At 56.2% G+C, this 114,924-nt stretch carries 109 protein-coding genes (1 of these 109 cut by a window edge); 68 read left to right on the forward strand and 41 right to left on the reverse strand.

The window, feature by feature from the left end:
• Positions 1-135: 135 nt before the first annotated feature.
• Together HCH_RS29505 and HCH_RS29510 are read right to left on the reverse strand one after the other, a co-directional pair.
• Complete coding sequence (locus HCH_RS29505) at positions 136-702, reverse strand: hypothetical protein (protein ID WP_337998576.1); 567 nt, start codon at positions 700-702, stop codon at positions 136-138.
• Positions 703-885: 183 nt separating this feature from the next.
• The gene (locus tag HCH_RS29510; protein WP_011400232.1) at positions 886-1,479 is read right to left on the reverse strand and encodes a hypothetical protein; all 594 of its coding nucleotides are present in this window, start codon (positions 1,477-1,479) and stop codon (positions 886-888) included.
• A gap of 174 nt (positions 1,480-1,653) precedes the next feature.
• On the opposite strand from HCH_RS29510, the gene HCH_RS34340 reads away from it, so the two are divergent.
• From HCH_RS34340 to HCH_RS29520, 3 genes are read left to right on the forward strand one after another with little or no spacing between them, the layout of a single operon-like run.
• Positions 1,654-1,812 carry a hypothetical protein gene (locus HCH_RS34340; protein ID WP_158305001.1) on the forward strand — a complete coding sequence of 53 codons (159 nt, stop codon included), beginning with the start codon at positions 1,654-1,656 and terminating at the stop codon, positions 1,810-1,812.
• A gap of 17 nt (positions 1,813-1,829) precedes the next feature.
• Positions 1,830-2,318, forward strand: coding sequence for a type II toxin-antitoxin system YafO family toxin (locus HCH_RS29515; RefSeq protein WP_049781146.1), 489 nt, complete (start codon positions 1,830-1,832; stop codon positions 2,316-2,318).
• The gene (locus HCH_RS29520) at positions 2,312-2,770 is read left to right on the forward strand and encodes a hypothetical protein (RefSeq protein WP_011400235.1); all 459 of its coding nucleotides are present in this window, start codon (positions 2,312-2,314) and stop codon (positions 2,768-2,770) included. The genes HCH_RS29515 and HCH_RS29520 overlap by 7 nt, the downstream gene beginning before the upstream one ends.
• A gap of 189 nt (positions 2,771-2,959) precedes the next feature.
• On the opposite strand, the gene HCH_RS29525 is transcribed toward HCH_RS29520, so the two are convergent.
• The 8 genes from HCH_RS29525 to HCH_RS29560 form a co-directional block, all read right to left on the reverse strand.
• Complete coding sequence (locus HCH_RS29525; RefSeq protein ID WP_011400236.1) at positions 2,960-3,331, reverse strand: JAB domain-containing protein; 372 nt, start codon at positions 3,329-3,331, stop codon at positions 2,960-2,962.
• 126 nt (positions 3,332-3,457) lie between these two features.
• Positions 3,458-5,449, reverse strand: coding sequence for an AAA-like domain-containing protein (locus HCH_RS29530; protein WP_011400237.1), 1,992 nt, complete (start codon positions 5,447-5,449; stop codon positions 3,458-3,460).
• A 52-nt stretch (positions 5,450-5,501) separates the two neighbouring features.
• A complete protein-coding gene (locus HCH_RS29535; protein WP_011400238.1) occupies positions 5,502-8,570 on the reverse strand; it encodes a hypothetical protein in 3,069 nt (1,022 codons plus the stop codon).
• A gap of 278 nt (positions 8,571-8,848) precedes the next feature.
• Entirely contained in the window at positions 8,849-9,406 is a 558-nt protein-coding gene (locus tag HCH_RS29540) for a hypothetical protein (protein ID WP_011400239.1), read from the reverse strand.
• A gap of 36 nt (positions 9,407-9,442) precedes the next feature.
• Complete coding sequence (locus tag HCH_RS29545; protein WP_011400240.1) at positions 9,443-9,790, reverse strand: GFA family protein; 348 nt, start codon at positions 9,788-9,790, stop codon at positions 9,443-9,445.
• A gap of 32 nt (positions 9,791-9,822) precedes the next feature.
• Entirely contained in the window at positions 9,823-10,203 is a 381-nt protein-coding gene (locus HCH_RS29550; RefSeq protein ID WP_011400241.1) for a hypothetical protein, read from the reverse strand.
• Positions 10,204-10,333: 130 nt separating this feature from the next.
• On the reverse strand, positions 10,334-12,841 hold the full coding sequence (locus HCH_RS29555) for an ExeM/NucH family extracellular endonuclease (RefSeq protein WP_011400242.1): 2,508 nt from the start codon (positions 12,839-12,841) through the stop codon (positions 10,334-10,336).
• 377 nt (positions 12,842-13,218) lie between these two features.
• A complete protein-coding gene (locus tag HCH_RS29560; protein WP_011400243.1) occupies positions 13,219-14,139 on the reverse strand; it encodes a histone deacetylase family protein in 921 nt (306 codons plus the stop codon).
• A gap of 254 nt (positions 14,140-14,393) precedes the next feature.
• Here HCH_RS29560 and trxC point away from each other — a divergent pair, with 254 nt between their 5' ends.
• A complete protein-coding gene (gene trxC / locus HCH_RS29565; protein ID WP_011400244.1) occupies positions 14,394-14,828 on the forward strand; it encodes a thioredoxin TrxC in 435 nt (144 codons plus the stop codon).
• Between the two features lie 138 nt (positions 14,829-14,966).
• Here the strand turns inward: trxC and HCH_RS29570 are convergent, their stop codons facing one another.
• Entirely contained in the window at positions 14,967-15,161 is a 195-nt protein-coding gene (locus HCH_RS29570; RefSeq protein ID WP_148212691.1) for a hypothetical protein, read from the reverse strand.
• A 479-nt stretch (positions 15,162-15,640) separates the two neighbouring features.
• Here HCH_RS29570 and HCH_RS29575 point away from each other — a divergent pair, with 479 nt between their 5' ends.
• Together HCH_RS29575 and HCH_RS32810 are read left to right on the forward strand one after the other, a co-directional pair.
• The gene (locus tag HCH_RS29575) at positions 15,641-16,054 is read left to right on the forward strand and encodes a DUF6795 domain-containing protein (protein WP_011400246.1); all 414 of its coding nucleotides are present in this window, start codon (positions 15,641-15,643) and stop codon (positions 16,052-16,054) included.
• A gap of 44 nt (positions 16,055-16,098) precedes the next feature.
• Positions 16,099-17,256 carry a lipase family protein gene (locus tag HCH_RS32810; RefSeq protein WP_011400247.1) on the forward strand — a complete coding sequence of 386 codons (1,158 nt, stop codon included), beginning with the start codon at positions 16,099-16,101 and terminating at the stop codon, positions 17,254-17,256.
• On the opposite strand, the gene HCH_RS29585 is transcribed toward HCH_RS32810, so the two are convergent.
• Positions 17,253-17,606 (reverse strand): hypothetical protein, encoded by a 354-nt coding sequence (locus HCH_RS29585; protein WP_011400248.1) that lies wholly within the window; start codon positions 17,604-17,606, stop codon positions 17,253-17,255. The genes HCH_RS32810 and HCH_RS29585 overlap by 4 nt on opposite strands.
• A gap of 193 nt (positions 17,607-17,799) precedes the next feature.
• On the opposite strand from HCH_RS29585, the gene HCH_RS29590 reads away from it, so the two are divergent.
• Positions 17,800-18,699, forward strand: coding sequence for a carbohydrate kinase family protein (locus HCH_RS29590; RefSeq protein ID WP_041599018.1), 900 nt, complete (start codon positions 17,800-17,802; stop codon positions 18,697-18,699).
• Here HCH_RS29590 and HCH_RS29595 read toward each other — a convergent pair.
• Positions 18,690-20,717, reverse strand: coding sequence for a catecholate siderophore receptor CirA (locus HCH_RS29595; RefSeq protein WP_011400250.1), 2,028 nt, complete (start codon positions 20,715-20,717; stop codon positions 18,690-18,692). The genes HCH_RS29590 and HCH_RS29595 overlap by 10 nt on opposite strands.
• Before the next feature lie 328 nt (positions 20,718-21,045).
• Between HCH_RS29595 and HCH_RS29600 the strand changes: the two genes are divergently transcribed.
• From HCH_RS29600 to HCH_RS29665, 14 genes are all read left to right on the forward strand, one after another.
• Entirely contained in the window at positions 21,046-21,996 is a 951-nt protein-coding gene (locus HCH_RS29600) for a hypothetical protein (protein ID WP_041599019.1), read from the forward strand.
• A gap of 361 nt (positions 21,997-22,357) precedes the next feature.
• Positions 22,358-23,572 (forward strand): isochorismate synthase DhbC, encoded by a 1,215-nt coding sequence (dhbC, locus tag HCH_RS29605; protein WP_011400253.1) that lies wholly within the window; start codon positions 22,358-22,360, stop codon positions 23,570-23,572.
• Positions 23,572-25,242 (forward strand): (2,3-dihydroxybenzoyl)adenylate synthase, encoded by a 1,671-nt coding sequence (locus HCH_RS29610; RefSeq protein ID WP_011400254.1) that lies wholly within the window; start codon positions 23,572-23,574, stop codon positions 25,240-25,242. Before dhbC ends, HCH_RS29610 begins: the two co-directional genes overlap by 1 nt.
• 35 nt (positions 25,243-25,277) lie before the next feature.
• Positions 25,278-26,180: an isochorismatase gene (locus tag HCH_RS29615; RefSeq protein ID WP_011400255.1), complete on the forward strand. Its 903-nt coding sequence runs from the start codon at positions 25,278-25,280 to the stop codon at positions 26,178-26,180.
• Positions 26,181-26,185: 5 nt separating this feature from the next.
• On the forward strand, positions 26,186-30,526 hold the full coding sequence (locus tag HCH_RS29620) for a non-ribosomal peptide synthetase (RefSeq protein WP_011400256.1): 4,341 nt from the start codon (positions 26,186-26,188) through the stop codon (positions 30,524-30,526).
• Between the two features lie 2 nt (positions 30,527-30,528).
• Positions 30,529-31,812 (forward strand): aminotransferase class III-fold pyridoxal phosphate-dependent enzyme, encoded by a 1,284-nt coding sequence (locus tag HCH_RS29625; protein WP_011400257.1) that lies wholly within the window; start codon positions 30,529-30,531, stop codon positions 31,810-31,812.
• Positions 31,813-31,820: 8 nt separating this feature from the next.
• The gene (locus HCH_RS29630; RefSeq protein ID WP_202945281.1) at positions 31,821-33,392 is read left to right on the forward strand and encodes an amidohydrolase family protein; all 1,572 of its coding nucleotides are present in this window, start codon (positions 31,821-31,823) and stop codon (positions 33,390-33,392) included.
• Between the two features lie 40 nt (positions 33,393-33,432).
• Positions 33,433-34,638: an MFS transporter gene (locus HCH_RS29635; RefSeq protein ID WP_011400259.1), complete on the forward strand. Its 1,206-nt coding sequence runs from the start codon at positions 33,433-33,435 to the stop codon at positions 34,636-34,638.
• Between the two features lie 400 nt (positions 34,639-35,038).
• A complete protein-coding gene (locus HCH_RS29640; RefSeq protein WP_011400260.1) occupies positions 35,039-36,052 on the forward strand; it encodes an ABC transporter substrate-binding protein in 1,014 nt (337 codons plus the stop codon).
• Between the two features lie 20 nt (positions 36,053-36,072).
• On the forward strand, positions 36,073-37,098 hold the full coding sequence (locus tag HCH_RS29645) for a FecCD family ABC transporter permease (RefSeq protein ID WP_011400261.1): 1,026 nt from the start codon (positions 36,073-36,075) through the stop codon (positions 37,096-37,098).
• Between the two features lie 17 nt (positions 37,099-37,115).
• A complete protein-coding gene (locus HCH_RS29650; RefSeq protein ID WP_011400262.1) occupies positions 37,116-38,222 on the forward strand; it encodes a FecCD family ABC transporter permease in 1,107 nt (368 codons plus the stop codon).
• Between the two features lie 3 nt (positions 38,223-38,225).
• Positions 38,226-39,086: an ABC transporter ATP-binding protein gene (locus HCH_RS29655; protein ID WP_011400263.1), complete on the forward strand. Its 861-nt coding sequence runs from the start codon at positions 38,226-38,228 to the stop codon at positions 39,084-39,086.
• A complete protein-coding gene (locus tag HCH_RS29660) occupies positions 39,079-39,882 on the forward strand; it encodes a 2,3-dihydro-2,3-dihydroxybenzoate dehydrogenase (RefSeq protein ID WP_011400264.1) in 804 nt (267 codons plus the stop codon). Before HCH_RS29655 ends, HCH_RS29660 begins: the two co-directional genes overlap by 8 nt.
• 224 nt (positions 39,883-40,106) lie before the next feature.
• Positions 40,107-41,855 carry a glycoside hydrolase family 16 protein gene (locus HCH_RS29665; protein ID WP_148212692.1) on the forward strand — a complete coding sequence of 583 codons (1,749 nt, stop codon included), beginning with the start codon at positions 40,107-40,109 and terminating at the stop codon, positions 41,853-41,855.
• Positions 41,856-41,974: 119 nt separating this feature from the next.
• Here HCH_RS29665 and HCH_RS34060 read toward each other — a convergent pair whose 3' ends face one another.
• Complete coding sequence (locus HCH_RS34060) at positions 41,975-42,394, reverse strand: hypothetical protein (RefSeq protein WP_011400266.1); 420 nt, start codon at positions 42,392-42,394, stop codon at positions 41,975-41,977.
• 476 nt (positions 42,395-42,870) lie between these two features.
• Between HCH_RS34060 and HCH_RS32815 the strand changes: the two genes are divergently transcribed.
• Together HCH_RS32815 and HCH_RS29680 are read left to right on the forward strand one after the other, a co-directional pair.
• Complete coding sequence (locus HCH_RS32815; RefSeq protein WP_011400267.1) at positions 42,871-43,569, forward strand: alpha/beta fold hydrolase; 699 nt, start codon at positions 42,871-42,873, stop codon at positions 43,567-43,569.
• Positions 43,570-43,725: 156 nt separating this feature from the next.
• Entirely contained in the window at positions 43,726-44,277 is a 552-nt protein-coding gene (locus HCH_RS29680) for a nucleotidyltransferase family protein (RefSeq protein WP_011400268.1), read from the forward strand.
• A gap of 397 nt (positions 44,278-44,674) precedes the next feature.
• Here HCH_RS29680 and HCH_RS29685 read toward each other — a convergent pair whose 3' ends face one another.
• Positions 44,675-45,106 carry a DUF3429 domain-containing protein gene (locus HCH_RS29685; RefSeq protein WP_011400270.1) on the reverse strand — a complete coding sequence of 144 codons (432 nt, stop codon included), beginning with the start codon at positions 45,104-45,106 and terminating at the stop codon, positions 44,675-44,677.
• Positions 45,107-45,269: 163 nt separating this feature from the next.
• Between HCH_RS29685 and HCH_RS29690 the strand changes: the two genes are divergently transcribed.
• Together HCH_RS29690 and HCH_RS29695 are read left to right on the forward strand one after the other, a co-directional pair.
• Entirely contained in the window at positions 45,270-47,558 is a 2,289-nt protein-coding gene (locus HCH_RS29690; protein ID WP_011400271.1) for a DUF255 domain-containing protein, read from the forward strand.
• A gap of 133 nt (positions 47,559-47,691) precedes the next feature.
• Complete coding sequence (locus HCH_RS29695; RefSeq protein ID WP_011400272.1) at positions 47,692-48,669, forward strand: zinc transporter ZntB; 978 nt, start codon at positions 47,692-47,694, stop codon at positions 48,667-48,669.
• On the opposite strand, the gene HCH_RS29700 is transcribed toward HCH_RS29695, so the two are convergent.
• The 3 genes from HCH_RS29700 to HCH_RS29710 form a co-directional block, all read right to left on the reverse strand.
• A complete protein-coding gene (locus tag HCH_RS29700) occupies positions 48,666-49,583 on the reverse strand; it encodes an alpha/beta fold hydrolase (protein ID WP_011400273.1) in 918 nt (305 codons plus the stop codon). The genes HCH_RS29695 and HCH_RS29700 overlap by 4 nt on opposite strands.
• A 152-nt stretch (positions 49,584-49,735) precedes the next feature.
• A complete protein-coding gene (locus HCH_RS29705) occupies positions 49,736-50,443 on the reverse strand; it encodes a PspA/IM30 family protein (protein WP_011400274.1) in 708 nt (235 codons plus the stop codon).
• A gap of 42 nt (positions 50,444-50,485) precedes the next feature.
• Complete coding sequence (locus HCH_RS29710; protein ID WP_011400275.1) at positions 50,486-50,758, reverse strand: YiaA/YiaB family inner membrane protein; 273 nt, start codon at positions 50,756-50,758, stop codon at positions 50,486-50,488.
• Positions 50,759-50,994: 236 nt separating this feature from the next.
• Between HCH_RS29710 and HCH_RS29715 the strand changes: the two genes are divergently transcribed.
• Together HCH_RS29715 and HCH_RS29720 are read left to right on the forward strand one after the other, a co-directional pair.
• On the forward strand, positions 50,995-52,032 hold the full coding sequence (locus HCH_RS29715; RefSeq protein ID WP_011400277.1) for an efflux RND transporter periplasmic adaptor subunit: 1,038 nt from the start codon (positions 50,995-50,997) through the stop codon (positions 52,030-52,032).
• Between the two features lie 23 nt (positions 52,033-52,055).
• Positions 52,056-55,175: an efflux RND transporter permease subunit gene (locus HCH_RS29720; RefSeq protein WP_011400278.1), complete on the forward strand. Its 3,120-nt coding sequence runs from the start codon at positions 52,056-52,058 to the stop codon at positions 55,173-55,175.
• Here the strand turns inward: HCH_RS29720 and HCH_RS29725 are convergent.
• Positions 55,153-56,250 carry an EAL domain-containing protein gene (locus tag HCH_RS29725; RefSeq protein WP_011400279.1) on the reverse strand — a complete coding sequence of 366 codons (1,098 nt, stop codon included), beginning with the start codon at positions 56,248-56,250 and terminating at the stop codon, positions 55,153-55,155. The genes HCH_RS29720 and HCH_RS29725 overlap by 23 nt on opposite strands.
• A gap of 186 nt (positions 56,251-56,436) precedes the next feature.
• Positions 56,437-57,012 (reverse strand): class I SAM-dependent methyltransferase, encoded by a 576-nt coding sequence (locus tag HCH_RS32820; protein ID WP_011400280.1) that lies wholly within the window; start codon positions 57,010-57,012, stop codon positions 56,437-56,439.
• 298 nt (positions 57,013-57,310) lie between these two features.
• Here HCH_RS32820 and HCH_RS29735 point away from each other — a divergent pair, with 298 nt between their 5' ends.
• Positions 57,311-58,147, forward strand: a complete 837-nt coding sequence (locus tag HCH_RS29735) for a helix-turn-helix domain-containing protein (protein WP_011400281.1) — start codon at positions 57,311-57,313, stop codon at positions 58,145-58,147.
• 16 nt (positions 58,148-58,163) lie between these two features.
• Here HCH_RS29735 and HCH_RS29740 read toward each other — a convergent pair whose 3' ends face one another.
• Positions 58,164-58,454, reverse strand: a complete 291-nt coding sequence (locus HCH_RS29740) for a DUF6471 domain-containing protein (RefSeq protein WP_041600068.1) — start codon at positions 58,452-58,454, stop codon at positions 58,164-58,166.
• A gap of 148 nt (positions 58,455-58,602) precedes the next feature.
• On the opposite strand from HCH_RS29740, the gene HCH_RS29745 reads away from it, so the two are divergent.
• The 13 genes from HCH_RS29745 to HCH_RS29805 all read left to right on the forward strand — a co-directional run bounded on the left by HCH_RS29745 (position 58,603) and on the right by HCH_RS29805 (position 69,171).
• The gene (locus tag HCH_RS29745) at positions 58,603-59,007 is read left to right on the forward strand and encodes a YjfI family protein (RefSeq protein ID WP_011400283.1); all 405 of its coding nucleotides are present in this window, start codon (positions 58,603-58,605) and stop codon (positions 59,005-59,007) included.
• Positions 59,004-59,687, forward strand: a complete 684-nt coding sequence (locus HCH_RS29750; RefSeq protein ID WP_011400284.1) for a PspA/IM30 family protein — start codon at positions 59,004-59,006, stop codon at positions 59,685-59,687. Before HCH_RS29745 ends, HCH_RS29750 begins: the two co-directional genes overlap by 4 nt.
• A 17-nt stretch (positions 59,688-59,704) precedes the next feature.
• Positions 59,705-60,751 (forward strand): potassium channel protein, encoded by a 1,047-nt coding sequence (locus HCH_RS29755; protein WP_011400285.1) that lies wholly within the window; start codon positions 59,705-59,707, stop codon positions 60,749-60,751.
• Entirely contained in the window at positions 60,744-61,388 is a 645-nt protein-coding gene (locus HCH_RS29760) for a YjfK family protein (RefSeq protein ID WP_011400286.1), read from the forward strand. The genes HCH_RS29755 and HCH_RS29760 overlap by 8 nt, the downstream gene beginning before the upstream one ends.
• A 69-nt stretch (positions 61,389-61,457) precedes the next feature.
• Positions 61,458-61,874 carry a DUF350 domain-containing protein gene (locus HCH_RS29765; RefSeq protein ID WP_011400287.1) on the forward strand — a complete coding sequence of 139 codons (417 nt, stop codon included), beginning with the start codon at positions 61,458-61,460 and terminating at the stop codon, positions 61,872-61,874.
• 11 nt (positions 61,875-61,885) lie between these two features.
• Positions 61,886-62,515, forward strand: coding sequence for a DUF1190 family protein (locus HCH_RS29770; RefSeq protein WP_011400288.1), 630 nt, complete (start codon positions 61,886-61,888; stop codon positions 62,513-62,515).
• Between the two features lie 3 nt (positions 62,516-62,518).
• Complete coding sequence (locus HCH_RS29775) at positions 62,519-63,682, forward strand: glutathionylspermidine synthase family protein (protein ID WP_011400289.1); 1,164 nt, start codon at positions 62,519-62,521, stop codon at positions 63,680-63,682.
• Between the two features lie 111 nt (positions 63,683-63,793).
• On the forward strand, positions 63,794-63,982 hold the full coding sequence (locus tag HCH_RS33375) for a DUF6316 family protein (protein WP_011400290.1): 189 nt from the start codon (positions 63,794-63,796) through the stop codon (positions 63,980-63,982).
• Between the two features lie 387 nt (positions 63,983-64,369).
• On the forward strand, positions 64,370-65,350 hold the full coding sequence (locus tag HCH_RS29785) for a TRAP transporter substrate-binding protein (protein ID WP_011400291.1): 981 nt from the start codon (positions 64,370-64,372) through the stop codon (positions 65,348-65,350).
• A 104-nt stretch (positions 65,351-65,454) separates the two neighbouring features.
• The gene (locus HCH_RS29790) at positions 65,455-66,015 is read left to right on the forward strand and encodes a TRAP transporter small permease (RefSeq protein ID WP_011400292.1); all 561 of its coding nucleotides are present in this window, start codon (positions 65,455-65,457) and stop codon (positions 66,013-66,015) included.
• Positions 66,012-67,415: a TRAP transporter large permease gene (locus tag HCH_RS29795; protein ID WP_011400293.1), complete on the forward strand. Its 1,404-nt coding sequence runs from the start codon at positions 66,012-66,014 to the stop codon at positions 67,413-67,415. The genes HCH_RS29790 and HCH_RS29795 overlap by 4 nt, the downstream gene beginning before the upstream one ends.
• 227 nt (positions 67,416-67,642) lie before the next feature.
• Positions 67,643-68,392: a substrate-binding periplasmic protein gene (locus HCH_RS29800; protein WP_011400294.1), complete on the forward strand. Its 750-nt coding sequence runs from the start codon at positions 67,643-67,645 to the stop codon at positions 68,390-68,392.
• A 296-nt stretch (positions 68,393-68,688) separates the two neighbouring features.
• Positions 68,689-69,171, forward strand: a complete 483-nt coding sequence (locus tag HCH_RS29805) for an FKBP-type peptidyl-prolyl cis-trans isomerase (RefSeq protein ID WP_011400295.1) — start codon at positions 68,689-68,691, stop codon at positions 69,169-69,171.
• Positions 69,172-69,234: 63 nt separating this feature from the next.
• On the opposite strand, the gene HCH_RS29810 is transcribed toward HCH_RS29805, so the two are convergent.
• The 3 genes from HCH_RS29810 to HCH_RS29820 all read right to left on the reverse strand — a co-directional run bounded on the left by HCH_RS29810 (position 69,235) and on the right by HCH_RS29820 (position 71,255).
• Positions 69,235-70,017, reverse strand: coding sequence for an HvfC/BufC N-terminal domain-containing protein (locus HCH_RS29810; protein WP_011400296.1), 783 nt, complete (start codon positions 70,015-70,017; stop codon positions 69,235-69,237).
• Positions 70,010-70,873, reverse strand: a complete 864-nt coding sequence (locus HCH_RS29815) for an MNIO family bufferin maturase (protein WP_011400297.1) — start codon at positions 70,871-70,873, stop codon at positions 70,010-70,012. Before HCH_RS29815 ends, HCH_RS29810 begins: the two co-directional genes overlap by 8 nt.
• A 121-nt stretch (positions 70,874-70,994) precedes the next feature.
• Complete coding sequence (locus HCH_RS29820) at positions 70,995-71,255, reverse strand: BufA2 family periplasmic bufferin-type metallophore (protein ID WP_041599022.1); 261 nt, start codon at positions 71,253-71,255, stop codon at positions 70,995-70,997.
• A 190-nt stretch (positions 71,256-71,445) separates the two neighbouring features.
• Between HCH_RS29820 and HCH_RS29825 the strand changes: the two genes are divergently transcribed.
• From HCH_RS29825 to HCH_RS29875, 11 genes are all read left to right on the forward strand, one after another.
• Positions 71,446-72,102, forward strand: coding sequence for a thermostable hemolysin (locus HCH_RS29825; RefSeq protein WP_011400299.1), 657 nt, complete (start codon positions 71,446-71,448; stop codon positions 72,100-72,102).
• Between the two features lie 20 nt (positions 72,103-72,122).
• Complete coding sequence (locus tag HCH_RS29830) at positions 72,123-73,622, forward strand: AMP-binding protein (protein ID WP_011400300.1); 1,500 nt, start codon at positions 72,123-72,125, stop codon at positions 73,620-73,622.
• The gene (locus tag HCH_RS29835) at positions 73,619-74,311 is read left to right on the forward strand and encodes a TenA family transcriptional regulator (protein ID WP_011400301.1); all 693 of its coding nucleotides are present in this window, start codon (positions 73,619-73,621) and stop codon (positions 74,309-74,311) included. The genes HCH_RS29830 and HCH_RS29835 overlap by 4 nt, the downstream gene beginning before the upstream one ends.
• Positions 74,301-75,101 (forward strand): SDR family oxidoreductase, encoded by an 801-nt coding sequence (locus HCH_RS29840; protein ID WP_011400302.1) that lies wholly within the window; start codon positions 74,301-74,303, stop codon positions 75,099-75,101. Before HCH_RS29835 ends, HCH_RS29840 begins: the two co-directional genes overlap by 11 nt.
• A gap of 49 nt (positions 75,102-75,150) precedes the next feature.
• On the forward strand, positions 75,151-75,795 hold the full coding sequence (locus HCH_RS29845) for a tetratricopeptide repeat protein (RefSeq protein WP_011400303.1): 645 nt from the start codon (positions 75,151-75,153) through the stop codon (positions 75,793-75,795).
• 22 nt (positions 75,796-75,817) lie between these two features.
• Positions 75,818-76,477, forward strand: coding sequence for a response regulator (locus HCH_RS29850; protein WP_011400304.1), 660 nt, complete (start codon positions 75,818-75,820; stop codon positions 76,475-76,477).
• Positions 76,477-77,865, forward strand: coding sequence for an ATP-binding protein (locus HCH_RS29855; RefSeq protein WP_011400305.1), 1,389 nt, complete (start codon positions 76,477-76,479; stop codon positions 77,863-77,865). The genes HCH_RS29850 and HCH_RS29855 overlap by 1 nt, the downstream gene beginning before the upstream one ends.
• A gap of 116 nt (positions 77,866-77,981) precedes the next feature.
• Complete coding sequence (locus HCH_RS29860) at positions 77,982-78,911, forward strand: MBL fold metallo-hydrolase (protein ID WP_011400306.1); 930 nt, start codon at positions 77,982-77,984, stop codon at positions 78,909-78,911.
• A 39-nt stretch (positions 78,912-78,950) separates the two neighbouring features.
• Positions 78,951-79,787 carry a LysR family transcriptional regulator gene (locus HCH_RS29865; RefSeq protein ID WP_011400307.1) on the forward strand — a complete coding sequence of 279 codons (837 nt, stop codon included), beginning with the start codon at positions 78,951-78,953 and terminating at the stop codon, positions 79,785-79,787.
• Between the two features lie 93 nt (positions 79,788-79,880).
• On the forward strand, positions 79,881-80,534 hold the full coding sequence (locus HCH_RS29870) for a sigma-70 family RNA polymerase sigma factor (protein WP_011400308.1): 654 nt from the start codon (positions 79,881-79,883) through the stop codon (positions 80,532-80,534).
• Complete coding sequence (locus tag HCH_RS29875) at positions 80,531-81,196, forward strand: ChrR family anti-sigma-E factor (protein WP_011400309.1); 666 nt, start codon at positions 80,531-80,533, stop codon at positions 81,194-81,196. Before HCH_RS29870 ends, HCH_RS29875 begins: the two co-directional genes overlap by 4 nt.
• A gap of 25 nt (positions 81,197-81,221) precedes the next feature.
• Here the strand turns inward: HCH_RS29875 and HCH_RS29880 are convergent, their stop codons facing one another.
• From HCH_RS29880 to HCH_RS29890, 3 genes are all read right to left on the reverse strand, one after another.
• Entirely contained in the window at positions 81,222-82,763 is a 1,542-nt protein-coding gene (locus HCH_RS29880) for an amidase (RefSeq protein ID WP_011400310.1), read from the reverse strand.
• Positions 82,760-84,262: an AMP-binding protein gene (locus tag HCH_RS29885; protein ID WP_011400311.1), complete on the reverse strand. Its 1,503-nt coding sequence runs from the start codon at positions 84,260-84,262 to the stop codon at positions 82,760-82,762. Before HCH_RS29885 ends, HCH_RS29880 begins: the two co-directional genes overlap by 4 nt.
• Before the next feature lie 348 nt (positions 84,263-84,610).
• The gene (locus tag HCH_RS29890) at positions 84,611-85,525 is read right to left on the reverse strand and encodes a LysR family transcriptional regulator (RefSeq protein WP_011400313.1); all 915 of its coding nucleotides are present in this window, start codon (positions 85,523-85,525) and stop codon (positions 84,611-84,613) included.
• A 206-nt stretch (positions 85,526-85,731) separates the two neighbouring features.
• Between HCH_RS29890 and HCH_RS29895 the strand changes: the two genes are divergently transcribed.
• Positions 85,732-86,094 carry a helix-turn-helix transcriptional regulator gene (locus HCH_RS29895; protein WP_083769846.1) on the forward strand — a complete coding sequence of 121 codons (363 nt, stop codon included), beginning with the start codon at positions 85,732-85,734 and terminating at the stop codon, positions 86,092-86,094.
• Positions 86,095-86,604: 510 nt separating this feature from the next.
• A complete protein-coding gene (locus HCH_RS29900) occupies positions 86,605-87,906 on the forward strand; it encodes an NAD(P)/FAD-dependent oxidoreductase (RefSeq protein ID WP_011400315.1) in 1,302 nt (433 codons plus the stop codon).
• Between the two features lie 98 nt (positions 87,907-88,004).
• Here the strand turns inward: HCH_RS29900 and HCH_RS29905 are convergent, their stop codons facing one another.
• On the reverse strand, positions 88,005-88,499 hold the full coding sequence (locus HCH_RS29905; RefSeq protein WP_041600078.1) for a TIGR00645 family protein: 495 nt from the start codon (positions 88,497-88,499) through the stop codon (positions 88,005-88,007).
• 401 nt (positions 88,500-88,900) lie between these two features.
• Here HCH_RS29905 and HCH_RS29910 point away from each other — a divergent pair, with 401 nt between their 5' ends.
• Both HCH_RS29910 and HCH_RS29915 read left to right on the forward strand, forming a co-directional pair.
• A complete protein-coding gene (locus HCH_RS29910; protein WP_041599024.1) occupies positions 88,901-89,563 on the forward strand; it encodes a choice-of-anchor N protein in 663 nt (220 codons plus the stop codon).
• A 158-nt stretch (positions 89,564-89,721) separates the two neighbouring features.
• Positions 89,722-90,333: a glutathione S-transferase gene (locus HCH_RS29915; RefSeq protein WP_011400318.1), complete on the forward strand. Its 612-nt coding sequence runs from the start codon at positions 89,722-89,724 to the stop codon at positions 90,331-90,333.
• 46 nt (positions 90,334-90,379) lie between these two features.
• Here HCH_RS29915 and HCH_RS29920 read toward each other — a convergent pair whose 3' ends face one another.
• Genes HCH_RS29920 through HCH_RS29940 form a run of 5 tightly spaced genes read right to left on the reverse strand, consistent with a single transcriptional unit; the run spans position 90,380 to position 95,082 of the window.
• The gene (locus HCH_RS29920; protein ID WP_011400319.1) at positions 90,380-91,147 is read right to left on the reverse strand and encodes an SDR family oxidoreductase; all 768 of its coding nucleotides are present in this window, start codon (positions 91,145-91,147) and stop codon (positions 90,380-90,382) included.
• Positions 91,148-91,174: 27 nt separating this feature from the next.
• Positions 91,175-91,873 carry a histidine phosphatase family protein gene (locus tag HCH_RS29925; RefSeq protein WP_011400320.1) on the reverse strand — a complete coding sequence of 233 codons (699 nt, stop codon included), beginning with the start codon at positions 91,871-91,873 and terminating at the stop codon, positions 91,175-91,177.
• Positions 91,874-91,918: 45 nt separating this feature from the next.
• Positions 91,919-92,995 carry a phosphotransferase family protein gene (locus HCH_RS29930; RefSeq protein ID WP_011400321.1) on the reverse strand — a complete coding sequence of 359 codons (1,077 nt, stop codon included), beginning with the start codon at positions 92,993-92,995 and terminating at the stop codon, positions 91,919-91,921.
• Positions 92,992-93,858, reverse strand: coding sequence for an SDR family oxidoreductase (locus HCH_RS29935; RefSeq protein WP_011400322.1), 867 nt, complete (start codon positions 93,856-93,858; stop codon positions 92,992-92,994). The genes HCH_RS29930 and HCH_RS29935 overlap by 4 nt, the downstream gene beginning before the upstream one ends.
• Before the next feature lie 15 nt (positions 93,859-93,873).
• Complete coding sequence (locus HCH_RS29940; RefSeq protein WP_011400323.1) at positions 93,874-95,082, reverse strand: acyl-CoA dehydrogenase family protein; 1,209 nt, start codon at positions 95,080-95,082, stop codon at positions 93,874-93,876.
• 150 nt (positions 95,083-95,232) lie between these two features.
• On the opposite strand from HCH_RS29940, the gene HCH_RS29945 reads away from it, so the two are divergent.
• Positions 95,233-96,165 (forward strand): LysR family transcriptional regulator, encoded by a 933-nt coding sequence (locus HCH_RS29945; RefSeq protein WP_011400324.1) that lies wholly within the window; start codon positions 95,233-95,235, stop codon positions 96,163-96,165.
• 233 nt (positions 96,166-96,398) lie between these two features.
• Here HCH_RS29945 and HCH_RS29950 read toward each other — a convergent pair whose 3' ends face one another.
• Both HCH_RS29950 and HCH_RS29955 read right to left on the reverse strand, forming a co-directional pair.
• Positions 96,399-96,929 carry a hypothetical protein gene (locus tag HCH_RS29950; protein WP_193359411.1) on the reverse strand — a complete coding sequence of 177 codons (531 nt, stop codon included), beginning with the start codon at positions 96,927-96,929 and terminating at the stop codon, positions 96,399-96,401.
• 165 nt (positions 96,930-97,094) lie between these two features.
• On the reverse strand, positions 97,095-97,799 hold the full coding sequence (locus tag HCH_RS29955; RefSeq protein WP_011400326.1) for a hypothetical protein: 705 nt from the start codon (positions 97,797-97,799) through the stop codon (positions 97,095-97,097).
• A gap of 217 nt (positions 97,800-98,016) precedes the next feature.
• Between HCH_RS29955 and queC the strand changes: the two genes are divergently transcribed.
• The 3 genes from queC to HCH_RS29970 all read left to right on the forward strand — a co-directional run bounded on the left by queC (position 98,017) and on the right by HCH_RS29970 (position 100,517).
• The gene (gene queC / locus HCH_RS29960) at positions 98,017-98,712 is read left to right on the forward strand and encodes a 7-cyano-7-deazaguanine synthase QueC (RefSeq protein WP_011400327.1); all 696 of its coding nucleotides are present in this window, start codon (positions 98,017-98,019) and stop codon (positions 98,710-98,712) included.
• Entirely contained in the window at positions 98,700-99,353 is a 654-nt protein-coding gene (queE, locus tag HCH_RS29965) for a 7-carboxy-7-deazaguanine synthase (RefSeq protein ID WP_011400328.1), read from the forward strand. Before queC ends, queE begins: the two co-directional genes overlap by 13 nt.
• Before the next feature lie 288 nt (positions 99,354-99,641).
• Positions 99,642-100,517: an AEC family transporter gene (locus HCH_RS29970; RefSeq protein WP_238384945.1), complete on the forward strand. Its 876-nt coding sequence runs from the start codon at positions 99,642-99,644 to the stop codon at positions 100,515-100,517.
• A 2-nt stretch (positions 100,518-100,519) separates the two neighbouring features.
• Here HCH_RS29970 and HCH_RS29975 read toward each other — a convergent pair whose 3' ends face one another.
• Complete coding sequence (locus HCH_RS29975) at positions 100,520-102,868, reverse strand: molybdopterin oxidoreductase family protein (protein WP_011400330.1); 2,349 nt, start codon at positions 102,866-102,868, stop codon at positions 100,520-100,522.
• A 435-nt stretch (positions 102,869-103,303) separates the two neighbouring features.
• Between HCH_RS29975 and HCH_RS32825 the strand changes: the two genes are divergently transcribed.
• From HCH_RS32825 to HCH_RS29995, 4 genes are all read left to right on the forward strand, one after another.
• Positions 103,304-103,981, forward strand: a complete 678-nt coding sequence (locus HCH_RS32825) for a DUF1722 domain-containing protein (RefSeq protein ID WP_049781157.1) — start codon at positions 103,304-103,306, stop codon at positions 103,979-103,981.
• A complete protein-coding gene (locus tag HCH_RS29985; RefSeq protein ID WP_011400332.1) occupies positions 103,981-104,781 on the forward strand; it encodes an alpha/beta fold hydrolase in 801 nt (266 codons plus the stop codon). The genes HCH_RS32825 and HCH_RS29985 overlap by 1 nt, the downstream gene beginning before the upstream one ends.
• A complete protein-coding gene (gene ansA / locus HCH_RS29990; protein ID WP_011400333.1) occupies positions 104,778-105,803 on the forward strand; it encodes an asparaginase in 1,026 nt (341 codons plus the stop codon). The genes HCH_RS29985 and ansA overlap by 4 nt, the downstream gene beginning before the upstream one ends.
• Before the next feature lie 164 nt (positions 105,804-105,967).
• Positions 105,968-106,513, forward strand: a complete 546-nt coding sequence (locus HCH_RS29995) for a 3'-5' exonuclease (RefSeq protein ID WP_011400334.1) — start codon at positions 105,968-105,970, stop codon at positions 106,511-106,513.
• A gap of 131 nt (positions 106,514-106,644) precedes the next feature.
• Here HCH_RS29995 and HCH_RS30000 read toward each other — a convergent pair whose 3' ends face one another.
• From HCH_RS30000 to HCH_RS30015, 4 genes are all read right to left on the reverse strand, one after another.
• A complete protein-coding gene (locus HCH_RS30000) occupies positions 106,645-107,388 on the reverse strand; it encodes a hypothetical protein (protein ID WP_238384946.1) in 744 nt (247 codons plus the stop codon).
• A complete protein-coding gene (locus HCH_RS30005) occupies positions 107,385-108,545 on the reverse strand; it encodes a hypothetical protein (RefSeq protein WP_011400336.1) in 1,161 nt (386 codons plus the stop codon). Before HCH_RS30005 ends, HCH_RS30000 begins: the two co-directional genes overlap by 4 nt.
• A gap of 118 nt (positions 108,546-108,663) precedes the next feature.
• Positions 108,664-109,080 carry a very short patch repair endonuclease gene (locus HCH_RS30010; protein ID WP_011400337.1) on the reverse strand — a complete coding sequence of 139 codons (417 nt, stop codon included), beginning with the start codon at positions 109,078-109,080 and terminating at the stop codon, positions 108,664-108,666.
• 42 nt (positions 109,081-109,122) lie between these two features.
• On the reverse strand, positions 109,123-110,337 hold the full coding sequence (locus HCH_RS30015) for a DNA cytosine methyltransferase (RefSeq protein ID WP_011400338.1): 1,215 nt from the start codon (positions 110,335-110,337) through the stop codon (positions 109,123-109,125).
• A gap of 237 nt (positions 110,338-110,574) precedes the next feature.
• Between HCH_RS30015 and HCH_RS30020 the strand changes: the two genes are divergently transcribed.
• Both HCH_RS30020 and HCH_RS30025 read left to right on the forward strand, forming a co-directional pair.
• The gene (locus HCH_RS30020; protein ID WP_011400339.1) at positions 110,575-111,483 is read left to right on the forward strand and encodes an ATP adenylyltransferase family protein; all 909 of its coding nucleotides are present in this window, start codon (positions 110,575-110,577) and stop codon (positions 111,481-111,483) included.
• Positions 111,483-112,226, forward strand: coding sequence for a TerC family protein (locus tag HCH_RS30025; RefSeq protein ID WP_011400340.1), 744 nt, complete (start codon positions 111,483-111,485; stop codon positions 112,224-112,226). Before HCH_RS30020 ends, HCH_RS30025 begins: the two co-directional genes overlap by 1 nt.
• Before the next feature lie 12 nt (positions 112,227-112,238).
• Here HCH_RS30025 and HCH_RS30030 read toward each other — a convergent pair whose 3' ends face one another.
• Positions 112,239-112,571 carry a hypothetical protein gene (locus HCH_RS30030; protein WP_011400341.1) on the reverse strand — a complete coding sequence of 111 codons (333 nt, stop codon included), beginning with the start codon at positions 112,569-112,571 and terminating at the stop codon, positions 112,239-112,241.
• A gap of 369 nt (positions 112,572-112,940) precedes the next feature.
• On the opposite strand from HCH_RS30030, the gene HCH_RS30035 reads away from it, so the two are divergent.
• The gene (locus HCH_RS30035; RefSeq protein WP_011400343.1) at positions 112,941-113,699 is read left to right on the forward strand and encodes a sulfite exporter TauE/SafE family protein; all 759 of its coding nucleotides are present in this window, start codon (positions 112,941-112,943) and stop codon (positions 113,697-113,699) included.
• A 115-nt stretch (positions 113,700-113,814) separates the two neighbouring features.
• On the forward strand, positions 113,815-114,924 hold the 5' portion of the coding sequence (locus HCH_RS30040) for a HAMP domain-containing sensor histidine kinase (protein ID WP_011400344.1). The gene runs 330 nt beyond the window's last position; 1,110 of the gene's 1,440 nt are visible here — the first part of the coding sequence; it begins with the start codon at positions 113,815-113,817; its stop codon lies off the right edge, out of view.

The following is a 114,924-nucleotide window of genomic DNA, read 5'->3' on the forward strand; positions in this document are numbered from 1 at the left end:
TCGCTTATCCAACCTACGGTGATTGAGGTTCAGAGCATCAATGCTTTACGCCGTAGCTCTCGCCAAGCGGATTGGATAAGTCCGAATGGAGAAAAATGCCGGTTAGTTCTTCCACTAATCATGGGCCAAGGAAAATCAATCTTTACGGAGCTCTACCATCGACATGATTCGTTGGGCATCCTCCAGCATTCGCTCTCTTCTTAACTCTTTTGGGTCTCCGACTTCAAAAGACATTCGGAAACCAATCGTTAAATAATATTCATCGCTTAACGGATATGCCCAATAATAACTATGCCGGTACCCCGCACGTCCCTCTGGACCGATATAATATGCTAACCACTCAATATTATTAATGATCTGCCGGTCATAGCCCTCAGGCAGTCTGACGAGGTATTGCGAAGGAGCTTCGCCCTTGGTAAGAGCATTATCTTTAAATTTTTGACGCGCTCTCCAATTTGCGCCCCCTCGACAATCCGTCTCGTAATAGTTCCAATATTCGTGCTTCAAGTATTTCTCTAAACTACTAAGATCGCCTTCGATAATTGGAGTGTGGCCTTCAGCTCTATTAACATCTACATGCATACTAAGCCGACATAGCTTTCCAAAACTCCCTTGGAAAAACATACCTTTATAGCCCCATACACCAAACCCCATGGTTACATGAGTTCTATTGAACGTTTGCTCTGTATTTGAGTCAAACATATCGGCTCGAAGATTAAGATATGAGGGAAACGGCGGGGTCTGGGTCCCTTCGGAGTATGAGCTACTCGGAAGTTTATATGTCAACCTATAATCGCCAATACCACACTCTTTAGTAATGACATTGGAAAAATCGGGACCTTTCCCTGTCAATATGGCCACTGGCATAGTTTTATAACCATCTTTTCAATGTTTGACGCCGTAGCTCTCGCCGAGCGGATTGGATAAGTCCGAATGGAGAAAAATGCCGGTTAGTTTTGACTGCCTGTAAGCTTCGGCGAAGGCTTCATTACAAAATATGCCCTGGAAGGTATCCAGTTCCGTTCGGAATATAGGAAAGCCGCCAACCTTGGACTCGTCAAAGGCGATGTTTACCAAGTTCTGATTAGCATCGTACGCCGTCAAACGCCGATCCACGCCATCCACTTCTTCCGCTGTTCGCAAAGGATTGAATAGGTAGCCGTGGGATTCGTCAAAGTTAACCGGTAAGAACTCCCCTGCTTGGGCCAAAAGACCGCTCAGTGCTTTGTAGGCCTTTTCATTAAAGAAAAGTCGACCGTTCCTGGCTGCTATATCTGGGATATTTTTTGCACGGCTTTCTGTCGCTTTAAATCGGATAGTTAACGGTTTCCAAACAGCGCTGTAAGGCACAGGCGAGCGCTTGATATGAAACGGGTATTCGCGCCCCAGCTTTTTCAGGACTTCGCCCGTGGGGATCTCGAAAGTTAGATAGGATTCCTCATGAATAATACGATATATAGTCATGTTTATATCTTCCATCCAAAGCTTCGTAGAACTATAAGCTCACCACTCCAATTAATCATTTTTAACATTAAACCAAGCCAGCTTTCTATACATGACCCGGCTCATAAACGATAATCAAAATCGTTGTCAATATACATATGAATTTCGAAGTTCAAAACCATCTTATCCATGCTTAAAGGATTAGTCACTATGACCGACAAGAAAAAAAACGAAACTCCAAACAAGCCAGCTTACGTACCTCGTTTTAAGCCAACCCCAGAAAACATAAAGAAAGTCGCCGATGCATTCGAAAGAGCAAGAAAGGATGCCGAGAAAAATGGACACAAGTGGACCATGATTGTTTACTAAACACAGGGAAGTATTTAATGAGCAAGGCTAAAAAGGTTTGGCTTAGTCCACAGATAAAGAGCCAGTTCCAAGCAATTCCAGAGCTTCAGGACTTAATAAGGGATTTTATCGAGTACAAGAAAGAAAACTTAAAATTCAATGACACAAATAACTATATAAACATTAGATATCTTATCGGGAGGGATGTTCCTTATGACAAAGATCCTCTTAAGCTAGAAGATACATACCACGCACATATTCTAGAAAAAGGCTCTCCCTCGCATTTGAAGGCGACAAGAAGATACAACTTTAACAAACAAGTAGACTGGACAAGCAATTACGCCCTAGTATACTGCACGCTTTGGTCAGAAGATAAACTTCCACATAAAGAAAGAAGCGCATTTGGAATACTTGATTTCTGGCTTGATGCGCATGGCCAGCTCAATACAAATTCTAAATTCAGACTTCAAGAAATGGTTGATGAGTTTGAAAGAGCGGTAAATAAAGGAGAGACAATGCTATGGTAGCTTCAAATAGTGAAGTCAATTGGCGCCAGGGCGCTCCAGAAAAAGGCGGTATTTATTATGTCTCCGCCATCCAGTATCCAGCAGGCACTGTTTATGATGTTCTCTTTTGGCAGGTTGATCCAAGTGGAGATAGTTACTGGGTGCCCTTCGACTCCAAAATCGCCAAGGTAGTCGGTTTCATACCCGTTTCTGAAGTCATAGGCGCCTTCACTGGTGTTCTAGATCCTTCTGATGGTTCTAAAGTTCCAGACGCCATTATCCAATGGCAATATGGCGAGCCAGATCGCACAAAACCTTGTCTTGCCGCCCTTCGCTATATGTACGACGTGATGACCTGGGATGAGGAGTTTGGCTGGAGCGTTCCTTTGGAGCACTGCGACGCTTATATTCCCTTGGATGAGTTTTTAACGAAAGTCGCCGATCTCCTGCCTTTTGAAGATAAGAACCAGTAACATACGCACAATGTTGGATGGCGCTTCGCTTATCCAACCTACAGTTATTGCCATACACGCCCAGTTGCTTCCCTGGGCGCACGCCACGCATTCTTAACAGAACATCTCTATCACTGACGCCGCCGAATTTTCGTAGGTTGGAAAAGCGCAGCGCCTTCCAACATTCGGAGTAGCTCAAATCCCCCTCCGCTACAAAATCCCATTCTCCACAAAACTAAACTCCTCCATCCCTCCAATAATCACATGGTCCAGCACTCGCACTTCCAACAGGTCGAGGGTGCGTTTCACTTCTCGGGTGAGGCGGATGTCTCTTTGGCTTGGGCGGGCGTTTTGGGAGGGGTGATTGTGAGCGAGGATGACGGCGGCGGCGTTGAGTGAAAGCGCCTTTTTGGCGATTTCGCGGGTGTGGACGGTGGATTCGTTGTAGGTGCCCCGGAACATCAGATCGAATTCGATAACGCGGTGCTGATTATCCAGAAACAACACGCCGAAGGCTTCGTGCTGGAGTTCCGCCAGATTCAGTTTCAGGTAGTCGTAGGCGAAGCGGGGGCTGGCGATCACTGCGCCGGGCTCGCGCAGGCGGGCGGCCAGGATGGTCAGTGCTTGTTTAATGATATTATTAAACTAGATCCTTAAAGAAATTCTAATAGTTGTGCCTCAGCACATTAAGACATAAAAAAATATTCATTAGAATCCTTCTATATCATCTTCAACATTCTTCATACATACACGAAAATAAGAAAATTCATCATCTGTTATCTCCTTTGCATGAGCATCAACTCTGGATGAGTTTATAAATTCCAAAGTGGAGAAAACATCTTTTTTCGTTCTTGAGAAAACGTGATTAAAAACATCCCAATTCTTTGAAATTATTTTTGATATATCCGAAAAATATATTTCACTCTTATTAGGGTCAAAAATCTCTCTATATTTACTTCCTTTTAGCCTGTCTTTTCTTGGATTACCAAATATTTCTAAAACTTTTTCTTTTGCTTTATTCTCACCGAAGCTGACCATCAAAACCATTCTAACAATATTTCTTAATTTAACCTCCGCCCTATTCCTTCTTTCTGATATCTCGCTCCACTTTTCTTGAACCGTAAGTCTCAATTTTTGATACTTATCCTTCCCTACAATATAGTCCTTAACCGCATCAATATTAAAATCATATCCAAGCCTATTTTTTCTAATTATCCCATACCCTATTAGATGAGACGTATATGAGTGATGCATTTCTGCAAACCCATTAAAACTCTCAAAGTCCTCGTTTGCCAGCATAGATAACATATCATACTCATCTGGATAAAATTCTTTCAAAACGACTATAATCATTTCTATATAGTTTGAGCAGTTCGTCATAAAGTCGTCTTTCCCCTTCTTATACGCCAATCTATCAATATCTACAGGACGTTCCTTATCGCTAACATTCTTCGATATCAAACTACACACATGTCGCATAAGAAAAGGATGACCTCCAAAATCTTCTGTCAGCCTTGAGAACACTGCTTCGTTGAACTTTAAACCCATTCTCCTACCAAGCTTCCTAACCATTTCTCGAGTATCTCTAACTTCAAACCCTGGTATATATGTTGGCTGAAAATGGTTGAATATAGGATTATCTATACTGTCTATCTTGGGTAGCTCGACACATGTCGGATTTGTACCAACAATCAAATACGACAATAGACGATCATTTCTTTGAAAGATTGATCTAAGTGTTTGCCAAAACAAAGCAAAGTCTATTCCATTTCGCCAGTGTTCCGAAGATGCTGTATCTCGAGATATATTTTCTATTTCATCAAAAATAAAAAACAGTGGTATCTTTTTAATATCTCTACAAGAAATTAGAAACTCTTCGAAGAAAATAGATGCATTTTTTTCATTAAATTCACTCTCTCTAGGCAAACTTGTTGATAAATTTAATATGGACTTAACTCTAACACACATGTAATGCAAAGCTTCATTCCATCTCCTCTGATTAAAAGACGTATCTTGACAATCAATAATTATAGACTGAATACCTTCTCTCTGAAGGTTCCTTTCAATACCATTAACCAGTGATGTCTTACCGGTTTTTCGAAGCCCAAATAGCCCCGAATTCTCTCCACTCTTAAACCTATTAACAAGCTCTTGAATCAAATCATTTCTACCAAAAAAATAAATATCTTTTTTTAATGGAGCCTCAAAGGCAAACAAGTCCCTACTATAAAAATACTTTCTAAATCTATTCCTAAAAAAATACTGATCATCAACTCTCTTTAACTCCTCATATGAAAATGGAATAATTATTTGCGACTCAGGCTCACTTTTAATCAAGTCGGTTAAAGATGACTCAACATTTTCGTCCTTACTTATCAACACATTACATATCTTCTCTATACGTAACGTTGAATGACGCCTTACCACATGTTCGAATACATCAAGAGTTCTAGCCTGAATCCTCTCATAAGGACTAAACACAACAACAATTTCCCTATCAAGGTTAAACATATCCTTATAAATTTCTGTTGGACTTACAATTATATATCTATATTCACTATTTATTCCCAACTGAACCTTCTCACCACCATGTGTAACATAAAACTCTTTTGAAACCACTTCTATTATGGATTTCTCTACATCCAAGAAATGGTTATATTTAAGAAGCTTATGCTTTCCAGGATATACAGTATTTCCCATGCCCACCTCCTAAAATAAAATTCAATATATTTTCTCCATCAATACTCCCCCCTCAAAACCCACTAACCTTCATACTCTTCAACACCAACTTCCAGTTCTCCATCGGGGTGCCTTCAAGGTTCAGTCTGCTGACCATGTAGTACAGACGCTGTGTGGCCACGCCGTTGGGGGTGGTGGTGAAGCGTTGTTTTAGCCAGTAGGGGGGGATGGATTGGTAGTAGAGGGTGGCTTTTACGCTGAGGGCGCCGGTGTTGACGCCGGATGGCAGGGTGACTTTGTAGGTCAGTGCGTCCTGGCCTTTGAAGCCGGGGCCCTGGTCCTGGTAGTCCGGGTCGTCGCCCACGCCATGGGGATCGGTGACGGCCATGAATTGTTCCATTACCTGCCCTTGTGGTTTGAACACGGTGGAGACGCGCCAGCCTTTGGGTAGCAGGCGGTTGTCTTTGGGGCTGTAGACGCGGTGGACGAAGCTGGTGGTGAATTCGTGTTGCGCGTTCTGGTTCAGCTCTTCGTAGATCTGCACCTGATTCTCCTGCGTGATCAGCTGATAGTGCGGCTGATAAGCGTCCGGGCTGGGCAGGAATTCGGTTTTCAGGGGGATGCCTTTGCCGTCCACGATGACGCCCACGGAGTTGGTGCGGCCGGAGCCCCACACCACTTTGTCGCCGTCCATCACCAGAAACTCCAGGAAAGCGCGGCGGAAGGCCACGCCGCTGGGGAAGCGGTGGCCGGTTTTGTTGGTGAGGGTGACGTTGGCGGTGAGCACGCCGTTGCTGACGCCCTCCACTTTCACGTCGATATCCACCGTCTCTTTCTGCGCCTGCAGAATCATATTGTCGATGGCCAGGTCCACGCCGTTGTCGGCGCCGGTCATGTAGTCGGTTTTATCCACGCCGAGAATGTCCGGGAACTGGTCGAACATCTCTAGCAGGAACACATTCAGGCCCACATGCTCGTGACGGTTGTAGTCCGGCCGCAGGGGAATGTCGATGTCTTCCAGCGGCAGGGTATGCTCCGCCGCGGGGAAGTTGGCGTCCTGAATCGCCGCGATCTGGGTGACGAGCTGGTCGATTTTGACGCTGCCGTCCAGAGTTTCGAAACCGCCGGGCATGTGACAGCCCTGACAGCTCTTGAAGTCTGAGTTGGGGTCATTCTCGCCCTGGGCGAAGGCGCTGTTCTGCCACTCCAGGAAGGTGGCCTGCTCAATGGTGTGCGGATAGTCTTTAAACGCCGGATTGGTTTCGGCGGCGTCCAGCACCGGATACGGATTCTGGGTCATGCCGATATTGGGCAGGTTGATGGTGTGGCAGGTTCCGCACATCTGCGAGTCTTTCATAAAGCCGTTATGCACCGGCTTCACGCCCAGCACATCCTCCATGGGACGCGTAGAGACATCCTTGAAGGGGCCGTAATACTCATCATCCGGCCCGCGCTCGAAGCGGCCGGTGGAATTGTGGAACAGGCCAAACGCCAGCTCTTTCGGCGTCAACGGCGTCAGCCAGCCAGGATTGGCGGGATTCCAGCTTGCGACCTGCTCGGCGGAGGGCTCGTTGATATGGTGACACACCGTGCAACTGATTCCCTCACGCGCCAGCTCGCCGTATTTGTGGTAGGCGTAGTCTGCGGGTTTGGGCTCGGCGGCGGAGAGCACCTGGGTAAGATAGAAGTAATCCACCTTGAAGTTGGGGTCGAGGGCCGGGTCGGTAGCGGCGTCGATTTCCAACTGGCGCTGTCCCATGGCGCCGTGGCAGCTCAGGCAGGTGTTGGTGATGGCGGTTTGCGTATCGGCGACGCTGCCTTTCAACGGCGTGGGGGTCATCAGCCCGTCCGCCGCCACATAAGCCATTTCGCTTTCCAGCTGCGAGTGGAAGATGGGATCGCGCCCGGCCAGCCCCATGGGCGACCAACGCCATTCCCCGTACTCGGAGACGTTAAAACCGTCGCCGTAATTAGGACCGGTCTGCAGGAACATGGTGACGCCATACGGCAAACCGCCCAGACCGCCATGACAGCCCAGACAGTTACTGGAAGTGATAAACGCTTCCGCGCCATCTGGACCGGGCACTACATGGTCGGCCCACTGCGACGGGAAAGGTTTCACCTTTAGATAGACGCTGCGCGCCAACTCAGGAAACTGCTTCAGAAACGCGCTGTTCGGATTAGGCAGGGCTTCGTTCTTCATCGGCAGCGCGGAGAGCTCCGCCTGCCCCATATGCTGACTGAGGAAGGCCTGCAGACCGGGTACTTCAGAGTCTTCCCAGGGGCGTTGTAATTCAGGAATTTCAAACACCGACTGGGCGTAGGGATCGTCTTTCAGCAACGACAGCGGGTAGTTGCTCATATGTTCCGGGCTGCGCCAGGACGTATCGACGAAAAAGCGCAGGGGATATTCTTCCGGGAAGAAACCTTCAATGTTGCGCAGCGCGCTGAAGGTGAACATATTCTCCGCCGAACCGTGGCAGCGCAGGCAGGGCGCGCCGAAGCTGGAATACGGGGCGTGGCTGTAATTATCCAACTGACTGTCCACCGCCTTCTCGACGGTCTGCCCTTCTCCCGGCGCACTGGGCCCGGCCCAGAACCAGCCGTCCTTGGAGCCGGCCTTGTCGCGCACCATTACCGTCCAGGCGGTGAGCAGTTTGCCCAGCATGGCTTCATAAGCGGCGGGATCGGCCTGATATTTGGGGTCTTTGGCGAGATCCTGATAGAGCACGCCGGGGGCGGTGTACATCTCTTTGATGATCATGGAGCCGTCGGGGATATCGCCCTGACGGCCGCCCTCCAGCCAGCGCATGACCTCCGGCGAGTAGAAAATGCGCACGGCGGGGTGAGTGCCAAAGTATTCGTTGCGAATGAACGGGCCGGTGTCGCGCACGCCTTTGTCGTGCTTCCAGCCGAGCTTCTTGTAATCGTATTGCATCAGCCAGGTGTAGAGGACTTTTTCATAGTCCCGCAGAGGCATGCTGGTGGGTAACGGGAGATCGGCGGGTTGGCCGTCGGACTGACTGGCGGATTGCGACCTTGGCGGGGAGTTGGCGCCCGTCTCCGGCGTGCGGCAACTGGCGAGCAGTAACGACAGACAAACCGATACGCCGCCGACGAGGGTCAGAACATCCTTACGCATAGCAACCTCCTCGCTATGTGAGCGCAACGCGACGGTCAACGCCGACGTCACGGCTCCTTTGCACCCATGGCAATCACTTTTTATCCCGACAACGCGCCGTTGCGGGGTCAGTCGCGCTTCATCCGATGCATCCCCCCTCCAGGATGTCGGCGACCTGACATTACAAAAGTTTTAGACCATGTTTGAAATTACGCAAGGCGGGAGATAACGGAAAAAAGGCGGGGAGGCCCTGCCGCGCAGAGCGATGGACATGCGCGGCGAACGGCCTGGAGAGGCGTTTACTCGTAGTCGACGGCGGAAGGATGTCTTTCGAAATAACGTTTGTAGAAATTTATGTAGTTGTTGTTGACTTTCATGGCGGTGATTTCGTCATAGCCCAGTTCCGTCGCTTCGTCGTCCCACAGCCCCTCGCCGTCAAAGCCGTTGACGAGCACGTAGTCGTCGTTCACTTCCGCCAGTTTGCCCATCAGGAACATCGGGTCTTGCGGGTTTTCGTCTTCCAGAATCAGGTAGTCGCAGCGCTGCCCCAGGGTGGACAAAGTCGTGCGCCAGTTGCTCAGGTCGCATTGGATGTCGAACTCAACCTTCTCATAGAGCCCCTCTTCCTTCAGCATTTGCGTCTGCAGGATATTGATGGCGCCCATGTAAACGTCGGTAATGTCATCCATGCGAATTACCATCAGACCGTCGAGGTTGAAGTCATACACGTACTGCAGCAGCACCAGCTCGTCGGAGTAATCCAGCACAAACGCCTGCAGGCAGTTTTCGTCCACGTCATCCCGTTCGATGGAGACCAGGGTTCCGTTTTCTTTGGCTTCTTTGATTTCTTCCAGCATAAATTTTCTCAAGATTATGGAGGACAGGCGGGTGAGTTATTTCGAGCGCCCGTCGTAGTGATTCACTTTCAACGCGTCCAGATCCACCCCTTCCAGACAGCGGGCGTTGATCGCCGCCATCTTGGCGCCGGAGGGGTCGGTTCCCTCCCCGAAAGGATGAATGCCGCAGGTGGGGCAAAATCGATGCTGGATAACGTGGGTGTTGAAGGTATAGGTGCTCATGGCGTTTTCCCCGGACGTCAGCGTCAACTGCGCCCGCGGCACGAACCACAGCAATGACCCCTTACGGGAACAAATGGAACAATTACACGCTAAAACTTCCGTCAGTTCGCCTTCCACTTCAAATGCGATTTTGCCGCAGTGACAACTGCCTTTGTAGTTCATAGTGGCTCCTTGAGTTTTGTTGCGGTCAATCTCTATTCAGTTATCCAGCCAGACGTTACGCAACGCCCGGATGTATACGGAATGAGGTTCGTCTTCATCCGCATTTCGTCTTTATCCAAACAAAGAAGGCCATCCTCCTGCAAAACGCCTTTCTGAACAAGTGCTGCGATGACAGCGTCGGTGCGATCGGGGTAGGCGAGATAATCTTTACGCTGACCGGAACGAAACGGCCAGTCGTCATAGGTGTCGGAAACAAACTGAATGTCGTCGCCGATATTATTCATCAGATACCAGCACACCATGGTCGCCGAGACCGGATGGCCAGTGATTTCATTTTGGGTACTGACGGGAAGATGGGCGAACGTGATGCGTTCTTTCTTGGTCTGGTTGACAAGTTCGTAGCCGACGGACATAGGCGCTCTCGCAAAGATTGTTCAGGCATATAAGCCGCCCCCCACCCCGCTTCCGCAGAAGACGAGGGGGAGGAAAGCTGCTTCAGCGCATCGCGCCGACGCTTAGCCTAACAATCCAGGCGCGCGCCGACTACAGCAGGCGCAGGAAGGCGAACACGTCCAGGAAGCTGATGCGGCCGTCTTCGTTCAAGTCGTACTGACGGTTATCGTCATTGACTGAACGGAACAGTTGCTTCAGCAGCATGAGCAGGTCGCGGCCATCCACATCGCCGTCGCCGTCGAAGTCGCCTTTCACTTCTTCTTTGACGCCGTCGAGGCTGATCTCGACGATCACCGGATCATGGTCGGAAGAGCGGAACGCATCCGGACTGTACAGGCTGAGCACCTGAGCGTCGGTTTTGAATTCCACGTTGTAGTCCAGCGCGCGAGGCTCGTCGCCATTGATGTGCCATTCGGAAACGCCGACGACCTGGGACCTGAGCGACTCGCTCGCCAAAGCATGGTCCAGATAGCCGGTTTCACCGGAGAACACGTAGGAATAAGCTGCGTCGCCATTCAACTCCGCCAACAGATTGTGATACCCCTGCGTCTGCAGCGCCATGATGGGATCTTCCTTGGCGTAGGCGTTAAGGTCGCCGATGATCAGCACGTCCGCATCTTCCGCGCCGGTAGGATCGCTCGCCAGCCAGTCCGCCAGCGCCACCGCCGCTTCACTGCGTTTTGCGTTGTAGCAGCCCTGGCCGTCGCCTTGGTCCTGGTTGTCGCCTTCCGCGTTAGTGCAGCCTTTGGATTTGAAGTGGTTGACCACCACCGTGATCTTGCCGTCGTTATCATTCAGAGAGAACGTCTGCGCCAGAGGCTGACGGTTGAAGTTATCAAACGGATAGCTGCTCAGGGACTTGGCGGCGCCGGCCGGAGTTACTTTATCCGCCTTGTAGATCATGCCGACGGCGATCTCATCGCCGCCCAGTGCGGACAGACCGGGATTGACGACCGCATAGTTTGCGCCCGCCGCATTCAGACGATTGACCAGATCCTGAATCGCGGAGTCTGCGCCGTAACCGTCGTTTTCAATCTCCATCAGACCCACGACATCCGCGTCCATGGCCAACAGAGCCGCTACGGTTTTCGCCGCCTGACGCTCCAGCTCTTCCGCTGTGGTAGCGCCGCGAGAAGTGGGGAAGCCGCCGCCCTGACCGTCGCCGTTGAAGTAGTTAAGCACGTTGAAGCTGGCCACTTTCAGGTTGCCGGCGCCGGTGGTCACAGGCGCGTCGGTGCGAGGGTTTTCCGCCACAAACGCCGGCGTGACGGTGGGATACATACGGTATACGGAGAAGCTGTAGCTGATGACGCCAGTGACTTCGTTCACCTTGTCACCCACACGCAGGGTGTTGAGCGCGCTCAGTTCCGGCGCGGGGAAGGGAATCACCGCCGGGTTCTGTTTGGTGCTGCCGTCGTCCAACACCAGCTGGTTCAGGGCGTTGGCCGCCGCCACCGCCGCCGCCTCTTCTCCCGGCGTCGCTAAATGCGTAGGGATATAACGACGGCCATTACCCAGCAGGACCTCGCCGTAGCGGCCCAGGTTATAGACTTCGTTGACGGTCCAGGGCTGCGCGGAAGTCACCAGCATGCCTTCCACTTTTTCCAGCGCGTCGGCGCTGTCCAGAGGCAGAGACACCTGTGCGGGAGTCACTTGATTGTCGCCGCCGCACACTTTAATCGCCTGCACCGCGTTCACTTCGGTCAGATCGTAGTATTCGGTCACCGAGCCCAGCACCCGCACTTTCTGGCCGACGCTCACGTCCAGCACTGACGCGTCTGCATAGACCAACACGCCTTCGGAGGTCTTGTCGTTACCGTCCTGGTCCGCGTCCTCTTCCTGCACGAAGAAGCCCTTTTGCTCATCCGCGCCTTGCAAGTCCGCCGTCACTACCGCTTCCAGCACTACCTGCTGGCCATTCAACGGCGAACTTGCGCCGTCGCCCTGAATCGCGCTGATCAAAGTGGCGGGATCTCCGCACTCGCCGATTTCACCGGGTTCGCCGCCCGGATCGGTGGGACCGTCGCCATAGGAACCCAGGCCGTCAAAGGTGTCGTTGGCATAACCGTCCCATTGCAGGGTGGGGTCGTAGGCGTCGTAGGGGTCGTTGTCGCCGGCTTCCACGTCGGATTTACGACGCATCGTGTTATTGGCGGTGCTGACGTCGCCGCTGCCCCACTCACTGCCGGGGTCCACGCCGATCTGGCCAATGGAGTCCACCGCTGCGCCGCCTTTCAGCAACAGGATGGCGTCATCGCCGTTGAAAAAGCCGCCGCCGCTGGTTAGATCCGCCTGCGTCAGAATCGCCGGATCGGCGCTGCTGTGTGCGATGACGTAGACGTCTCCCGCCGCCAGGGTTCCACTGAGATTCAACGTCACGCCCGCACTGGAGGAGCCGTTAAAATACATCTGCACTTCATAGGCGCTCAGGTCAACGTCGGCGCTGGTTCCGTTATAGATTTCCAATGCTTTGTTGTTGCTGGAGCCTTCCACATACTCAGAGAAAAAGAGGTCCGCCGCTGCGTGGACCGCGCCGGTATGGAGCATCGCCATGCCCAATAACAGCGCGGATACCCTGAACCTTGGCTTGGTAGTCATGTTTGTTCCCTTTTTACTTTATTTATTATCGAGTTATCCCCACCCGTTTTCTCTAACGGGCAGGCTTAGTCTAGCTTATCGGCGGACGCTGATTATGCGATCTGATCCGGATTCCGGATATTTACCTTGAGACGCGGACGCAGATAGTTGCGACCGTCAGGCGCTCCAGCCTGGAAATCATCGAACCGTCGGGGAGGAAGTCGTTTCCGGGAAAACCTGTCTAATGAAACAGGAAACCGGTGACAGGTTTACGCGAAACAGATGACAAAAATGTGACGAACTATCTGGAAAATCAGAGGATTAAGAGAGATATGATTAGAGCTGCGGGCAGGAAGAAGGTGACGGACGAGGGAAGCTAAGGACGGCCTGGCCGTCCCCTATAACGCATACTCCTGATAAAGACGGTTGGCCACGCCATGCATGACGCCATGACGGGCGGCCAGACGTTTGCGGTCCTTGTCGTAACCGCCGCCGATAACGCAGGCCACCGGGACGCCGCGCTCCAGGCACTGACGGATGACATACTCATCCCGCTCCGCGATATCCGCGTCTTTGAGATGCAAATGCCCCAGCACATCATCGTCGTGCACGTCGACGCCGGCGTCGTACAGCACAAAGTCCGGCTGGGTCAGGTCAAAGATATAAGGCAGCCAGTGCTCCATGGTTTGCATGTAGGCGCGGCCGTCGGAGCCCCGGTCCAGCTCAATATCGAAATCACTGTGCGCCTTGCGATAGGGAAAGTTCTGCCGACAGTGAAAGGAGCAGGTGAAGATATCCGGATCGTCCGTGAGGATGCGCGCCGTGCCGTCACCCTGATGCACATCGCAGTCGATGATCAGCACCCGCGACGCCTCGCCTCCGCGCACCAGCACTCGCGCCGCCACCGCCAGATCATTGAACACGCAAAAGCCGCTGCCGTGATCATAATGCGCATGATGGGTGCCGCCCGCCAGGTGCGCCACCAAGCCGTATTTCAACGCCAGTCGCGCGGTCAGCAAGGTGCCGCCCACCGCCCGGAAAGTCCGCGTGCAGACGCCTTCCGACCAGGGCAAACCGATCTGACGCATGTGTTTGGCGGACAGTTCTCCGTGGCGAAAATCGCGCACGTAATCCGCGCAGTGCGCCAGGGCGATGTCTTCCTGGGTCGCCGCTTCCGGCGTAAACAGGTTGGCGTCCGTCAGCACGCCCTCCGCGCGCAGGAACTCCGCCAACAGGCGGAACTTTTCCATGGGGAAACGGTGACCGGCGGGAATTTCAGGACTGTATTCGGGGTGATAAACCAGCGGAACCTTTGCCATACAACCAATATCATCTCTTACGGGCGGCGCATGCGCCCAAACTCTTAATCAGGCAGCCAAATAGCTTCCTTCTATTTGTCTGCAACGACAGGGCCTGCACAGGTCAGGCCCTGTCTCCTGCGGATTGTCGCCGCGCAGGCGCATCCATGCGCCTGATGATTAACATGCCAATACCATTGCCATATTAATAGCTTGAAACACCCTCGTCCTTCCCCCATCTAGCATGGAGTTCAAACATTCAGGGCGATAAAGAAATGAGCGATACATTACAGGTTGTCTGTCCCCATTGCGACACCACCAACCGGGTTCCCGCAGCCAAACTCACCGCTGGCGGCAAATGCGGCCGCTGCAAACACCCCTTGTTCGCAGGACATCCCGTCGCCCTCGGACAGAATAACTTCGGCAAGCACCTGCAGGCCAGCGACCTGCCCCTGCTGGTGGACTTCTGGGCGCCCTGGTGCGGCCCCTGCAAAATGTTCGCGCCGATTTTCGAGCAGGCCGCCGCGCAATTGGAGCCTGCCGTGCGTTGCGTGAAAGTGGATACGGAGAGCAACCCGCAACTGGCTCAACAATTCCAGATCCGCAGCATCCCCACCCTGGCGATCTTCAAAAAAGGCGTGGAAGTCGCCCGCATTTCCGGAGCGCTGCAGGGTCCGCAACTGGTCCAATGGGTTCGGGAGAATTTGTAAAGCCCTTTCTTTTATCCCCGCTCCTGTTGTCGACGGGAGCGCTACTTGTCCATCAACGACGCATGATTTCTGTATGAGTAGATTTGCCAGCGACAGAAGAGAAAGCTTGGCTTAAACATTCTGATTCATACGTTCACTCTACCGGGTAACAGGAAGGGGTTTCTGAGAGCTCTTTTCCTGGTGCTGCTGGCTTTTCTTTTTTGCCCATTCAGCAGCTTCACGCCCTAAGCGCTCCAGTCCCTCAGTCGTATCCAGCTCCCGCGCCCATTGCTCCATTTGAAACTCAGTCAGAGCATTTTTAGACTTCTTTTTAGCCTCTTTCGTATCCGCCATTAGCCCCCCCAATAACAACACTACTTGCGTTCTCACATCTTATACCAGTGATCCTTTGAAGCGTAACCCGGACTTTCAGGCTATTAATCTAGACGCCAATTCGAATTTTGCTGGCTAAGTTTTTTAGTTCGTAGTCCAGCAGAGAGGTAGCGTCTTCGCCTCCTGAATCTGAAAAAAACCGCCTGTCTAACTATTGATCTAACTGGTCAAAAAATATTTCTTTTTTCATATTTCTGAAAAATCAATCAGTTATATTTCCTCGTAAAAAAATACGGAATATTTTGACGCATTTCATAAAAAGTCAGCGCTTACTATTGCATTGTCCCGCGGGAACGCATATCCAATGTTTGCCGGCTGTTTTATCGTCAGCGCACATTGAGAAACTAAACTAATAAGAAGAACACAGAGTCGTGACTACCAAAAATATTATCTGGATGGTTGCCGTTCTATCGATATGTCTGTCTAGCAAAGGATGGTCTATGTCTATTTTCGATATCGGAAAGGTCTGTCTCGCTTCAGAAATGTCGGCCGTCGTCACCCTCAACGGCGAGCCTGTCGCCGACGCGCAGGTGCAGCGCACGCTGACCTGGGGGAGCGATGAAACCGCGGTTGAAGAAACCGCCACCGACGCTCAGGGCCGCTTCCAATTTCCCGCTTATTATTCCCGCACTGTATCCAAATACTTACCTGGTCAACCCGTCATCCATCAAAGAATGATCATTCGTCATGACGGTCAGGAATATCTCGCCTGGACGACCAGCAAATTAAGTTTCGATGAAGATTCCGAACTCGGCAAAGGCGTCAAGATTCGTCTTAAGTGCGACCTCGCCGACGAGGAGTCCGTCAAGGAAGGTCGCTCCTATGTAGTCAAGGGCATATGCCAATTGGAATGACCGAATAACCAAAACAAAAGCAGTCATTACAGGGGAAATCAGTCGTGGCAGTTCTAACTCCATCTGAGGCGGCGTACGCTGCAGAGCGTTCGTACCGCATCATTCATGAACGAGACGTCAGTCTTTTCGGCAGCAAACTGGCGGATAAGTTCGCTCTCACCAATGAGTCGCGCTTCGAAGGCGTCGCCGGCGCGTCCATTTTCAAATATCAATCTGGATTCGGTCTCGCCGCCCGGGGGGTGAGCGATATCTGCAACGAGTTCCGCGACGACGCGTTTATCGTCACTCGCGGCACTGACGCCACCAACTTCCGGGATATTCTGACCGACGCGCATACGTCCGTGCAGCGCTCCAGCAGCGGCAACTTCGTGCATACGGGGTTCAACACCACTTTCAAATCCTTCGAACAGGATATGCGCAATTTCTTCCGCGGCTACAATCCGCGGCGGGTGCATTGCGTAGGTCACAGCCTGGGCGGCGCACTGGCGTCACTGATCTCGGAGTGGCTGGTGGAGAACAACGTGGCGGAACCGGTGCTGTACACCTTCGGCAGTCCACGGGTAGGCTCGTCCGGCTTCGCCTCCAACCTCACCCGCCAGGTGAACGCCGCGAATATCTATCGCGTCGCCCACAGTACGGACCCGGTGCCCTGGATACCGACCTGGCCGTTCTATCATGTGCCCACCCCCGGAACGGAATGCTTCATCGACTGCGGGATGAACTTCGCCTCCAAGAACCACTTGATGGATCACTATATTGATTCGGTGGAAGGCAAGACCTGGGAATCCCTGAAAGTCAGACAACCCGGCGCCAGCCTGACGGACGATGTGGAGAAGTGGCTGAAATCGGATGGTCCCATCTCCTTCACCGTCAACTCCTTCAAAATGATCAACAAAGCGCTGATCTGGGTATTGAAGAAAGTGCTGCACGGCGCAGGTATCGTAATCAACGTCGCTCTGGCGGCGGGGCTGACCGTCATGGATCAGTTGGCGATGCTGCTGGAACAGGCGGTGCGCATGGGTAAAGAGATGGCGGGACTGGTGGAGCGCCTGATTCTGAAGATGCTCAACGCGGTGGGTTACGCCATTTCCAAGGTGGAAAGCATCACCGTGAACTTCCTGCGCTGGACCCTGAAGGTATTCACCTCCTTCATGTACAACCTGGCCCGCAGAGCGGCGGACGCGGTTCGCCTGAGACGCTAATCCGTCTGCGTCAGAGATGCGTCCGTCCCTATGGGCGGGCGCGTTAACGCATACAGGCTGGCGTCCACTTTGCCGGCGTTGGCGTAGATGCGCAGGTTACCGCCCATGGCGTTTACTTCTGTGTTGGTGGGATTCTGGTACACGGCCGCGCGAAACTGTGGGTATTGAATATCCGGGGCGTTAAAGAGCTTGTGGCGAAGACAGAATTCGAACAATCCGGGAAGAGTAAAGACCAGCTCATTCCCTTCCTCCCGCAGCGCGCCGTCAAACTCCGCAATCCAGCCGGACAGCATCGCATCTGCATGCAGATAGCGGCGAAATACCGCCAAAATGTCAGAAAATAAGGTCATTTTCTCTCCTTTTCTCCCTCATTCTTTCTATGTCCGCCAAAGACGCTCTGTTCCTCCCCCGCACTCCTCCGACGAATCCCCGACGACGAAGGAGCAGACCTGTCGTTTTTGGGGCTATTCTGCCTGGACGACGGTTGTTTGTCCGTCGCTAATAATAAATCCATCATCCCTTTTACCTTCAGGCGGTATCCCTATGTCCAAGTCCGTATTGGTCGTCGGCGGCGCGTCCCTCAACACCCTGATTCATTTGGATAACTTCCCGCAACCCCAGCCTCAGACCCTGCTCGCCAAAGGCAGCTATCAGGCGGTCGGCGGCACTGGCGCCGGCAAGGCGTTCAACCTCAAGCAGCTGGGCATGGATGTGCGACTGCATATGCTTCTCGGTAAAGACGAAGCCGGCCACGCCATTCTGCGGGAATGCCGTCGTCGCGACCTGCCCTGCATCGTTGAACTGATCGATCAACCCACGGAACAGCACACCAACCTGATGGCCGCCGACGGCGGACGCATTTCCATCTTCACCCATCCCTCCGCAGACGAGGCGCCGCTGCATTGGAGCGAACTGGACCCGGCGCTGAAACAATGCGACATCGCCGCCGTCAGCATTCTCAACTATACCCGGCCGGTGTTGGCGCGGGCGCGGGAGTTAGGCAAGCCGCTATGGATCGACCTGCACGACTACGACGGCGTCAACCCGCATCATGAAGAGTTCATTCAAGCAGCGGATGCGCTGTTTCTGTCCAGCGACAATCTTCCGGATTACCGTCCTTTCATGGCGCAGCAAGTGGCCGCAGGCAAGGATTTTGTCGTCTGTACTCACGGGGCGCGCGGCAGTACCGCCCTGGATGCGGCGGGGAACTGGTATGAGCAAGATATTGCAGAAGGCTTTGAGCTGGTGGACAGCAACGGCGCCGGAGACGCGTTTTTCAGCGGCTTTCTCTACGCCTACTCTCAGGGCTGGGACATGAATCGTCGGTTACGGGCGGGAACCCTGGCGGCGGCGTTTTGCATTACGTCCACCCAACTGGCGTCGGACCTGCTCTCAGCGGCGGCGCTGGAGCAGGACCATCTATCCGCGCAGGATCAGAACTGAGCTTTCAGAGACAGATAATAGCGACGTCCGTCTTCATTGATTTCATAGCTCTGCTCGCGATCCACCTGTTTGTCCGCCAGGTTCAGCACGCCAGCGCCGACGGAGAAATGCTCGTTGATCGCGTACAGAGATTGCAGATCGAAGGTGGCGTATTCCGGCAGCTTGATCAGCTCGGACCCATCGCGGGAAATGTAGGCGTACTGCTCTCCCACATAATTGCCGGTCAGCCCCAGATCCCACTGATCGCTGACGGACCAGCCCAGTTTCACCGTCCCGGAGTGACGCGGACGATACAGCAGGGGTTTGGCGTCCTGCCCCGCGCTGATGTCCTTGGCGTCCAGGTAGGTGTAGCTGGCGCGCACATCCAGGTCGGCGGTCAGGTTGTAGCGGAATGAGGCCTCAACGCCTTCGGTCTTCACTTTGCTGACGTTCTGGTAGGCGAATATCGGGCGCCCGTCGGGCAGGAAGCCGACAAAGTTATCGAAGGTCGGGGCCAGATCCGGATCGCGGGTGCGGCTGGAAATGTCGATCATGTCCTCGATATCGTTGCGGAAGACGGTGAGCGAGCCGCCCCACTCTGAATAGTCGAAGCGCACGCCGATTTCCTTGCTTTCGCTGGTTTCCGGCTTCAGTTCGTCGGAGCCGACGATATAGCATCCCGCCGTGGCGCTGCCGCAGGAGGCGGAGCCCCAATTGGGACTGTTCTGCAGCAACGTAGGCGCGCGAAACGCCTTGCCCCAACCGCCTTTCACGCTGATTTCATCGTTCAGCAGATACACCAGATACGCCCGTGGGCTGTTGTGGTTGCCGAAGTTTTCGTGGTGATCCAGACGGTTGCCCAAAGTCAGCAACAGGTCGTCGCGCAACATGAACTCGTCTTCAATGAACAGCGCCTGTTGTCTGACGTCAGTGGAGTCGGACTCGCCGAAGGAATCCGTCCCCGGTCTGCCCGTCAGCGTGGAAGGATCTTTCAGTTTTTGATAGCGCGCTTCCGCCCCCAAGGTCAGGGTTTGCGCCCAGGCGTCGATGGGCAGCGTCACGCGGCCGTCGATGCTGGCGTTGTGCGCCTTGTTGGGGTTGGTCTGGCCGCCGATATTGCCGGTGTTGTTCTCGATGCGGTCGCCATACACCTTGATTTCAGTATCGCCGAAACTCCATTTGCCTTTGTGGGTCAGCGCCACACCGAGGCGGTCGAGATCCTGTTCATCGTGCTCCCGGGAGGAGCTTTCCAGCGCCAGACTGACGTTCTGCGTATCGCTGGCGGCCCAGGTCAGTTCGCCGTTCAGCGCGTGGTTGTCGTTCTTGGCGAACCCTTCCAGCGGTTCGCCGCCGCTCTCCGGGTCTGGATTCACTTCGCCATCGGCCTCGCGGCGATCCACACTGCCGAATAGCTTCACGCCCAGGCTTTTCTCCGCCAGCGGACCGCTGACATAAAAGCCCAGCTTGCGGCTGTCGCCGGCGGCGCTGTCTTCCTGCACGACCGTATCCACGGTGACGGAGCCATGCCACTGTTCGCTCACCGGTTTGGTGATGATGTTAATCACCCCGCCGATAGCGTCGGAGCCATACAGCGAAGACATGGGACCACGAATCACTTCGACTCTGTCGATGGCTTCGACGGGTATCCAGCCGGTGTCGAAGTCATTGCCGCGAAACACCGCCGAGGTGCTGTCCACGCGACGCCCGTCGATCAGCATCAACACATAGGCGCGATCCAGGCCGCGCAGTTGCAGGGTGCGGCGGTTAGTGGCTCCGCTGACGGTGACGCCTTCGATCTCCCCCAACGCATCCACCAGATCATGCACCGGTTTCGCCTGCAGTTCCTCACCACTGATAACACTGACGCTGGCCGGCGCTGTCGCTTCATCCTGGCCTTTGCCGGAGGCGGTCACCACCACCGGCTGCAATACCTGGACACCCTCCCGGGATTCCGCCGCGGTGGCGGAAGCGGCGGCGAGACCACAGGTTCCGAACAACGCTAAAGAGCGAACGAGCATACGATGCGAACTGTTTTTCATGACTGCTGCTACCGATAAAAAAACTGAAATGAAATATTGCGAAGAAACCAGCGCCGGGGCGCGTCTTCGGGGGTGGCGTCGGAATGACAGCGAGGGTCAGGCGTTATCCAAGTCTGGAAATGAGTCAGGAGTCCGCTGCGAGCATGCATACAAGTGTGCGTCGCGGATGACGGCGCGCTGTCCTTACGAGCGGGGCCAGACTATTGCAAATGAGAATCATTGTCAAATGACAAAAAATCGTCTTATCTGTAGAATCTTTTCTCCGTATAACAAGCGACTACAGCCGCCTGACCCTATTCAAAGTAACCACAAGGCATATAAACGATTCGTGAACCACCGCGACTCTTCTCTCCCTGTCCACGAGCCCGCCACCGAGGCCCTGGCGTCATTGCTGACGCAATACCAGGTTGTCGGGATCGGCGACGCCCATGGCGTGGAGGCCGTGCTGCAGTGGCTTACCGACAGTCTGAATCGTCCCGACATCGCGCCCTTGCTGGATACCATCGTGGTGGAATTCGCCGCCGGTCGGCGCCAGTCGCTGCTGGATGATTATCTGCTCGGCGCGCCGGGACTTGAGGACAAGATCGACGCTGTTTGCCACGATACTCTGTATTTTTGCGCCTGGTTCGCCGATGTTTACCGAAGATTTTTTCAGGCGCTGCGACGCATCAATCAACGGCTGTCGCAATCCCGCCTCCGGGTCCTGGCGGCGGACCCGCCCTTCGACTGGCGCGCCGTCGACGCCGGGCGCCAATGGCGAGAGGCCAATCACAGCCGGGAAGCTCATTACCAGGATTTGATTGAGCGGGAGATCATCGTCCCCAACCGACGCGCGCTGCTGGTCTTCGGGGCGTTTCATCTGCTGCGCAATTGTCCTGGGGGCAGCCTGCAGGCATTGAACGGGCCGCCCCTGGCCAGTCGTCTGCGCGGCGTCGATCCCACACAGTGTTTCTACCTCTGGCCCCACTTTGGTCATCGGCCGGAGGTCGATGCGGTAAGGGAACTTGAAGGTTGGTCTGCGCCAGCGCTGGTGCGCACCGAGTTCAGCGAGCTTGGCGCTCTGCCGTTTGGCGCGCTCAGCAACCGGGCTCCCTCTCTCGTCGAGCGACCTGTGCGGGAACTGTTCGACGGCTACCTGTTTCTCGGCTCGGTCCGTAAGCACACCCACCTCCCTCGTCAGAAAGACGATCCGGGCTGGCTGGCTGAAATGCGCCGCCGCGCCAACCTGCCGCCAACCCCACATCGCGAGCGTTTTTTAAACGCCATCGCCGCAACATAGACCAATCCAGTAACGCTTTTTCAGCCACACTCTGTCCAGTAATCCTAGTCGTCGGTGATGATTGATCGCGACTAACGAACTATTGCAAACAAGAATCAATATCAAATAACATTGATTTTCTTTACGCGAATTTGCGCGAAGCACGGACAATCCGTCCGCACCCTATGCGACGCGCGCCGCTCCCTTCCGGCGGTACATAAACCAAACCCGAACTTGTCATTTTCCACTTCATGGGACAAGAAAATTTCTCTTCAAATGAGAATTATTTTCATTTAGATTATATTTTACATTTCTTAACGCGGGGCGGCTCACCGGTTCTGAGGAGCAGCCTGTCTGATAACCAGTCACCTAAGGAGCAGGCATGAATGACTTGACGTTGCATCTGGAACCACAGGCGGATGATCAAGCGTTTCTCCAATTGCTGAAAAAACATCTGACGGAAACTCCTTTTTTCTTCTCCTCACCCCGGCAAACCCTGATGACCGCCGGCGTTTTCGCCCGCCTGGGCGCTGGAGATCTGAATGAAGCCATCCCCGCCGCCCTGCGCGAGGCCAGGGAACAAGGAATCGAAGATCCCATGGTGGTCGGCGCCGCTCCTTTCCTGCCTGGGGAAGCGCCAATGCTGACGGTTCCTACCCGGTCCTGGCGGCGTCGTGACGTGGTTTCCGGACGCACCGGCGTCATCACCGATTTCGGTTCTTATGAGGCGAAGGAAGTACCATCCGGCGCGGGCTACAAGCAAAGCGTGAACAGTGCGCTGGAACATATCCGCCGCGGCGACATCAGCAAGGTGGTGCTGGCGCGCTCCCTGGAGCTGCGCGCCGACCGTCCTATCGACATCGTGCAGTTACTCACCAATCTGCGCCGCGCCAACCCAAAGGGGTATAACTTCGCCGCCAATCTGGCGGATGCGGCGCATCCCCGACGCTTTCTGGTAGGGGCCAGCCCTGAGTTGCTGGTGTCCCGCAGCGGTATGCGCGTGTTCGCCAATCCGCTGGCGGGTTCTGTGGCGCGCAGCCCGGACCGCAAGGAAGACGCCCGCCGCGCCGGCGCGTTGCTGCAATCGGAAAAAGACCTGCACGAACATGCCGTCGTGATCGACGCCGTCGCCAAAGCGCTGGCGCCGTTCTGTCGCAATCTGGATGTGCCCAGCACGCCTTCACTGACGCAAACGCCGACGCTGTGGCACCTGTCCACGGAAATCACCGGCGAGTTGATCGATCCGGCCATTACCTCTTACGCTCTGGCGCAGGCGCTGCACCCCACGCCCGCCGTGTGCGGTTATCCCACGGAGCGCGCGCGGGAATTGATTGGTGAACTGGAGCCCTTTAACCGGGGCTTTTTCACAGGCATGGTGGGCTGGAGCGACGCCTCCGGCGACGGTGAGTGGGCCGTCACCATCCGTTGCGCGGAAGTAGAGGACCGTCTGCTTCGCCTGTACGCCGGCGCCGGCGTGGTGGAAGGCTCCGATCCGCAGAAGGAGCTGGACGAGACCTCCACCAAGTTAAAAACCATGTTGAACGCCATTGGCCTCGACAGCCATGCGGCTACGCCTGTCCGCGTGGAGATCGCCTGATGTCCGCGAGCATGGAGCAGCCGCAAATCGAACTCACGCCCTGGCCGGAGGCTGAGGCGGAGCTGTATCGCGCCGCCGGCTACTGGACCGGTGACGTTCTGGGAAGCATCCTGAGCCGCGGCGCTCAGGCGTTCGGCGACCGCACCGCGGTGATCGCCGGCGAGCGTTCCTGGACTTATGGCGATCTTAACGCCAGGGCGGATCAGTTGGCATCAGGATTAAATACCCTCGGAATTACTCCGGGTTCCAAGGTCGTGGTGCAACTGCCTAACATCGGCGAATTCATCGAAGTGATTTTTGCGCTGTTTCGCCTGGGCGCGGCGCCGATCATGGCCCTGCCCACCCACCGCTACGCCGAGATCAGTTACTTTTGCGAATTCGCCGACGCCGTCGCCTATATCGCACCAGCTAAATCCGGCGGATTCGACTATCGCGACATTGGTAAAAAGTTGAAAGACGAAGGACTCGTGCGACAGGTCATCATCGCCGGCGATGCAGGCGATTTCGTCCCTCTCGACGGCTTATATCAAGCGCCTGGCGCGGCGCCGGAGATAGATCCGTCCGCCATCGCGCTGTTGCAGTTGTCCGGCGGCACCACCGGCATGTCCAAGCTGATTCCGCGCACCCACGACGACTACCTTTACAGCGTGCGCGCCAGCGCCGAGATTTGCGGTCTGTCGCCGCAAACAGTGTATCTCGCCGTACTGCCTGCAGCGCACAACTTTCCACTCAGCTCGCCCGGTGTGCTCGGCGTCCTCTATGCGGGAGGAACCGTGGTGCTGTCCGAATCCGGCGCGCCGGATATCGCGTTTCCGTTGATCGCCCGCCACCGCGTCACCATGACCGCCATGGTGCCGCCGCTGGCGCTGGCCTGGATGACCGCCTGCGACAATCTGAAGAAATCCGGCGCGCCGCCGGATCTGTCCAGCCTGCAGGTATTGCAGGTGGGCGGCGCCAAGTTTACTGAAGAAGCCGCCCGCCGCGTCACGCCGGTGCTGGGTTGCAAGCTGCAGCAGGTGTTCGGCATGGCGGAAGGCCTGGTGAACTACACCCGTCTGGATGACGACATCGACACCGTCGTCACCACTCAGGGTCGCCCAATATCTCCAGCGGATGAAGTGCGCATCGTGGACGAAGACGACCAGCCAGTGGCGCCCGGCGCAACCGGGCTGTTGCTGACCCGCGGCCCCTACACCATTCGCGGTTATTTCAAAGCGGCGGAGCATAACGCCAAGTCCTTCACCGCCGATGGTTTCTATCGCACCGGCGATGTGGTGCGCCTGACCGACGCCGGTTATCTGGTGGTGGAAGGTCGCGCCAAAGACCAGATCAATCGCGGCGGCGAGAAAGTGGCGGCGGACGAGCTGGAGAATCATCTGCTGGCGCACCCGCTGGTGCATGACGCTGCGGTAGTGGCGATGCCTGACCCCTACCTGGGCGAGCGCACCTGCGCCTACGTCATTCCGCAGAATCATGCCGCCGCGCCTGAGCAACGCCCGCGCCCGCAGGATCTGCTCAAATTTCTGCGCGAGCGCGATCTCGCCGTGTTCAAGATTCCGGACCGCATCGAGTTTATCGACGCCTTCCCCAAGACCCGCCTGGGCAAGGTGGACAAGAAAGCCCTGCGCCAGATGATCGCGGAAAAAATTGCGCCGCCCACCGTGGCTTAAAACAGAACCAGAATTAGGTTGATAAGGACCCCTTAATGGCTATTCCAAAAATCGCTGACTATTCCCTGGCGAACGCATCCGCCCTACCGACCAATAAAACGGACTGGACCATCGATCCGTCGCGGGCGGTGCTGCTGGTGCACGACATGCAGCGTTACTTCGTGAACTTCTACGACCTGGACGGAGAGCCCATGGGCCCGCTGCTCGCCAATATCCAGGCGCTGAAGGCAGCCTGCAAAAAAGCCGGCGTGCCCGTGGTTTACACCGCCCAGCCAGGCGATCAGACGCCGGAAGACCGCGCGCTGCTGACGGATTTCTGGGGAACCGGTCTGGCGGCCGATCCCAACCTGACCGATATCGTGGCGGAGCTGGCGCCGGAAGACGACGACATCGAATACGTGAAATGGCGCTACAGCGCGTTCAAACGCACGCCCCTGCTGGATTACATGCGCGAAAACGGCAAAGACCAGCTCATCATCTGCGGCGTTTACGCTCACATCGGCGTGCTGGCCACCTCACTGGAAGCCTTCATGCTCGACATCAAGCCTTTCGTGGTGGCGGACGCCGTCGCCGATTTTTCCGAGCAGGAACAGAAAATGGCGTTGAACTACGTGGCGCAGCGCTGCGGCCATGTGGATGCGCTGGAAGTCGTGCTGAACGCGCTTCAGGGCGCAACGACTCAGTCCGCGCCAGCCGCAGAGCCTTTGAGTCTGGAAGCCCTGCGTCGCGACGTCGCCGCCATTCTGATGATGAGCCCGGAAGACGTGGACCCGGAAGAGAACCTGATGTACATGGGGCTCGACTCCATTCGCGTCATGTCCCTGCTGGAAAACTGGCGCGCCCGCGGCGCCGACATCACTTTCGTCGATCTGGCGGAGTCCCTGACCATCAATGAATGGTGGCGCACCATCGAGCCGCGCCTGACGACGGAGGCCTGAGATTGATGACCACTCCGGCAGAGACGTCGCCTAAAGGATTATCCGCCGCGCAGGCCGGGATATGGCTGGGACAACAGATCAACCCCGCCAGCCCCATGTATAACGCGGCTGAATTTGTGGAATTACGCGGACCGCTGCAAGTCGAGCTGTTCGAGCGCGCATTGCGGCAGGCGTTGATCGAAGCGCCGGCTCTGCACGCCACGTTCCACTCCGGCGCCAGGGAAGCGGCGCAACGTCTGCATGCGCCGGCGTTCACGCTGATCCACAAGGATTACAGCCACTTCGAAGCGCCGCTGGAGCAGGCGCGCCTGTGGATGTTGAGCGATCTCGCGGCCACGGTGGACTTGTCCCAGGGGCCCCTGTTCACCCAGGCGCTGATCAAGCTTGGCGAAGATCACTATTGCTGGCATCAGCGCATTCACCACATCGCTTGCGACGGCTTCGCTTTCGCCCTGTTGTCGCAGCGGGTGGCGGAAATCTACAACGCCCTGGCGGCCAACCCGGAAACAGACCCCGCCACGGTGGGACGCGCCTTTGGCGATTACAACAAAGTGCTGGAGGAAGACCTGCGCTATCGCCAATCGCCAGCGTTCACCAAGGATCGGGATTTCTGGGCGGGCTATCTGGATGGCCAAACGCCGCCCGTCAGCCTCAGCCGCTCCAACGCGCCCATCGCTGACATGGCGACGCGGGTGGAGCGCAGTCTGCCGGCGACGCTGATCAAACAGTTGCAGGCCGCCGCCAGCACAATCGGCGCAACCTGGTCGGATGCGCTCACCGCCGCCACCGCCTACCTGATCCATCGCCGCACCGGCGCGCGGGAGATCACGCTGGGCGCGCCGGTCATGGGACGCATGGGCTCCGCCTCTCTGCGCGTGCCCGCCATGGTGATGAATATCATTCCTCTGCGTATAAAAGTCAGCGAAGCCGCCAGCTTTAAAGACCTGGTGCAGCTTGCCGCGCAGCAGACCCGTCTGACCCGCATGCATCAGCGCTATCGCTATGAACAGTTACGTCGCGATCTCAACCGCGTGGGCGGCGACCAACGCCTGTTCGGTCCGGTGGTGAACATCATGCCGTTTGACCGCCATGTAGAGTTCCAAGGCTGCGACTCTCGCACTCATAATCTCTGCGCCGGTCCGGTGGAGGACTTGTCCTTCGCCTTCATTCTGAACAAAGACGGCGGCCTGCGTTTCGATCTGGACGCCAACCCCAATCGCTACGACACGTCGGCGCTGCAACAGATCCAGCAACAGTTGCTGGACCTTTTAGAACAGGCCGCCGCCCATCTGGAACAGCCGCTGCAAGCGGATCGCGACGCCTTGTCCTGGCTGCAAGGCCCGACTCCCTCCATTTCGCCGCAACCGACGCTGCAAACTATTCGCGAGCGTATTCTGGCCACGCCGGACGCCGTCGCCCTGCAGGCCAATGGACGCTGTCTGACTTATGCTGAACTGGGCCAACGCGTCACTTGCCTCGCCAGTCAACTGCGCCAAGCGGGCGTCAAACCCGGCGACAAAGTCGCGCTGGCGCTACCGCGCAGCGAAGGCGCTATTGTGGCGGCGCTGGCGACCTGGGCCGCCAAAGCCGCGTTCGTTTTTCTGGACCCGGCCGCGCCTGCAACGCGCAATAGTCTGATTATCGAAGACGCCCGCCCCGCATTAGTGGTGGTGGAGGAAACCGGTATGGACCTGGGCGAGAACTTACAGGCGCCCACGCTGGCGTTATCCGGGTTAACCCAGACCGCTGACGCCGCCGCACTATGGCCGCAAGACGGGGCGCAGCAGGGAGCCGCCTATCTGATCTACACCTCCGGCTCCACCGGAACGCCGAAAGGCGTGGTGATTGGACATCAGGCCCTGGCGGAGTTCGTCGCGGGGGCCATCGACGCTTACGCCGTCACCGCTTCAGATCGCGTGCTGCAGTTTGCGCCGCTGCATTTTGACGCCTGCATCGAAGAGATTTTCGTCACTTTGGCGCAGGGAGCGCGCCTTATTTTGCGCAATGACGCCATGTTGGAATCCGCTCCGCGCTTTCTGGAGCAATGCCGCCAATGGGGCGTGACACTGCTGGATCTGCCCACGGCGTACTGGCATGAGTTGGCGTTCGGCTGCGTGACCGCGTCGCTGGCGCTCCCGCCCAGTCTACGCGCCGTCATTATCGGCGGCGAAGCGGTGTTACCTGAACGAGTAGCGCAATGGCGCGACTGTTTCGGCGACCGCATCGCTCTGTACAACACCTATGGTCCCAGTGAAGCCACCGTGGTCGCCACCAGCGCGGACCTCAGCGTGGACGCAGGCGCCATCAGCATCGGCCAGCCTCTGGGCGGGCGTTCGATCGCCATTGTGAATCCCCAGGGGGATTTGCTGCCGCGAGGCGAAGAAGGCGAACTGCTGCTGTTAGGCGGCGGACTTGCCGACGGTTATCTCAATCTGCCGGAAAAAACGGCGGAAAGCTTTATCTCTATCCGCTTTCCCTGGTCCAGAGAACCCGAGCGCGCCTATCGCAGCGGCGATCGCGCACGCATCAACGCACAAGGGAATGTGGAGTTTCTGGGCCGCCTTGACGATCAGATCAAAATCAGCGGACACCGCATCGATCCACTGGAGATCGAATCCGCGCTCAGCGCCCTGCCCGGCGTACAGGAAGCCGCCGTCACACTGAGCGTTCAGGGCGAAGGCGTGAAATGTCTGGTGGCGCACTTGAGCGGCCGCGCCTACAGCATCGCCGAACTGCGCGAGGCGCTGCAGAACCGCTTGCCGACCGCCATGATTCCCTCCGCGTTGGCGATGCATGAGCACTTGCCCAAGAACGCAGCGGGAAAAGTCGATCGCAAGCAGCTCTGCGCCCTGGATGTCGCCGCCGCAAGCGACGCGCCTCAGACCGAGGCGACGACGGAACAGCAGATCATTATCGACGTCTGGCGCGAAGTTCTGGGGCAAAGCGCAATCAAACCGGAAGACGATTTCTTCCTGTTGGGCGGACAATCCCTGCAGTCCATTCAGGTGGCCAACCGCCTGAGCGCCCGCCTTGGACGGGAAGTCCCGGTCACCCTGATTTTTCAGAGCCCGACTGTCGCCGCGCTGGCCCAGGCGTTGTTCGCGGCGGATGACGCACAGCCGCAGTCGCGCAATCTGCGTGAACAGATGCTGGCGGACTGCGAGGCTTTCGCACAGTCGCTGCCTCCCGCCCCTGTGAATGCATTCGACTTGAACGCCGCGCCCAAACAGATACTGCTGACCGGCGCCACGGGATTCGTCGGCGCGCAGTTGCTGCATCAATTGCTCAACCAGACCGACGCCGACATTCTCTGCGCCGTGCGCGGCGCTACTGACGCAGAGGCGTTCTATCGCCTGGAGCAGGCCATGTCCGAGCAGGGACTGCCCTGCACCGGCTTCAAGCGAGTGCGGGTTCTGCTGGCGGATATGGAAAAACCGCGCCTGGGCTTGTCCACGGAAGACTTTGAGCACCTCGCCCAACACATAGACGCGGTCATTCACAACGCCGCCGTCACCAGCGTCATGCGCGATTACCAGTCCCTGCGCGCCGCCAATACGCTGAGTACTGGCGAATTGTTGAAGCTGGCGGCGGTGCGGGGCGCTCCCCTGCATCTGGTGTCCACCATCGCTGTGGCGCCGCCGGCGTCAGTCGCCCCCGCCCTGCGGGAGGACTTCACTCCCGTTCATGATGGGTTGGGCGACGGCTACCAGCAAAGTAAGTGGGCGTCCGAACGCATGGCGGAAATCGCCCGCGACAAAGGCTATCCCGTCAATCTGTATCGCCTCGCCCGGGTCACCGGCGCCTCCGATTTTGGCTACATCAACGCCAAAGACCTGGTGTGGAGCATCATCCAGGCGGGAATGCGCAGCGACGCCCTGCCGGACCTGCCGATCAGCGAGCCCTGGACCCCCGTGGACGCGGTGGCGCAATTCATTGTCGCCGACGCCATGTCCCGCCCCGGCGGCGGCGTGTACAACGTCACTCCACCGCAAGACATCAGTCTGGGGCGCATTTTCGATTGGTTGCGGGACTACGGGTTCGATTTCGACACCCTGCCGCTGCCGCAATGGAGCCAGCGCGTCAAAGAAAGAGGCGCGGAGGAGGATCAGGCGATCCTGGGCTTTTTTGAACAACGCAGTCATGACGCCGGCGCGCCGAGTTTCGAGCCCGGCGGCGTCGACAACGCCAAATTTCGACAACGTATGGAGGAGCTGGGACTGACGATGCCCGTCATCGATCAGCCCTTGTTCCACCGCTATCTGCAGTACGCCATTGAGTCGGGCCTGTTGCGCACCGCCAACCGGACCGCTGTGAATAAACACTCTTTTATCTCATCACGAGGATAACTATGACATTGCCAGTCACTTCCAACGGGGAATCACTGAACCTGACCAAATCCTTCGAGCTCGCCAAAGAGAGCGAGAAACTGGTGGCGGGATTCACCCAGTCCATGATGAAAAAGCCTGAGCAGTTCGCTCCTGGCCAATTCCCGATCTATATCCAGAGCGGCCAGGGCGCTATCGTCACTGACGTCGACGGCAATGAATACATCGATTTTATCTGCGGACTGGCCGCTAACACGCTGGGGCACAATCATCCCACGGTGGTCAGCGCCATCAGTGAAAACCTGTCCAACGGGCTGATTCACTCCCTGCCGACCCCGGTGGAGGTCAAAGCGGCGCAAACCCTGACCGACATCATTCCCGGCGCGGAAATGGCGCGTTTCTTCAAGACCGGCGCCGACGCCAACTCCGCCGCCGTGCGTCTGGCCCGCCACATCACCGGTAAAGAAGAAATCATCACCGTCGGCTACAACGGCTGGCACGATCAGTACATGTTCGACACACCCGGGGTGCCGGAGGTGATCCGTCAGTACACCCACCGTATGCCGCTGTTCACGCCCATGGACGAGCAGCCGGTGCTGGATCTGATCGCCGAGCGCGGCGACAAGCTGGCGGCGGTGTTGCTGTCGGTTCCTTACAACCGCGTGCTGACCGGCGAGTTCCTGCGCCAGGTGCGCAAGGCCTGTAACGATAAGGGCGTGCTGTTGGTGATGGACGAAGTGGTCACCGGTTTCCGTCTCGCTCTGGGCGGCGCGCAGGAATACTTCGACGTTTCCGCCGATCTGGTCACCCTGTCGAAAGGCATCGCCGCCGGCATGCCGCTGTCCGCGGTGGTCGGCTCCGCCAAGCACATGAAGCGCATGGAAGAGCTGCAGGTATCCACTACTTTCGGCGGTGAAATGCTGTCCCTGGAAGTATGCGACGCCGTGTTGAATGAGTATCGCCGCTCGGATTTCGTCGGCCGCATCGCTACTTTGGGCGTACGTCTGAAGGAAGGCGTCAACAAGGTCTCCGCTGCGCAGGGAACGCCATTGCAGGTGGTGGGCTATGATCCTATCCCCATGTTCCTGTTCTCCAAAAACCCGGTCGAGCACGTAAAACTCGCCGAGCCTTTCCTGGCGGAAATGGCGAAGCGCGGTGTCCTGCTGCGTCGTGAAGTCAATTTTATCTGCGGCGTACATACGGAAGAGCAGATCGACTTCACCATCAACGCGGTGGAAGCCTCTCTGCAAGCCATGCTGGGCGCAGGCCTGTTCGTTAAGGCGGAAGATGGGGCTGCGGCTCAATGATCTGTTGCATGAAACACGCCGTGGCGGCGTCCTGGCTGCATAAGCTGATGCTGTCCCAGTCTTCCCGTCCGACTCCGCTCGCCGCGCAAGCGGCGGGATCGGAGGGGGCGGCGCATGGCGAAACCTTCAACGGATTGGCGGCTGAGCCGCGCGCCCGTGACGGCGGCCCGCAACCCGGCGAGGGCGCGCGCACCCTGATCAAAGGCGGCTTTCTGTATGCCGGCGATGACGCCAATACGGTGATCGAAAACAGTTGGGTGCTGGTGGTGGGCGACCGCATCGCCGCCATCGGCTCCGCCCAGCAGCCGGCGCCGGAGTGCGACCACGTCATCGACGCCGCCGGCAAGCTGGTGCTGCCGGGGCTGATCAATCCGCACTGGCACGAAAGTTTTGTCGCCCCTAACTTCGAGCGCCCGGACGATGCGGGCCTGGAGCCAACCCCCTACTCTAATGGCGGCGATATTGAAGCATTAGGCTCCATGTTCGCCTTCATATCCACTGTGGGACAAAAGCTGACCCATGCGGAAGGCGTCGCCATCGCGCGCTGGAGCATGTGGACGCAGCTGCGCTCTGGAACCACGGCGCTGGGCGACGTGGGGTCCGCCAACACCGCCGACGCCATGGCGCAGGCGGCGCTCGATCTGGGCATGCGCATCCGCGTCAGTCGCTGGGGATCGGACATTATGATTCCCAACGGCGCCAAAGAATTTCGCCGCATCGCCGACACCCAGGCGCAGGCGGACGACTGGGCGGCGCTGATGGAAACCTGGAACGATCACAGTTCCGGCCTGATTGGAGGCATGCCTTCCGTCATGGGCGCTTTCGGCAGTTCCGACGAACAGTTGATCGCCCTGCGCGATATCGCCGACCGCTATCAGGCGCCCTACGCCACGCATTTGGCGCCGCTGCGCAATGAAACCGCCGCCGTGCAGGCGGTATTCGGCCGCACGCCAGTGGGCCGCTTCGACGCCCTGGGCATGCTCACCGATCGCCTGTTGGCGGTGCACACCGCCTACGCCAGTGAAGAGGAGTACCGTCGTCTGCTGGAAACCGGCGTCAATATCTGCCACTCCCCGGCGCACTACGGCATGCTGGGCGAAGCCACCGTCAGCGAGACCGGCCAGATCGGACGTTTCATTAAAGACGGCGGCCATGTGTCCTGCAGCACAGACGGCGATATCTCCTATATCGGCGGCATGCCGGAAGCCATGCGCGCCGCGCATCTGGGCCACAACGAAGCGCAGAACTGCAATACCGCCTGCCCGCCGACACTGGCGCTGCGCATGGCGACCCTGAACGGCGCCCGCGCCCTGGGCTGGCGCGACCGCATCGGCTCCATCGAAGTCGGCAAGCAGGCGGACCTGGTGGTCATCGGCATTGACGACTGGCGCTACCGCCTGGGCAACCATCCTCTGCGCACCTTCCTGGTGGCGGGCGGCAGCCGGGACGTGGAAGCCGTCATGGTGGCCGGGCGCATTGTGGTGCGGGACGGTCGCAGCGCCCTGTTCGACGAAGCCGAACTGTTGACGGATTATCGTCTGGCGGTGGCGTCGGCGCGCGCACGCATTCAACGCAAGTAAACAGGACGTTTAACGCAACATGACAGACAAGGAAACCGCTATGACGACGCCCACGGCGACTACGCCAGCCATGAACGGCAGAAGCCTTTTTCTACTCCTGGCCAGCACCATGACGGTGATGGCCGGCGCCACCCTGGCCCCGGCGCTGCCGGGTATGGAGGCCGCCTTCGCGCAAGAGGAAAATGCGGAATTCTGGGTCAAGATGATCCTGTCCGCCCCCGGCCTGCTGATCGCCTGCTGCGCTCCCATGGTGGGTTGGCTGCTGGATCACTGGAAGAAAAAGCAGGTGCTGATTCTGGCGCTCTGCCTGTACGGCGTGTCCGGCGTATCCGGCTATTTCCTGCATGATTCGCTGATCGCCATCCTGCTGGGACGCATCGCCCTGGGCGTGGCGGTGGCGGGCGTCATGGTCGCCTGCACCACCCTGGCCGGCGACTATTTCGCCGGACCTAACCTGGCCCGCTATATGGGACTGCAAGCGGCTTTCGGCGGCTTCGGCGGCGTGCTGTTCCTGGGCATGGCGGGTTTGTTGGCGGATATCGACTGGACTGCGCCGTTCCTGATTTATCTGTTTGCGTTCATCGTATTGCCCGGCGCCATGGTGTTTCTGGACGAACCAGAGCGCAAACAGCATTCCGCCGGCGACCTGGGCGGCGCGGCGCCAGCGCCTCCCGGCGGCCCTCTGGCCCTGTGCTACATTCTGGCGGCGTTTGAGGTGTTGGCTCTGTATATGGCCCCGCTGCATTATCCGTTCTATGTGGCGCAGTTCGGCGTCACGGACGGCTCTGAAATTGGCTTCGCCATCGCCGGCATGTTGTTGCTCACTGCGACAGTGTCCATGTATTACCGCAAGTTCGGCAGCCTGTTCCCGTTTCCGGTTCTGCATGGCGCCGGCTGGTTGTTGATCGCCATCGGCTGGGGCCTGCTGGGCTTCGCTCCCAGCTATGGCGTCGCCCTGGCGGGCATGGCGGTGGCGGGGGTCGGTTTCGGGATGATCCGTCCCAACCTGATCGTCTGGCTGTTCTCCTATACCCCGCCCATGTTGCGCGGACGCATTATCGGCGGCGTCACCACCTGTTTCTTTATCGGTCAGTTCCTGTGCCCGTTGTTAACCCAGCCGTTGATCGACCATTACGGTATTTCCGCCACTTTCGCCGTCGCCGGGGGCATCTCGCTGGCGCTGGCGGCGCTGTTGCTGGCGGCGAGTATGAAAGCGGCGCCGGCGCCAACCACAGCTAAATCCTGATCGCTCGTGGAGAGCGCCGGCGTCGCGCTGGCCTCTCTCAATCTGAATCAAACATTCCTACCTGTTAAGAGTTCCACCGGAGCGGAGAGTCATCTCCGCTAAGGAGGTGGAATGTCGCCTTCTTCCCTCCGCCAGCGCACCCTCTGTTTGATTCATCTGTTCATACCCAAATAAGAAAGGTGTTGATTATTTGAACACAAACGATAATGATTATCATTTTACAAGCATTTCATTCTATCGTAGAGTGTGCTCCGATAACGGCAAGAGTCCGGTTAAATATTCGCCAGAGATGATTAATCCCCTTTCGTTTCCCAGGCCGCGCCACCGATTGCGCTAACCGTCCTTATTCTTGCCGAAGGAATCCACCCTGATTGCGACAGCATGCTGGAAGCAGGTGACTATGGCAGACAAAAACTCCTCCCCGACCAAGAAATTCGCACTACTGGCTATCAGCGCCGCGCTGGCCCTGGGCTTCACCGCGCTGGCCATGCAGAAGCCGGACGCCACGACGGAAAGCGCGCAAACGGAATCCGCTGCGCCAGCGGACCAGCCTCTCGCCGTCGCCACCAAAGATATTACCGACGCCGCAGGCCGCCGCGTCAGCGTGCCGGTGGAGCCCAAGCGCGTACTGGCGCTGGGCGAGTTCGATATGGACGCCATGCTGGCGCTGGGTATGAAGCCAGTCGGCGTCACCGACGGACGCGGCCAGCAAACACCGCCGAGTTATCTGAAAGACCTCAGCGCCGGCATAGAATCCATCGGACGACTGGCGCAGCCCAGCATCGACAAGGTGATCGCTGCGCAGCCCGATCTGATTCTGACCGGCACTATCCAGGACGAAAAGCTGATTTCCCAGTTACAGCAAATCGCCCCCACAGTGATTACCTCCGCGACTTCCGAAAACTGGCGGGACATGTTTAAACGCATCGCCACAGCATTGGGCAAAGAAAGCGAAGCGGAAAGCTTCTTAGTGAAATACAACGAAAAAGCCGCGAAATTACGCGAAAGTCTGGAGAATCCAGAGAATGTGTCGGTCAGCGTGGTGCGCTGGAGCCCCAAAGGGCCTACTTATATGCTGCGCGACGTATTCATCAGCCAGGTCATCGAGGATGTCGGCCTGTCCCGCCCTCCCGCGCAACAGGAAAGCGGCATTCACTCCGCGCCATTGAGCCTGGAAGCCCTGCACGAAATCGACGGCGACTGGATCTTCGTCGGCACTCTTAGTCCCGTAGGCGATGCTGCGGACACCTTCGCCGAGATTCGCGACAACGCCGCCTTCAAACAGTTGTCAGGGGTCAACAACGGACACTTGGTGTTGATCGACGGCTCTTTGTGGACCAGCGTCGGGGGCCCCTTGGCCGCCATGGCGGCGCTGGAGGACATCGAAAAAGCCATGCTCGGCAAGCAAGGGTAATCCGAGGTTAAGGAGTATTGATGTCGCAGGCGCATCGCCCGGCTGTCAGCCGTCGTCACTGGGCGCCCGTCGCCGCATTGACGCTGGCGCTGTTCAGCGTCGTACTGGTCTCCATGCTGGTGGGGTCCGGGCAACTGGACGCCGCCCACAGCCTCGCCTTTCTGCTGTCTCCGGCGGACAACGCCGACGCCTACGTGAGTATGGTGATGACGGAGTTGCGCCTGCCGCGAACCCTCGCCGGTCTGGTCATTGGCGTGGCGCTGGGCGTCGCCGGCAGTCTGCTGCAAAACGTCACCCGTAATCCGCTGGCGGAGCCCGGCTTGCTGGGCATCAACGCCGGCGCCGCGCTGGGCGTGGTCATCGGCATCAGTTTTTTTCACGCCAGCAGTTCCTATTCCATGCTGATCTGGGCCATTTCCGGCGCCCTGGTCGGCAATGGCGCCGTCATGCTGGCGGCCCAAGTGGGCGCGGCCAGCATGACGCCATTGCGACTGGTGTTGGCGGGCGTGGCGATCAACGCAGCGTTCCAGGGCCTCACTTCCCTGCTCCTGCACGATCACATCGCCGCCTTTGATCAATATCGTTACTGGATTCTGGGCTCTTTGTCCGGCATCACCATGGAGGCAGTCAGCCAGATCGCCCCGGCGGTGCTGGCTGCGCTGGCCCTGGCGGCGGCGCTGACGCGGCCGCTTTCCGCGCTGACGTTGGGGGATGATTCCGCCAAAGCCCTGGGCCACAACCCCAACCTGATTCGCGCCTTGCTGTCCCTCAGCGTCACCCTGTTGAGCGCCGCCGCCGTGGCGCTGGCCGGCCCAATCGTGCTGCTGGGCCTGATCGCCGCCTACATCGCCCGCGCCCTGGCCGGACATCATTTGCGCAATCAACTGTTGTACTCCGCGGCCGCCGGCGCGTTTCTGCTTTTATCCACGGACATTCTGGCGCGGGTGGTCAACCGTCCTTTCGAAGCGCCGGTCAGCGCTGTAGTCGCGTTTATTGGCGTGCCGATCATCATTCGCATCGTTCATTCCAACCGCATGTTCAACTAGGCCTGGAGCTACCCGCGATGAGCCGTATGTCGCCCACTGTCGAACAGGCCGCCCCCACCATCGGGCTTCCTGACGCCGCATCACTCCTCCCGGCGGGTAGCCGGGTGGTTCGCATCGGCCCGGTTTCCATGACCTTCAACCTGCATGATCTGGTCAGCGCCCTGCTAATCCTGCTGGTGATTCTGCTGGCGGTCTGCGCCTCATTGATGCTGGGCTCCACTCGTTTGTCCCTGACGCAGGTTTGGCAGGCCATGTTGGGAGAAGGCAGTCCCGCCCACCAGCTGTTGACCATGCAGATTCGCCTGCCCCGCATCGCCGCCGGGCTGGTGGTGGGCGCGTGCCTGGGCGCCGCCGGTTGTCTGTTGCAGGGACTCGCCCGCAACCGTCTGGCCACGCCGGATATTCTTGGCGTACACCAGGGCGCCACCCTGGCGGTGGTGATCGCTATGCTGGCGGGAGCGGGAAGCGTACTGGACACGTGGTGGGCGGCGATTATCGGCGCCTCCGCCACCTTGTTGGGCGTACTGGCGTTCAGCGGACGCTTCGGCTCCAACGGCTACCGCATTCTGGTGATCGGTCTGGGGCTGACTTACCTGCTGCGCGCCATGACGGAAGTACTGGTGACCTACCTGCCCCTGCATGAAGCCAGCGCCATGTACACCTGGAGCATCGGCACGCTGCTGGGCAGAGACTACGCCATCGCCACTCCCGCGTTGATTGGCCTCTGCCTGTTGTTGCCCGTATCCGTGGTGCTGGCCAAGAGCCTGACGTTATTGCAGTTCGGCGAAGACACCGCCGCGTCTCTGGGTCTGAGTCCCGAGCGACTGAAGATCGCCGTGGTGCTGACTGTGGCGGTGCTGACCGCACTGTCGGTGACGGTTTCCGGTCCTATCAACTTCATTGCGTTAATGGCGCCGGTTACCGCCAGCTTTCTGGCGCGCCCGGATCAGACTCCGGTGTTGCGCTCCACCCTGCTCGGCGCCCTGTTCGTGATCGTGGCGGACACCATCGGCCGCATGTATGGCGAGGTGGAAACGCCCATGGGCGTCATCGCTACGCTGATGGGCGGGCCGTTTCTGCTGGCGGTTATTCTGTTTCAACCTCAATCCAGGCAAGGTAATTGATTGATGTCCGAGCCAAGACTTGCAATTCAGAACGTCTCCCTCAGCTACGCGAACGGGCGCGGCGGCGGCGCGAAAGCCGACTCCGCGCCGACAGTGAAAGAAGTCAGCCTGCAGGCCAGACCGGGAGAACTGATGATCATCGTTGGCCCCAACGGCTGTGGTAAGTCCACACTGCTACGGGCAGTGGCGCGTCTGCACAGGCCGGATTCCGGCCGTATCCTGCTGGAGGGCGAGGACATCTGGAGCTTGAGCAGGAAACAGGCCGCCACGCGTCTGGCCTTGCTGCCGCAAACGCCCACCGCGCCCGAGGGCATCCGCGTGGCGGATCTGGTGCGTCACGGCCGTCACCCGCATCAGGGATTGTTCCGTCAGTGGACCAGCGCCGATGAAGACGCCGTCCGTCGCGCTCTGCTCGCCACCGACACCGCGGATCTGATGGACGCGCCGCTGGATCACCTCTCCGGCGGGCAACGCCAACGCTGCTGGCTGGCCATGGCGCTGGCGCAGGAAACCAACCTGTTACTGCTGGACGAACCCATCAGCATGCTCGATCTGGGGCATCAGGTGGAAGTGTTGAATCTGGTCCGCGATCTGGCCGCCAAGGGCATCACTATCATGATGGTGCTGCACGATCTGATCGCCGCCGCGCGCTACGCCGACACCCTGACCGCCATGCGCGACGGCCGTCTGGTGGCGAGTGGTCCACCCCGGGAGATTCTGACCCGGCGAATGGTGCGTGATCTCTACAATGTCGATGCGCATATTCTCAGCGATCCCGACGGCAATCCGGTGGTCACGCCTGCGGTAGGCGGCGCTTTTTCTTCCCTGTCCCCCTCCAACAGCAAGGAGCAATCTTATGTCTGATTCCACTCCCAATTCCGCCGGAGAGTTCGCCGGCAAAGTCGCCATTGTCACCGGCGCTGCGCAAGGCATCGGCGCAGCTGTGGTCGCTGCGCTGGCGGAACAAGGCGCTAAAGTCGCCGCGCTCGACATACAGGAAAAAGGGTTGCGTGAAACCACCTCTTCCCTGACCGCCCGCGGTTTGCAGGTGCGCCCCTTCGTCGTCGACATCAGCGACGCCGCCGCCATAGAGGCGGTGGTCGGCGATATTGAGTCCGGCCTGGGCGAAGTGGATGTACTGGTCAATGTGGCCGGCATTCTGCGCCTGGCCGCCGCCACGGAACTGACCGCCGACGACTGGCTGGACACCTTCGCCGTCAATACTCACGGCGTATTCTTTCTGAGCCGCGCCGTCGGGCGTCTGATGAAAGGGCGTCGTCGCGGCGCCATCGTCACCGTGGGCTCCAACGCCGCCGCCGTCCCGCGCACCAAAATGGCGGCTTATGCGGCGTCCAAGGCGGCGTCGACCCATTTCACCAAATGCCTCGGGCTGGAGCTGGCGGAGTACGGCGTGCGCTGCAACATAGTCTCACCCGGCTCCACCGACACCGCCATGCAACGTCAGTTCTGGACAGATGATCAGGCGATGGAGGCGGTGTTGAACGGCTCTCTCGATTCCTATCGCACCGGCATCCCGCTCAAACGCATCGCCACTCCGGAAGACATCGCCAAGGCGGTGACGTTTCTCGCCTCGGACAAGGCCCGCCACATCACCCTGCACAACCTGTGCATCGACGGCGGCGCTACGCTCGGCGTATAAAATAGCGCTCTCTGCGAGCAAGGCGTGCAGCAGCGCCTTGCTTCAGTTCTTCCCTTTACTCTGGTCTCCGCCTTATTCCACATGGCCTAACTCAATCCGCCAATCCCACTCCCGGACAGACGCGGCTACAATGAAAGCGCTTTCAAAAATTATCGGAAGGACGCCGGGTCGGTCGCTCAATAACGGACACTGGCTCCGCCGCAAAGCAATTCAGGAGGATGGCCTTGAAGACACGCACACTGACTATCGGGGCGCTGGCCCTGGGCGCAACCACATTATTCTCGCCGACCACATTCGCCGCAGCCTACAACGCCGGCGTCGCCGCCACAGGATTCAATACGGAGCCGGCGCAAACCGGCGTAAACCTGCATCCTTATGCGGAGCTGCGCAACTTGCGCGATCCTGGGATCTTCACGCTGTATATGGATGTCATGAAACAGGGTCAGGAAAGCCCGGTCCACAGGTTTCAATGCCGCACGCCGGAGCTGGCTGCACGCGCTCAGTTCCGCTGCAACGGCGACTTCCAGACCGAGGAGCCGGGCGTTTATTTCATTCGCGCCAGAGCGGGCAGCATTCACGCGGGGGATTACTTCAACGGCGACAGCCTCTATCCCGGTCAGAAAGACTCAGCGCCTTTGGCGCTGGCTGAGCCTGAAGCGCCAGTGGAAGACTTAGTGATCGACGCCTTCGCCGACGCGTCACGCTATGAAGGCCTGCATCAAAATTTGCTTGGCGGCTGGACCGACGACGACGGCAGTCTGCAAAGCGACCAGGTCAGCAACGGCGCGCTCAGATTGATATCCGGAGGCGGCGGCTATTGGTACAGCGTACTGGCCACCGATACTTGCTTTGACGCTTCGCCCTACACCCACCTGAAGCTCTCGCTGAGCGCCTCTCAGCGCGCTGATCTCTCACTCAGCCTGCATACCCGCGACGACAGTTGCGCCACCCGTCAGGGAGCCTCACAGGCCGTCAAGGTGACGGTGGAGCCTGGGGCTCACGAAGTGCTGATTCCCCTGCAGGATTTCCAGCTCTCCGACCTCAGCAAAGTCCATGCGCTGGTGGCGGATCACCTGCAAAGCGGGGTGGAATACGGTATTGCGGACATCAGCCTGGTGGCCCGCGACGATAACGACGACGGCGACGACAATGGCGACCCCGATCCGGGCGAGCCGCAAATCAACGATGAATTCACCGCCAATCAAGGCCAGTGGTACTCACGGCGGCAACCCAATGGCGCGGTGGACTTCGGCGCCGCCGACGCCGCCGCGGGCGATAACGCCGTCTTGTCCTTGCTGTTCCCTGGCGATCCGAACCTGAACAGCGGCGACAATGCATCGCCTTACTATGCATCCGAAGTAGGCTATAACCAGAAAACCCATTACGGCCGCTATGAAACCCGGGTGAATTTCGCCGCCTGCGGTCCCGGCGAAGAGGCCGTCAACGGCATCTTTATCTACGACAACGACGGTACCGACAAGAACGGCAACGGACTGGCTGACAATACGGAAATCGATATCGAACTGTTGTGCGGCGAGCCCAATGTATTGTGGCTGACTACCTGGACCGATTACGGCGGCGACGGTGAAAACCAGTTCCGCAAGAAAAGTCGCGCCATCGACATGGCCACCGGCGCTTATCGCGAAACCCCAGCCGGCATGGAAGGCACTTACGAAACCGTTCCCGCAGGCGCACTGCCCAATGTCAGACTGACGGACTTTCCCCGCGCCGATACCTATTACACGGTCGGCTTCGACTGGCATGCCGACCGCATCCGCTGGTATATCAGGCTGGACGGCAAAGAAGTGACATTATGGGATATGCGCGACGCGGCGATGGTTCCACAACGCCCGGCCATCTTCATGCTGAACCTGTGGCATTCGCCCTGGCACTGGTTCAACTACGGTCCGGCGGACTACCCGGCGGCCAATGCGGAAATGAAAGTGGATTACTACCGCTTCACGCCTTTCTGACGCAAAAAGCGACGCCCCGGGGAGCTATCCGCTCCGCGGGGCGTCTTGGTTGAGGTTGTAGTTATTATTTCTTTAGTTCGTTTGAACAGGATTAAAGGGTTGGCGGTGAATACCCTGACTTACAAGCTTTCCCAGTCAAATACGTGCGTGGAGTTACTGCTGTCGGAGCCGGCGTTACGACCCAGCCAGTTCAATTCCGTCGCACAGTCCGCATCGCTGGCGCGTACGGGCCCATACCACAGACTGGAAATACAGGATTTATCGGCCAGCGCGGATAATGCGCCGCGCCAGTCGGACAACTGAGGATAATTAGCAAAATCGCCGGAGCCGCTGAACGGATCGGACTGGCTCCAGGCCGTTCCCACTACGCCGGAACCTGAGCTGGATATAAAAGCGGAACTACGCGCTGAATCCGAGGGTGCAATGGAATAGGCGGTGAGAGACAGACCGGCGGCGAATACCGACGCTAAAAACGCCGGAATATGAGCGGATGTTTTCTTTACAAGCGCACGTCTTTTTAGAATTCTAGAGCACTTCACTGTGTTCGCCCCCTACGCGGGATGAAAAAGAGAGATGAAAAAACTATCTCACCGCCTGCGCCACCAGGAACGCGACTGGCTATGAGATAGTTTCTACGTGGCGTTGATCCACGGAGCTACCATAGCGATTGTCTTTAGGGAAAACACTCGGTTAAAGGGTGTAGAGCAATGCGCCTAGCGCGGGAGTGAAAAGGCTTAACACTTGGATAATCCACCCGCTGAAAATCGCCGATGAGCGTCCTTCGATACGAAAAGACACCCCGTGGACGGGCGCTCTTGTTTTAGTGCATCCCGTTGATTATATTTGCTTTTCACGACCGGACAGGACAAGTCTGATCGCTATGGCCGTTATGCCTAGGCGTACGCTGGAGATCACCGGCGCAGCCACCTCAACGGCCTGGATGGCGCGGAGTCAGGATAGTGCGCCATGTCAAAAAAATGAAAAAAGACTACTCAATAGGATAAAGGGAACTTAGATGGAACGATCCTATGATTATGCGGATATAGGTGAAGTCAGCCTGCGTTATCTGGCGGAGGGTTCAGGCAACGCCACCGTCATTTTCGAATCTGACCTGGGCGGAGGCATTGATGACTGGGAGAGAGTGCAGCCCCTGATCAGTCTCTTCACCCGCACGCTATCCTACGACCGCGCCGACCCGCAAGACGCCGACGCCAACCCTTCCTCCAGAAGCGCTGAAAACATGGTGGCCGACTTACGCAAACTGCTTCAGGTCGCCGATATCAGGCCTCCCTACATTCTGGTCGGTCATTGCGCCGGCGCCGCCCATATCCGCTACTTCGCGCATAAATATCCTAATGAAGTCGTCGGCCAGGTGTTCGTGGACGGCTACGACGACTCGGGAGCGGCGGATAAAACAGAGAGCCGCGACGTACAGAACGCAACTGAATGGCGGAAATCCATCCCCTTTCTCAATAACGCCCCAACCAGTATCCTTGTGGGCGACAATCCGCCAGAGACTTCGGCGCAAACGCCGGAACCGACTCATCGCGACCGCAGACAATGGATTGAAAGCCACCGCGAGTGGCTGCGGCACATGCCGCAAGCGCGATTCAGGGTGATCGCCAACGCCCGCCGTTATCTTCCGCTATCCCACCCGGACTTTGTGGTGGAGGAAATCAATCGGGTGCTGGCGGACGCTCGGCGGGCGCTTTAAAGCGGTTGCGCAGATTGCAATGGTTCCCAATGGATAATTTCTCACGCTGCTGTGCGAAACTTTCACGGACGTCGGGGCCATCTGGAGAGACAATTCGCAGAACGCGTTTTACGAACGCCCCGATATCAAACAATAAACAGGAATGGAGTTTGTCATATGGAACAAGACACTATTGTACTGCTGAAAAAAGATTTACTGCGTATGCGTTGTCTGGCCGCCGCCAGATCGCTGGGCCTGAAAGACTGGTATCTCGCCGCAGGATTTCTGCGCAACGCCATCTGGGATCACCTGCACAAGCTTGCCCAGGCCACCCCGCTGAATGATGTTGATCTAGTATATTTCGACTCCGAAGACACCTCCGAAGAACGCGATAAGGAAATCGAAGCCAAACTGAGAAAAATGGTCCCCGGCGTGAAATGGGAAGTGAAAAATCAGGCCAGAATGCACCTGCATAACCAGCATGATCCTTATCGCGACACCGCCGACGCCATCTCTCACTGGGTCGAGGTGCCAACCTGCGTAGGCGTAAGACTGGAGCATCTGGACAAGTTCAAGTTCACTGCAAAATTCGGCCTGTTGGAAAACTGGTCCATGCAAGTAAGGCCGAATCCCGACGTACGTTATGCGGAGGATATATTCGTCTCCCGCGTGTACGGTAAACGCTGGCACCGCATTTGGCCAATGCTGCAAATTTCCGCTTTGCAATAACCCCACCCTGCGCAGCGCCCTGGCCGAAATCCGCCAGGGCCCGCTATACTGAAGCGTCGCCCGGACACAACCATATTTCACGGCGCCGTCATGAGGTAAGCTCCATGCGCAAAATGCTTTTGCTGATTTCCATTTTCGCTCTTTCTTTCAACGCTTACGCCAAGGATGACAAAAAGCGTGATCTGCCGCCGGGATTACAGAAAAAAGAGGACCAAGGCGGCCAACTGCCTCCGGGCTGGCAAAAAAGCTGCATAAGGGCGAGATCCTGGATCAGTCCGTTTATGACCACGGTGTGGTTTATCCCGATGACGAGGGCGTCGAAACCGTGTACGTGGAGGATAAGATCATCAAAGTTATCAAGTCCACGCGGGAAATCATCGATATCCTGAATCACTGATCAGACGAGCAGGACCAACGTCTGCATGACCGCAGCGCACAAGGTCAGGTGACAGCGCATTTGCTGATAATCCGCGCGCCAGTAGTCTTCCAGAACGAATCGATCCAGTCCGTAAAAGAACAGAAACGCCGCCGCCAGCGTCAGTGAACGCAGGCCGGGCGGCAGACCCGGCGCCATCCAGGCCAGAATCAGACAGACAATACTGGCCCACAACAGTCGTGATGGCGTAGCCGGTCCTTCTCCCCGCAATCCGATCAACCAGACGCCGCCAGCCATGAACGCCAACAACGCCATGCTGTAGTAGTCGAACATAGGCCGCAACAGCGAGACGTTCTCGCCGCCGAGAATGCACGCCACGCCCAGAACCAGCAGTGGCGCGGCCCCCAGAATGGCGCTCATGCGCACATATTTTTCACTTTCCCCGGCGATCATGCACCCCCCGTTGCCAGCAGATGGGCGAAACGTCGCCCTCCGCACCAGCTTTTACGCTCAAAAATCGGGGAAAGATCATGGATTATTTTGCATGAAACGAAGGATATGCATTATGTTCAGTAGTGCAGGGCCGTAAGCACTCATCGCCAAAAAGGAAAGACCTATGTCCGCCAGTGATCCGTTGCAACTCGCCCGGGCCGGCAAACAAGGCAGTTACCCCGTGCGCACCCGTTACCGGCGTCAAGACGGAAGCCCCGTCTTTACCAATCATCTGATCCTGGAAAGCTCGCCTTACCTGCTGCAGCACGCTCACAATCCCGTGAACTGGCGCGCCTGGAATGACGATACTTTCGCCCTGGCTAAAGCGGAGAATAAACCGATATTTCTCTCCATCGGCTACAGCACCTGTCACTGGTGTCATGTCATGGAGGAAGAGAGTTTCGACAACGAAGAAGTCGCGCAGACGCTCAATGGTTATTTCATTCCCATCAAAGTGGACCGCGAGCAACGCCCGGACCTGGACGAGATTTATATGACCGCCGTGCAAATCATCACCGGACACGGCGGCTGGCCTATGTCGAGCTTCCTCACTCCAGAGGGAAATCCGTTCTTCGGCGCAACTTATTTTCCTCGTCCTCGTTTCATTAATCTCCTGCGAAAAGTGCATGAGCTGTGGGAAGAACAGCAGGAGAATTTATTGGAGCAGGGGCGCCGACTGTCGGAAGCCGTCAGCGTTTATCTGCGGCCAAAGCCGATCTCAGAAACCCTGGCGGAAAACCTGATCGAAACGGCGATGGAAAAGCTGATTGGTTATAGCGATCGCGAATGGGGCGGCTTCGGTAGCGAACCCAAGTTTCCCCAGGAACCCAATCTACTGTTTCTGCTCGACATCATTGAGCGCGACTCCCGGCCTCTGGACCGGCAACCCGCCTGGACCGTGGTAAAAACCGCACTGGACGCACTACTCGCCGGCGGCGTATACGATCAGGCCGGCGGCGGCTTTCATCGCTATGCGGTGGATCAACGCTGGCTGGTCCCTCATTTTGAAAAAATGCTCTACAACCAAGCGCAATTGGCGCGTTGTTTCATCCGCGCCTACAAACTAAGCCAAGATCCGGAATATTTGCGGATATGTCGGGAAACCCTGGATTACGTTCTCAGGGAGATGCGTTCTCCGGAAGGCGTGTTCTATTCCGCGACGGATGCGGACAGCGAAGGCGAGGAAGGCAAGTATTTCGTATGGGCTTACCAGGAACTGAGCCAACTTCTCGATACACCCGGCCTGGCTCTGGCCGAGCAGGTCTACGGCGTCACTCGTAAAGGCAATTTTGAAGGCGCCAATATTCTGTATCTCCCCCGCCCTCTGCAGAAAAGCGCTGCGACGCTGGGTTTGACCTACGAAGAGTTACTGCAACAGCTGGCGGACCTGAAAGCCATCCTGTTACAGACCCGAAGCCAACGCGTTCCACCTTTGCGCGACGACAAAGTCATAACGGAGTGGAACGGCATGATGATCGCCGCACTGGCGGAAACCGCCGCCATCACGGGCATTAGCGCGTACGGAGACGCCGCTGTCATCGCCGCAAACCAGTTATGGCGCAGCCAGCGTGGCGAGGACGGCCTGTTCCATCGCATCAGCCTGGATAACCTGCCCAGCGACGACGCCCTGCTGGAAGATTACGTGCATTACATGGAAGGACTGCTGCAATTGTATGACTACACCCATGACCACCTTTGGCTGGAGCGTCTGGAAGCCTTGACGACCACGCTGGAAGAACAGTTTCTGGACGCCGAACAGGGCGGCTTTTTCATCACCCCACAGAGCGCGCAAGGACCTTTGCTGGTGCGCAGTAAACATTGCAGCGACAACGCAACGATCAGCGGCAATTCGCAGCTGGCGTCGGTGCTGGCCGCGCTGCGTCTGCGCACTGGCGACCTCAACGTGCAACGTATGGCGGAAAACCAGATCGCCGCTTTCACCGGGCAGATCAATCGTCATCCATTATCGGCCCCGGTGTTTCTGAAAGGCCTGAACGAGTGGCTGTCCCCGAACCCGGTTAACCTGCAATACGCCGCGTCCGGCCAAATGTGGGCCACAGCGACGGTGAAGGAGTACAAGGAAGACTATTTGCTGGAAGTACAGCTGGACATACACATGAGCGAGGGATGGCGCATTCAAAGCCACAATTGCCCGGCCCCTGACGGTCGCCGCACGCAAGTGGAGTTGCTGTCTCACACCGATCACGACCTGCTGGACATACGCTACCCTCCTGGAAGCGTTTGGACAGACGCTAATGCAAGTAACGCCCTGGAAGTCTATGACGATCACTGCTGCATTGAGTTGACTCTGCGTCGCGCCACGCGCTCGCCAGTACGACTGGCTTTACATTTCCAAACGTGCAATGAGCAGGTTTGCCACTGTCCGCACACGCTTAACTTCAGCCTTTGGTGAAGCGCCCGGTGAAAAGACGCAGGCATCTTGGCCGATTGCGCCTGCTGACGACTGGATCTAGTCTTAGCCAAAGCGATACTGACGATGTCGTTGCTCAACAAATCCCGATCAACTTCAACAGAAGGAAGAGGCGGTGACCGAATCCCATCCCATCATTCATGCATTTCACCTGGACGGCGAAGGCAGCGCTTCTCCTATTCCTGTTGAGAAAGCCGCTGAAGCGGCGCAGGACAAGTCCCGCCTGACCTGGCTGCATATCAATGTGCTGCACCCGGGCGCGCTTGACTTGTTGGAAAATCAACTCGGCCTGGACTGGTTGATCGCCGAGGCGCTGATGGCCGATGAAACCCGTCCCCGAATGATGGAGCTGAACGAAGGGCTGTTGATCATTTTACGCGGCGTCAACATGAACCAGGGGGCGGAGCCGGAAGATATGGTGTCCCTGCGCGCCTGGATCACCGAATACGGCGTCATTAGCGCAGGGAGACGCCAATTAAAGGCGACGGCGGACATCATCGAAAAGCTGGAGCAGAACATGGGCCCCTGCGGAGCCGGCGAATGGCTCACGGAAATGTGCGTGGAGCTTTATGATCACATGCAAAGCGCCGTCACCACATTGAACGAAACCACCGACGATCTGGAAGACCGGGTGTTGGTGTCTCAGGATGAATCTATTCGCGAGTCCATTATTTCCACTCGCAAACGGGCGATTGTGTTCCGTCGCTATATCTCGCCGCAACGGGATGTTATCGCCCGACTGCAAACGTCGGAGTTGCGTTGGATCAGCGCTAACGACAAACGCAGATTGACGGAGGTGATGGACTGGCTGACCCGCTATGTGGAAGACCTGGACGCCATACGCGAACGCTCCCAGGTCATCAAAGATGAGCTGGCGGCGGCCATGAACGACCGCCTGAACCGGCACTTGTATCTGCTTTCCATTGTCGCCGCGGTGTCTCTGCCGCTGGGCCTGCTGACCGGCCTGTTCGGCATCAATATCGGCGGAATGCCCGGCGTGGACGATGGCAACGCCTTCTGGCTGTTTTCTATTCTGTTGGTGGCGCTGCTGGTGCTGGAAATCGTCTATCTACGCAAAAAAGGCTGGATTTAGCCGACAGATCGCGCATGCTCGATGACTTTTTGCGCCAGTTTGGGCAATAAGGGCAAAGGCAGATCATGCCCCCAGCCGGGAATCATCTCCAGTTTGGCGTCGGCGATGCTCTGCTTCAACATGTGTCCGTTCCTGGGCTTCATCAATGGGTCCGCCGAGCCGTGCAAAATCAGCGTGGGCATGGTGATGTTGCACGCCAGCTTCTCCAGGCTGCCGGTGGCGAGGATCGCCCGCATCTGACGAACAATGCCTTTGGGCCGGTAACTGCGCTGATAATCCCTGGCGATGCGCTGCAGGATACGCTCCTTCGGCGTTGGAAAAGATGGGCTTTGCACGGTTTCCCAGAATGCGACGCCCCGCCTCAGCGCGGCCTCCTGGTGATGGCCGCGCACACCGCCGCCATTGATGCGCCATAATGTGCCCAGATCGGGCATCGGCTGCTTGGGGCTGTTGTTGGAGGTCATCATCAAGGTCAGAGATTTGATCCGCTGCGGCTGCCGCGCGGCCACAATCTGCGAGATCATTCCTCCCATGGAGACGCCCACCAAATGCGCGCGCTCAATATTCAGAGCGTCGAGTAAGGCAATGGCGTCATCCGCCATATCGTACAGCGTATAGGAAGCCGTTACCGGCAACCCCAGCTTGGAGCGCACAAAATCCACGGGCACCGGAACCCGATGCGGACAATCGATTTCCGAAGAGTGACCGATATCCCGATTATCAAGCCGGATCAGACGGTAGCCCGCCTCGATCAATGGCTCCAGGAATTCCGGCGGCCAGGCTGTCATCTGACAGGCCAGCCCCATAATAAGCAACATAGGCTCGCCATCAGGATCGCCCAGTTCTTCGTAACAAATCTGAATGGAGTTTACCTTGAGGTACTGCTCCCGGGGGTGGTAATACGCGTGGGTCATGGTCCGTACAATCGTAAAGCCGCTGTCTCAGCCTTCATAAAAAGGTCAGGCCATCATATACGGGAAATTAAGGGCAATTGATTAACTTTCCAAGTTTTAACGCAACAAACCGCGCAAAGTGCGCGGTTTATCCAAGTTACTGATACGAACTGTCAGGCGGATTTTTTCCGAATGCGGTCCAATACGGCGTCCGCCTCCGTTCTGGCTCCGATACCCGCTTTACGCAGTTTATCCTCCAGACCATCGTCATTGAGTCCCTCATCCAGTTGCTCCATGGCGCGCTTCATATCGTCGAATCGCTCCTGTCGCTCCCGAATGCGCTGCAGGGAATCCTGCATATCGCTGATGCGCGATCCCATGGAGTTCGCCCGCACCGTCAGTGACGCCGTCGCCTGCTGCGTGCTCTGGGTAGCCTGCACCATGCGCAACTCACGTCGATAGTTCTGAATACTTTGCGCAGCGGACTGCAGACTCAGGCGCAACTTTCTCTCATGCTCATTCAGTTTTTCCGCCGCTTTCCGCTCATCCGCAAGCGTTTTCTCCTGATCCGCAATGACTGTCGCCAGATCATGCGCCAGCTCTTGCAGTCCCTTCTCCAGCGCCATACCCGCCTGCGACTCTTTTTCCTCCAGATATCTGGCGCGGCGGGCAATGCCTCGCTCCAACCGCATTTTTTCCGCCATGACCCGCGCCAGATCATGTTTGGCCTGCCCCATGGCGCATTCGCAGTCGTATATTTCCTGTTCAAAAATACGGATGGCGTTCGCATCCACCACCCGCTCCGCACTCTCACGTGTCGCGCCGCGCACGGCGGTCAACATTTTTTGCATGTAGTACATATAAAGCACCTCGTGATTCATAAGTCGTCCCTGGCGGACGGTTTGCGGCCTGCTTGCATTCGGTTACTCAGCATAGTCCCGCAGCATTTGGTTGGTTTTGGCTTCATTGATCTTGTGGATAAGGCGATGGGATTCATGTTCATCGCGCATGGTTTTAGACAGCGTGATAGTCGAGCTGATGAGAAACAGCGTACTGATGCTGAAATAACCTTTGATAAGCAAATCCACCGGCATGAAGAAAATGCCGGCGCCCACGGCGGCGAGCGCGATGACGAAAGAAGACTTCACGTAAAACAACCAACCTTTGGAATTACTCTGGATTTCTGCAACTGTCATGAGTTGTCCCTCTGTGTGATCCGATGTCCCGCTCACTCTGCTGTCGCCCCCGCTATTTTTGAATCTAAATCTGAATGGGTGCTGAATGGCCGCCTCAAAGTATCGTCATGCGATACCTTCACTGGAAACAGGCTATTCCTACACAGATATCAATCCCCAGCTCACCCACATGTTGACACTGATTATTTTACAAACCTAAAATGTTTACACTTAAAACATAAACAAGGATCACCTCCATGCGTCCCTTTTATCGTGCTTTGACCTTCTCAGTGGCGACGTTGATATATGGCGTCGCGCCCCTGGCCAATGCAGACGAGCCTGTCGTTCATACGGAAACCGTTCGCCTGGAAACCTATACGATTCCCATCACCACCAGCGGCGTGCTCGCCAATCAGTCTGAGCAGACGCTGTCTTTCAAAACCCCGGGGATTGTTGCGGATATTTCCGTGAAGGAAGGACAGCGGGTCCGCGCGGGAGAACTGATCGCCGTCCTCGACAGAGAAGAAATCGCAGCGGAAGTGGCTCAGGCGGAGGCTTACCGGGACGACGCTCAACGGAGTCTGGAACGATTCAAAAAGCTATACGCCAGCAAGGTCGCGCCGCTTGAACAAGTGCAATCTGCGGAAACCGCCTTGCGGGTGGAGAGCGCCCGTCTCAAAGTAGCTCGCTTCAATTTCAAGCATTCGGAAATCATCGCCCCCAGCGATGGCGTCGTACTGCGCCGCCTGATCGAACCCAATGAACTGGTCAGCGCACAGCGTCCCGCATTTGTCTTCGCCCAGGAGAACGCGGGCTGGGTCATTCGCGTGGGCGTCAGCGACAAAGAAATCGTACGCGTTAGAGAGGGAGATAAGGCGGAGGTGCGTTTGGACGCCTACCCCGGTCAAGCCCTGAATGGGGACGTTTATGAAACCGCGGCGAAAGCCAGTCCCGGCAGCGGAGTTTTCGAGGTGGAGGTGCGTCTGCATCCCAATGACGCGCGACTGTTGTCAGGCATGGTCGCGCGAGTGACGCTGACGCCCAAAGCGGAGGAGCAACTGGTGATGATACCGCTCAGCGCCATTATCAGCGCCGGCGGTAAGAATGCGGAGGTTTTCGTATTGGACGCCAATAACCGCGCTCATCGCCGTCGGATCGTACTACGTGACTTTTCTTCTTCCCATGTCGCCGTGGCCCATGGCCTGGAAGCGGGGGAAACTCTGGTCACCCGCGGAGCCACCGGACTGGTGGAAGGCATGCTGGCGACGCCCGTCGCACTAGCCGCCAATCCCTGATCTATCACATCGGAGTATCCGCCATGCGCCTGCCGGAATTAGCCATCCGCAACCACGCCTTCGCCTGGGTCGCCGTTTTATTGTTGCTCGGTCTCGGCCTGGTTTCTTTTCTCACTATGCCGCGTTCGGAAGATCCGCAATTCGACTTCCCGACGACCCTGACCACCGTTCTCTATCCCGGCGCCACACCAGTGGATATGGAGCGTCTGGTGGTGGACCCCATCGAAGACGCCATCAACGAGCTGGAGGACCTGAAGTCGGTTTACACCGAGATAGAAGACGGTTTGGTGCTGGTGCGCACGGAGTTTCTGTACGGCAGCGATCCAGAAGATAAATTTGAAGATGTCGTGGGGGCCATCCAGAGCATCCGCAGCGAGTTGCCGCCTGACCTCGCCCGCCTGAAAACGGAAAAGCTATCTCCGGCGGACGTGAATATTCTACAGATCGCCCTGGTTTCCGGCTCCGCGTCCACCAAAGAGTTCAAGTACTATGCCGAGCGTCTGGAAACCCGTCTGGAGAGAGTTTCCGGCGTCAAGCGCGTGGATGTGAAAGGGCTGGCGGACCTGGAAGTGCAGGTGAAAGCGGACTGGGTGTTACTGCGTCGCCATGGGGTGTCCCTGGACGAACTGGCGGAAGTGGTGCGCAGAACCGCGCAAAATCTTCCCGGTGGATACGTCAACGGCGACGATCGCCGCTTCAACGTTCGCACCAGCGGCGACTACAAAGATATTGAGACCCTCTCCCGCACCGTAGTGCGCGCCCGGGATGGCCATGCCGTTTACATCGGCGATTTGGCGGATATTCGCCTGCAAGACAGCACGCCCACCTACAGCGCCCGCTATCAGGGCGAGCCCGCCGTTTTCATCACAGTGGTTCAGCGTAAGGGCAGCAATATTTTCGATGTCATGGCGGGCGTGAAAACCACTCTCGACAGCTTCGCCGCCGAGCTGCCAGACAACTTTCAAACCCATCTCGCTCATGATCAAAGCGTCAGCGTCAATGAACGCGTCGACGGCTTCTTCGAAAACCTTTGGCAGGGCCTGTTGTTGGTCGCCGTCGTAGTACTGACGTCTCTGGGCGCGCGCGCCGCTTTCGTTATCGTACTGGCGATCCCTTTTTCCATCCTCATCGGCTTAGGATGGTTGGACCTGACCGGTTTTGGTCTGCAACAAATGTCCATCGTCGGGCTGGTGATCGCTCTCGGATTGCTGGTGGACAACGCCATCGTCGTCACAGAAAACGTGGAGCGCTATCTGCGTCAGGGCGACAACCGGGAGGACGCCGCCATTAAAGGGACCTCGCAAGTTGGCTGGGCGGTGGTGAGCGGCACGGTCACGACGGTACTGGCGTTTTTGCCGATTCTGTTGCTGCAGAGCGGTTCCGGCACTTTTATCCGCTCCATGCCTGTCACCGTGATCCTGACGCTGGCCGCGTCGCTGCTGATCGCTCTTACCATCACCCCCCTGTTGGCCAGCCGTTTTCTGAAAGGCGGCGGGGCGTCATCCTCCAGGCCAGGCTGGTTGTTGCGCGCGCTGACGAGTTTCGCAGAAGGTCCTTATGCTCGCGGCCTGGCGTGGAGTCTACGCCATCCATGGCTCGTGCTGATCATCTCCGCTGTGTTTCTGGCGGGCGCCCTGTCTCTGTTCGGCCAAGTTGGAGTAAGTCTGTTTCCAAAAGCGGAAAAATCGATGATATTGGTGAATGTGGAGACGCCGGAAGGCTCCACCTTCGAATCCACCCGCAAAGCCGCTCAGGAAGTGGAGCAATACCTGATGGAGCAGCCCGGCGTCAACGCCGTCGCCACCAACATCGGCAAAAGTAATCCACGCGTGTACTACAACACCATGGACAGCAAGCAGCAGCCCAATTACGCTCAGCTGCTGGTGCAGTTGACGCCGCGGCCTTATCAGGAAATAGAACAGTGGGTCAGCGAGCAGCGCGAACACTACAAAACCTTCGCCGACGCTCAGGTGCGTTTCAAGGAGTTTCATCAGGGGCCGCCCGTGCAGGCGCCCATCACCATTCGCGTTACTGGAGACAATATAGAGCATCTGCGGCAGGCGGCTCAGGATGTCAGCGACATCATCGCCAACACCGACGGCGCTATCAATGTCGACGCCCCGATCAGTCGGCATAAAGTGGATTTGCGTGTCAACATCAACCGCGATAAGGCAGCGTTTCACCATGTCAGTCTGGACGCCATCGACCGCACTGTTCGCGGTGGTCTGGTAGGTCTGAATGTAGGCTCGTTGCGGGATGATGAAGGTGAAGACTATCCCATCATCGTCACCGCGAGAGAGCGCGCCGAACCGGAGCTGGATCAGTTTCAGCGCATGATGGTCGCCAACACTGAAGGCGTTCTGACGCCGCTGATTCAGGTTGCGGATATCGAGCTGGAAACCGCTGTGCCTAAGTTTCAGCACTATAACCTGGAGCGAATGGCGATGGTGACGGCGGATATAAAACCCGGTTACCAGACCGAAGCCGTCACCAACGCGATTGTGGACAAACTGGACGCCTATTCCTGGCCTCAAGGCGTCCACTACACGGTAGGGGGCGAGCAGGAAAACCGTAAAGAGTCGTTCGGCGGCATGGCGAAGGCCCTGCTGGTGGCGGTGGTAGGCATCTTCGCGGTGCTGGTGATGCAGTTCCGTTCGTTTTCCCAGCCGCTAATCATCTTCGCCGCGCTGCCCTTCGCCATCATTGGAGCGATACTGGGGCTCTACTTTACAGGTAATACTTTTTCGTTCACCGCTTTCGTCGGGCTCACTTCACTGGTGGGAATCGTCGTCAACAACTCCATCATTCTGGTGGATTACGCCAACCAGATACGCGGGGAAGGCGTCAGTGTGAGCGAGGCGATGGCGCGGTCCGCCCGCACCCGCCTGATTCCCATTTTACTAACGTCGCTGACCACAATTGGCGGACTGACGCCGCTGACGTTGACCGGATCGTCCATGTGGGCGCCCATGGGCTGGACGATAATTGGCGGTCTTACCACTTCAACACTACTGACGCTATTTGTAGTACCGGCTTTGTATCGCTTGTTTGAAGGGTCCGGACGGCAGGTAAAAAGCCTGAGTGACGCACAGATAAGCGGGCGGGATGGTGAGGCTGTGACTACTTATTCAGCCACTCCGTGATGGGCATGGGATAACCGAAGGCGAACCCCTGAATAAGGTCGAAATTCATGCGCTGGCAAACCACCGCCTCCTCTTTGGAGCCGACGCCTTCCGCCAGCGCCTTCACTCCCATTTTGTGCACCATGGACACCAATAGCTCCAACAGTTCCTGACGTTGGGGCGATTTGTGGATATTACGAATCAGGGCGATATCGAACTTTACGACGTCCGGCGGGGCTTCCGCCAATTCCACCAGACGCGCCTGTCCGGCGCCGAAATCGTCATAGGCCAAACCGATCCCCATAGTGCGGATTTCCTTGGCGAGGGCTTGAATCACCATAAAATTGGTGACCGCCTGCTCATGAATCTCCAATACCAGCTCCACATTGGGGTGCGTCTTGCGCACATGCTCCAGCGTCGCCAGTAGACGCGGGCCATCCAATAACTCTTGCGGGTGCGTATTTACGAACAGCGGCATTTTCAGTTTATGTTCTGCAGCGTCCTTGATGCCAATGACACGGAACAGTTCGCTAAGCTCCACCGCCAGGTCGACGCTCTCCGCAATGGTGAACAGCGGCCCCGGACTGGGCAACAGGTTCGGATGCGCCCCCCGTCCCAGCAGTTCGTAGGCGACGGCTTTACCTTTGATATCTACGATAGGTTGAAAGACGGCGTTCACCAGCGTCTGGGATATCAATTCCTTCAGATCCCGGGCCCCCAAAGGAATGCGCTGCGACAGATCGCCTTGCATCACCATCGTAGAGTAGGTCGACTCAGTCGGTGTCGGCGGACGGTCTTCTTCATCCACCAGTCGCGCCTCAATGTGGGCGAAATGAATGACGTCTCCGCTACAAACAGGGGTCACTTGGTTGATGCGGCAGTGATTGACGAAAGTCCCGTTGGTGGAGGACAAATCGCGGACGAATAGTTGCCCTCCATCCTGATGGAACTCAGCGTGCTGCCGGGAAACGTCTGTGGCGTCTATGGTGAAGCTGACGTTGTCACTGCGACCGACAACGAATGGAAAATCCCTGACCGGTAGACGCTTTAATTGATTACCCTGGCCTGAATAACATTCCAGATACCAACGTGTCACCGGTGTTTACCTCACAAACAACAGGCTTCCGAGCGGATACACGTACACGCCCTCCCCGGGCGAAATGCTTAAACGCGATTATCATAATTGTGGCCCATAATCCCTATTAGTAAAGGAGATAATAGTGAAACAGTGTAAACCGCCCGGCGTCGGTTATTGTCGCCAAGCGACCAGCCTGGAAGGCGTTCAGCGCAGCAGTCTACGACACTGATAGAGATAGCAAAGAACATCTCCACGCTGCGTCGGAACGACATGAAAGTCAGTGAACCCAGCCCTCTCCAAAGCGCTTCGCAAAGCTTCGTCGCTCAGCGCAGAACGATCTGTAACATCCGCATCCTCCGCCAGGATCAGTCGCCCACCCGGACGCACAACACGCGCCGCCTCAGCCAACCCTCCCGCGACGTCCCGCCAGTGATGCAGCGTATTCACCGCCCAGGCGATATCCACGGAAGCGTTCGCTAACGGCAAAGATTCCGCCGCGCCAGACAGATATTCAATCGATGCAACGTTGTCCTTATGCTCTTTGGCGAACTGCAGCATCAGTGGCGTAGGTTCTACGCCCACCAAACGCCCCGTCGTCACCACAGCGGAAGCCAGACGCAACGCCTGCCCGCCGCCGCATCCTATATCCAGTACACAGCTGTCGGGCTTTAAGTCCGCCGCTTCGACAACAAACTCGTTACTTGGCCATTCGCTGTAATTGTCGCAGTACCAGCGCGTGATGGTCTCATTCCATTCCGGTTGATGTTTCTCCTCAGACATACCATGCTTTTCCTCTGGTTGAACTCCTGAACCATGGTAGGCGTCCCAGGCGTTTTTACGCAGAGCGGAACAAGGGAATAAATCGGCTGATATTTAGATTTATTGCTCTGGGAACTACGTTATCAACATGGCAATGATGTTGGCCTGCGGATAATCAGGCGCACGGATGCGCCTGCGCGGCGGCTAGCTGCGGGAGACAGGGCCTGACATGCGCAGGCCCTGTCGTTGCAGACAAATAGAAGGAAACTATTTGTCTGCCTGAGTAATAGAAAAAAGAAAAATCGGCTATATTCGTCCCATGCATGCGACACAACCTATCGCCGTCGAACACGGCGTCATGAGCTTTAACGAACACAGCGAAGAGGCGTCCCACGCCGAGCATGTGTTATCCCTGATATTGGACGGCAGCGCGCGCATCCGTCATGGCGATGAAATCACGCTGGGAGCGGGGGTGGTCACGCTGGTTCCCGCAGGCATGCCTCACCGTTTGCTGTCGGCGAATAATCTGGAGGCATGGTGGCTGGGCTTTTGCGCCGGTTGTCTGAGTATTGACGAAACCCACCCGCTAATGTCCCCCTTCAAGCGGGTTCGCTCCGGTATGCCGCCGATGATCGTCATTGAGCCGACGCGACAGGCGCGTCTGCTTTCTCTGCTTGCGGATCTGCGTGAGGAGTGCCAAAACAACACACCTGAAACCGGCGTTGTCACCCGCTGCCTGCTTCTGTTGATATTAGCGGAAGTTAACCGCGCTATGCGGGCAGACTCTCCACACACAGCGCCGCCGACTGACAGCCTGACAACACGGGCGCTGGAATATATTCAAAGTCACTGTCTGGAGAAAATATCGTTGCAGGATGTCGCCACAGCGGTGCACCGTACGCCAGCGCATGTGGCGGCGGCGGTGAAGAAATCCACCGGCTATTCTGTAGGGGATTGGATCGCCCGCAACAAGTTGCAGGCAGCCAGCCTGAAGCTGGCCCACACAGGTGAATCAGTAGAGAAAATCGCCGTCAGCGTCGGGTGGAGCGACGTCACCCATTTCATACGGCAATTCAAGAAGCACTATGGCGCAACGCCCGCTGCCTGGCGCAAGCAGGTCCGGGCCAATCATAGACCAGAGGAAGCGACGCGATGACAGGCTACGGCTCTCTTTATTCCAGGTCAGAGTGGTCCACGCCAAGGTCATGCAGGATGTCCATTAATTCTTCTCGCGCCAGCTTTCTGACATTCAGAACCAGAATGATCTGCAGAAACAGGTCCGCGCCGAGAATGCCTTTATTGATCTTGTTGCGGAGATTATCCGCGCTCTGCTGGGTTCCGATTCGGGCCAGCCTGTCGCTAAGGTCGCTATACTTAACGCCACGTTTGGCCATTTCGAATTTAATGATGCGCGAAGCCAGTTCTCTCCAGGAGTTCATTGACGGTTTGGTTTCGTTTTCCATGGCGTCCATTTCTTCTTTATGTAAAAGATAATTTACGTTTATGAGTTAAAATTTACTATAGAGCAAAAAAAAGTTTGTGCAAATAAAATTCTTGGTGTACATTTTTCTACAAGCCTTCAATCGGGGTAAAAATTAATAGGAGAACAAAATGAGCTGGGATCTCTTAAAGCTGGAAAGCCTTTTGAGTCAACGCGATGACTACGCAGTCACCAGAGAAGCGACCTGCCTGTGCATTACTAATAGCGACGGCATCGACGCCTATCTCGCGATCAGCGGCGAACAAATTATTGTCGAGTCTCTGCTGTTTGCAAAAGGCCAAGTTAAAGATTGCGCACTTCTGAATGACGACATTCTGAAAACGCATCAAATATTCCCTCTCACCACCATTGGCATCACCAATGTGGAAGGCGAGGACTATTACATGGCTTTCGGCGCCCTGTCGGCCCAATCCAAAGAAGAAAGCATCCTGATCGAGGTTGATATGTTGTTCCAAAACGTTGAAGCGTTTTTGGACGCGTACCAGAACCATCTTGTTAACGGAGTTGAATTATGAGCGTTTGGAAAAAATTAGTGACCGCCATCAAGGGCGGAGCCAACGAAGCGGCGGAAGCGGTTGTGGACAGTCAAGCATTGCGCATCCTGGACCAGGAAATCCGTGAAGCCAAAGAAGAACTGCGTAAGTCCGATCACGCACTGACCCAGATCATGGCGAAAAGAAAGCTGGCCGACCAGAAAGTAGCGAGCCTGAAAGCCTCTGTCGCCGAATACGAAGGCCACGCACGCAAGGCGGCGGATAGCGACCGTAATCTGGCGCTGGAATGCGCGCAGAAAGTGGTGGAGCTGCGCGACCAGATGGACGCTGAGCAGAAATACGTGGATCAGTTCAACCAGTCCGAGCAGACCCTGCGTCGCAACATTGCACAGGCCAAGTCCAACCTGCGTCGTATGGAGCAGCAGATCGATATGGTGAAGGCGACTGAATCCGTGCAGAAAGCGCAAGTCGCAGTCTCTTCCAGACACATGGGCGCAAACAGCAAAATGAAGACCGCGGCGGAATCCCTGCAGCGCATCCAGAGTCGCCAGAATCAGCGCTCGGCGGAGCTGGACGCAGCAGAAGAGCTGGCTTCCGAAGAGAGCGGCGATTCTCTGGACGCAAAACTGAAGGCGGCCGGCATTAACGGCTCCAACGCTAACGCAGACGACGAACTGGCGCGTATACTCGGAGGGAACTGAGTTTAAGAGCTTGTCTGATGCCAATAATAAATAAGATCAAGAGAATCTTTATCCGACATTTTATGGAGCTGCGATGGCAAGGAGTCGTCATCGCATTGCTTTCCTATGTGGGTCTGAGCTATTTCTTCCTATATTTGTCCGGCGAGACGGATTTACTGTCTCTGCCGGATTTTGCTTATTGGCTGGTCGTTACCGCCTCCACCGTCGGATATGGCGATTTCTCGCCGCAAACCCCCGCCGGCAAACTGGCCGTTTCCGTATTTGTCATTCCATTCGGCCTGAGCCTGTTCGCATTATTCGTAGGTAGAGTCGCCGTGTTCGCCTCTTATCACTGGAAAAAGGGAGTGAAAGGTTTGAAACAACTCGATTGCGCCAATCATATTCTCGTTATCGGCTGGAACGAAAGACGCACGCCTCATCTGATCCGTCTCTTGTTGCGTGAGCAGCTCGGCAGTGAGGAAACCCGCCAGGTAGTTCTCTGCGCGAAAGCGGATATTGAAAATCCCATGCCGGAGGAAATAGGCTTCGTCAAAGTTGAAAGCTACAACAATGACGCGCAAATGAGCATGGCCTGCTTGGAAAGTGCGTCCACCATCATCATCGACGCCCCGGAAGACGACGTCACTATGACAGCCGCCCTCTATTGCGCCAGCCGCAACAAAGACGCCCACATGATCGCCTATTTCAACGACGACAATCTGAGCCGCCTGTTGAAAGTTCATTGTCCCAACATAGAATGCACGCCGTCGGTAGACGTTGAGTTGCTGGCGAAGTCCGCCATGCATCCCGGCTCCAGCGTATTGCATCAGGACCTGCTGAACGTGCAGGATGGCATGACGCAATACTCCATCAGATATCCGGCCGAAGCCAAAAGCGTCCCGTTGCGAAATTTGTTTCTGCCGCTAAAAGAACGTTATGATGCGATCCTGATTGCCGTCGGCGACGGCAAAGGGGCCGTTACCTTGAATCCACCTATGGACCATACTGTTGCGCCCGGAACCACGATTTACTACATCGCGGACGAACGCATCGATGGACTTGATTGGGAGAAACTCTGTGTTTAGCAAGTTTTTCAAAAAAGATGAACCTAAGCCCCCTTCCGCTCCAGAGATCATGGGGTTGCGTCTCGGCGGCGCATTTGAACTCGATCAACTGAGACTAAAACTGATCGAACCTTCGGTCATTTTTAAAGGCGCGGCCAAAACCCAGTTAATCCAGGCGGTAGGCCAGGTGAAACTGGACGCCAGCAGCACACTGCTGCGCTTCTACACCGACGACGACGGATTTATTCAGGTGGTGTTGAATGGCGGCATGACGGAAAACCACGTTGAAGACGTCAAGCTTTGGTATTTCTATGAAACCCGCGCGGTTGGAAGCCAGTCGGATTGGGACATGTTAATAAACTCCCAGATCAGCCAGCCTGAATACAGTATTGAAGGCCACCGCTTCCAGCGGGTTTGGGAAAGCGTCGGAGAATCCTCTCCCCCTGTGGCCATGACAGAGAAAACCACCACCGAAGCAGGCGAAGTCACAGAGACGGATCAGTTTTCGATGTTGTATGAAAGATCCGTGAATGAAGACCTGGATGAGTTTCTCATGGTCTGCGGCGAAGAAAAAATCATCGATAACCGCGCCGACCGCTGTCTGGTGCTGTCCACCGGCATTAATCTGCGGCCTGCGGACATCGTTATCATTGGATAAATGCGGCCCTCCGCATTTATCCCCTCAACCCACATAACATATCCATAATTATTAAAGAAGGAGCTGTCCATGGACGCTATCGCACATTCGCTGTTAGGCCTAACGAATTTTGCGATTTACTTTTCTTCCTCATTAGTCCTGCTATTGGTGTTCAAATTCCTGTATACCATGGTCACGCCTCACGACGAGTGGAAACTGGTCAAAGAAGGTAAGAGCGTCGCCGCTGCGACAGGCCTTATCGGCGCTGTGATTGGCTTTTCCATCGCACTCGCCGGAGCCGCCTCCAACTCCGTATCTCTGCTTGATTTCTGGGTATGGGCTGCTGTCGCGCTGATTGCGCAGGTTGTGGCCTTCGCCATCATTCGCTTCATCTTCATGCCTAAAATTGTACAGCGCATTACTGACGGCGAAGTGTCCGCGGGCGTCGTACTGGGCGGATTTTCCGTGGCCGTAGGCATTCTGAACGCGGCTTGCATGACCTACTAAGGAGCAGTGGAATGAAGCGTACGAAAGAAATTAATCTGGACAGGATGAAAAAGAACGGTCAGAGCTTCTTGCTACGACCCATCACTGTCGCTGTCGCCGGCGTCACGCTCACCGCCTGCTCGGATACCCGCGAAGCTCAGGTTTACAAAGACATGAGCGAGTGCATTAATGAAAACCCAAGCTACGCCTCAGAATGTGAAGCAGCGTATCAGCAAGCGCTCAAACGGGCCACGGAGACCGCGCCCAAATACATGTCCATGCGCGACTGTGAAGCGGAATTCGGCGCCAACGCCTGCACCAGCTATCAGGGTAGTTCAGGTCAGAGCTGGTTCATGCCCGCCATGGCCGGCTTCATGTTCGCCAAGATTCTGGACTCGAACCGCCGTTATGATTATCAGCCGGTGTTCACCTCCTACTATCGCGGCTCTCCGTTTTACGGCAGCTGGGTGACTTCCGACGGCTATCGCTACGGCAGCACCTACAACCGTAAAGTCACCGTGGACAACAAAGCGTTTCAGCCCAAGCCCGCTGTGACGCGGACCATTTCCCGCGGCGGATTCGGTTCGACGGTGAATGCAAAATCTTCCTGGAGCAGCTCTTCCAAATCCAGTTCCAGCTCAAGAAGCAGCTGGGGCGGTTAAATCATGCTGCGCATACCGATCCAGGAACGGCCGCATTGGCGCGATCTCGCCCACGAATACGGCTTCCAGTTTCACACCATGCATGGGGAAGTCTATTGGGATGAGAGCGCCTACTATCAGTTCTCTCTGGAGCAGATAGAAAACGGGCTCGAAGATCCCTCTGCCGAGATCCACCAAATGTGCCTGGAGGTCGTCGACCGGGTGGTGGAGGACGAGCGCCTGTTGCGCAAGTTCAGCATTCCTGAGATGTTCTGGGAAGCGGTGCGCGCTTCTTGGCGCGATCAGCAGCCCAGTCTGTATTCGCGTCTGGATTTCGCCTACGATGGCCGCAATCCGGCCAAGTTGTACGAGAACAACGCCGATACGCCCACCAGCCTGTATGAATCAGGCTTCTGGCAGTGGTTGTGGCTGGAGGAGAACGTGCGCAACGGTCGCCTGCCCCGCGCTTGCGACCAGTTCAACTCCCTGCAGGAAAAGCTGGTGCGCAGGCTGGCGGAAATCTATGCGCAAACCGATGGCCCTGATTTCTACTTCAGCTGCTGCAAAGACACCGAAGAAGATCGCGGAACGATTCAGTATCTGCAGGACTGCGCGGCGGAAGCGGGCATCCCCAACCGCTTTATCTACATCGACGATATCGGACAAGGCGAGAACGGCGAATTTACGGATCTGGATGACCGGGTCATTGAGCTGATGTTCAAGCTGTATCCCTGGGAGTTCATGCAGCGGGAAGAGTTCGCCCCGCTGATTTTGCAAAACCCTATGCGCTGGATTGAGCCTTTATGGAAATCTGTGCTGTCTAATAAGGCGCTTCTGCCGATGTTGTGGAAGATGTTCCCCAATCATCCTAATTTGCTACCGGCTTATTTCGAAGATGAAGTCGAGCATGCGCCTGGGGTGGATTTGGTGAAAAAGCCGATTTTCTCCCGCGAAGGCGCTAATGTGGCTCTCTACCGCGACGGCGAAATGCTTTTCGATACGGATGGCCCTTATGGCGAAGAAGGCTTTATCTTTCAGGCTTATCACCCCCTTCCCAAATTCGGCGAGAGCTACACGCTGGTGGGCTCCTGGCTGGTGAACGATCAGCCGGCGGGCATCTCCGTGAGGGAGGACAAAGCCCTGGTGACCCAAGACCTTTCCCGCTATTTGCCCCATGTGATTCTGTAAGAGATGTCTCACAGTCTCCGTGGGGATACGCTGATTACTATCTGATCGCTCATTGATTAAACTGCAGCCCGTTTTGTAAATCTGTACCAAAAGATTCTAACGGAGTAGTTTATGTCGAGAATCCAACGTAGCAATGACGAGCAGTTTTTACATCACCAGCGCAAGGAGCGCTTTTATGAGCAGGACGGTCAGTGGTATTACATGACTCGCGAGCAAATCCCCCTGGGCCCTTACGATAAAAGAGAGCATGCGCAGGAAGGTCTGTCCGCCTACCTCTGTTATCTTCACGCCGCAGGCTGATGCGGCGGCATTATCCGCCATCATGTATTTCCGGCAATAAATCCAATATTTCTCATCCACAAGTTCTGTAGTGAGCGTCCTGACGGATGTAACTACAGAACTTCCGTCGTCCTTCCTTTTCTTGCAGTTTTTCTGCTCCCAGATTCGCCAGACAACGTTGGCTTCGCATTTCAACCTGAGAAGAATATGCGGATTCCCGCCCACCGCTAACCAGCGAAATGGGTGGATTCCCACCCATTTAGAAATCCCACTGTTCCGACAAAATCCCGTAACACGCTGTTATTACTAAAATTTCACGTTAATTCAAAAATTGGCCCAGAGGTTGCTCTTATGTAATCGACTATGGCTTTCGCCTAACCCCAACAAAAACAAAATGTGAGGTATAACATGCGATTCAAAAAACTCCTGACGGCCCTTGTTGGCGCCACCCTGTCTTTCTCTGTTTTCGCCGCCCCTCTCCAAATCAAGTTTTCCCACGTTGTAGCGGAAAACACTCCCAAGGGACAGATGGCGATCAAGTTCAAACAACTGGTGGAAGAACGCCTGCCGGGCAAAGTTGAAGTAAAAGTGTTCCCCAACTCCCAGCTGTTCGGTGACGACAACGTGCTGGAGGCCATGCTGCTGGGCGACGTACAGTTGGCTGCGCCATCTCTGTCCAAGTTCGACAATTACACCAAAAAACTGCAAGTCTTCGACCTGCCTTTCCTGTTCCAGGATATGGAGGCGGTAGAGCGCTTCCAAAACGGCCCCGCCGGTCAGGAACTGCTGTCCGCGCTGGAGCGTAAGGGGCTGGTTGGTCTGGGTTACCTGCACAACGGCATGAAGCAGCTGTCCGCCAATAGCCCGGTTCGCGTGCCCGCGGACATCGCCGGTAAGAAATTCCGCATCCAGACTTCCGACGTACTGGCGGCGCAATTCGAAGCCGTCAAAGCGGTGCCTGTGAAAAAGCCGTTCTCTGAAGTGTTCACACTGCTGCAGACCAACGCTATCGACGGTCAGGAAAACACTTGGTCTAATATCTATTCCAAAAAGTTCTATGAAGTTCAGGACCACATCACTGAGTCCAACCACGGTCTGCTGGACTACCTGGTGGTGACCTCCAAAGAGTTCTGGATGGAGCTGCCTGACGACATGCGCGACGTCATCAAAAAGAGCCTGGACGAGTCCATCGCCTACGGCAACAGCATCGCTGCGGAGAAAGACAATAGCGATAAAGAAGAAATCATCGCTTCCCGTCGCACCAAGGTGACCTCTCTGACTCCAGAAGAGCGCAAGCAGTGGGTTGACGCTATGAAACCTGTCTGGAAAAAGTTCGAGAAGGAGATCGGGGCGGATGTGATCAAGGCCGCTGAAGCCTCCAATCAATAACCCTCTCCGGGAAAGGGAGCAACCGCCAGGTTGCTCCTATACTTTCGTAATTCGAGCTGTAGAACCGTTTTTAAGCCGTACAATAACCAGAATTAGGTCCCATCATGTTTGGTCGAATCGTCCATCGCTTTGAAGAAAGCGTTCTGTGTCTGTTGTTGGTATCCATGACCCTGCTGGTGTTCTCGGAAACCATGCTTCGTTTCTTTTTCAACACCGGCCTGCTGTGGGCGGAAGAAGCCACCCTGTATCTGGGAGCCTGGATGGTGTTGTTTGGCGCATCCTACGGCGTCAGGGTGAACGCCCACATCGGCGTGGACGCTTTCGTGAAACTTTTACCCAAGGGACCCCGTCGCGCCGTCGCCGCATTAGCCGTCGTGATGTGTCTGGTCTACTGCGGGTTATTCCTGTATGGCGGTTGGATCTACCTCGCCAAAATGCACAAGATCGGCATCGAACTCAGCGACATTCCCGTGCCTCGCTGGGTTGCGCAAAGCATCCTGTTCATTGGTTTCATCCTGTTGGCAATTCGCTTCCTGCAATTGCTGTGGGCGATCATCGTCGGTAAGTCCAACGGCTTCGAGTTCGTAGATGAAGCCAAAGAAAGCATGCATCTCGCCGATGAGACAGCGGGAGCTTCCACTTCAGCGCAAGGTAACCGCCCATGACCGCCACCGTACTTTTCATCCTGCTGTTCACTTGCATGCTGATGGGCATGCCGATCGCCGTCGCCTTGGGTCTGTCCAGTATCGTCACGATTCTGTTTTTCGCCCCGGACACGTCACTGGCGTCCATAGCGCTGAAGATGTTTGAGGCGACTTCCAGCCACTATACGCTGCTGGCGATTCCATTCTTTATTTTGTCTTCCGCGTTTCTTTCCACCGGAGGCGTGGCGCGACGTCTGATTGACTTCGCCGTCAGCAGCGTCGGCCATATTCGCGGCGGCCTGGGTATGGCGTCCGTCATGGCCTGTATGCTGTTCGCGGCGGTATCCGGTTCCTCGCCCGCAACCGTAGCGGCGATAGGCTCGATCGTCATCGCCGGTATGGTGCGCGCGGGTTATCCGCAAAGCTTCGGCGCAGGCCTGATCGCCAACGCCGGTACGCTGGGCATTCTTATCCCTCCTTCCATCGTCATGCTGGTGTACGCCGCCGCGACGGAAGTCTCCGCGGCGCGCATGTTTATGGCTGGCCTGATTCCCGGTTTGATGATGGGCGGCATTCTGATGATCGCCATCTATATCGCCGCACGCATTAAGAAACTGCCCTCTCAGCCATTCCCCGGCGTCAAAACACTCATCAAAACCGGTGTAGTCGCAATGGGTGGAATCATGCTGATCGTTATCGTGTTGGGCTCCATTTACGGCGGCGTCGCCAGTCCAACGGAAGCCGCAGCGGTAGCGGCGGTATACGCCTACCTGATCGCCGTTATTGGCTATCGTGATATTGGTCCGTTGAAAGACATCGCCTGGCGCAACCAAGGCGAAGCGATTCCCAGCGCAGTGATCCGCAACACTCTGCAATGCGCCTTGGCGCTGCCCAAGTCAGTGACCGATAAAGAAGTGCGTCACGTGGTGCTGGATGCGGCCAAAGTCAGTCTGATGCTGTTGTTCATCATCGCCAACGCTATGCTGTTCGCCCACGTACTGACGTCCGAAGGCATTCCTCAGGCCATCGCCGCGACTATCGTAGAGTGGGGCTTACCGGCATGGGGCTTCCTTATTGTGGTGAATATTCTGCTGTTGATGGCGGGCAACTTCATGGAACCCTCCGCCATTCTGCTGATCATGGCGCCGATTCTGTTCCCCATCGCCACCCAGCTGGGCATCGACCCGATACACCTTGGCATTATTATGGTGGTGAATATGGAAATTGGCATGCTAACGCCGCCAGTAGGGCTAAACTTATTCGTAACAGCGGGCATAACCAATCGCTCCATCGGTTGGGTCATTCGCGCCGCCCTGCCCTGGCTGGGCCTCCTCCTGGGCTTCCTGATCCTGATTACATACGTGCCGCAAATATCTCTGTTCCTGCCGGAATACATCGACAAGCTACAGGGATACAACTAAAAGGCGCGTAAATACGCATAAATAGAGGAGGCGTTAGGTAGAGCGTAACGAGATTCGCAAACGTCCGCATACTCTCGCGGATATTCAGGGGTAGGTCCCACTACCCCTTTTTTTGCTGACTGGCGAGACAGAAAAACATAACAAATAATTATATAAAACAAGGAAATACAACCATCGGGAATAACATGAAATAATAACAAGCAATATTCACATACCCGGAGGCAATAATGAAAATCCTAACTGCGGCCCTAACCGCACTGTGCATGGGAGCGGCGACGCTGGCTTCCGCTGAAGACAAGCTGGTCTTCAACACACAGGATTTCAGACCTTTCACTTATCTGGAAAAAGGCGAAGTCGCCGGCCCAGGCACCGAGCTGGTAAAACTCATCTGTAAAGCATCCGAAATCCAATGCGAGTTCAACTTGCTGGACTGGACGGTCGCGCAACAGCAGGCCAAAGAAAAGCAGGTCGATGGCCTTTATGTCATCGGGTGGAATGAGCAGCGCAGCGAGTGGCTGCACTATTCCCTGCCCATCCTGAAAACCAGTTACGGTTTCTTCGTTAGCGAAAGCGACACCAGGCAATATTCAACCCTCTACAATTTCTCTGAGCATCAGGTTGGCGTATTCGGTCCCTCCAACACCTCCAAAACGCTGGAGACTATTGGTACCGCCATGCCCACGATGAAAATCGTGCTAGCGAAAGACGATCTGGTGTCTTTCCGTATGCTGAGCGATAAAAAAGTGGATTCAGTTTATTCAAACCGTGATGTCGGTTTTGAAATTCTGCGCCAACTGGGCCTCAAGGACATTCGCTTCGCCTGGAACCACAAGTCGATCAACTACTACGTCGGTTTCGTCAAAGGCCACACTTCCCGCAAAGTAATAAATAAGTTCAACAAGACTCTGCGCCAGTTATACAAAGACGGCGAAGCGCAGAAAGTTCTGGATAAATATCAATTGGAGTCGTCCATGTAAGCGGCGCTGCTGGAACCCCCCAGCGCCTGCCGCAATCTATCCTCCGCGGATTGTCCGGCGACCCTTGAGAACTGGGCATAACCTCACTAGACTGGCGGGTACGGCAGGCGGTCCCCTTTTGACAATGGGACCGCTCCAACTTAACTCTTAATATCGTTCCCTTGTTTTAACGCCAGTTGCCTATCTGCGCTTTTAAACCCGGTCCGATTGAGTTTTACGATAACGAGGCGGAAACACACGAGGGAACGCCCACGGCGGCGTGCTCAACCACCTCACCAAACCTTAAAGGTGCTTTTATGTCTGATATCAAACCCCGGGTTGTGAGCATTCACTACACACTGACTAACGACGATGGCGAAGTGATCGACAGCTCCGCCGGCGGCGAGCCATTGGCCTATCTGGAAGGCGCTCAAAACATTATTCCGGGACTGGAAAACGCCCTGCGTGAATTGTCCGCTGGCGACAAACAGAAAGTATCGGTAGATCCCGCCGACGCGTATGGCGAGTACTCTGCGGAACTGGTTCAGGTTGTTCCGCTGGAAGCTTTCGAAGGCGTAGAGAAAGTTGAGCCTGGCATGCAGTTCCATGCACAGACTGCAGGCGGCGCGCGCGTCATCGTGGTTATGGAAGTGTCCGACGACACCGCCACTATCGACGCCAACCACCCTCTGGCCGGCCAAACGCTGCACTTTGACGTGGAAATCGTTGAAATGCGCGAGCCTACTGAAGAAGAGTTGTCTCACGGCCACGTTCACGGCGAGGGCGGACACCACCACTAAGCGGTGATCCGAATATAAAAAAGGCGACATTGGTCGCCTTTTTTATTTCTGAGCCGACGCCGCTCAGACGTCTTGCGCTAAGCCCCGCAGCAATCCCGCCTGGGTCCAGGTTTGCAGTAACTGCGCCGCTCTTTGCGCCGCGGTTTCACCATGCCACTCCCATAACAACTCACACAAGTCAGCGAAATTGGCCCCCTCGCTCACCGCTGTAATGGCCGCCGCCTCATCCGCCGCCAAAGACCGAAACAAAGTCACCCACTCCGCACGCCACAGCAGCCAGGTCTCCTCTTGCTCCAAAGCCTGAGGCGCCGGCGGCGTATACTCTTCTTTCAACGCTTTCCAGATGGGAACTGTATTGAAGCAATGACGATGCAGCGTCAGCGCCGGGATGAAATCAAAGCACAAGGCTGGCCAGGCATCCGGCGCAATCGACTGAAACGCCCTCATGTCTATGGGTTGCGCATCGCTGGCGTCAAACATCAGGCGCAGCAAGCGTTCCCACTCCGCCAGTTCGGCCAGCACGCCATGGCGGCGATAAGGTTCCGTACAGGCCAGATGATCCGGTAACGCCTCGCCAAACCAGCGTACTGACATATTCGACGATGGATGCAGAATAATGAAGTCGCGACTCATTTGCTTGAAGGTTTCGTCGCCCAGTAACCCGCGCACAGCAGGATAGTCTTCCGACAACACGCCAATCAGCCGGGTGAAATAGGCGTTGCGGTAAATCTCTATGCGTTGCGCCGCGTTTAACGCCCCTGCGCTCAACGCAGAGTCGACGGCCCCGCCCTCGGCGGTGCTGATCGCAGTCAGAAAGTCGTGTTGCAGCCGGGACAAATCAGACATAAGCCGCCTCGCTCCGCACCGCCTCCAGTCGAGGGAACTCCGCTTCCGCAATGCCGCGTAATGTCGCCAGCTCGCTCATCAGTTCTGAAAACTCGGGCATATTGTCATCCCGCTCGATCATCGCCGAGACTTTACCGAAACGACGCACCGCCAGTCGATAAAGCTCCCATACCGGGTCCGCTACCGGAGCGTCATGGGTATCGACGATATAGTCGCCATAATCGGAGTGGCCAGCGACATGAAATTGGATCACCCGATCCTGCGGAATGCCGTTCATATAGGTCAGCGCGTCAAACTGATGATTGCGCGCGCTCACGTAAATGTTATTGATGTCCAGCAGCAGCCAGCAGTCCGCTTCCTCGGCGACGGCGGCGACAAACTCCCATTCCATCATATCGGACTCGCTGAAATTCACATAACTGGACAGATTTTCCAGGGCAATGCGTCGCCCCAAAAACGCCTGCACCTGCTTTACCCGCTCCGCCACATGACGCACGCTCTCGGCGTTGTAAGGCAACGGCAGCAGGTCATGGGAATTATGGGCGCTGAGACCGGTCCAACACAGATGGTCGGACACCCACAGCGGGTTCACCCTGTCGATCAGAGCCTTGAGTCGACTTAGATAACCCAGATCCAACGCGGCCGTGGAGCCAATGGACAGGGACACCCCATGCATCGCCAGGGGATAAATTTCTCGAATGCGGTCAAGGAAATACAGCGGCTTGCCGCCCTCAACCATATAGTTCTCACTGATGATCTCAAACCAGTCCACCGGCGGTCTGGTTTCCAGAATATGGGAGTAGTAATCAGGCCTGAGGCCCAAACCAAAGCCGGAAAAAGCGGGACGGGCATTCATAGAGATTCAGTGCGTCGTGATGGAATAAAAAGTCGAAAACAATATAGACCGTTTTATTGCAAAGGCGCGTCCGGCGTCGCCACCGGACCAGCGCGCATCAACGGTCGGCTCGCAACCGCGATTACTTAACTGTGCCGCCTTTCGCTTTGCACTCGTCCGCGGTCATGCTCAGGAAACCCTGACCCTGGCAGCTGCCCATGCCTTTGCAGTCGTTGTTAGCGGTTTTACAGTCATTATGACCGGCGCAGCTGTTAACGCCCCAGCAATGAACCTGTGCTTCCGCCGCTACTGCGGTAGTGGAAGTCAGCGCGGCAGTACCGAAAAAGCCCGCAGCAGCGATAGCCAGAGCAGCGCCAGTCAGTTTCTTTTGTGATTGGTTCATAACAATATCCTTAAGCAGAAAAATAGTGATTGAGAATTTTTCGTCGTCCCAGTATTGCGACAACGATTGATTTGACCGGGCGCGTTTTGAAAAGTTCACGGGTTCTCTACTCAAAGAAAAATATTTTTCACTTAAGGGTTCCTTAAGCTTGCCAAAGTAACCTGCAGAGAGACATCCACGAGGAGGCTTTATGCAGCAACCGGACACACTTCCCGCCCCAGTGGCGGCAGCGGCCATCGGCAATCGTTATATCCACGCCGGACCGGGACATCGTTCGCGCGCTGTCGCCGAATCGTTCATCCGTACGCGTTTCAATAAGGAGTACGGCGCCCACATCCGTTACTTCATGGAAAACTTTGTTCTTTGCTATGAGCGGGACAGGTTGATCTCCGTCCTGGGCTACCAAAGCGCCCAATCCCGCCCGCTGTTTCTGGAGCAATATCTGAATGCGCCCATCGAACAGGTTCTGGCGCGGATTCAGGGCGCGCCCTGCTCACGCAGCGGGATTATCGAAGTGGGCAATCTGGCGTCCACCACTCAAGGGGCGTTGCGTCGTCTGATTCTGGTGCTGGCCCGCTATTTCTCGGAACGCAATTACCAGTGGCTGACCCTGACCGTGATTCCAGAATTGCTGAACAGCTTCCGTCGCTTTGACCTGCCCATGATCGAACTCGCCAAAGCGATGCCGGAAGCACTGGGCCGGGACGCCGCCAGCTGGGGCAGCTACTACGACAAATCTCCCAGAGTAATGGCCATATCCATTCCACACAGCATCCACCACCTGATTAGCAACCCGGTAATGGCGAAGGTTTTGGAGCGCTGTCCACAACCGCAACACGAAGACTAACTCACGCAGGGAGAGCTTGTATGACTGCAAACGCCTTAATACAACGCCTGCGCGAAAACGCGCAGACCACCCCCACCCTCATCGCGCTGGAGAATGAACATGGAGCGCTGACTTATGAGACGCTATGGCGCACGGTAGAAAGTCTGTCCCGCACACTGCATGAGCTGGGCGTTCGCCGTCTGGCGCTGGAGGCGGACAATGGGCCAGCCTGGATCTGCGCCGACCTGGCCTGCTTACACGTTGGCGTCACGCTGATCCCAATTCCACTGTTCTTCACCGCCTCACAGCGAGAGCACTTACTTAACGAAGCCGCCATTGAAGCCGTTATCACGCAGGCCGCCGAACCGCCAACAGCGGAAGCGACACTACTGGATGCAGAGTTGGGCTTGTACGCGATAGCGACCGGAGCCTCAGCGCGTACCGACGAGGCCATCGAAGACATCATCAAGGTCACTTACACCTCCGGCTCTACCGCTCAACCCAAAGGCGCGCGCCTGAACGCCGCCGCTCTGGAGACGGTCATGCTGAGTCTGGCGCAAGCGGTTGAAATCAATGAGCCCATCGGCCACTTGTGCACATTGCCTTTGGCCACCTTGCTGGAAAACATCGCAGGCGTGTATGTCGCGCTATATAAAGGCGGCAGGGTTATCGCTCCCGCCCTGGGCAGCCTGGGACTGAACGGCTCCAGCGGCCTGGATCTAAAGCAGTGGGCGCAGACTCTGCAACGCTGGAATCCGCAAACGCTGATCCTCACCCCAGAGTTGCTGAAAGCGATGCTGTTTCTTATCGCCGGCGGGCAACTACGGTTGAACAGGCTCCAGTGCGTCGCCGTTGGCGGGGCCAAGGTATCTCCTGTCATGCTCGCGCAAGCGGCGCAGTTGGGCGTCCCTGTATACGAAGGTTACGGACTGTCCGAATGCGCCTCCGTAGTCAGCCTCAACCGCCCATCGGCGTCACGTCCCGGCAGCGTGGGCAAGCCCTTGTCTCACATCAGTCTGTCCTTCGCCGATGACGGGGAAATCATTGTCGAGGGTCCGGTCTACTCAGGGTATCTGGGCGAGCCGCAGAAGAGCGCCGAGCCGGTTCACACCGGGGACATCGGGCGACTGGACGAAGACGGTTACCTTTATCTCGAAGGCAGAAAGAAAAACCTGATCGTCACCGCATTTGGCCGCAATCTGTCGCCAGAATGGGTGGAGAGCGAGCTATTGTCCGCGCCCTGTATCGCCCAGGCCGCTTTATTTGGCGATGGCGAACCTTTCAATGTCGCCGTGGTGACGCCAGCCAAACCCGACATCGGTCATGACCTGTTGATGCAGGCGGTGGAACAGATTAACCAGCGCCTGCCGGATTACGCCCAAGTGCGCAACATCATTATCAGCGACGCGCCCTTCAGCGCCCAAAACGGCCAACTCACCGCCAATGGCCGGGTGCGCAGGTGCGCCATCGCCGCCCGACACAAGGACCGTCTCAACGACCTGTTTCAATCTTCCCAGCCTTTCACCAGGAGCATGCCATGAGCTTTTACCAACGTCTGCAGGCGGAAACCCAACAGGAACGCAACCGACTGCTATCCAGCCCGATTATCCAGGATGCGCTGCGCGGTGAAATTACACTGAGTCAGTATGTCGCATTCCTGACGCAGGCCTACCACCACGTCAAGCACACCGTACCTCTGCTAATGAGTTGCGGAGGGCGTCTGCCCGAGCATTACGAATGGCTGCGGGAAGCCGTAGCGGAATACATTGAGGAAGAGTGCGGCCATCAGGAATGGATTCTGAACGACATCGCCGTTTGCGGCGACGACAAGGAAAAAGTCCGACGCAGTCGCCCCCATCTGACCACAGAACTGATGGTGGCGTACGCCTACGACACCGTCATGCGCGTCAATCCGCTGGGCTTCTTCGGCATGGTGCACGTGCTGGAGGGGACCAGCGTCACTACCGCCACCCAGGCCGGGGAAATCATTCAAAAGACCCTCGGGCTGCCCAATCAGGCGTTTAGCTACCTGTTCTCCCACGGCAGTCTGGATCAGGACCACATTTGTTTCTTTGAGGAGCTGATGAACAAAATCGGGCGCCACGAAGACCAGCAGGCCATCATCCACGCCAGCAAGGTCTTCTACGAACTGTACGGCGCCGTCTTCCGCGCCCTGCCTCGCAACCATGAGCGCGAAGCGCTTAATCAGGAGAGCCACCATGCAGCTTAAAGATAAAACCATTCTGCTCACAGGGGCCACCGGCGGCATTGGCGAGGCTCTGGCGTTGCGGCTCGTCAAACAGGGGGCGACGCTGGTGATCACGGGTAGAAACGCAGACAAACTGCAAAGGCTGCAGGCGCGCATTCTGGCCAACGGCGGCCGCTGCCGCAGCGTCGTGGCGGATATCAGTCTGGAGGCGGGAATCTCCATAGTCGCTCAAGAGGCGGCGCGGGTCCCCCAGGTGAACATGCTTATCAACAACGCCGGCGTCAGCGACTTTATTGAATTCGAAGACCAAAGCGCCGAACGCATCCGTTGTCTGATGGAAGCCAACGTCACCGGCCCCATGCTGCTGACCCAACGCCTGCTGCCGCAGTTGCGCATTCAGCAGGGCATGATCGTCAATATCGGTTCTACATTCGGCTCCATCGGCTATCCCGGTTTCGCCGCCTATTGCGCCAGCAAGTTCGCCATGCGCGGTTTCAGCGAGGCCCTGCAGCGGGAGCTGGCGGACTCGCCAATGCAGGTGCTGTACGTCGCGCCTCGCGCGACCCGCACCACTATCAACAGCTCCGCTGTCGAATCCATGAATGCGGAGCTGGGCAACCGCATGGACGAACCGGACTGGGTGGCGGAGCAAATCTGCGCCGCCATCATCCGACGCACTCCAAGGGTTTATCTGGGCTGGCCGGAAAAGTTATTCGTGCGCATCAACGCCTTGTTCCCTGCGCTGGTGGCGGTTTCCATCAGCAAGCAGCTACCTATTATTCGCAAATACCTGGCGCGCCAGAACACCTGACTCGTCCGCTCTAAACGCAACAGCGTCTGATTAAAAGAGGAGATTATCCATGTCATACACACTTATCGCCCGCGCGCTGATCGTCGCCGGAGCCATGTCTCTGGGAGCCGCCTCCGCACAAGCGGAAGAGGTCGCAGGTTACGTTAAAGACCTGTATCACGGTTGGGCGCACGTTCGTTATGAAGTCGACGCCAAGGAACAGGAGAAAGGTTACCAGGACTTGAAGGGACAAGCGGATCAGACGGTTGACGCGCACCCTGAAGATCCCAACGCATGGATCTGGAAAGGCGTCATCACCAGCACCTACGCCGGCGCCAAGGGCGGCCTCAAAGCCCTTTCCCTGGTGAAAGAAGCCAGGGACTGCTTCGAAAAAGCCATGTCTATCGACGCCAACGCCTTCGGCGGCTCCGCCTACACCAGTCTGGGCGCGCTGTACTACCAGGTTCCAGGCTGGCCGCTCAGCTTCGGCGACGATAGAGAAGCTGGAAAACTGCTGCGCAAAGGCCTGGCAATCAATCCGGATGGTATTGACGCCAACTTCTTCTACGGGGACTATCTGCGAGAGCAAGGCGACCTCAAACAGGCTAAGCTATATCTTGAAAAAGCCCTGCAGGCGACGCCGCGTCCTGATCGCCAAGTCGCCGACACAGGTCGTCGCGGCGAAGTCCAGGCGTTGTTGAAGAAAATGCAATAACCACGGAGCATGATGTAGCGCAATGCGCATTTTATTGGTGGAGGATGACGAGTTACTGGCCGACGGTATCCAGACCAGCTTGAGTCAACAGGCCAACACCGTGGACTGGGTGGCCTCTGGCGAGGCTGCGCTGCACGCCCTGAAACTGGAGCAATTCCATCTCGTCATTCTGGACCTGGGGCTGCCCGACATCGACGGCCTCACCGTATTGAAACGCCTGCGCGATCGCGGCGATGAGATCCCCGTTCTGATTCTCAGCGCCCGCGACCAGGTACAGGATCGGGTCAAAGGCCTCGACGCCGGAGCCGACGACTATCTGCTGAAACCCTTTGACGTCAGCGAGCTGAAAGCCCGTTTGCGCGCACTCAGCCGGCGTGGTTCCGGTAATGCGCATCCGGAAATCCAGCTCGCCAACATCCGCATTCTGCCCTCTTCCTATCAGGTTTATAAAAGCGCTGAGGAAGTGCGCCTGTCGCGCCGGGAATACGCGCTCCTGTATGAGCTCGCCTCTCATCGCGGCAGGGTGCTGTCCAAAGACCAGTTGGAAGAGCTCGTCTATGGCTGGTCCGATGATGTGTCCAGCAACACCATGGAAGTCCATATTCACAACCTGCGCAAAAAGCTCAACCCCGACCTGATTAAAACCGTTCGCGGCATGGGTTATATGATCGAGAAGGAATAATGCGCTCCATCAAACGTTTTCTGCTGATTTCACTGATTTCCATAATCTGTCTGGGCGGCCTGTTCACCGCCTTCGCCAATTACCGCGACTCCCAGGAACAGGTGGAAGAGCTGTTCGACGCCGAACTGGCGCAGATGGCCCGCATGCTGCAAAGCCTGCTGGCCAGCCAGATGAAGCGGACCAACCTGGACCACCTGCAGGACGCCCTGGTGTATGAGGACTACGCCCTCGACGAAAAAGAAGAGGCGGGGTTGAGCGACGGCGAGGAATATACGCCGTTGGGTCATAAGTATGAGAAAAAGCTGGCGTTTCAGGTCTGGAGTGAAAGCGGCAAGTTGTTAATTCAAACCCAATCCGCGTCACAGGACCTCACCCGGCATCAGGCTGGCTTCAACTCCGACAAGGTCGATGGCGAGTCATGGCGCACCTTTACCTTGTTCGATGAGAATCTGCGGATCTGGATACAGGTAGCGCAACAGGAAGACGTGCGCAGCGAGCTGACGGCGGAAATCGCCGAACACGCGATCTGGCCGTCGCTGCTGTTGATCCCCATCATCCTGCTGGGCGTCAGCTGGGCGGTGACCCGCGCCCTGCGGCCGCTTTCCACTATCTCCAGGGAGCTGAAACAGCGGGATTACGCCAATCTGCAAACCCTGGACGACGCCAACTATCCCTCCGAACTGTCAATCCTGGTGGACGCCATCAACGACCTGTTCCAGCGTCTGCAAGCCACATCGGACCGCGAGCGACAATTCACCGCCGACGCCGCCCATGAGTTACGCACCCCTCTCGCCGGGGTAAAAGTGCATTTGCAGAACGCACAGGAAATGGCGCAATCCGAACCGGTTTCCGACTGCCTGCGCAAAGCCCTGCGCGGCCTGGACCGTTTGATTCACATGGTGGAGCAACTGTTGCAGCTTAGCCGTCTGGATCACGAGCGCGCCCTCAGCGACGCGCAACCGGTGCAGATCGACATGCTGTGCCAGGATATCCTGCGGGAATCGCAACCCTTGATTGAAGAAAAGAACATCCGTGCGGAATTCAATGCGGACGGCTGTGCGCCGATTCAGGGCAATCCCGCCGCGCTCAGCATTTTGCTGCGCAATCTGGTGGACAACGCCTTACGCTATTCGCCCAAAGACTCTCAGATCACCCTGCACGTAAAGAATAAAACCCTGGTGATTGAAGATCAGGGCCCCGGCATTCCCCCCGAGCAACGCCAGCAGGCGATGGAGCGATTTCACCGCGGCAAGCAGCAGAACGAAATCGGCAGCGGACTTGGCCTTTCTATCTGTCAACGCATTGCGGACCTGCACCGAGCGCACATGTCTCTGGATGAGCGGCAGGATCATCAGCCCGGGCTGCGCGTACAGATTTCGTTCCCATGAAGGATATCTCGCGCCCCATCCCTATATTTTTTATTGTTTTAATATAAAAACACTATATTTTATCTATAAAAGCGTCTGACTTATTCTGCGGGAAAACATACACGCAGGAATAAGACATGACGCTCTGGAACCCTAATTTACGTATAGCTCTCGCCACGCGCCTGCTAACGCTCGGCGCGGCTATGTCCTTGCAGCTTTTACTCGCGGCGCCCGGACGCGCCGAGGAAATTAGTTTTTCCTATATTGAAACCGGCGCCTCCAGCGGCGCCCAGGAAGCCATGGTGGTGAGCAGCGGCAGTTGGTTCACCCGACGCAAACTGTCCCATGGCGCAGTGCTGATCCAACATCCGGATGGCGACTTGCTTTACGACACCGGGCTGGGACGTCAGGTGGATGCACAGTTCGAGGTCAATCCTTGGTGGGCGCGCGCATTGTTCGCCTACGATAAAGGGGTTCCCGTCGCCGACCAGCTGGCGGCGACCACTTATGACGTCAGGCGCCTGAAGGCGATCGTACTGTCCCATCTGCACTGGGATCACGCCAGCGGCGTGGCGGATTTTCCCGGCGTTCCCATCTGGGTGCAGCAGAAGGAGTATGACGCGGCCTTGGAAGGCGCACCGCCGGCCTTTCTGCATTCACAACTGGAAGGGCCGAATATCGACTGGCGCTTTCTGACGCTGGGCGACACTGAGTTCAAAGGCTTCGAACGCAGTCTGGATGTTTACGGCGACGGTTCTGTCGTCCTGGTGGAGATTCCCGGTCATACCCGCGGTCAGTTGGGGTTGTATTTGACGCTGAACGCGCAGACCCGGTATTTCTTTATCGGCGACGCCACCTGGACCCTGAAAGGCGTTCGGGATGACAGTCCACGCCCCGGGTTCGTGCGCTGGATGGCGAACTTGAACGATGACGATGGCCTGACTCAGCGTATGGTGACTCAGCTACACAATCTGCAGCAGGTGGAGCCGGACCTGACCATCGTGCCGGCGCATGACGAATTGATCGCCGCCGACCTGCCTCACTACCCTGAATTCTCCTCACAGTAGTTGAGAGTACAGGGGTGACTTGATACCAACGGAGCCTGTATGGATTTGAGAGCCCTGCGCTACTACGTCGCCGCCGTGGAAACCGGCAGCATCACTGCGGCGGCGGAACAATGTCATGTGGCGCAACCGTCCATTTCCCTCGCAGTCAGTAAGCTGGAAAGCGAATTGGACACGCTGTTGCTGGAACGGGGCAAGAAGGGAGTACGCACTACGCGCGCCGGTCGCGAGTTGCATCATATGGCCCGCCGCCTGCTGGCGCAAAGCGACGCCATGGTGAAGCATTTCCAGCAAAGCGCACCCTTGCCGCCCCTGCGCATTGGCCTGGACCTGGTGGTCAGCCTGGAGCGCGTCAAAGCCTTGCTGGCGCGTCTGGCCCCATTGCAGTTGCGAATGCAGCTGGAGCTGCTGCGCGGTGAAGAAAACGCGGATATTCGCATCGTCAGCCGCGACCGCTGCCCGGAAAACTACCATTTCAGTCCGCTCTGGCGGGATGAGTACAGCCTGTTGTTGCCCGCCGATCATCCTTTGTCCTTGCGTGACCAGCTTGAAATCAGCGACTTGAACGGCATCAGTTTGGTGGAGCGCTCCTTTTGCGATCTGTCCGGCCAATGGCGCGCCTTCGCGGAGCGGCATCAACTGGACTTCACCATCACTGCCCGCACTGACAACGAAGAATGGGCGCTGGCGCTGGTCGCCGCCGGCGTCGGAGCCTGTCTGGCGCCGCAGGGGATTGACGCCGCCGCGCCAGATGGAGTCATCGCCATCCCCCTCTCGCAGATTGAAGGCTTCCCGGACATCAAACGGGAGCTGGGACTCGCCTGGTCTCCTCTGCTTCGTAATGAGATAAAGGAAGCGCTGCTTCCTTTATTTGACTGACACTTGACGGATACTCGACTGAACTGATCCAAATCCTCACCAGCAGCGTAGTTAGAACATTATTTGCCCGGTTTATTTTGGAGCTGCTACGCTATGCAGGTAAGTAACAACGTCATAGTGCTACCGATTAATCGAAAGATGGACCCTAACCAACAGGACCCGGACGCCGGCGAGGACTCCGCCTCCTCTAGAGATGTCCTGGCGCCCTTGATAGAAGCGGTAGCCGCACAGCGGGACCGGGATGCGTTCCGTCAACTGTTCCAGGCCTTCGCCCCCAAAGTGAAGGCATACGCCATCAAGCAGGGCATGCTGGAACACGCAGAGGAACTGGTGCAGGAAGTCATGGTCAACGTGTGGCGGCGCGCCGCCCAGTTCGACCGCGATAAGGCGGCGGCTTCAACCTGGCTGTTCGCCATCGCCCGTAATGCGCGCATCGACCTGCTGCGCAAGCTGGGACGCTCCAGCCAGGAAACCCAGGTGGAAACGGACTATTTGTGGAGCCTGCCAGGTTCCGATGAACCTACCGGCGCGTTCCAGCAGGCCGTCATCGTACGCAATATTCGCCAGTCTCTGGGAGAGCTGCCGCAAGAGCAACGAGACGTCATCGCCAAAGTCTATCTGGAAGACAAGTCTCACCAGCGGGTGGCTGAAGAACTCAGCCTGCCGCTGGGCACCGTGAAAAGCAGAGTCCGTCTGGCTCTGCAGAAACTGAAGGTGATTTTGCAGGAACGGGAAAAAGCAGTATGAGTCAACATCACCCCAGTGATGACATTCTGATGGAATACGCAGCGGGTTGCGCCTCACCGCATCTCGCCTTGTGCGTAGCCGTTCACCTGCAGTACTGCCCTCACTGCCGCGCCGGCATCCAGCGCCTCAACGCTCTGGGCGGAGAAATGCTGCAGCAACTGCCGCAGGAAGACCTGAACGAAGCGTTATTCGAACGCATCATGCTGCGTATCGAGCTGGAGGAAAGCGCGCCGGCGACGCTGCAAAAGCCCGTAGAGGATCTGCTACAGCGCTGGCTGCCTGAGGGTTTAAGCGCCGTAAGCTGGCGCAAGCAGTGGTTCAAAGTGTATGAGTACGTGCTGGAAGTTTCCCGCAAAGGCCGACAGCGCCTCAGCCTGCAAAAGATCGCCGCCGGCGGCCGCGCGCCTCTGCACGCGCACTATGGCCAGGAGGTGACCGTGGTGCTGCAGGGAGGTTTTTCCGATGAACTGGGCGTGTATGAAGAAGGCGACTTCGTCATTCGCAGCGGGGACCAGCGTCACCGTCCCCGCGCCCTGGAAAATGAAGACTGCATCTGCCTCGCTTATCTGGACGCGCCGGTGTGTCTGGCCGGCCCCATCGGTCGCTGGATCGAACGCTTCAGACGGCTGTTTATGCCGGACCTGAACGCGCCCGCCAGCTGACCGACGTTTTCTCGGCGGCGCAGGATCATCCCTCCGCCGCCATCCGACCTCCCCAGTCATAACCCGCCGTTCTCCGCCACACCAGATGCGCGGCTGACGTCATGCTGGGAGGTTCAGCCAGCGGCGGTCGTCGCTGAAACCAGGGCAAGGCCCGCTCCATCTGCGCCGCCAGACTGAACAGAAGACGCTCCTGACCAATGCCTGCGGCAAACTGCACGCCAATGGGCAAATCATCCTGATTCCACCACACCGGCAACATCATCGCGGGTTGACCTCCCATATTGAACAGAGGAGAGAACGGGGTGAGAGAAAAACTTCTGGCGCGAATATTTTGCGCGAGCAGGTTCAATAACGGCGTCATTGGAATACTTCTCGCCAGCTCCAGCAACAGTTTCTCCTGCTGGGAAGGCGCCAGTTCGCCAAGTCGGGTCGGCGGGCCGGCCATCGCCGGAGTAAGCAGTACGTCAAACTGTTGGAATAAAGTTTCCAGCCTGCGCCCCGCCTGATTCATAACCTGGGTCGCCCAGGCGAATTCCGCTGCAGTCTTGCTCAACCCCAGATTGAACAACAGATGGGTCGCCAGCTCCAGATCGCCTCGACGTGGCCGACCGCTGGGACTGACCTGTCGCACCATCTGCGCAGTTTCTCCCGCCACGATAGTCAGATAGGCCTGCGTCAGCTCTTCCTCATCCAGACTAAGCGTATATTGAATCACCTCATGGCCCATGTCCTCGCACACCATGGCGGCGCGGTCCAGCGCCAGCAGACTGTCGTTGTTCAACGTGGCGCTGAAGAACGGTTTTTCGCAAATGGCGATGCGCAAAGGGCGTCGGGGTCCCGTCAACGCCCGGCGATAGCACTGCTCGGTATTCTCCAACCCTGCGCTGACGCTTAACAGCATTGCGCTATCCCGCACGCTGCGGGAGATCACATGATCCACCGCCATGCCCTGCAACCGCCCCCAAGTATGCCCCTCCGGCTCTCGCCCTCGGGAGGGTTTAAAGCCAAACAAACCACAGGACACCGCAGGCGCCCGCAGAGAACCGCCAATATCCACCGCATGCGCAACCGGAGTCATCCCCACCGCCACAGCCGCTGCAGCGCCGCCGCTGGAGCCTCCCGGCGAACGACTCAGGTCCCAGGGGTTACGGGAAGCGCCGAACAATTGCGGCTCCGTGGTCACCGCCAGACCCAGCTCCGCCGTATTGGTCTTGCCGGCGATGACCAACCCCGCGCGCCGGTAGCGTTGCACCAGTTCACAATCATGAAACACCGGGCGCGAACAAAACAGGCGGGAACCGGCGGAGGTCGGCGTCTTGCGCACCTCCGCATTCAGGTCCTGCAGCAAAAAAGGCGCGCCATACAATGGCTGTTGCGGATGCAAGTGCTCAAGTTGCGCTCTGGCCTGATCGTAGAGTTTGTTGATCACTGCATTCACCAGCGGATTGCGAGACTCAATGCGAGCAATCGCCGCCTCCAGCAGTTCATCCGGACTGACCTCCCCAGACTGCGCCAGCTCCGCCAGTCCGATGGCGTCATACTTTTCATATTCGGGAAACGGGATCAAGACAGCGCCTCCCCTGTCTTGCTGTCCTCCTTCGGCGAGGTCATGCGATGGGTGGCTTCAAGCAACTCGTACACCGCGTCGATATCTTCTTGATAGGTTTGCTGAATGGCTTCGCGATTTTTACGACCCGACGAATGCAGGAGTCCATTGGCGACATTGAATGCTTGCGTAGCGCCAACCACCGCCTTGATCTGGGCGAACTCCGGCAAGCGACGATTCACCCTTTCCACCACGGAGGTAAGTTCATCCGCATCTTCCGATACGATCACCGCCACCAGATTGGACTTTCCCGCGCCGAATACCGCCGCCTGTCGGATCTGCGGGTCTCCGGTCAGCTCCGCTTCGATCCAGTCCGGGGAGATTCTGCGTCCCTCAGCGGTCACCAGCACATCTTTTTTGCGCCCGCGTATAAATAAAAATCCTTCGTTGTCCATATATCCCAGGTCTCCGCTGTTCCATTGTGCATTGGGGCGGCGCGGCTCGCCGCCCAGATAGCCGAGGCTCAACGCCCCGCCCACCATGACTTCTCCCTCTTCACTGATGCGCACTCGCGAGTGCGGCAAAGGTTTTCCCACAGAGCCTGGCTTATACGCCTTGGGCGTACTCAAACTCACCATTGAGCCGGCTTCGTCTAGACAATATCCCGCATATACCGGCGCGCCCTGACGCCGCGCCGCATTGATCAAGCGTCGGGATACCGGAGCGCCAATAAGGGTCACATAGCGCATGGCGTCCAGCGTCAGAGAACGGGACTGCATATAACTGAGCAGGGGCTTTAATAGTTCCGGGGTGATCAGCATGGTGGAGGCCCGATAGTCCACCAGGCTGCGATAAAGTTCCGCCGGATTAAATGTTGGGGAGCCAGATCCACACTGTTCAGCGGGAAGCATGATCGTCGCCGCGCCCGCCGCCAGGGCGGCGCCGGTTCCAGCCACCTGCTCCGCCAACGAGTTCAGCGGCAATAAGCAAAAATGGCGGCCTTGCGCCGTGATATTGGCACTGGCGCACACCGACGCCGTCACGGCGTCCAAAGTCTGGCGGTTCAGACACACGCCACGGAGAATGTCGCAATCATCCACATAAAAAGCGATGCGATCTACGTCCGTCATCGGTTCGCTGTATAGACCCGTCAATGCCAACTGAAGGCCGCCAACCTGCAACAGCCGACTTTCCGGCCATAATTTACGCAAGCGCACACCGGCGGAGCCATAGCAAATAACAGCTTCCAGTCCGGCCTGGCGGATGACATGACGTAACTGTTCATCGCTGAGTTTTGGGGAGAGCGGCGCGCACAACGCGCCCGCGCGGGCGATGGCGAGATCGGCGATAATCCAGGCGGCGTCATTGTCGCCCAGGATGCCCGCACGACGAATCGAATAGCTTTTCAGACGGATGACGAGCGCATCCGCCTCCTGACGGAGTTTCGCGAAGCTCATACGCTCGCGAGCAGTAATCAACGCGTCGCCCTGGGCGGTTTCCAAATACTGCAGAGTGCTCATAGGAGGCGTTCCTCCGCCGTTACGCCAAACCCGGCGCCTGAGCGTGATGGGTTGAATGGCGACGATAACCATAAGCGCGCACTGGCGACAGCTCTTTCAGCGTCCATAACATCTTCCTTTACTTACGTTTTCCCTGGAATATGGTCCCGGACGCGGTCATGACCACAGATGCGCGGCAACAATCTGTTGCGCGCCGTCCTGCCGGCTTGATGAACGGCCCTGATCATGGACGGCGGGCCGGAGTGCGCAGCAGAACTTAGCAGCAGGTCCAGTAGGTCAGTATCCGCGAATATTACGGTTATCAGGGAAGATGCTTATATTTTCCCCGACATGACCGGCCTATTTCCCTCAGATGGCCGCCACCGGCTCGGCCACGCCAACTCTTTGCGTCGTCCGGGTGAGACTTTCCCATAAAAAGCGCACGGCGGGACCATGGGGCTTCTCCAACTTGCGCAACACATAGAGATCTACTTTTTCAGTGGCGTCACAAGGGATATGGGGCATTGGCAGCAACTCGCCCTGGGCCAGCTCCTCTCTGATTTCATGCAACGGCAGACGTCCCCAGCCCAGGCCTGCGAGGATCATGCGCTTTTTCAGATTATGGTCGTTGACCGCCCATTTACCGCCGTTGTCCACCAGCAGATAACGCTCGTCGAGGCGCTTGATGGCGCTGTCCTCCACCACAATCTGCGTGCTACGGCATAGGTCGGGTTCGCCATTGTCGCAGCGCAACAGATTGGCGAGATAATCCGGCGTCGCCACCACTTTCAAAACGATCTGGCTGAATGGGGACGCTTCCAGGGACGCGTGCACCCTCTCCTGATAGGTGATGGCGATATCCGCCTGATTCTCCTGCAAACGCTGCATGGCGCCTTCCAGGGTTTCAATATAAAAATCCACCTGGGTATTGGCGTAGCGCGCGGCGCACTCCCGCAAAGACGGCAACACCTTCTCCAAAGGACAGATATGATTGACGGCGACGCGGATGACTGGCTCGTATCCCATGGCCAGTTCGCGGGTGTAAGAGTCAAGATCGGAGAATTTCAACAGAAGTTCGTTCACTTTGCCGGAGAACGCTTCCCCCTTTTCGGTCAGTTTGGGTCGGTATCGGTCGCGCTGGAACAATTGGAAGCCGATTTCCTCCTCCAGCGCGCGTATGGTTTTGCTTATCGCGGATTGGCTGCGGTAGAATTTTTTGGCCGCCGCCCTGAACCCGCCTTCACTCACCACGGCGGCGAATATGCGTAGCTGTTCCCTAGTCATGTAAAATTTCCCTTTAATACAACATGATTACTTTACGGCAACACAAAATGAAAATTAATCATTATTTTTTAATCAGTTAGCGTCATAAGATAACTATAGAGCACTCGCTGGGCGCAGATAGGGAATGATTCCCGATCAAGGACGGCGCCAAAAAGGGACATGTTAAACAGTAATGGATGTAAGGATAGGACGTAAAAGTGCTTACCATGGTTACAAAAGGAAATGACCTCCCCACTGTGTACCGCGGCGCGCCCGCGGAAGACGATCTGCTGCCGTCGCTTGCGCGGCTGAGCGGCGTTCCAATTTCCATCCGAGAAGCGCAGACCATCGGACTCTGGCTATGCGGTTTGTCCGCGAAAGAAAGCAGTCAGGTGCTGGGTCTGTCGCCACGAACGGTGGAGACTTACCGGGAAAACATCAAAAACAAGTTTTCCATCACCAACAAAATCAAGTTCTTTGACTTGCTGATACGCAACAAACTGCACATTCCGCTCGTGTTGATGGGAGGCAGCTACATCACCGAGTATCAGTCGAACCACCAGGATCAGCCGTTGCAGGCTACCGGATAACCCCGCCGGTAAGCCCCGCCAAGGGACAAAACAAGAATAAGCTCCCGTCAGGACGCCCCTCCCATTTCCGTATCCTATACGGATGCAGGGGGGCGCATTTCTCCCTAGACTGCCGCACTCGAGGGAAAACGCAGCGTTAAGGCGTCCTGATCAAGGCGGCGGACCGATTTCGCCGGCGCTATCAGGGCGACAGACTCCAAAAGAGTCGCTCTCGGTTGCAACGCTGATTCAACGCAAGCCGGCCGCCAATGGACGTCTCAGCATGATTCCTGAAGGTGATGGACCGACCCTGATTCACCGACGCCGAGACGTACGTTTTACAGGCCTGCTTTTTGGAGGGCGCGCCCGCTTGATCCAGGCGGACAGGATGCCCTCCCTTTTTTGGCTATCCACCCAAGATGCATGTCATCTTCACTTCCCCCTGCGCAAGTCTGCGCTTTTTCTTTAATGTAGCCGGGATTTTCTGGGTATTTCCCCTTATAATCCCTAGCTATTTCGGGGAGTTGTTTTATGAGCATACCTAAAATAGTCGTCGTCGGAGGCGGCGCAGGGGGGCTGGAACTGGTCACCCGTCTGGGCAACGCGCTGGGCAAGAAAAAGCGCGCCGTGGTCCATCTTGTGGACTGCAATCCCACCCACTTATGGAAACCGTTATTACATGAAGTCGCCACTGGCTCCATGGATTCCGGCATCGACGAAATCAGCTACCGTTCCCACGCTTTCTACCACGGCTTCACCTTCCACCTCGGCAAAATGCACAGTCTGGATCGCCAGGCCCGCACGATCAGTCTGGCGCCCATGCACGATGCCCGTGGCGACGAAATCAGCCCGGAGCGAACGCTCGCTTATGATTATCTGGTGCTGGCCCTGGGCAGCCAGACCAATGACTTCGGAACGCCTGGCGCCGCCGAATACTGCGCCTTTCTGGACAGCCGCCAACAGGCTGATCTGTTTCACAAGAACCTTATCAACACCTACCTGCGTCTCAGCAACCAGGCGTCGGAAGGCAAGCCCGTTGTACTGAACATCGGCATCGTCGGCGCCGGCGCCACCGGTGTGGAACTGGCCGCGGAGCTGCATAACACCACTGCTTTGCTGAGCGCCTATGGCTTGAAACTGGCGCCGGAGAACCTGAAAGTCACCATTATCGAAGCAGGCCCCAGAGTATTACCCGCCCTGCCTACGCGAATTTCAAACGCGGTGGTTGAAGAGCTCGGCAAGCTCAACATCGAAATCAAGACCAACACCAAAGTCACCAAGGTTACGGATAAAGGCTTTGAGACCGGCGACGGTGACTTCATTACCGCCGATATGCGCGTCTGGGCGGCGGGGGTAAAAGCGCCGGACTTCCTACAAGGCATCGACGGCCTGGAAACCACCCGCAACAATCAGGTCGAGGTGCTGCCCAGTCTGCAGGCCACCAAGGACGACCGCATTTTCGCCATCGGCGACTGCGCCAGCTGCCCACAGCCGAATGGCTCCAAGGTGCCGCCGCGTGCGCAATCCGCTCACCAGATGGCCAGCCATGTCTATATCAATTTGCGCCATCTGTTGGCCAACAAGCCTCTGAAATCCTACATATATAAGGATCACGGCTCACTGGTGTCGCTGAGCCGCTATTCCACTGTGGGCAACCTGATGGGGAATCTGACCGGCAAGTCCATGATGATCGAGGGACGCATCGCCCGCTTCGTGTATATTTCTCTCTATCGCCTGCATCAGATCGCCTTGCACGGCTACATCAAAACTGCGCTGATCATGTTTTCCGCGCGCATCAACAAGATCATTCGGCCGCGTCTCAAATTGCATTGAGACGCAAACGAAAACCGGGGCTCGAAGGCCCCGGTTTTTTTCAGAATGAGCGTATCTCGCTTAGCTTGAGAAATGTCTTCGCCCGGCAACGACGAACGTTAGTGATCCTTGCGGGTGATCTTATCCAGATACCCCATACTAAATGCGGACACGACAAAGGTCATGTGAATAACCACGTACCAGAAGAGATAGGTTTCCTCCACATTCTCCGCGTTCATGAATATTTTCAGCAGATGAATAGAGGAGATCGCGACAATAGAGGCCGCCACTTTATTTTTCAGCGTGCCGGAATCCACTTTGCCCAGCCAGCTAAGCTTTTCCTGCCCGTCCGCAATATCCAACTGTGAAACAAAGTTTTCATAACCGCTGAACATCACCATGACCAGCAGGCCGCCGACCAGGGCCAAATCAATCAGCGACAGCACCACGAGCACCAGATCCGCCTCTTTCATGGAGAAGATTACTGGCAACACATGGAAGATCTCCTGGAAGAACTTCACGCCCAGCGCCAATAAAGCCAAGCTTAGGCCCAGATAAATCGGGGCAAGTATCCAGCGCGCTGAATACATCAAATTTTCAATAAAACGCTCCATGATCTCCGCCTGAGTCATACTAGATTGAGGAAAAGTGCCGTAGCGAAATAACTTCCCGCTTGATGGGGGCTCAGCATAGCAAAAACAAGCATTTCAGAGTGAACCTTTCCGTAAGTTCATGGCCGGGACATTCTGCTGACTCCATTCTAATCGACAAGAGCACTGTCAAATTAACAGCATTCAGTTTTCGACATGTGTCACAAAAATTTACATTTACCAAATCATTGCAACATCATGTAACTCGACAAGCGCCTGTCTACATTCATTAACTTTTAGTATGGTGGGGTAATTGCCTGTTTTCTTATGTAGTCCACCCTGTCATCAACCTCTATTGCAGTACAGGCTCAAGAGTCATGAAACAAACAACAACCTCACTCAAAGCGTTTGTCTTTTCATCTGCCATGCTCGCCTCTGCCGGAGCATTCGCTCTTCCGGCGTTGCAAATTGGAATTGAAGATGGAACCTATGACATGGCCTCCGAGGATTCGGTAACCAGCGCCACCGCCTTTACACTTTACGCCTTAGCCGATACAGGTATCGTAGACGCTGGTTCATTTGATTTCCGCCTCAGCATCGCCGTCACGCCAAAACTATCGACGCCGACTGACTTGGGCAGCATTGTCGTCAATGGCATTACCATTGATATCACCGACGATATGACCTACGGCACTCCGCCGATTGAAGCGACCAGCAGCAGCACTGACCTGCCAGGACACGGTATTTACGATACCTATTACTACGAAGTCGACTTCTCCTTCGACACAAGCAATAAGGCCACGCCCTACAATGTTCAGGACGATCCCGATGGTTTCGCTCTTTACGGCGGATCAGGCGACTACCTGTACTACAACGCCTTTGACTTCAATGTTTCAGGGTATACCGGGGCCGGGCTGCACTTTGACCTGTACGCGCTGGACTTCGACCGCAAAAAACCGATAGTGGCGTTCGCTCCATTCTCTCACGATGGCAGTTACAACCGTCGGGAAGTTCCTGAGCCAGCAGGTCTGGCCTTATTCGGCATCGCCTTGGTCGGATTGCTGGTATTCCGTCGCCGCTCAGCCTAAGCAGAACAAAGCTTTTTCATATAAACGCCGGAAACCGCCGGCGTTTTTTATTTCTGCGTCAGTATTTTTTGCAGTGAACGAAAACAGTTGACGTCAGCAGTCTAAGTTATTGACTATAATAGGCCTCAACGATAGGGAGTTGTTAACGGAGAAAGCATATGCAGCTCATCGGCTCACTTACCAGTCCTTTTGTCAGGAAGATCCGCATACAGTTATTGGAAAAGGGGCTTCCGTTTTCCCTGCTGGAGGAAATTCCCTGGAACGCGGATACCTCCGTACCCAAATTCAATCCATTAGGTAAAGTACCTGTTTTAATCGATGAACACGGTGAAATCTGGTTTGATTCGCCGGTTATCGCCGAATACATCGAAACGCTGGAAACCCGCCATCGCCTCGTTCCGATCAAATCAATCGATGCGGTGAGAGTCCGTCAGTTAGAAGCGCTTGCGGACGGCGTTTGTGAAGCCGCTATCGCTATCTTTCTGGAAAAAAAGCGTCCACAGGAATGGCGGAGTCCGGATTGGATCGCCCGTCAGGAGCAAAAAGTGGAACGTGGCTTAGCAGCATTGGAAAAAGCTACTGTCGGTAAGCATTGGGTCTATGAAGACCATCTAACGCTTGCAGACATCGCCATCGGCTGCGTAGTCGGATGGTACGACTTCCGCTTTGAAAGCTCAGGATGGCGCCAGAAGCATCCGCATCTGGCTGACTACGTGGATCGCTTATTCAAGCGCGACTCCTTCATCCAGACACAACCTCCGGAATCCTGAGTCGCCTGAAAATGGCGCGCGGCGCCTCGCCGCGGCGCCACCCTGCTTACGAGACCAGATATCCCCCATCCACCGCCAGCACCGATCCTGTGGTGTAAGATGCGGCGTCGCTGACCAGATAAAGCACTGCTCCAGCCATTTCCGTCGGCTCTGCGATACGGTTCATCGGCACATGTTGCAACAGTTGTTTGCGAATAGCTTCATTCTGCGTAAGAGCGGAGGCGAACTTGGTGTCCGTGCCTCCGGGCAGCAACGCATTCACTCGAATCCCCAGACCGGCGCATTCTTTGGCGAAGGTTTTGGTCATGCTGATGACCGCCGCTTTGGTGATGGAATAAATGCCTTGAAAGTGCCCTGGAATGACGCCGTTGACCGACGCTACATTCACGATCTTGCCGCTCTTCTGGGCTCGCATGAGTTTGCCCGCTTCCACAGACATAAAGAAATAGCCACGGATATTCACATCCACGGTTTTCTGAAATACGCCGAGGTCCGTTTCCAGCACATGCCCGAAATAGGGGTTGGTGGCCGCATTGTTGATCAGAATATCCAGCTTGCCGTGTTTTTCTCTGATCTGCTCAAACAGGGAGGAAATTTGCTCCATCTCACCGATATGACAGGCGATAGCTTCCGCGGACCCGCCCTCATCGCGAATCGACTGCGACACAGACTCACAGCCTTCTATCTTGCGGCTGGACACAATCACGTGCGCGCCATACTGCGCCAATGTTCTGGCGATGGACTCGCCAATCCCGCGACTGGCGCCGGTGACCAACGCAACCTGTCCCGCCAGTTGAAATAAGTCTTTATGCATAATAAGGCCCTTTATGTTCGCGTCAGTTCAGCGCCAAGTGACATAACTGCGATCACTGCCGCTCTGCAAGTAACTGTAATTATTGAAATAAGCCAGCGAGCGACGCCCGCCTCCGCTATACATAACTTTGGTGATGGACGCGTTGACGATAGACCAGTTCATACTGAACGCCGCCGCTGAAGACAGTCCAAGCACTTTTTGCAATATCGCCGTGATAACGCCGCCGGAGGTGACAATGGCGATATTGCGGCCGCCGCCGATTTCCTCCAGCGTCGATTCCAAGGCCTGCGCGGCCCTGTCGCTGAATGCCGCCCAGGAATCCATTCCGTCCCATTGGTCTTTCGCCAGCCAGGCCACGATTACTTTTTCGAATACTTTCTGAAAGCTTCGCCTGCGGTCCACCTTACCATGCACAAACGCCGCGACATCAGCGTCTCTCTGCGCAAGCTCGGGCAACACCCTGGCCAATACCGCAGTATGGTCGAACTCATTGAAACCCGCGCTGCGCATCACATCCAGGTCTAATCCCATCGCATTGAGAGCAATCGCCGCCGTGTCGATCTGGCGACTCAGCAAGCCCGTGCGCCAAGCGTCCAGTTGCAGACCTTTCGCAGCCAGATAGACTCCCAACCGCTCCGCCTGGGCACGCCCCAGTTCAGACAGTTTGTCGTAGTCGTCGCCGCCAAAACTGGCCTGCCCATGACGAATCAAATAGACCGCGCCCATCAGCCGCTCTCCCGCCCGGCCGCATGTCCGGGCAGGCAACCCAAGTCAGGACAAAGAGGACGCATGAATTTTGTCTCGTAAGTAGCCGTCCAGATACTGCACGGCTTGAATGAAACCGGCGAAACGCTTGTCCTGGGTCTGTCCGTGATAAAAACGGTAGTAAATCTGCTGGATAATGACGACCAGCCGGAACATCCCATACACCTCATAAAAATCAAAACTGGGGATGCTCAGGTCGGCGCGCTGCAGGTAATAGTCGACAATTTCCGCGCGACTCATCATTCCGGGCAAGTGGGTGGGTTGACGACGCAACATATGCAGAGGCGCCGGATCATCTCGTTGCACCCAATACGCCAGGCTGTTGCCCAAGTCCATCAACGGATCGCCAATTGTCGCCATTTCCCAATCCAGCACCCCGATAATGTTCATCAGGTTATCGGGGTCCAGCACCAGATTGTCGAAACGGTAATCGTTATGCACCAGACATCGCCGTATCTGCTTAGGCCTGTGCTGCTGAAGCCAGGACATGACTTCTTCAAAATCAGGGGCGTCGTCCGTCTTTGCGCGTCGATAGCGATCACACCAGCCGTCAATTTGCCTCTCGACATAATCGCCTTCCTTTAACAAGGCTTTTAAGGTCGTGCTCTCCCAGTCCGCTTGATGCAGCTCCACCAGACGATCCACCATATTGCGACATAAAGCGCGCTGGTCCGACTCGCTGAAGTTCAGTCCCGCTGGCGGATCGCCGCGCAGGATGACGCCTTTTAGACGCTCCATGACATAAAACTCGCCGCCAATAATGCTCTCGTCCTCGCAGAACGCCACCATGGCGGGCACATAGGGGTATAGCTCCCGTAATCCCTGCATCACTCGATACTCCCGGCCCATATCGTGAGCGGATTTGGCCTTGCGCCCGAATGGCGGGCGTCGCAACACAAACTCCTGATCGGGGTATTGCAGCAGATAGGTCAGGTTAGAGGCGCCGCCCGGGAACTGCTTTATGTGCGGTTCGCCGTGCAGACCGGAAACATGCTGTTTCAGAAAACCATCAATAGCCGACGCATTTAATTCTTCGCCTGCGCGCACTACGCCGGCGTTATCAGTAAAAGAAGTCTCGCTCATCCTACCGCCCGCCCTTTTTCAGCGTCTTCCGGCGCGCTCTCGCACTCCTGCTTTTTGGCCAGGAAACGACGTCCCAACGTCTTCATACTTCGCAAGTACACCGCAGGCGCATAGCGTTTCAACCACCACAGCAGGCGATAGTTGGCGTGGGGAAGGATATAGAAATGCTGTTTTTCCACGCCGTCGTACAGGCGCTCCGCCACATCCGCAGCGCTCAGCTTGGAGCCCGCAAACAGCTTCTCCATGGTTTCTTTGAGATTGGGATTAGGAGATCGCGCAGTGCTGGCCAGCCCAGTGGAAAAGAAGCCAGGGCAAACGACATTAACGCCAACGCCAAAGGGCGACAATTCACCGACCAACGTTTCAGACAGGGCGACGACGCCAGCTTTGGCGGCGTTATAGGACCCCATTTCCGGCGCATGCACCAGTCCCGCCATGGAGGCTATGTTCACGATCTGACCGGAGCGTTGCCGTTTGAACAACGGGGCGAATTCTTTGCAGCCACGCACCACGCCCATCAGGTCAATATCGATCACCCACTCCCAGTCTTCCAGTGGCGCTTCGCCAATACCGCCATGAGCGGCGACGCCAGCGTTATTAATCAGGATATCCAAGCCGCCCCAAGTTTCGACGATTTTGCGCCGCCAGGCCTGTATGTCGCGCACCTTGGTGACATCAACGTGCTGATAGAAAGCTCTATTTTCGGGCAGTCCCAGTGACGCCACAATTGCGCTTCCTGTTTCATCCTGAACATCCGCAAAAGCCACCCGCCAGCCCCGGCTAAGAAAATGCCGTGCGGTGGCCAGACCCAGCCCACTAGCGGCGCCGGTTATCGCGACGCGCTTTTCTGGAAATCGATGCATAGCCCTTCCCCTGGTTTATTGTTGATATTTTTTAAGCTCGTATTTAGCGATCAAGGCCCGATGCACTTCGTCGGGCCCATCGGCCAAGCGGAGCACTCGCGCATAGCCAAACAGCGCAGTAAGCGGAAAATCATCGGAGACGCCGGCGCCGCCGTGCATCTGAATCGCCTGATCGACAATACGCTGACACAGACTCGGCGCCACCACCTTGATTTGCGAAATCTCGCTCATCGCCGCGAAAACGCCGTACTTATCAATTTTATACGCCGCCTGCAGCGTCAGCAGCCGCGCCATTTCAATATCCATGCGCGCGTTGGCGATAATGTCCGCATTTCCTCCCAGCTTCGCCAGAGGCTTACCGAAAGCGACGCGGCTGAGCGACCTTTCACACAACAACTTTAGCGCCCTTTCCGCCGCGCCGATGGCGCGCATGCAATGGTGTATTCGCCCCGGCCCAAGCCTGCCCTGCGCGATTTCAAAGCCGCGTCCGGGACCAGCGATGATGTTGCTTTTCGGGACGCGCACATTTTCAAAGTGCACTTCGCCGTGGCCGTATGGCTCATCCAGCTGGCCAAACACAGGCAACATGCGCTTCACATTAACGCCAGGGGTATTGCGGGGTACGATTACCATTGAGTGGCGTTGGTGACGATCCGCGCCGGAATCTGTCACGCCCATGAAGATAAAGAATTCGCAACGCGGGTGTCCGGCATTGGAGGTCCACCACTTGCGGCCGTTCACAACGGCTTCCTCTCCATCAAGCTCGATGGTCGCCTGCATGTTAGTGGCGTCTGAAGAAGCAACATCTCTTTCTGTCATGGCGAATGCGGAACGTATCTCGCCCGCCAGCAGAGGTTTGAGCCAGGTTTCCTGTTGCTCATGGGAGCCATAGCGGGCCAGGACTTCCATATTGCCCGTATCCGGAGCATTACAATTGAATACCTCCGGCGCGATAAACGACCATCCCATTTCCTCAGCCAGCGGCGCATATTCCAGCGTACTCAAACCGGGTCCATATTCTTCTTCTGGCAGAAACAGGTTCCATAAACCTTCCCGTTTTGCTTCCGCTTTCAAAGCTTCCATGACGGGAGGCTGGGTCCAGGTCCGCCCAGGCTCCGCCAGATGGGCGTAGTACTCTTGCTCTGCGGGCAATATCCGCTCGTGGATGAATTCACGAACCCGCTGAATGTACTCAGCGGCTCGCGGCGAATGATCGAATTCCATTGCTCACCTCTATGTCAGAGTTTGGCCGTTCAGGCGAAAGCGTTTGAAGCGTCGCCTGTCGCGCTGGAAGCGCGTGGGTTAATGGCTAAACCATAGACATCGCCATATAATTAAGCCAATGAATAATAGAAATAGATAAATATAAAAATCATGCATATCAGTCGTATCGACCTGAACCTGTTCGTCGTGTTCGACGCTATCTACAGTGAAGGCGGCATCACACGCGCATCAGAGGTGTTGCATCTGACCCAGCCGGCGGTGAGTCATGCTCTCAATCGTCTGCGGGAAACACTTGGCGACGAGCTGTTCATTCGCTCTTCCCGCGGCATGACGCCCACCCCCTATGCGCATCAACTGATAGGCACAGTCAGGCAGGCGCTGAATCAGTTACAGCGTGGTCTGCACCAAGGGCAGGAGTTCGCCCCCGCACAGTTGGAAACCAGTTTCAGATTATGTGTGCGGGACCTGTTCGACGTGCTGCTGTTGCCGGCATTGATTAAGAACTGTCGGGCGATCGCTCCCAAAGTGGTGTTTAACTGCCTGCGCTCGCCACGTGAACAAATCCTTCATGATCTGGCCAGTGGGCGCATTGATTTAGCGGCGGATGTGCTGATCAGTCACGACGACAGCATTTGTCATGAAAAGTTGTTCGAAGACCGTTTGACCTGTCTGCTGCGCAGGGATCATCCCGCTCTTGCCAGTGAGTGGAGCCTTGCGGAAATGCTACGCTGGCCACATGTGCAGGTTTCCTCCCGCGAGCACGGACCGGGATATGAAGACATCCAGTTATCCCGGCACGGCCTGCAACGTAAATTGGGATTACGCACCCCTAACTTCTATGGCGCGGCGTTGACGGCGGCCAACAGTGATTTGATCCTGTGCGCGCCGGAGCAAGTGGCGCGGAAACTCACGCAAACTATCCCCTTACAGGTCATGCCTTTTCCCCTGACGCTGAACCCGCTGGAAACCTATCTTTACTGGCACAGATCCACCGATCGGGAGCCTGCCCACATCTGGCTGAGGGAGCAAACGCAAAGGGCTTTGGCGCAGGGATTACAGGCGGTGGAAGAAGGCGTTATCTAACGTCAAACCTATGTAAAATCAGTGCCTCGGTATTCACCTACAGTAAAAGCAGGGTGGCTGAACCATACTTTTTAGCGTGTCAATTGTAGGGTTTAGAAGACACGGGAACGTTGGACTCCCAACGCACTCCATACCCTCTTGCATTTCCTTAATGTAGGCACAAAAGTGCTCTCCTGAGCGGGTTACTGCAGGCGCAAGCAGTCTCCCGCTTTTTTTTGCGCCCGCCGCTCAGATCACAGATCTTGTTCGATGACCATTTTCCAGGTTGTGTAGAGAATCTGCGCGTCATTGGCGGCGCGGTGGGTTTCCACACCCAACGTCTCAATAGCGCGACGACGCGTATCCGCCCAGTTATTGACCTGTTGCGGAGCCAGAAGTGCGGCGATGGATTCCAGTTTAAAGGCAGGTTGTAACTTGGCGGCCCTGAATAGGCGATGCAGCCAAAAGCTGTCAAAGGTCCAGGCGTCGCAATAGACATGTTCCGGAAGCAGCTCGTTAAGCGCATGCGCCACATCGACGATATTTACGCCTTCCTCCTGCAACTGCTGGCGGGTGATGCCATGAATGGCGCAGGCCTCTTCAGACCAGTCCGTCCACAAGGGCGCAGGACGCAGCAACCAACTATGAATAGCGCCATCCGGCAGACATACGCCCACTTCAATCGGATAACTGCAAATCAGATCCAGACTCGATGCTTCAAAATCGATAAAGCAGGGTTGTTCTTGTAATGCTTCTATCTGCGAAGCCATTGTCTCAAAGGACATATTCGGTTCGTTTTTCACATACTCCTCACGGCATCCTCTGTGCGGCGACGTATCCGCCACTCTCCCCTGTCGCAGGACGGGGCGCTTGTACCGGCCACTTGTACTATCCGCCTTGTGGCGAACGGACCGATGCGGAGGACGTCGATCTTTAACACGGCGGAGCGCCTATCCCGCTCCGGCGTCGGCAAGTTCCTTTTCCAGCAGTATGACTGCGGCTTTAGCCGACGCTCCCGATATGGGCGTGTATATTATTTGGTCGCCGGCTACTTCAGGCCAGTAGACAAGCATACTCTGATCTTTAGCGCCGGAGGTATAGTAAATGACCGTAAGTATCCCCGGGCGCTCATCCGCAATGTATTTGATGGCGGCTTTGTCTGCGCGGCTGGAGAGATCAATCAGCACTGGGTCGGGATAACGATCAAATTGCTCAGACTGCACCAATTCGCTGGCGAGATAATTGCGCAGGCTGATGAAATCAGGATTGTCCGGAAACAACAACATCTCCTCCGCCAGACTGGCCACTCGCGCCGTAATCAGCGCGCTGTCTTCGGTGGACGGATCATTGAACTGCGGAGGTATGCCAGCCGCAGCGGCGGGCATCATATTTAACAGACCGGGCCAGTCATCCGTCTGCGCTGTCCTATCCCAATTATTGCGCTCCGGCGCCTGCAGATAAGCCAAACCGCCCCAGGCCAACGCGCCGACTAGAAACATGCCTCCATGACGACGACGCCGCTTTTCTTCCGTTTTGATTTTAGCTGGCTGACGGCGCATTCTTTCCGCGCCCAATCCTAGCATCGCCAAAGCGGCGATCAGGCAGAGTATGACTGCAAAGATCTGACCCAACAGGGCTAGCTGAACCGGACTCATAAGCGTTCCCCCTTGGTACTTCTCTCGCCCGGGAGCGGAGATCGCGATGAAACGACGCCGGGGCGCGGCGCATCACGGGACGCCGCCCCTTCTTTTCTGTATAGCAGATTTTCTCCGATTTGCCGCTTTTCCGAGGCTTCGGATCAGGGCATGAACGGACGACAGCCGGCATGGCCCGCGATATAATGCGCTTTTGTTCTCTCACAAGCGGTAGGCAATGAATCAGTCTGACACGTCCCTTATTCCAAATCGCGCCGTCGCCATCTTTTCCGGCGGTATGGACTCATTCACTCTTCTCAACGAGTTGGTGCAGGAAGGCAAAGAAGTTTTCGCCCTCTCCTTCAACTATGGACAGCGACACAGCAAAGAGCTGGAATGCGCCCGACAAGTATGCGAAAGCCTGAACATCGCACATAAGATCATCGACATCACCGCCATCAACTCTCTGTTGGCCGGCTCTTCTCTGACTGACGACATTCAGGTGCCTGAAGGGCATTATGAAGAAGAGAACATGAAGTCCACCGTAGTGCCCAATCGCAATATGATTCTGCTGTCTCTGGCGATTGGCTATGCCGTGTCTCTCAAAGCCGAAGCGGTTTATTACGGCGCCCACGGCGGCGACCACGCCATCTACCCGGACTGCCGCCCGGCGTTCGTGGAAATCATGAGCGAAGCCTCTAAACTGGCTAACTATGAGCCGGTGGAAGTCCGCGCCCCGTATCTGTATGAGACAAAAATCGAAATCCTGCGCAGGGGGCTGGCGTTGGGTCTGGATTACGGCCAAACCTGGACCTGCTATAACGGGCGCGAGAAAGCCTGCGGCAAGTGCGGTTCCTGTGTGGAGCGCCTGGAAGCCTTTGACAAGAATGACGCGACCGACCCCCTGGCGTACGAGTCTGTATGTACCGGGTAAAAGAAGCTTTCTATACCCTGCAAGGAGAAGGGGCGCACCAAGGGCGCCCCGCCGTGTTCTGTCGCTTCAGCAAATGCAATCTGTGGACAGGTCGTGAAAAGGACCGCGCCGGCGCCGTCTGCAATTTCTGCGACACAGACTTTATCGGCGTGGACGGCCAGAATGGCGGCAAGTTCGCGACAGCGGAAGAGCTGGCGGATCATATACTTGCTTTCTGGCCGCCAGAGCAGGATAACCGCTTTGTCGTCTGCACAGGCGGCGAGCCCCTGCTGCAGTTGGATGAACCCTTGATCGAAGCCTTCCATGCCAGAGGTTTCGAAGTCGCCGTAGAAACCAACGGCACCTTGCCCGCTCCCGCCGGCATCGACTGGTTATGCGTCAGCCCCAAAGGCCGGGCGGAAGTGGTGATCACAGAGTGCGATGAACTCAAGTTGGTCTACCCGCAACCCGAGGCGCCGCCGGAGCGCTTCTCTGATATTCGCGCTGGCCGCCATTACCTCTCTCCCATGGCCAACCCCCTGGTTCGAGAAGGTAATGACGAACAGAAACGCCGGAATACTCAGTTGGCGATGGAATACTGTATGCGTCACCCCAAATGGCGACTGAGCGTCCAGCTCCATAAGATTCTCGGCATCGACTGACCCGACCTTAGCCACTTTTGCGTATGGCTATTAAGGCTGGGCGCCGCCGACAATATTAATCAGGCAGACAAATAGCTTCCTTCTATTTGTCTGCAACGACAGGGCCTGCACATGTCAGGCCCTGTCTCCCGCGGCTAGCCGCCGCACAGGCGCATCCATGCGCCTGATTATTAACATGCCAAGATCATTGCCATGTTAATAGCAACCTCCACTTTCTAACGGACGCTATATATGCAGGTCAGCGCCGCCCTTGTTCCGGTCTTCATCCTCATCCTTATTGGATACGGCATGCGTCGCCTAAACTTTCCCGGCGACAGCTTCTGGCCGCCGGCGGAAAAGTTTCTCTATTATTTTCTGTTCCCCATGATGCTGGTGGACAAACTCACCTACGCCAAGCGCGATGGGCTACTGCTGGACCATTTGTTTCTGGCGATATTACTGGCGTTCGCCATCGCTACGGTGTTGATGATGGGATTACAACGCTGGCGACGTTGGTCAGGGGCCCGCTTCACCTCGGTTTACCAGGGCGCCGTGCGTTTTAACTCTTATGTAGGGCTGGCCGCCGTGCAGGCGTTGCAAGGCGATCAGGGACTGGCGCTGGCGGCGCTGTCCATGTCCATGATGATCCCACTGATCAACGTATTGTGCATCGGCGCCTTCGCGCTCTATGTAGAGCAATCAGCGCCTGGCTGGCGCGGCGTGGGCAAAGCGATCATTACGAACCCGCTGATCTTGGGAAGTCTGGCGGGACTGACCTTCAACAGTCTCGGGATTAGTTTTCCAGACGCAGTCAACCAAGTATTAAAGCTGGTAGGCAATATGGCGCTGCCGTTGGGCCTGCTGTGCGTTGGCGCTGCGCTGGACCTGCGCAGCCTGAAAGGCGCCGGCAGCTCGCTCATGATCAGCAGCGCCTTCAAGCTGGGCCTGTTCCCGCTAATATTCGTCGGCAGCGCGTTGGCGTTGCAACTACCTCCTCTGAATGTGACGGTTTTCGCCGTACTTGGCTGCCTGCCTACGGCAACGGCGTCCTATATCCTGGCGCGCCAGCTCGGCGGCGATGCGCCATTAATGGCGGGCATCATCAGCGCGCAAACACTGATGGCCATGCTCACCATGCCGCTGGCGCTTTCCCTGCTGACAGCGGCTCTACAATGGCTGGGCTAAACTCAAATCGCTACGGAACCGTCTTGCGTCAGGGTCTCGCCCCGCCTACGCTTGTCTTTGCGCGAGGCGGCTGATTTCACTGTGACCGGCACGCCGTTCAGCGCTGCGTTGCCGGATAAAGGGTCCACCCAAAGTTCGTCGGTCAGATCGTTCACGCTAACGCCCCCATGCTCGCTGGCGGTCCGCCAACTGACGCCGCTGCGTTTATGTCCCCAGCCGTGCGGAATGCTGACGACGCCAGGCATCATATCCTCCGTCACCTCCACAGGCAGAACCACAACCCCCACCCGAGAGCGCACTTCCGCGTCTTCACCGTCACGTACTCCGTAGCGGCTGGCGTCGCGAGGATGCATCAGCAACGTACAACGGTTTTTTCCCTTCACCAGACGATGGCTATTGTGCAGCCAGGAATTGTTGGAGCGCACGTGGCGGCGGCCAATTAACAGCAACCCTTCCTCCATATTCTCACTCAATAAAGCTTTCACCCGGGACAGGTCGCTGAGATATATCTTCGGCGCCAGGTTAATGCGCTTGTCTTTGGTGAACAAACGTTGCGGCAAACACGGACGCAGCGGCCCCAAGTCCACGCCATGAGGATGCTGCAACAAAGTTTTGATGGAAAGTCCTTTCGGCAGATCGCGATTTTCTTCGCTTAATGGACCCTGTTTCCACAGTTGCCGCAATGGATGCCCAGGATGCAGCGCCTGTAACGCTATCTCCAGATAACCGGACCAGCGCTCCGACGCCGGCAGGTCGCGGCCATAGGGACCCAGCTGCAGATAGATATCCGCCAGACCATCTGGTCCCAGCCGTTTAAGCAGCTTGTACTTGATTTCAGCTTCAATGGAAGAACGCAGGTCGCGACTGCTCAGACGCCGCGACAACTCCAGAAATATCTCCCAGTCGTGCAGCTCATTCTCCTCTTTCGCAAACAGTGGCGGCGAATATTTCACGGTGTTGCGCACCGCCAGTGTGGCGAACACGATATCGATATGGCTGCGTTGCAGGGGGCCGGCAGGCGGAAGAATGATATCCGCATGCCGGGAGGTTTCGGTGACGTACATATCAATACTCACCATAAATTCCAGTGAACTGAAGGCCTCATCCAAGCGACCGCCATTGGGGGAAGACAGCACAGGATTGCCGGCGACCACCACCATGGCTTTGATTTGCTCAGGCCCTTCGGTGAGTATTTCCTCCGCCAAAGTCGACGCCGGCAATTCGCCGCCAAACTCCGGCAAACCACGCACGCTGCTGCGATAGCGATCAAAATGTCCTTTGTGTCCGGACATCGCGCCAATTGCAGGCAAATCAATGGCGGGCTGGGTAAACATCAATCCACCGCGTCGATCCAGATGGCCGGTCAGTATGTTGATGCAGTAAATCAACCAGACGCATAACCCGCCATAGCGTTGCACGCTGACGCCCATCCGACCGTATAAAACCGCCTGACGAGTCTGCGCGAGAGCCCGGGCCAAGCGCCGAATGTCCTCCGCCGCCACGCCAGTGGCCTGCGCAACGCGATCGGCAGGATAAGCTTCGCCCGCCAGTCTCAGCAGCTCCACATCGTCAATGATATCGGAGAGGTGACCCAGGTTGATCAGGTCCTCATCGAACAGGGTGTGGATAGTCGCTAACAACAGCAGCACATCCGTTCCCGGTCGTATAAAGATATGCTCATCCGCCACTTTTGCCGTTTCCGCCTTACGCGGATCGATGGTGATGACTTTGCCGCCGCGCTCGCGAATGGCTTTGAGCCGGCGCTCAACGCCGCCTGCGCTCATCAGGCTGCCATTGGACGCCAGGGGATTGCCGCCAATGCAGACGAAAAGGTCGCAGCGGTCGATGTCAGGCACCGGAAACAGTCCCTGATTTCCAAACATCGTGAGATTGGCCAGCATGTGCGGAAGCTGGTCGAGGGATGTTGCGGAAAAGCGCTTTCTGGTGGCCAACGCGCGCAGGAACGGCAAAATAAAGAGCGTATTGCCGTGGTCATGCACGTTGGGGTTGCCCAAATATACTCCCAACGCATTGCGGCCATGCTCCTCACGCACTTGAATCAGGCGCTGAGCGGTGTAATCCAATGCTTCGCTCCAGGAGATTTCCTCCCAGCCGTCGGCAGTACGCCGCAAAGGCTGACGCAACCTGTCTGGATCATTCTGCAGATCTTGCAACGCCACGGCTTTCGGACAGATAAACCCTTCGCTGAAGGGGTCCTCAGCATCGCCTTTGATGCTGATCACTTCATCGCCATGGGATTCGATACGAAGACCACACATCGCTTCACACAGCGTGCAGTTTCGAAAGTGGACCTCCCTGGACTCAATTTCAGCGCCAGTATTCACAGTCATGCGCGGACCTCGCTCTTCTTGGTATTGTTATATCCGGTTCGGGAGCCAAAGCTTTTTGGCTGACGCCTGCAGCGTCAAGCTGTTACTTTTTGTCTAACCTTTTTTTCATATTTACCGCTCAGGCCCCGATGCTTCAGAGTATGCGCCGCAGCGCGGCATAAAAACCATCATAAAAGTCCGCCACGCGGCAGACCAATGGCCGAATAAGACAATTTATAGGCCGAACCGCGGAACCTCGGCGCTTTCACATCGCAACAGCAATACTTTTTTCACATAGTGCGGAAATTAATGTCGTTCTTTGCTGCACATGCGTCTACATTTTGCCTTTGCAAAACGTTATTTTGGGCGTCTGGCGCTGTAAATAACGGACTCATAAAAAAAACGACTGTAGAGAACGAGACAACCAACCGAACAAGAGGCCATCTGGCGAACCCTATGCCACAATTTCTTTTTGACATCGACCCTGGCTATCTCAGCCTACCTCAGCTGCAGCACCAGCTAAATATGCTGCAGGGAGCCATCAGGAAACCGGAAAAAATCCAGCAGGACCCCCATCTGAAGTCCTGGCGGGGGCACGTAGATGCGTTGATGACCATGTATAACCTGGTGGTCAGCGAAATCAATCTGCGGCAAAACAGCACCCTTCCCTACATTCACGCTTCCGGAGAATCCTTGATCTGGCCCGCCCGCCCTGGCATACCAGTGGAAGAGCAGTGGCCTCAAGCCGAGGCTGGCGCGCGCCTTCCCAGCCCTCGCAACGATCAAGCGCTGTGGGCGCAGCACAAATACTCTGTTATGGCGCGCAATCAAGGCATGTACCAATCCCTTGGCCGCGCCGTCGCCGCCCGTGAAATCGGCTTGGGCGATCTCGCGGAGGAATTGGTCGCCGCCCTGCGCGTGCCGCCTCCGCTGGGTGGGCTGCGTAACGCGGTCTGGCATATGTGGGGCTATATTTCCCAGTTTTCCCAGCTCAAACCGGACAATACGCCTCTTCCAACCGTATTCCGGGAGATCCAGTTGCTGGCGGGCAAACATCAGTCCGCCTATCTGCTAAACTCCACGGCTTTGGGCGAGTTAGCCTATTGGTGTTGGTTATTCGAAGGTAAACATTAATGCTGCAGTTGCATCATCGCGTTCAGGGAAATACTCAGGAAAACGCTGGAGACAAAACACCGCTGGTTTTGATCCACGGCCTGTTCGGCTCTATGGAAAATCTGGGCGGCATCGCCCGGTTGCTTGCCGATAATTTTGTCATTCACTCCCTGGACATGCGCAATCACGGCCGCTCGCCCCATGCGCAGATGATGGACTATTCCCTCATGGCGGCGGACGTCATCCGCTACATGGACAATGCAGGCATCGCCAAAGCCCACCTGCTGGGACACTCCATGGGCGGCAAGACCGCCATGCAGATTGCGCTGGAATACCCTCAGCGCGTTGAGAAACTGATCGTGGCGGACATCGCGCCGGTTGCTTACCCTCCACACCACAAAGACATTCTCAAAGGGCTCACGGCTCTGGACCCTGCGTCGCTATCCTCCCGACAGGAGGCCGACGAGTTGGTCAAACCTTACGCGCCGGAATTGCCAGTGCGCCAGTTTTTGCTGAAGAATCTGCAGAAAGGCGTAGATGGGCGTTTTTCCTGGCGCATGAATTTACCGGCGATTCAACAGAACTACATGAATATCATGGCGGGTCAGGACTCACAACAGCCTTTCTCCGGGCCGGTCCTGTTTGTCAAGGGTGGAAACTCCGACTACATCCAACCCAAGCATCGTGAGCATATAGCGCGTTTGTTTCCCGCAGCAGGTTTGCGGGTCATTCCGCATACGGGACACTGGCTGCACGCGGAGAAGCCGGACCTCTTCGCCCGCGTAGCCGAACGTTTCCTGATGAACGAGGATTCCGAATGAGCAAACGCATATTCATCATCTACACCGGCGGCACCATCGGCATGGTGCGTTCTCCTCAAGGCTATGTGGCCGTCAGCGGCCTGCAGAAGCTGATTGATGAAAAAATTCCACCGCGCCTGTCCATGGACATGCCGGATTACGACCTCTTCGAATATCCAGATCCCATCGACAGCAGCAACATCAGACCGCCGGAATGGGCCCGCATCGCCAAAGACATCAGCGACCGCTATGACGATTATGATGGTTTCGTGGTTCTTCACGGCACCGACACCATGGCGTATACCGCCTCGGCGCTGTCTTTCCTGTTGCGGGATCTGACCAAACCCGTCATCGTCACCGGCTCTCAAATTCCCCTCAGCGAACTGCGCAATGACGCTCAGACCAACTTGGTGACCGCGATAGAGCTGGCCAGCTCTTATAACATTCCCGAGGTTTGCCTGTACTTTAACGGGGTTTTGCTGCGAGGCAACCGCAGCAGCAAACTGCTCGCCACGGGTTTTGAAGCTTTCGCCAGTCCCAATTATCCCCACCTCGCCGATGTCGGCATCTATATTGAGCTGAATCAACACGCACTGCTGCCCGTTCCCGATAAGATCCACTTTGAGCTGCCGGATTATAACTTCGCCCAGGTGCGTGTATTGTCGTTGTATCCGGGAATTGAAGCGGAGGTTATCGAAGCGATGACGCAGACGCCCTGTCGTGCGCTGATATTACGCACTTATGGCGTCGGCAACGGACCCAGTCTCGATAAGCCCTTCCTGAAAGCGCTGGAGCAAGCCCATAGACGCGGCGTGGTCCTAACGAGCCTGACCCAGTGCACTTCCGGCAGCGTCAATCTGGGTAGTTACGCCGCCGGCTCGGAGCTGGCGAAGACTGGCCTGTTGGGAGGCGGAGATATGACTGTGGAAGCGGCCTTCGCCAAACTGCATCATTTGTGCGCCCTGGGCCTGAGCAGTGACGAAATTCGGAGGGCGATCAGCAAGCCTCGCGCCGGAGAAATTACGACAAAGAAATCCATTTAAAATCAAATAGATAAATAATTACTTGCGTAAAGTCCGGTTTTGACACATGCTTGCACACTCAACAGCGGGTACGTAGTTCCACGTATCAAACGTTGGACCTAAGGGCCCGAGCAAAATAAGAAGAAGTACATAAAGCCTCACCATAAACTCAACGCGAGGTTGACATGGCTCAAAACCAACCAAAAGCTAGCTTGCCTGCGATTATCGATGTGGAGGCCTCTGGCTTCGGCCGGGGCAGCTACCCCATTGAAGTAGGTTTTATTCGCGCGGATGGATTTTCTTATTGCAGTTTGATCAAACCACAACCTACCTGGACGGAATGGGACGAAAGCGCCCAACAGGCTCACGGCGTCAGCCGACAGACCCTGGCCGCCAGGGGTAAAGATGCACGGGACGTGGCCCGGGATCTTAACGCCCAATTAGCCGGGCAAACCATCTATAGCGACGCCTGGGGACAGGATTTCGCCTGGTTGTCTCTGCTGTTCGCAGAAGCTGGCGTACCGATGGAGTTTAAAGTAGAGCCGCTCAGCATGCTGATGTCGGAAACGCAGAAATCGGTTTGGGGCGCGACCCGCGCCCGTGTCGAGCAAATGCTGGGACTGCCTCGTCACCGCGCCAGCGGCGACGCCCGTATTCTGCAGATGACCTATCACTGGTCCAGCGGCTCAGAGCAATGCCGATCTCAACACGCCGCTCTGGGCGCGGCCTGAGGTTAACGACTTTATAAGCCGGCGTAGACCCGGTATGACGACATAAAATCAGAAACGTAAGTGCAGCGGATAGCCTGAATGACCTGAAACATCAGGTCATTCAGGTTTTCAGTGAAATCCTGCAAAGCGCCTCACTCCTTACGCAACTCCACCATCGACATGATTTTTTTTGCGTCTGATAGCATGCGTTGTAGTCTTATGCTCGCATCGCCAACTTCAAAGTTGATTTGAAATCGCATAGTTAGATAAAAGTTCTCATTTAAGGGGTAAGCCCAATAATAACTATGCTTAGTGCCTGTGGTCCCCTCCCCCACTAAGTGGTATGCAAGCCAGCTGACATTGTTGATATCAACGACCTCATAGTTGTCAGGTAGCTGAACTAGATATTGCTGAGGAACGATACCGTTTGTGAAAGGGTCATTCTTAAACCTCTCTCGCGCCCTCCAGTTAATACCACCATCGCCTTCTGTCTCGTAATAGTCCCAGAAGTCTTGCCTCAAATAAGACTCTAAATTTAAAAGATCATTAGGAACTAAGCGCTTGGTAGAAGCTGTTTGATTGACGTCTATGTTTAAGCTCAAGTCGCCAAGCTGTCCCATCGCCCCTTGGAGGATAAGCCCCCTATATAACCACCACTCAAACCCAATAGAAATACAGCGCCGGTTAAACACTTGCCCGCACATACTTTCAAACATGTCCTGTCGTAGATTAACCACATCTGGTTTTTTCTCCCTCTCTTTAGTGGGCATGTGGACATTTCCAGGTAGCTGGCAATGCAACAGATAATCGCCAGCTCTGCAATTTAATGGCTTTAATTGTCCAAAGTCTGGCCCCTTACCAGTTATTAAAGGCATCAGGAGCTTTTTAATCATCATCCTAGGCCCAACCTTTTTTGTTCTCGAATCACACGATTCGCTTCGTCCTCGTATCCATTCATTTGCAGATGTCGAATGCTGCATTCCAAACTAAGAAAAGGTAACGTGTGGGGACTCGTCTGCATTGGGTTTTTATCACTAACCACCAACTTCGCAAACTGGTAGCAGCGACGTACTGAAGACCAGGACCAATTATTTCCACCAGCTAGATTAGGCACAAAATCAAAAGGACTGTCTCTGTCCATATCGACAACTTCAAGCTTAGCTGAGTCAAATGCTTTAGCGGTACGCGTTTTCTTGTTTCCCCCCGCATGAATAGCTACTTTTTGTCCTTCCAGTGTCATCCCCATTCGATTTACCAACTCTACCGCACGACTGAAAATAATACCGCCTTGACTATGACACACCCACTTAACGGAACGTCCTTTTCTTTGGCAATCCACCATAACTGCTGCGAGTTGTTTTGCGGCTTTTGAGCTTCCAATCTTGTCCTGAATACACTCGAAAACATCTTGGACAAAACCCTGAGTCGGGTTATGGAAGAGTGTATATCGACTAATATGATCATCCCAGTATGCAGTATCTAGGTGCACTCCCATTAACCATCGAGCCTTATCTAACGGGTTTTGCATACCATTTACCGCGGCATGTTCCGTTTTAATTTCAATGACTCCTATAGGCTCCCCCCACGCCCCTGTTAAATCCTGAATATCTTGTGCTGAAGAGTACTCATCGTATCTGACGGATGATTTACGTGAGATTTCATATAAACATGTCTGTTCTTGGGACACCGGGTTTTTATAGCCAATAGCTTCGTTATTCAACCCAATCGCATTAACCACAATCTTCTCCGGATTCACGGAGTAAATCAGGTTAAGGATGCCCGCCGCCGCAACGGCGTCGGTTTTCGAGCGCATGGCCATGGGTCTGGTTTTTAGTCCGCCGCTGGTGAGGCCATAGCCGCCTTCAGCGACGATTTTGGATATGGCGCGGTAGACTTCGTTTTTCTGATAGTCGTTTAAATTGAGTAGAAACTGGTTTGCTTCGCGGGTGATAAACACCTGTTTTCCGTGACGCTTTCTGCGCAGGCTCCAACCAGACTGTGGATATTCAAGTGGAAGAAGTTGATGAGAGGGAGGCAGAGTCCGTTCCTGCATGATACTGTCCTTGTAATAACCAGAAAGGCAATGATTCTAGTTTGTGGACAGTAAATAACCATCGTCTAAGCGCCCGAGGACTTTGGGCTGATGGGGAAAACCCTAGGGGAGTTGTAGATCAGTCGCTTATCCGACTGTTGTGCGAATCTTCTTCTAAAAAGGCATGCAAAGTCTCCTGCAAAGCGTCCATATCCTTCAGTTCACACTCCCATAGCACCAGACAGCGCCACCCTAACTGGTGCAGCGCCTCATAGCCGCGTCGGTCACGCTCGATATTGCGGCCGATTTTCTTGATCCAGTATTCCGCGTTGGTCTTGGGCATGCGCGCGCCGCGTTTACAGGGGTGGCCATGCCAGAAGCAGCCATGAATGAAGATCACTTTTTTGCGGGAACGAAAGACAATATCAGGTTTGCAGGGTAAGTCGTTCGCATGGAGTCGGTAGCGATAACCCAGGGAGTGGAGCAGCTTACGAACCTTCAACTCAGGGGTTGTATCTTTCGACTTCACCGCCGCCATGATTTCGCTTCGCTTCATATCGCCGCCACTCTACTCCCTTTGCTGGGTCCAAGCCTGCCGTCAGGCCGGCGTTGAGGCGAATAAATCCGCCTGGATACTCTCCTTGCGGGTTTCACGCAACGCCAGGGTGTGATAAATCGGCTCCAGACAATGGCGGGCGATCCACTCAATGGCGGGGACGCAGACTGCATCGCCAAAGCCGAACAGCGCCTGATTGACGCCAACGCTGATAGGGAAATCCGATGCGCCTTGCAGTCGCGCATATTCGACCGGGGACATCCAGCGCATCTTCAGTTGCCCTTTACCCGCGACAAACACCATTTGTCGGCTGCTGCCGCCACGGGGCGTGCGCAGACAGCCAGCAATGCCATCCGTGCGGATCTCAGTGCGCGACTCGCCGTTACGCACACGACGGTACATACCGCCAACGCTGAAGTCATCCTGTCGTTTAAGCTCACTGAGCACATTCTGGTGCCCTGCGCTCATCTCATTCCAGTGTTTCTTGACCTGCTCCGGCTCCCACCATTCGCCCGCGTCAACATCGATTACATCCCTCAGATTCGTCTTGACCGGCGGCAGGTCTTTAACGTCCTGGCAGAACAGACCGGTGGGTAAGTTCATGCCCAATAAAGCCGCTCTGACACTCTTGGGACGTATCCCATCCTGAGCGTCGATACGGCGACGCCATTCGGAATCAGCGACGCCGACGGCATCGTCCGGTTTCAGGCTGTGTCCGTCCGGTAGCGCCTCCTGCAGACAACCAAGAATGAATATTCGCGGCCGGCTTTGAGGGACGAAGTGCTTGGCGTCAACGGAGAAAGCGTCAATCCAGTACCCCAGATCCGCCAGTTCCTGACAGGCCGCCTGAAAATCCCGACCTTTATTAGCGGTCAGGAATCCCATGACATTCTCTATCAGCACCACCTTGGGCTGGCGGCCTTTTTCCTTCAGCCCTCTTAACGCTGCGGCAAAACCATAGAACGTGCCGGATTCATCTCCAGACAAACCGCTGCGTTTACCCGCCAAAGACAAATCAACGCAGGGGAAAGAAGCCGTCGCCAACAATGGAGCTTGCTCAATGCGCTCCACCACCTCGTCAGTCTCCCAAACATCGCCAATGTGATAATAACCCGCGTCGCCGAAGCGATCGCGATACATCTGATACTTTTTGGGGTCGATATCGTTGGCGTAGGCGCATCGCCAACCGCTTCCCACTAACCCGGCATGCATCAAACCAATACCGGCGAAAAATTCTATAAACGTCTTATCGCTCATTATTCTGGACTGCTTCGAGGGTAAACCCGGAAAGATTAGGGGAAACGCGCCGGAGAGCCAAGGACTATCGCGCCAGAGATGCAGGATTTTCGGATGACCATCTTGTTAATCAGCGTCTTAGCGGTTGCTATTTACCAAGGGCTGCCTTTCAATAATTGCTGAGTTCTCGATCGAACTTCAACCGCCGACATATTGACACCGTCGGCGCCAATCTTTGCACTGGAGTTACCGCCGACAATGTCGAGCAAGATTACTTTGACGCAGGGCGCACTACCTGAACGGCTGCGTCTGGTCTCACAAAGCGCCCAGGCCAGCGGCGCGCTGGTTTCCCTTCCCACACGTGAGGAAGTCTATACGGATGAAGGCGTCCCTTTCGTTCTGAGATTGTTGACGAACCTTGAACGCAAAAACGCCAACGCCACCCTGCAGGAAGACGGGTCCGCGCCCCAAACCGCCGTCAACCCGTTCCTGCCTTATGATGAAGCGCTGTATATAGGACACATTAACAACGATTACGTCTGCCTGCTCAACAAATTCAATGTGTTGCCGAACCATTTTTTGATGGTGACCGCGCACTTCGAAGAACAAAGCGAAGCGCTCAGCCTCGCGGACATGCAAGCGCTGCACTGGGCGTTGCGGGAGGTTGACGGGCTTGTGTTTTTCAACGGCGGCAAATTGGCGGGCGCCAGTCAAAAACACAAACATCTGCAGACGATTCCTTTACCGCTGTCCTCCTGCTTAAAGGATAAAAAAACGCCGCTGGATGCTTTTCTGGCGTCTTCGCCCAATGCAGAAAATTCGCTGCCATTCCGTCACGCATTCATACGTTTCGCTGATCCTCTCCCAGAACCGGCGGCCTTGCATGACACTTACCGCCAATGGCTCCAGAAACTGAGATTGGCCGCCGCACCGGGAGCGCAACCCGCGCCTTACAATCTACTGGCCACTCGCCGCTGGATGATGCTGGTTCCCCGTCGCGAAGAGCGCTTTCAGGGCATATCTATTAATGCACTGGGATTTGCAGGCGCATTACTCTGCGGAAAGGAAGAACAACTTCTTACAATTAAAAAGGCGGGCCCGATGAACGTCTTGAGGGAGGCGGCCTTCCCCCTGAATGACCGTACCGATAATAAAGGAGCACATTGATGTTTGAATGGTTACTTGATCCACAAGCCTGGATTGCGCTCGCCACGTTGACCGCGCTGGAAATTGTGCTGGGCGTCGACAACATTGTGTTTATTTCCATCCTGGTCGGTCGTCTGCCGCCACATCAGCGCGATAAGGCGCGAATATTGGGGTTGGGTCTGGCGATGGCCACCCGCCTTCTGTTATTACTGTCCCTGACCTGGATCATGACGCTTACAGAGCCCTTATTCACACTGTTGAGTCAGGAAATATCGGGACGCGATCTGATTCTGATCGGCGGCGGTCTGTTCCTGCTCGCAAAGAGCACCCATGAAATTCACAACGACGTAGAAAGCAGCGGCGAAGAGAAAGGTCACATGCCCAAAGCCGCGAGCTTCGCCAGCATCCTCGCACAAATCGCCATCATTGATATCGTGTTCAGTCTCGACTCAGTCATAACCGCTGTCGGAATGGTCGATAACATCGCAGTAATGGTGACAGCCATTGTCTTGTCCGTATTGATTATGATGGTCGCCGCCAAACCTATTGGCGATTTTGTTGATGCGCATCCCACGCTCAAGATGCTGGCGCTGAGTTTCCTGATACTGGTTGGCGTGGCGCTACTGGGAGAAGGTTTGGATTTCCATATTCCAAGAGGTTACGTGTACTTCGCCATGGCGTTCTCTCTGGCGGTAGAAATGTTGAACCTGAAACGTCGTAAAAATTTGCGGCGTCGCCAGACCGTCTCCGACAACGCCGATTGAAGCGTCAGCGGGTCAGGCCACCACCTGACCCCGATACATGCGCACTGGGCGCTCATTATTCTCTTCCCGGGATTTGCGCTCCACCAGAATCTCCTGCCCCCGATACAAGCGCCGGTTGATTTCCCCCGGCGCCCGTTCAAGATCGCAACGGCTAAGCGGCATGTTGGCGATCTGCGCCAGTTTGAAGGCCAGATCCTTGGTTTCTCCACTGGATGACCGCTGCGCCCAGACAATCACATGTTCAAGCGCCTCTGGATCATTCAGATGCAAAAGGCCGATATCCTCATCGCGGAACCGGCGTCTTAGTAGTTGCAGTAAGTCGATCGCTTCCTTTGTATAGACCATGCTTCCTCCTGATAGCGTTGGTACTTCCTACATCTTTCGACGGCAATATTAAGCAAGCGACAAGCCAATCCTGGCCCGAGGAGGATGAAGCCCCGCCTCATCCCGCCCAGCGGACCATAACAGGACAAATTGTCGCCTTATTGCCGGCAAGCATTATAAGTATTAACACCTAAAATATGCACCCCGATCGCGCATTTACTTGGACCCCTCGTCAAATATTGCGCTATTCTGCGGCATTCTCGCGGACTCTCCGCAAAGATCGTCACCAGCCCGGTCGCAACGCTTCGCCATCAACGCTGAATAGACTCCCATGCGCCTGTTGCAGACTTGGCCGCTCATCCCCTCGCATTTACGCAGGTTGTTGATGTTATGGCTTTCATTGACTGGTCGCTGATATTCGTCATTCTCGCTGGCGCCGCCGCCATTCAAACCTGGGTAGGGTTCGGGTTTGGCCTGGTGTTTCTCGGAGGATGCACGCTGTTAGGTTTATCCGACCTGAAAACACTAACGCTGGCGATCAGTTTGCTCAGCCTGACCAATACCACCACCGCCTTGAAGGGCATGACGCACCATGTACAATGGCGCTCATTACTCTGCTGCCTGGGCGCCGCTGTCCCCGGCATCGCCGCCGGCGTCTGGTTGCTTGAGCATGCGCAGGCCTATAGCGCCTATATTCAATTGGCGCTCGGCGTCGCGCTGGCGGTCAGCAGCCTGGTCATCGCCTTCAAGCCGCACGCATCGCCTCAGCCCAGTCATGACGCGACCTTCGCCGCCACTGGCGCGCTCGCCGGCGTGATGGGCGGCCTCTTCTCCACTTTCGGTCCGCCAGCCGCCTTCCTGATGTATCGCCAGCCTCTCCCACTGGACGCTATCCGCAGTACGTTACAGGCGATGTTCTTTACTTCTTCCATTCTTCGGGTCACCTTGGCGCTGGCGCTACAGAGTATATCGCCGGAGTCCTGGTGGTTGTGGCTGGCGGGATTGCCAGTGGTATGGCTGAGCACGCTTGCGGCGAAACGTTATCGTCTGCCTTTGGCGGATGCGCCATTACGCCGGATGGTGTTTATCGGGCTCTTGTTCATCGGCGTCAGCATTGCCCTGTCCAGCCTGAAAACGATTGCGCTCTGATTCTAAACGCAAGATTAAACCGCGGTAGCAACGCTAGACAGTACAGCGGCTTAACGGTAGGCTGCCGATTGCACTTCCATATCTGTCGGCCCCGCCGTACATTTTCCGGAAAATCATGTTCAAGCGACTTCAACCCCAAGCAGTCTGGCAATTGGTGCTTATTTCCCTGATGACAGTGGTCGCGCCATTGGGGCTGTTGCTGTACCACACCACCGTATCGTTACAGACATTGGCCTTGGATAGCCGCGCTGTCACTGAAGATTCCGTCGCCATGGCGCAGAACGGCCGCAACGCCAAAGCCTCTTTGATCGATATGGAGAGGGTCGCGCGTCAGTACATGGTTATTGGCGATAAAGCGCTGGTGGACTTATTCAAGTCCGCTTCAGAGCAATTCCTGGCGCCGCTGACGGAAATAGCGCAGCTATTGGGCACCCCCGAAGCGCGTGCCTTACTGGCGGATGTCAAAGAACAGCAATTGGACCTGCAAACTAAATTAGAAAAAGAGAAACCCAATAGCCCTGCGCTAACCAAGGAAATGGCGGAGTTCTCCTCTCTGCAACGCTCCGCCGACCGCTTGATTCTGCAGGCCCGCACCTTTTCCGAAGACAAACTGCATGAGTTGGGCCGAGCCGCCGCGCAGGCGAGAGAAAACGTCATTCAGTCCACATTGGTGCTGGCGCCGGTCACGCTCGCTTTGATCGTGTTGTTCACCTACCTCATCGTGCGCCCCGTCAGGCAATTGAAAGCGGCCATCCGCACGCTCAGCATCGGGCGACATAAGCCGATCGAGCTGTTCGGCCCACAAGAGCTGGTGCAACTGGCGGAAGAACTGAATTCATTGCAGGAGCGCCTGTCGCAAGTTGAGGATCAGAAGCAGCAGTTCCTGCGTCATGTATCTCATGAATTAAAAACGCCGCTGGCGAGTATTCGAGAGGGCGTGGCCTTACTACAGGAAGAGGTGGTGGGGCAGATCTCCCACGGCCAGCGTGAGGTGCTCTATCTCGTGAATGAGAATGGCCGCGCGCTGCAACAGTTAATTGAAAACCTTTTAAGTTTCAATCGCTTGAATTTTTCCGGCCAAGCGCAAAAAATGACCTTTGACGTATCTGCGCTGGTCGAAGAATTACTGCACCTGCACTGGCTGTCGCTGACGCACAAGCGCCAGATTATCTGTGTTGGCGGCCCGCAACTTACGCTGACAGCCGAGCGACCGCGTCTGCACTCT

The organism is Hahella chejuensis KCTC 2396, from assembly GCF_000012985.1.
Taxonomy (GTDB): domain Bacteria; phylum Pseudomonadota; class Gammaproteobacteria; order Pseudomonadales; family Oleiphilaceae; genus Hahella; species Hahella chejuensis.

What these genes read in the sequence shown, in the direction of transcription:
- HCH_RS29715 (WP_011400277.1), top strand. Translation starts at nt 50,995, where the DNA reads ATGCGTCCCTTTTATCGTGCTTTGACCTTCTCAGTGGCGACGTTGATA.
- HCH_RS29590 (WP_041599018.1), top strand. Translation starts at nt 17,800, where the DNA reads ATGTCCAAGTCCGTATTGGTCGTCGGCGGCGCGTCCCTCAACACCCTG.
- HCH_RS29515 (WP_049781146.1), top strand. Translation starts at nt 1,830, where the DNA reads ATGAGCAAGGCTAAAAAGGTTTGGCTTAGTCCACAGATAAAGAGCCAG.
- HCH_RS29970 (WP_238384945.1), top strand. Translation starts at nt 99,642, where the DNA reads ATGCGTCGCCTAAACTTTCCCGGCGACAGCTTCTGGCCGCCGGCGGAA.
- dhbC (WP_011400253.1), top strand. Translation starts at nt 22,358, where the DNA reads ATGAATGACTTGACGTTGCATCTGGAACCACAGGCGGATGATCAAGCG.
- HCH_RS29900 (WP_011400315.1), top strand. Translation starts at nt 86,605, where the DNA reads ATGAGCATACCTAAAATAGTCGTCGTCGGAGGCGGCGCAGGGGGGCTG.
- HCH_RS29910 (WP_041599024.1), top strand. Translation starts at nt 88,901, where the DNA reads ATGCTCGCCTCTGCCGGAGCATTCGCTCTTCCGGCGTTGCAAATTGGA.
- queC (WP_011400327.1), top strand. Translation starts at nt 98,017, where the DNA reads ATGAATCAGTCTGACACGTCCCTTATTCCAAATCGCGCCGTCGCCATC.
- HCH_RS29935 (WP_011400322.1), bottom strand. Translation starts at nt 93,858, where the DNA reads ATGCATCGATTTCCAGAAAAGCGCGTCGCGATAACCGGCGCCGCTAGT.
- HCH_RS29800 (WP_011400294.1), top strand. Translation starts at nt 67,643, where the DNA reads ATGAAAATCCTAACTGCGGCCCTAACCGCACTGTGCATGGGAGCGGCG.
- HCH_RS29930 (WP_011400321.1), bottom strand. Translation starts at nt 92,995, where the DNA reads ATGAGCGAGACTTCTTTTACTGATAACGCCGGCGTAGTGCGCGCAGGC.
- HCH_RS29875 (WP_011400309.1), top strand. Translation starts at nt 80,531, where the DNA reads ATGAGTCAACATCACCCCAGTGATGACATTCTGATGGAATACGCAGCG.
- HCH_RS29705 (WP_011400274.1), bottom strand. Translation starts at nt 50,443, where the DNA reads ATGAATCACGAGGTGCTTTATATGTACTACATGCAAAAAATGTTGACC.
- HCH_RS29575 (WP_011400246.1), top strand. Translation starts at nt 15,641, where the DNA reads ATGTCTATTTTCGATATCGGAAAGGTCTGTCTCGCTTCAGAAATGTCG.
- HCH_RS29535 (WP_011400238.1), bottom strand. Translation starts at nt 8,570, where the DNA reads ATGCGTAAGGATGTTCTGACCCTCGTCGGCGGCGTATCGGTTTGTCTG.
- HCH_RS30035 (WP_011400343.1), top strand. Translation starts at nt 112,941, where the DNA reads ATGGCTTTCATTGACTGGTCGCTGATATTCGTCATTCTCGCTGGCGCC.
- HCH_RS29845 (WP_011400303.1), top strand. Translation starts at nt 75,151, where the DNA reads ATGTCATACACACTTATCGCCCGCGCGCTGATCGTCGCCGGAGCCATG.
- HCH_RS30030 (WP_011400341.1), bottom strand. Translation starts at nt 112,571, where the DNA reads ATGGTCTATACAAAGGAAGCGATCGACTTACTGCAACTACTAAGACGC.
- HCH_RS29805 (WP_011400295.1), top strand. Translation starts at nt 68,689, where the DNA reads ATGTCTGATATCAAACCCCGGGTTGTGAGCATTCACTACACACTGACT.
- HCH_RS30015 (WP_011400338.1), bottom strand. Translation starts at nt 110,337, where the DNA reads ATGAGCGATAAGACGTTTATAGAATTTTTCGCCGGTATTGGTTTGATG.
- HCH_RS29855 (WP_011400305.1), top strand. Translation starts at nt 76,477, where the DNA reads ATGCGCTCCATCAAACGTTTTCTGCTGATTTCACTGATTTCCATAATC.
- HCH_RS29825 (WP_011400299.1), top strand. Translation starts at nt 71,446, where the DNA reads ATGCAGCAACCGGACACACTTCCCGCCCCAGTGGCGGCAGCGGCCATC.
- HCH_RS29625 (WP_011400257.1), top strand. Translation starts at nt 30,529, where the DNA reads ATGACATTGCCAGTCACTTCCAACGGGGAATCACTGAACCTGACCAAA.
- HCH_RS29785 (WP_011400291.1), top strand. Translation starts at nt 64,370, where the DNA reads ATGCGATTCAAAAAACTCCTGACGGCCCTTGTTGGCGCCACCCTGTCT.
- HCH_RS29955 (WP_011400326.1), bottom strand. Translation starts at nt 97,799, where the DNA reads ATGAGTCCGGTTCAGCTAGCCCTGTTGGGTCAGATCTTTGCAGTCATA.
- HCH_RS29945 (WP_011400324.1), top strand. Translation starts at nt 95,233, where the DNA reads ATGCATATCAGTCGTATCGACCTGAACCTGTTCGTCGTGTTCGACGCT.
- HCH_RS29885 (WP_011400311.1), bottom strand. Translation starts at nt 84,262, where the DNA reads ATGAGCACTCTGCAGTATTTGGAAACCGCCCAGGGCGACGCGTTGATT.
- HCH_RS29615 (WP_011400255.1), top strand. Translation starts at nt 25,278, where the DNA reads ATGGCTATTCCAAAAATCGCTGACTATTCCCTGGCGAACGCATCCGCC.
- HCH_RS29765 (WP_011400287.1), top strand. Translation starts at nt 61,458, where the DNA reads ATGGACGCTATCGCACATTCGCTGTTAGGCCTAACGAATTTTGCGATT.
- HCH_RS30020 (WP_011400339.1), top strand. Translation starts at nt 110,575, where the DNA reads ATGTCGAGCAAGATTACTTTGACGCAGGGCGCACTACCTGAACGGCTG.
- HCH_RS32825 (WP_049781157.1), top strand. Translation starts at nt 103,304, where the DNA reads ATGCCACAATTTCTTTTTGACATCGACCCTGGCTATCTCAGCCTACCT.
- HCH_RS29655 (WP_011400263.1), top strand. Translation starts at nt 38,226, where the DNA reads ATGTCCGAGCCAAGACTTGCAATTCAGAACGTCTCCCTCAGCTACGCG.
- HCH_RS29650 (WP_011400262.1), top strand. Translation starts at nt 37,116, where the DNA reads ATGAGCCGTATGTCGCCCACTGTCGAACAGGCCGCCCCCACCATCGGG.
- HCH_RS29840 (WP_011400302.1), top strand. Translation starts at nt 74,301, where the DNA reads ATGCAGCTTAAAGATAAAACCATTCTGCTCACAGGGGCCACCGGCGGC.
- HCH_RS29505 (WP_337998576.1), bottom strand. Translation starts at nt 702, where the DNA reads ATGTTTGACTCAAATACAGAGCAAACGTTCAATAGAACTCATGTAACC.
- HCH_RS29775 (WP_011400289.1), top strand. Translation starts at nt 62,519, where the DNA reads ATGCTGCGCATACCGATCCAGGAACGGCCGCATTGGCGCGATCTCGCC.
- HCH_RS30005 (WP_011400336.1), bottom strand. Translation starts at nt 108,545, where the DNA reads ATGCAGGAACGGACTCTGCCTCCCTCTCATCAACTTCTTCCACTTGAA.
- HCH_RS29710 (WP_011400275.1), bottom strand. Translation starts at nt 50,758, where the DNA reads ATGACAGTTGCAGAAATCCAGAGTAATTCCAAAGGTTGGTTGTTTTAC.
- HCH_RS29570 (WP_148212691.1), bottom strand. Translation starts at nt 15,161, where the DNA reads ATGGCGGATACGAAAGAGGCTAAAAAGAAGTCTAAAAATGCTCTGACT.
- HCH_RS29995 (WP_011400334.1), top strand. Translation starts at nt 105,968, where the DNA reads ATGGCTCAAAACCAACCAAAAGCTAGCTTGCCTGCGATTATCGATGTG.
- HCH_RS30025 (WP_011400340.1), top strand. Translation starts at nt 111,483, where the DNA reads ATGTTTGAATGGTTACTTGATCCACAAGCCTGGATTGCGCTCGCCACG.
- HCH_RS29755 (WP_011400285.1), top strand. Translation starts at nt 59,705, where the DNA reads ATGCCAATAATAAATAAGATCAAGAGAATCTTTATCCGACATTTTATG.
- HCH_RS29815 (WP_011400297.1), bottom strand. Translation starts at nt 70,873, where the DNA reads ATGAATGCCCGTCCCGCTTTTTCCGGCTTTGGTTTGGGCCTCAGGCCT.
- HCH_RS32820 (WP_011400280.1), bottom strand. Translation starts at nt 57,012, where the DNA reads ATGTCTGAGGAGAAACATCAACCGGAATGGAATGAGACCATCACGCGC.
- HCH_RS29770 (WP_011400288.1), top strand. Translation starts at nt 61,886, where the DNA reads ATGAAGCGTACGAAAGAAATTAATCTGGACAGGATGAAAAAGAACGGT.
- HCH_RS29810 (WP_011400296.1), bottom strand. Translation starts at nt 70,017, where the DNA reads ATGTCTGATTTGTCCCGGCTGCAACACGACTTTCTGACTGCGATCAGC.
- HCH_RS29585 (WP_011400248.1), bottom strand. Translation starts at nt 17,606, where the DNA reads ATGACCTTATTTTCTGACATTTTGGCGGTATTTCGCCGCTATCTGCAT.
- HCH_RS29905 (WP_041600078.1), bottom strand. Translation starts at nt 88,499, where the DNA reads ATGGAGCGTTTTATTGAAAATTTGATGTATTCAGCGCGCTGGATACTT.
- HCH_RS29890 (WP_011400313.1), bottom strand. Translation starts at nt 85,525, where the DNA reads ATGACTAGGGAACAGCTACGCATATTCGCCGCCGTGGTGAGTGAAGGC.
- HCH_RS29870 (WP_011400308.1), top strand. Translation starts at nt 79,881, where the DNA reads ATGCAGGTAAGTAACAACGTCATAGTGCTACCGATTAATCGAAAGATG.
- HCH_RS29720 (WP_011400278.1), top strand. Translation starts at nt 52,056, where the DNA reads ATGCGCCTGCCGGAATTAGCCATCCGCAACCACGCCTTCGCCTGGGTC.
- HCH_RS29745 (WP_011400283.1), top strand. Translation starts at nt 58,603, where the DNA reads ATGAGCTGGGATCTCTTAAAGCTGGAAAGCCTTTTGAGTCAACGCGAT.
- HCH_RS29920 (WP_011400319.1), bottom strand. Translation starts at nt 91,147, where the DNA reads ATGCATAAAGACTTATTTCAACTGGCGGGACAGGTTGCGTTGGTCACC.
- trxC (WP_011400244.1), top strand. Translation starts at nt 14,394, where the DNA reads ATGAGCGATACATTACAGGTTGTCTGTCCCCATTGCGACACCACCAAC.
- HCH_RS30010 (WP_011400337.1), bottom strand. Translation starts at nt 109,080, where the DNA reads ATGAAGCGAAGCGAAATCATGGCGGCGGTGAAGTCGAAAGATACAACC.
- HCH_RS29645 (WP_011400261.1), top strand. Translation starts at nt 36,073, where the DNA reads ATGTCGCAGGCGCATCGCCCGGCTGTCAGCCGTCGTCACTGGGCGCCC.
- HCH_RS34340 (WP_158305001.1), top strand. Translation starts at nt 1,654, where the DNA reads ATGACCGACAAGAAAAAAAACGAAACTCCAAACAAGCCAGCTTACGTA.
- HCH_RS29790 (WP_011400292.1), top strand. Translation starts at nt 65,455, where the DNA reads ATGTTTGGTCGAATCGTCCATCGCTTTGAAGAAAGCGTTCTGTGTCTG.
- HCH_RS29680 (WP_011400268.1), top strand. Translation starts at nt 43,726, where the DNA reads ATGGAACAAGACACTATTGTACTGCTGAAAAAAGATTTACTGCGTATG.
- HCH_RS29660 (WP_011400264.1), top strand. Translation starts at nt 39,079, where the DNA reads ATGTCTGATTCCACTCCCAATTCCGCCGGAGAGTTCGCCGGCAAAGTC.
- HCH_RS29835 (WP_011400301.1), top strand. Translation starts at nt 73,619, where the DNA reads ATGAGCTTTTACCAACGTCTGCAGGCGGAAACCCAACAGGAACGCAAC.
- HCH_RS29865 (WP_011400307.1), top strand. Translation starts at nt 78,951, where the DNA reads ATGGATTTGAGAGCCCTGCGCTACTACGTCGCCGCCGTGGAAACCGGC.
- HCH_RS29595 (WP_011400250.1), bottom strand. Translation starts at nt 20,717, where the DNA reads ATGAAAAACAGTTCGCATCGTATGCTCGTTCGCTCTTTAGCGTTGTTC.
- HCH_RS29860 (WP_011400306.1), top strand. Translation starts at nt 77,982, where the DNA reads ATGACGCTCTGGAACCCTAATTTACGTATAGCTCTCGCCACGCGCCTG.
- HCH_RS29925 (WP_011400320.1), bottom strand. Translation starts at nt 91,873, where the DNA reads ATGGGCGCGGTCTATTTGATTCGTCATGGGCAGGCCAGTTTTGGCGGC.
- HCH_RS29635 (WP_011400259.1), top strand. Translation starts at nt 33,433, where the DNA reads ATGACGACGCCCACGGCGACTACGCCAGCCATGAACGGCAGAAGCCTT.
- HCH_RS29740 (WP_041600068.1), bottom strand. Translation starts at nt 58,454, where the DNA reads ATGGAAAACGAAACCAAACCGTCAATGAACTCCTGGAGAGAACTGGCT.
- HCH_RS29685 (WP_011400270.1), bottom strand. Translation starts at nt 45,106, where the DNA reads ATGATCGCCGGGGAAAGTGAAAAATATGTGCGCATGAGCGCCATTCTG.
- HCH_RS29510 (WP_011400232.1), bottom strand. Translation starts at nt 1,479, where the DNA reads ATGGAAGATATAAACATGACTATATATCGTATTATTCATGAGGAATCC.
- HCH_RS29640 (WP_011400260.1), top strand. Translation starts at nt 35,039, where the DNA reads ATGGCAGACAAAAACTCCTCCCCGACCAAGAAATTCGCACTACTGGCT.
- ansA (WP_011400333.1), top strand. Translation starts at nt 104,778, where the DNA reads ATGAGCAAACGCATATTCATCATCTACACCGGCGGCACCATCGGCATG.
- HCH_RS29540 (WP_011400239.1), bottom strand. Translation starts at nt 9,406, where the DNA reads ATGCTGGAAGAAATCAAAGAAGCCAAAGAAAACGGAACCCTGGTCTCC.
- HCH_RS29630 (WP_202945281.1), top strand. Translation starts at nt 31,821, where the DNA reads ATGAAACACGCCGTGGCGGCGTCCTGGCTGCATAAGCTGATGCTGTCC.
- HCH_RS29735 (WP_011400281.1), top strand. Translation starts at nt 57,311, where the DNA reads ATGCATGCGACACAACCTATCGCCGTCGAACACGGCGTCATGAGCTTT.
- HCH_RS29545 (WP_011400240.1), bottom strand. Translation starts at nt 9,790, where the DNA reads ATGAACTACAAAGGCAGTTGTCACTGCGGCAAAATCGCATTTGAAGTG.
- HCH_RS29985 (WP_011400332.1), top strand. Translation starts at nt 103,981, where the DNA reads ATGCTGCAGTTGCATCATCGCGTTCAGGGAAATACTCAGGAAAACGCT.
- HCH_RS29530 (WP_011400237.1), bottom strand. Translation starts at nt 5,449, where the DNA reads ATGGGAAATACTGTATATCCTGGAAAGCATAAGCTTCTTAAATATAAC.
- queE (WP_011400328.1), top strand. Translation starts at nt 98,700, where the DNA reads ATGTACCGGGTAAAAGAAGCTTTCTATACCCTGCAAGGAGAAGGGGCG.
- HCH_RS32815 (WP_011400267.1), top strand. Translation starts at nt 42,871, where the DNA reads ATGGAACGATCCTATGATTATGCGGATATAGGTGAAGTCAGCCTGCGT.
- HCH_RS29950 (WP_193359411.1), bottom strand. Translation starts at nt 96,929, where the DNA reads ATGTCCTTTGAGACAATGGCTTCGCAGATAGAAGCATTACAAGAACAA.
- HCH_RS29795 (WP_011400293.1), top strand. Translation starts at nt 66,012, where the DNA reads ATGACCGCCACCGTACTTTTCATCCTGCTGTTCACTTGCATGCTGATG.
- HCH_RS29850 (WP_011400304.1), top strand. Translation starts at nt 75,818, where the DNA reads ATGCGCATTTTATTGGTGGAGGATGACGAGTTACTGGCCGACGGTATC.
- HCH_RS29560 (WP_011400243.1), bottom strand. Translation starts at nt 14,139, where the DNA reads ATGGCAAAGGTTCCGCTGGTTTATCACCCCGAATACAGTCCTGAAATT.
- HCH_RS33375 (WP_011400290.1), top strand. Translation starts at nt 63,794, where the DNA reads ATGTCGAGAATCCAACGTAGCAATGACGAGCAGTTTTTACATCACCAG.
- HCH_RS29940 (WP_011400323.1), bottom strand. Translation starts at nt 95,082, where the DNA reads ATGGAATTCGATCATTCGCCGCGAGCCGCTGAGTACATTCAGCGGGTT.
- HCH_RS30000 (WP_238384946.1), bottom strand. Translation starts at nt 107,388, where the DNA reads ATGATGATTAAAAAGCTCCTGATGCCTTTAATAACTGGTAAGGGGCCA.
- HCH_RS29975 (WP_011400330.1), bottom strand. Translation starts at nt 102,868, where the DNA reads ATGACTGTGAATACTGGCGCTGAAATTGAGTCCAGGGAGGTCCACTTT.
- HCH_RS29520 (WP_011400235.1), top strand. Translation starts at nt 2,312, where the DNA reads ATGGTAGCTTCAAATAGTGAAGTCAATTGGCGCCAGGGCGCTCCAGAA.
- HCH_RS29820 (WP_041599022.1), bottom strand. Translation starts at nt 71,255, where the DNA reads ATGAACCAATCACAAAAGAAACTGACTGGCGCTGCTCTGGCTATCGCT.
- HCH_RS29700 (WP_011400273.1), bottom strand. Translation starts at nt 49,583, where the DNA reads ATGACCCACGCGTATTACCACCCCCGGGAGCAGTACCTCAAGGTAAAC.
- HCH_RS29690 (WP_011400271.1), top strand. Translation starts at nt 45,270, where the DNA reads ATGTCCGCCAGTGATCCGTTGCAACTCGCCCGGGCCGGCAAACAAGGC.
- HCH_RS29895 (WP_083769846.1), top strand. Translation starts at nt 85,732, where the DNA reads ATGGTTACAAAAGGAAATGACCTCCCCACTGTGTACCGCGGCGCGCCC.
- HCH_RS29610 (WP_011400254.1), top strand. Translation starts at nt 23,572, where the DNA reads ATGTCCGCGAGCATGGAGCAGCCGCAAATCGAACTCACGCCCTGGCCG.
- HCH_RS29915 (WP_011400318.1), top strand. Translation starts at nt 89,722, where the DNA reads ATGCAGCTCATCGGCTCACTTACCAGTCCTTTTGTCAGGAAGATCCGC.
- HCH_RS29555 (WP_011400242.1), bottom strand. Translation starts at nt 12,841, where the DNA reads ATGACTACCAAGCCAAGGTTCAGGGTATCCGCGCTGTTATTGGGCATG.
- HCH_RS29830 (WP_011400300.1), top strand. Translation starts at nt 72,123, where the DNA reads ATGACTGCAAACGCCTTAATACAACGCCTGCGCGAAAACGCGCAGACC.
- HCH_RS29620 (WP_011400256.1), top strand. Translation starts at nt 26,186, where the DNA reads ATGACCACTCCGGCAGAGACGTCGCCTAAAGGATTATCCGCCGCGCAG.
- HCH_RS29750 (WP_011400284.1), top strand. Translation starts at nt 59,004, where the DNA reads ATGAGCGTTTGGAAAAAATTAGTGACCGCCATCAAGGGCGGAGCCAAC.
- HCH_RS29550 (WP_011400241.1), bottom strand. Translation starts at nt 10,203, where the DNA reads ATGTCCGTCGGCTACGAACTTGTCAACCAGACCAAGAAAGAACGCATC.